93 protein-coding genes, 1 other RNA gene and 5 pseudogenes (1 of these 99 running past the window's edge) are annotated in these 115,343 nt (G+C 71.8%); 40 read left to right on the top strand and 59 right to left on the bottom strand.

All coding sequences use genetic code 11. The features are described 5' to 3' along the window. Positions 1-345: the final stretch of a hypothetical protein gene (locus ABD901_RS38495; protein ID WP_345134949.1), read on the top strand. 417 nt of this gene lie to the left of the window's left edge; 345 of the gene's 762 nt are visible here — the last part of the coding sequence; its start codon lies beyond the left edge, outside the window; its stop codon occupies positions 343-345. 48 nt (positions 346-393) lie between these two features. Here the strand turns inward: ABD901_RS38495 and ABD901_RS38490 are convergent, their stop codons facing one another. After that, positions 394-1,476 carry an aldo/keto reductase gene (locus ABD901_RS38490; RefSeq protein ID WP_345134947.1) on the bottom strand — a complete coding sequence of 361 codons (1,083 nt, stop codon included), beginning with the start codon at positions 1,474-1,476 and terminating at the stop codon, positions 394-396. A gap of 127 nt (positions 1,477-1,603) precedes the next feature. On the opposite strand from ABD901_RS38490, the gene ABD901_RS38485 reads away from it, so the two are divergent. After that, the gene (locus tag ABD901_RS38485; protein WP_345134945.1) at positions 1,604-2,497 is read left to right on the top strand and encodes an AraC family transcriptional regulator; all 894 of its coding nucleotides are present in this window, start codon (positions 1,604-1,606) and stop codon (positions 2,495-2,497) included. Between the two features lie 75 nt (positions 2,498-2,572). On the opposite strand, the gene ABD901_RS38480 is transcribed toward ABD901_RS38485, so the two are convergent. The 4 genes from ABD901_RS38480 to ABD901_RS38465 form a co-directional block, all read right to left on the bottom strand. After that, entirely contained in the window at positions 2,573-4,915 is a 2,343-nt protein-coding gene (locus tag ABD901_RS38480) for a chitobiase/beta-hexosaminidase C-terminal domain-containing protein (protein ID WP_345134943.1), read from the bottom strand. 413 nt (positions 4,916-5,328) lie between these two features. Then, positions 5,329-5,685 carry a nuclear transport factor 2 family protein gene (locus ABD901_RS38475; RefSeq protein ID WP_345134941.1) on the bottom strand — a complete coding sequence of 119 codons (357 nt, stop codon included), beginning with the start codon at positions 5,683-5,685 and terminating at the stop codon, positions 5,329-5,331. Between the two features lie 143 nt (positions 5,686-5,828). Next, entirely contained in the window at positions 5,829-6,194 is a 366-nt protein-coding gene (locus ABD901_RS38470) for a hypothetical protein (RefSeq protein ID WP_345134939.1), read from the bottom strand. Positions 6,195-6,342: 148 nt separating this feature from the next. Beyond that, complete coding sequence (locus tag ABD901_RS38465) at positions 6,343-7,182, bottom strand: alpha/beta fold hydrolase (protein WP_345134937.1); 840 nt, start codon at positions 7,180-7,182, stop codon at positions 6,343-6,345. A 56-nt stretch (positions 7,183-7,238) separates the two neighbouring features. Between ABD901_RS38465 and ABD901_RS38460 the strand changes: the two genes are divergently transcribed. Beyond that, the gene (locus tag ABD901_RS38460; RefSeq protein WP_345134935.1) at positions 7,239-7,763 is read left to right on the top strand and encodes a PadR family transcriptional regulator; all 525 of its coding nucleotides are present in this window, start codon (positions 7,239-7,241) and stop codon (positions 7,761-7,763) included. A 142-nt stretch (positions 7,764-7,905) separates the two neighbouring features. Here ABD901_RS38460 and ssrA read toward each other — a convergent pair. The 9 genes from ssrA to ABD901_RS38415 all read right to left on the bottom strand — a co-directional run bounded on the left by ssrA (position 7,906) and on the right by ABD901_RS38415 (position 16,946). Beyond that, positions 7,906-8,279: a transfer-messenger RNA gene (gene ssrA / locus ABD901_RS38455) on the bottom strand. A gap of 69 nt (positions 8,280-8,348) precedes the next feature. Then, a complete protein-coding gene (locus ABD901_RS38450; protein ID WP_345134933.1) occupies positions 8,349-9,536 on the bottom strand; it encodes an SRPBCC domain-containing protein in 1,188 nt (395 codons plus the stop codon). A 62-nt stretch (positions 9,537-9,598) separates the two neighbouring features. Then, entirely contained in the window at positions 9,599-10,078 is a 480-nt protein-coding gene (gene smpB / locus ABD901_RS38445) for an SsrA-binding protein SmpB (RefSeq protein WP_345134931.1), read from the bottom strand. A 270-nt stretch (positions 10,079-10,348) separates the two neighbouring features. Continuing rightward, a complete protein-coding gene (gene ftsX, locus ABD901_RS38440) occupies positions 10,349-11,224 on the bottom strand; it encodes a permease-like cell division protein FtsX (protein ID WP_345134929.1) in 876 nt (291 codons plus the stop codon). 67 nt (positions 11,225-11,291) lie between these two features. Beyond that, on the bottom strand, positions 11,292-11,972 hold the full coding sequence (gene ftsE / locus ABD901_RS38435; RefSeq protein ID WP_345134926.1) for a cell division ATP-binding protein FtsE: 681 nt from the start codon (positions 11,970-11,972) through the stop codon (positions 11,292-11,294). Positions 11,973-12,172: 200 nt separating this feature from the next. Then, a complete protein-coding gene (gene prfB / locus ABD901_RS38430) occupies positions 12,173-13,291 on the bottom strand; it encodes a peptide chain release factor 2 (protein ID WP_345134924.1) in 1,119 nt (372 codons plus the stop codon). Between the two features lie 29 nt (positions 13,292-13,320). After that, positions 13,321-13,836 (bottom strand): PadR family transcriptional regulator, encoded by a 516-nt coding sequence (locus tag ABD901_RS38425; protein ID WP_345134923.1) that lies wholly within the window; start codon positions 13,834-13,836, stop codon positions 13,321-13,323. A gap of 104 nt (positions 13,837-13,940) precedes the next feature. After that, a complete protein-coding gene (locus ABD901_RS38420) occupies positions 13,941-16,034 on the bottom strand; it encodes a serine/threonine-protein kinase (protein WP_345134919.1) in 2,094 nt (697 codons plus the stop codon). Positions 16,035-16,124: 90 nt separating this feature from the next. Beyond that, positions 16,125-16,946 (bottom strand): tryptophan 2,3-dioxygenase, encoded by an 822-nt coding sequence (locus ABD901_RS38415; protein ID WP_345134917.1) that lies wholly within the window; start codon positions 16,944-16,946, stop codon positions 16,125-16,127. A 26-nt stretch (positions 16,947-16,972) separates the two neighbouring features. Between ABD901_RS38415 and ABD901_RS38410 the strand changes: the two genes are divergently transcribed. Next, positions 16,973-18,466 carry a hypothetical protein gene (locus tag ABD901_RS38410; protein WP_345134915.1) on the top strand — a complete coding sequence of 498 codons (1,494 nt, stop codon included), beginning with the start codon at positions 16,973-16,975 and terminating at the stop codon, positions 18,464-18,466. Between the two features lie 105 nt (positions 18,467-18,571). Here the strand turns inward: ABD901_RS38410 and pruA are convergent, their stop codons facing one another. Further along, positions 18,572-20,191: an L-glutamate gamma-semialdehyde dehydrogenase gene (gene pruA, locus ABD901_RS38405; protein WP_345134913.1), complete on the bottom strand. Its 1,620-nt coding sequence runs from the start codon at positions 20,189-20,191 to the stop codon at positions 18,572-18,574. Between the two features lie 99 nt (positions 20,192-20,290). Between pruA and ABD901_RS38400 the strand changes: the two genes are divergently transcribed. Next, positions 20,291-21,157 carry a hypothetical protein gene (locus ABD901_RS38400; protein WP_345134911.1) on the top strand — a complete coding sequence of 289 codons (867 nt, stop codon included), beginning with the start codon at positions 20,291-20,293 and terminating at the stop codon, positions 21,155-21,157. On the opposite strand, the gene ABD901_RS38395 is transcribed toward ABD901_RS38400, so the two are convergent. Further along, the gene (locus ABD901_RS38395; protein WP_345134909.1) at positions 21,154-21,660 is read right to left on the bottom strand and encodes a DUF6912 family protein; all 507 of its coding nucleotides are present in this window, start codon (positions 21,658-21,660) and stop codon (positions 21,154-21,156) included. The genes ABD901_RS38400 and ABD901_RS38395 overlap by 4 nt on opposite strands. A gap of 117 nt (positions 21,661-21,777) precedes the next feature. Between ABD901_RS38395 and ABD901_RS38390 the strand changes: the two genes are divergently transcribed. Together ABD901_RS38390 and ABD901_RS38385 are read left to right on the top strand one after the other, a co-directional pair. Further along, positions 21,778-22,014 (top strand): helix-turn-helix domain-containing protein, encoded by a 237-nt coding sequence (locus ABD901_RS38390; protein ID WP_345134907.1) that lies wholly within the window; start codon positions 21,778-21,780, stop codon positions 22,012-22,014. A gap of 221 nt (positions 22,015-22,235) precedes the next feature. Beyond that, on the top strand, positions 22,236-22,835 hold the full coding sequence (locus tag ABD901_RS38385) for an Rv3235 family protein (RefSeq protein WP_345134905.1): 600 nt from the start codon (positions 22,236-22,238) through the stop codon (positions 22,833-22,835). A gap of 850 nt (positions 22,836-23,685) precedes the next feature. On the opposite strand, the gene secA is transcribed toward ABD901_RS38385, so the two are convergent. Then, positions 23,686-26,595, bottom strand: a complete 2,910-nt coding sequence (gene secA, locus ABD901_RS38380) for a preprotein translocase subunit SecA (RefSeq protein ID WP_345134903.1) — start codon at positions 26,593-26,595, stop codon at positions 23,686-23,688. 172 nt (positions 26,596-26,767) lie between these two features. On the opposite strand from secA, the gene ABD901_RS38375 reads away from it, so the two are divergent. The 3 genes from ABD901_RS38375 (at position 26,768) to ABD901_RS38365 (ending at position 30,187) form a co-directional block, all read left to right on the top strand. Beyond that, positions 26,768-27,910, top strand: coding sequence for a GNAT family N-acetyltransferase (locus tag ABD901_RS38375; protein WP_345134901.1), 1,143 nt, complete (start codon positions 26,768-26,770; stop codon positions 27,908-27,910). Next, positions 27,910-28,956 carry a GNAT family N-acetyltransferase gene (locus ABD901_RS38370; protein WP_345134899.1) on the top strand — a complete coding sequence of 349 codons (1,047 nt, stop codon included), beginning with the start codon at positions 27,910-27,912 and terminating at the stop codon, positions 28,954-28,956. Before ABD901_RS38375 ends, ABD901_RS38370 begins: the two co-directional genes overlap by 1 nt. 94 nt (positions 28,957-29,050) lie before the next feature. Continuing rightward, a complete protein-coding gene (locus ABD901_RS38365) occupies positions 29,051-30,187 on the top strand; it encodes a glycerophosphodiester phosphodiesterase (RefSeq protein WP_345134897.1) in 1,137 nt (378 codons plus the stop codon). Between the two features lie 64 nt (positions 30,188-30,251). Here ABD901_RS38365 and ABD901_RS59205 read toward each other — a convergent pair. From ABD901_RS59205 to mtrA, 6 genes and pseudogenes are all read right to left on the bottom strand, one after another. Beyond that, a pseudogene (locus tag ABD901_RS59205) lies at positions 30,252-30,449 on the bottom strand (sigma 54 modulation/S30EA ribosomal C-terminal domain-containing protein); the annotation flags it as partial. Between the two features lie 98 nt (positions 30,450-30,547). Next, positions 30,548-30,899, bottom strand: a pseudogene (gene hpf, locus ABD901_RS59200) (ribosome hibernation-promoting factor, HPF/YfiA family); the annotation flags it as partial. A gap of 481 nt (positions 30,900-31,380) precedes the next feature. After that, the gene (locus tag ABD901_RS38355; protein WP_345134895.1) at positions 31,381-32,184 is read right to left on the bottom strand and encodes a ComF family protein; all 804 of its coding nucleotides are present in this window, start codon (positions 32,182-32,184) and stop codon (positions 31,381-31,383) included. A 517-nt stretch (positions 32,185-32,701) separates the two neighbouring features. Then, positions 32,702-34,714, bottom strand: coding sequence for an LpqB family beta-propeller domain-containing protein (locus ABD901_RS38350; RefSeq protein WP_345134893.1), 2,013 nt, complete (start codon positions 34,712-34,714; stop codon positions 32,702-32,704). Then, positions 34,711-36,378, bottom strand: coding sequence for an MtrAB system histidine kinase MtrB (gene mtrB, locus ABD901_RS38345; RefSeq protein ID WP_380137989.1), 1,668 nt, complete (start codon positions 36,376-36,378; stop codon positions 34,711-34,713). Before mtrB ends, ABD901_RS38350 begins: the two co-directional genes overlap by 4 nt. 10 nt (positions 36,379-36,388) lie before the next feature. Continuing rightward, positions 36,389-37,078 (bottom strand): MtrAB system response regulator MtrA, encoded by a 690-nt coding sequence (gene mtrA, locus ABD901_RS38340; RefSeq protein WP_190251405.1) that lies wholly within the window; start codon positions 37,076-37,078, stop codon positions 36,389-36,391. Between the two features lie 140 nt (positions 37,079-37,218). Here mtrA and ABD901_RS38335 point away from each other — a divergent pair, with 140 nt between their 5' ends. The 5 genes from ABD901_RS38335 (at position 37,219) to ABD901_RS38315 (ending at position 42,988) form a co-directional block, all read left to right on the top strand. Beyond that, positions 37,219-38,073 (top strand): hypothetical protein, encoded by an 855-nt coding sequence (locus ABD901_RS38335; protein ID WP_345134889.1) that lies wholly within the window; start codon positions 37,219-37,221, stop codon positions 38,071-38,073. After that, a complete protein-coding gene (locus tag ABD901_RS38330) occupies positions 38,070-38,633 on the top strand; it encodes a DUF4129 domain-containing protein (RefSeq protein WP_345134887.1) in 564 nt (187 codons plus the stop codon). Before ABD901_RS38335 ends, ABD901_RS38330 begins: the two co-directional genes overlap by 4 nt. Continuing rightward, positions 38,630-40,444, top strand: a complete 1,815-nt coding sequence (locus ABD901_RS38325) for a DUF4350 domain-containing protein (RefSeq protein ID WP_345134884.1) — start codon at positions 38,630-38,632, stop codon at positions 40,442-40,444. The genes ABD901_RS38330 and ABD901_RS38325 overlap by 4 nt, the downstream gene beginning before the upstream one ends. Then, positions 40,441-41,439, top strand: coding sequence for an AAA family ATPase (locus tag ABD901_RS38320; RefSeq protein WP_425556776.1), 999 nt, complete (start codon positions 40,441-40,443; stop codon positions 41,437-41,439). Before ABD901_RS38325 ends, ABD901_RS38320 begins: the two co-directional genes overlap by 4 nt. A 202-nt stretch (positions 41,440-41,641) precedes the next feature. Further along, the gene (locus tag ABD901_RS38315; protein ID WP_380137987.1) at positions 41,642-42,988 is read left to right on the top strand and encodes a DUF58 domain-containing protein; all 1,347 of its coding nucleotides are present in this window, start codon (positions 41,642-41,644) and stop codon (positions 42,986-42,988) included. 189 nt (positions 42,989-43,177) lie between these two features. Here ABD901_RS38315 and ABD901_RS38310 read toward each other — a convergent pair whose 3' ends face one another. After that, on the bottom strand, positions 43,178-44,173 hold the full coding sequence (locus ABD901_RS38310) for a stage II sporulation protein M (RefSeq protein ID WP_345134882.1): 996 nt from the start codon (positions 44,171-44,173) through the stop codon (positions 43,178-43,180). Positions 44,174-44,233: 60 nt separating this feature from the next. Here ABD901_RS38310 and ABD901_RS38305 point away from each other — a divergent pair, with 60 nt between their 5' ends. Continuing rightward, a complete protein-coding gene (locus tag ABD901_RS38305) occupies positions 44,234-45,157 on the top strand; it encodes an RDD family protein (protein ID WP_345134880.1) in 924 nt (307 codons plus the stop codon). A 72-nt stretch (positions 45,158-45,229) separates the two neighbouring features. On the opposite strand, the gene ABD901_RS38300 is transcribed toward ABD901_RS38305, so the two are convergent. The 10 genes and pseudogenes from ABD901_RS38300 to ABD901_RS38255 form a co-directional block, all read right to left on the bottom strand. Continuing rightward, a complete protein-coding gene (locus ABD901_RS38300) occupies positions 45,230-46,963 on the bottom strand; it encodes an ABC transporter family substrate-binding protein (RefSeq protein ID WP_345134878.1) in 1,734 nt (577 codons plus the stop codon). Between the two features lie 46 nt (positions 46,964-47,009). After that, positions 47,010-48,266 (bottom strand): iron uptake transporter deferrochelatase/peroxidase subunit, encoded by a 1,257-nt coding sequence (gene efeB, locus ABD901_RS38295; protein WP_345134876.1) that lies wholly within the window; start codon positions 48,264-48,266, stop codon positions 47,010-47,012. Positions 48,267-48,323: 57 nt separating this feature from the next. Next, positions 48,324-49,469 (bottom strand): iron uptake system protein EfeO, encoded by a 1,146-nt coding sequence (gene efeO / locus ABD901_RS38290; RefSeq protein ID WP_345134874.1) that lies wholly within the window; start codon positions 49,467-49,469, stop codon positions 48,324-48,326. A gap of 33 nt (positions 49,470-49,502) precedes the next feature. Next, on the bottom strand, positions 49,503-50,348 hold the full coding sequence (efeU, locus tag ABD901_RS38285) for an iron uptake transporter permease EfeU (protein ID WP_345134872.1): 846 nt from the start codon (positions 50,346-50,348) through the stop codon (positions 49,503-49,505). Positions 50,349-50,505: 157 nt separating this feature from the next. Further along, positions 50,506-51,972: an adenosylhomocysteinase gene (gene ahcY, locus ABD901_RS38280; RefSeq protein WP_345134870.1), complete on the bottom strand. Its 1,467-nt coding sequence runs from the start codon at positions 51,970-51,972 to the stop codon at positions 50,506-50,508. 191 nt (positions 51,973-52,163) lie between these two features. Beyond that, positions 52,164-53,306 carry a mannose-6-phosphate isomerase, class I gene (gene manA, locus ABD901_RS38275; RefSeq protein WP_345134868.1) on the bottom strand — a complete coding sequence of 381 codons (1,143 nt, stop codon included), beginning with the start codon at positions 53,304-53,306 and terminating at the stop codon, positions 52,164-52,166. A gap of 2 nt (positions 53,307-53,308) precedes the next feature. After that, entirely contained in the window at positions 53,309-54,277 is a 969-nt protein-coding gene (locus tag ABD901_RS38270) for a cation diffusion facilitator family transporter (RefSeq protein WP_345134866.1), read from the bottom strand. Beyond that, on the bottom strand, positions 54,274-55,470 hold the full coding sequence (locus ABD901_RS38265) for an SIS domain-containing protein (protein ID WP_345135041.1): 1,197 nt from the start codon (positions 55,468-55,470) through the stop codon (positions 54,274-54,276). The genes ABD901_RS38270 and ABD901_RS38265 overlap by 4 nt, the downstream gene beginning before the upstream one ends. 104 nt (positions 55,471-55,574) lie before the next feature. Next, positions 55,575-55,736, bottom strand: a pseudogene (locus ABD901_RS38260) (Trm112 family protein); the annotation flags it as partial. 28 nt (positions 55,737-55,764) lie between these two features. Continuing rightward, positions 55,765-57,138, bottom strand: a complete 1,374-nt coding sequence (locus ABD901_RS38255) for a phosphomannomutase/phosphoglucomutase (protein WP_345134864.1) — start codon at positions 57,136-57,138, stop codon at positions 55,765-55,767. 126 nt (positions 57,139-57,264) lie between these two features. Between ABD901_RS38255 and ABD901_RS38250 the strand changes: the two genes are divergently transcribed. Further along, positions 57,265-58,245 carry a cation diffusion facilitator family transporter gene (locus tag ABD901_RS38250; protein WP_345134862.1) on the top strand — a complete coding sequence of 327 codons (981 nt, stop codon included), beginning with the start codon at positions 57,265-57,267 and terminating at the stop codon, positions 58,243-58,245. 1 nt (position 58,246) lies between these two features. On the opposite strand, the gene ABD901_RS38245 is transcribed toward ABD901_RS38250, so the two are convergent. Beyond that, positions 58,247-59,671, bottom strand: coding sequence for an aldehyde dehydrogenase family protein (locus ABD901_RS38245; protein ID WP_345134860.1), 1,425 nt, complete (start codon positions 59,669-59,671; stop codon positions 58,247-58,249). A gap of 116 nt (positions 59,672-59,787) precedes the next feature. Between ABD901_RS38245 and ABD901_RS38240 the strand changes: the two genes are divergently transcribed. From ABD901_RS38240 to ABD901_RS38220, 5 genes and pseudogenes are all read left to right on the top strand, one after another. Next, positions 59,788-61,218 carry a gamma-aminobutyraldehyde dehydrogenase gene (locus tag ABD901_RS38240; RefSeq protein ID WP_380137981.1) on the top strand — a complete coding sequence of 477 codons (1,431 nt, stop codon included), beginning with the start codon at positions 59,788-59,790 and terminating at the stop codon, positions 61,216-61,218. Positions 61,219-61,235: 17 nt separating this feature from the next. Then, positions 61,236-62,558 carry a 4-aminobutyrate--2-oxoglutarate transaminase gene (gabT, locus tag ABD901_RS38235; protein WP_345135037.1) on the top strand — a complete coding sequence of 441 codons (1,323 nt, stop codon included), beginning with the start codon at positions 61,236-61,238 and terminating at the stop codon, positions 62,556-62,558. Between the two features lie 50 nt (positions 62,559-62,608). Beyond that, positions 62,609-63,873: pseudogene (locus ABD901_RS38230) on the top strand (response regulator transcription factor). 10 nt (positions 63,874-63,883) lie between these two features. Next, positions 63,884-65,406, top strand: a pseudogene (gene adh, locus ABD901_RS38225) (aldehyde dehydrogenase). Positions 65,407-65,408: 2 nt separating this feature from the next. Beyond that, the gene (locus ABD901_RS38220; RefSeq protein ID WP_345134858.1) at positions 65,409-65,789 is read left to right on the top strand and encodes a DUF779 domain-containing protein; all 381 of its coding nucleotides are present in this window, start codon (positions 65,409-65,411) and stop codon (positions 65,787-65,789) included. Between the two features lie 48 nt (positions 65,790-65,837). On the opposite strand, the gene ABD901_RS38215 is transcribed toward ABD901_RS38220, so the two are convergent. The 8 genes from ABD901_RS38215 to ABD901_RS38180 all read right to left on the bottom strand — a co-directional run bounded on the left by ABD901_RS38215 (position 65,838) and on the right by ABD901_RS38180 (position 73,883). After that, the gene (locus ABD901_RS38215; protein WP_345134856.1) at positions 65,838-66,995 is read right to left on the bottom strand and encodes a hypothetical protein; all 1,158 of its coding nucleotides are present in this window, start codon (positions 66,993-66,995) and stop codon (positions 65,838-65,840) included. Positions 66,996-67,005: 10 nt separating this feature from the next. Next, positions 67,006-67,503 (bottom strand): SigE family RNA polymerase sigma factor, encoded by a 498-nt coding sequence (locus ABD901_RS38210; protein ID WP_345134854.1) that lies wholly within the window; start codon positions 67,501-67,503, stop codon positions 67,006-67,008. A 63-nt stretch (positions 67,504-67,566) separates the two neighbouring features. Beyond that, positions 67,567-68,559, bottom strand: a complete 993-nt coding sequence (gene speB / locus ABD901_RS38205; RefSeq protein ID WP_345134852.1) for an agmatinase — start codon at positions 68,557-68,559, stop codon at positions 67,567-67,569. A 28-nt stretch (positions 68,560-68,587) separates the two neighbouring features. After that, the gene (locus ABD901_RS38200; protein ID WP_345134850.1) at positions 68,588-69,793 is read right to left on the bottom strand and encodes a saccharopine dehydrogenase family protein; all 1,206 of its coding nucleotides are present in this window, start codon (positions 69,791-69,793) and stop codon (positions 68,588-68,590) included. A 6-nt stretch (positions 69,794-69,799) separates the two neighbouring features. After that, positions 69,800-70,603 (bottom strand): ABC transporter permease, encoded by an 804-nt coding sequence (locus ABD901_RS38195; protein WP_345134848.1) that lies wholly within the window; start codon positions 70,601-70,603, stop codon positions 69,800-69,802. Further along, positions 70,603-71,499, bottom strand: coding sequence for an ABC transporter permease (locus tag ABD901_RS38190; RefSeq protein ID WP_345134846.1), 897 nt, complete (start codon positions 71,497-71,499; stop codon positions 70,603-70,605). Before ABD901_RS38190 ends, ABD901_RS38195 begins: the two co-directional genes overlap by 1 nt. After that, on the bottom strand, positions 71,496-72,641 hold the full coding sequence (locus ABD901_RS38185; RefSeq protein WP_345134844.1) for an ABC transporter ATP-binding protein: 1,146 nt from the start codon (positions 72,639-72,641) through the stop codon (positions 71,496-71,498). Before ABD901_RS38185 ends, ABD901_RS38190 begins: the two co-directional genes overlap by 4 nt. A 3-nt stretch (positions 72,642-72,644) precedes the next feature. Next, positions 72,645-73,883, bottom strand: a complete 1,239-nt coding sequence (locus ABD901_RS38180) for a polyamine ABC transporter substrate-binding protein (protein WP_345134842.1) — start codon at positions 73,881-73,883, stop codon at positions 72,645-72,647. 316 nt (positions 73,884-74,199) lie between these two features. Here ABD901_RS38180 and ABD901_RS38175 point away from each other — a divergent pair, with 316 nt between their 5' ends. Genes ABD901_RS38175 through ABD901_RS38160 form a run of 4 tightly spaced genes read left to right on the top strand, consistent with a single transcriptional unit; the run spans position 74,200 to position 77,927 of the window. Further along, the gene (locus ABD901_RS38175) at positions 74,200-74,655 is read left to right on the top strand and encodes an Lrp/AsnC family transcriptional regulator (protein ID WP_345134839.1); all 456 of its coding nucleotides are present in this window, start codon (positions 74,200-74,202) and stop codon (positions 74,653-74,655) included. Next, the gene (locus ABD901_RS38170; RefSeq protein ID WP_345135036.1) at positions 74,652-76,034 is read left to right on the top strand and encodes an aspartate aminotransferase family protein; all 1,383 of its coding nucleotides are present in this window, start codon (positions 74,652-74,654) and stop codon (positions 76,032-76,034) included. The genes ABD901_RS38175 and ABD901_RS38170 overlap by 4 nt, the downstream gene beginning before the upstream one ends. Next, positions 76,019-76,639, top strand: coding sequence for a pyridoxamine 5'-phosphate oxidase family protein (locus tag ABD901_RS38165; protein WP_345134837.1), 621 nt, complete (start codon positions 76,019-76,021; stop codon positions 76,637-76,639). Before ABD901_RS38170 ends, ABD901_RS38165 begins: the two co-directional genes overlap by 16 nt. Next, on the top strand, positions 76,581-77,927 hold the full coding sequence (locus ABD901_RS38160) for an NAD(P)/FAD-dependent oxidoreductase (protein ID WP_345134836.1): 1,347 nt from the start codon (positions 76,581-76,583) through the stop codon (positions 77,925-77,927). Before ABD901_RS38165 ends, ABD901_RS38160 begins: the two co-directional genes overlap by 59 nt. A 100-nt stretch (positions 77,928-78,027) precedes the next feature. Here the strand turns inward: ABD901_RS38160 and ABD901_RS38155 are convergent, their stop codons facing one another. After that, a complete protein-coding gene (locus ABD901_RS38155) occupies positions 78,028-78,477 on the bottom strand; it encodes a metallopeptidase family protein (RefSeq protein ID WP_345134834.1) in 450 nt (149 codons plus the stop codon). Between the two features lie 119 nt (positions 78,478-78,596). On the opposite strand from ABD901_RS38155, the gene ABD901_RS38150 reads away from it, so the two are divergent. Further along, complete coding sequence (locus ABD901_RS38150; RefSeq protein ID WP_345134832.1) at positions 78,597-78,950, top strand: DUF3499 domain-containing protein; 354 nt, start codon at positions 78,597-78,599, stop codon at positions 78,948-78,950. A gap of 85 nt (positions 78,951-79,035) precedes the next feature. On the opposite strand, the gene ABD901_RS38145 is transcribed toward ABD901_RS38150, so the two are convergent. The 3 genes from ABD901_RS38145 to ABD901_RS38135 form a co-directional block, all read right to left on the bottom strand. Further along, entirely contained in the window at positions 79,036-79,293 is a 258-nt protein-coding gene (locus tag ABD901_RS38145) for a WhiB family transcriptional regulator (RefSeq protein WP_033364663.1), read from the bottom strand. 689 nt (positions 79,294-79,982) lie between these two features. Then, on the bottom strand, positions 79,983-82,463 hold the full coding sequence (locus ABD901_RS38140) for a bifunctional FO biosynthesis protein CofGH (protein ID WP_380139925.1): 2,481 nt from the start codon (positions 82,461-82,463) through the stop codon (positions 79,983-79,985). Positions 82,464-82,606: 143 nt separating this feature from the next. Continuing rightward, positions 82,607-84,259: a hypothetical protein gene (locus ABD901_RS38135; protein ID WP_345134828.1), complete on the bottom strand. Its 1,653-nt coding sequence runs from the start codon at positions 84,257-84,259 to the stop codon at positions 82,607-82,609. A 147-nt stretch (positions 84,260-84,406) separates the two neighbouring features. Here ABD901_RS38135 and cofD point away from each other — a divergent pair, with 147 nt between their 5' ends. From cofD to ABD901_RS38120, 3 genes are read left to right on the top strand one after another with little or no spacing between them, the layout of a single operon-like run. Beyond that, positions 84,407-85,363, top strand: coding sequence for a 2-phospho-L-lactate transferase (gene cofD, locus ABD901_RS38130; protein WP_345134826.1), 957 nt, complete (start codon positions 84,407-84,409; stop codon positions 85,361-85,363). Further along, entirely contained in the window at positions 85,360-86,439 is a 1,080-nt protein-coding gene (locus tag ABD901_RS38125) for a coenzyme F420-0:L-glutamate ligase (protein ID WP_345134824.1), read from the top strand. The genes cofD and ABD901_RS38125 overlap by 4 nt, the downstream gene beginning before the upstream one ends. Continuing rightward, entirely contained in the window at positions 86,436-86,981 is a 546-nt protein-coding gene (locus ABD901_RS38120) for an NUDIX hydrolase (RefSeq protein ID WP_345134822.1), read from the top strand. Before ABD901_RS38125 ends, ABD901_RS38120 begins: the two co-directional genes overlap by 4 nt. A 78-nt stretch (positions 86,982-87,059) precedes the next feature. On the opposite strand, the gene ABD901_RS38115 is transcribed toward ABD901_RS38120, so the two are convergent. Together ABD901_RS38115 and ABD901_RS38110 are read right to left on the bottom strand one after the other, a co-directional pair. Beyond that, positions 87,060-88,181, bottom strand: coding sequence for a mannose-1-phosphate guanylyltransferase (locus tag ABD901_RS38115; RefSeq protein ID WP_345134820.1), 1,122 nt, complete (start codon positions 88,179-88,181; stop codon positions 87,060-87,062). Between the two features lie 110 nt (positions 88,182-88,291). Beyond that, the gene (locus ABD901_RS38110) at positions 88,292-89,440 is read right to left on the bottom strand and encodes a glycosyltransferase family 4 protein (protein WP_345134818.1); all 1,149 of its coding nucleotides are present in this window, start codon (positions 89,438-89,440) and stop codon (positions 88,292-88,294) included. Positions 89,441-89,733: 293 nt separating this feature from the next. Here ABD901_RS38110 and ABD901_RS38105 point away from each other — a divergent pair, with 293 nt between their 5' ends. From ABD901_RS38105 to ABD901_RS38095, 3 genes are all read left to right on the top strand, one after another. Beyond that, the gene (locus ABD901_RS38105) at positions 89,734-90,408 is read left to right on the top strand and encodes a TIGR03089 family protein (RefSeq protein WP_345134817.1); all 675 of its coding nucleotides are present in this window, start codon (positions 89,734-89,736) and stop codon (positions 90,406-90,408) included. Positions 90,409-90,555: 147 nt separating this feature from the next. Next, positions 90,556-91,083: a SigE family RNA polymerase sigma factor gene (locus tag ABD901_RS38100; RefSeq protein WP_345134816.1), complete on the top strand. Its 528-nt coding sequence runs from the start codon at positions 90,556-90,558 to the stop codon at positions 91,081-91,083. Beyond that, complete coding sequence (locus tag ABD901_RS38095) at positions 91,076-91,891, top strand: hypothetical protein (RefSeq protein WP_345134815.1); 816 nt, start codon at positions 91,076-91,078, stop codon at positions 91,889-91,891. Before ABD901_RS38100 ends, ABD901_RS38095 begins: the two co-directional genes overlap by 8 nt. 3 nt (positions 91,892-91,894) lie before the next feature. Here the strand turns inward: ABD901_RS38095 and ABD901_RS38090 are convergent, their stop codons facing one another. The 4 genes from ABD901_RS38090 to ABD901_RS38075 form a co-directional block, all read right to left on the bottom strand. After that, complete coding sequence (locus ABD901_RS38090; RefSeq protein ID WP_345134814.1) at positions 91,895-93,844, bottom strand: acetoacetate--CoA ligase; 1,950 nt, start codon at positions 93,842-93,844, stop codon at positions 91,895-91,897. Positions 93,845-94,008: 164 nt separating this feature from the next. Next, positions 94,009-95,097, bottom strand: a complete 1,089-nt coding sequence (locus ABD901_RS38085; protein ID WP_345134813.1) for a hypothetical protein — start codon at positions 95,095-95,097, stop codon at positions 94,009-94,011. Continuing rightward, the gene (locus ABD901_RS38080; protein WP_345134811.1) at positions 95,097-95,636 is read right to left on the bottom strand and encodes an RNA polymerase sigma factor; all 540 of its coding nucleotides are present in this window, start codon (positions 95,634-95,636) and stop codon (positions 95,097-95,099) included. The genes ABD901_RS38085 and ABD901_RS38080 overlap by 1 nt, the downstream gene beginning before the upstream one ends. A gap of 49 nt (positions 95,637-95,685) precedes the next feature. Next, entirely contained in the window at positions 95,686-96,207 is a 522-nt protein-coding gene (locus ABD901_RS38075; protein WP_345135034.1) for an acyl-CoA thioesterase, read from the bottom strand. A gap of 1,509 nt (positions 96,208-97,716) precedes the next feature. Between ABD901_RS38075 and ABD901_RS38070 the strand changes: the two genes are divergently transcribed. The 3 genes from ABD901_RS38070 to ABD901_RS38060 all read left to right on the top strand — a co-directional run bounded on the left by ABD901_RS38070 (position 97,717) and on the right by ABD901_RS38060 (position 101,283). After that, positions 97,717-98,616 carry a hypothetical protein gene (locus ABD901_RS38070; protein WP_345134809.1) on the top strand — a complete coding sequence of 300 codons (900 nt, stop codon included), beginning with the start codon at positions 97,717-97,719 and terminating at the stop codon, positions 98,614-98,616. Between the two features lie 367 nt (positions 98,617-98,983). Then, positions 98,984-99,847 carry a sigma-70 family RNA polymerase sigma factor gene (locus ABD901_RS38065; RefSeq protein WP_345134807.1) on the top strand — a complete coding sequence of 288 codons (864 nt, stop codon included), beginning with the start codon at positions 98,984-98,986 and terminating at the stop codon, positions 99,845-99,847. Between the two features lie 77 nt (positions 99,848-99,924). After that, the gene (locus ABD901_RS38060; protein ID WP_380137967.1) at positions 99,925-101,283 is read left to right on the top strand and encodes a carbohydrate-binding protein; all 1,359 of its coding nucleotides are present in this window, start codon (positions 99,925-99,927) and stop codon (positions 101,281-101,283) included. 148 nt (positions 101,284-101,431) lie between these two features. Here ABD901_RS38060 and ABD901_RS38055 read toward each other — a convergent pair whose 3' ends face one another. Beyond that, the gene (locus tag ABD901_RS38055; RefSeq protein WP_345134806.1) at positions 101,432-102,142 is read right to left on the bottom strand and encodes a TetR/AcrR family transcriptional regulator C-terminal domain-containing protein; all 711 of its coding nucleotides are present in this window, start codon (positions 102,140-102,142) and stop codon (positions 101,432-101,434) included. 89 nt (positions 102,143-102,231) lie between these two features. Between ABD901_RS38055 and ABD901_RS38050 the strand changes: the two genes are divergently transcribed. Then, positions 102,232-103,659 carry a DHA2 family efflux MFS transporter permease subunit gene (locus tag ABD901_RS38050; RefSeq protein WP_345134805.1) on the top strand — a complete coding sequence of 476 codons (1,428 nt, stop codon included), beginning with the start codon at positions 102,232-102,234 and terminating at the stop codon, positions 103,657-103,659. A 13-nt stretch (positions 103,660-103,672) separates the two neighbouring features. Here the strand turns inward: ABD901_RS38050 and ABD901_RS38045 are convergent, their stop codons facing one another. Together ABD901_RS38045 and ABD901_RS38040 are read right to left on the bottom strand one after the other, a co-directional pair. Continuing rightward, positions 103,673-104,317 (bottom strand): VC0807 family protein, encoded by a 645-nt coding sequence (locus tag ABD901_RS38045; protein WP_345134803.1) that lies wholly within the window; start codon positions 104,315-104,317, stop codon positions 103,673-103,675. Further along, positions 104,314-104,508: a carotenoid oxygenase family protein gene (locus ABD901_RS38040; protein ID WP_345134801.1), complete on the bottom strand. Its 195-nt coding sequence runs from the start codon at positions 104,506-104,508 to the stop codon at positions 104,314-104,316. The genes ABD901_RS38045 and ABD901_RS38040 overlap by 4 nt, the downstream gene beginning before the upstream one ends. Positions 104,509-104,594: 86 nt before the next feature. Here ABD901_RS38040 and ABD901_RS38035 point away from each other — a divergent pair, with 86 nt between their 5' ends. Both ABD901_RS38035 and ABD901_RS38030 read left to right on the top strand, forming a co-directional pair. Continuing rightward, positions 104,595-105,134: a PadR family transcriptional regulator gene (locus ABD901_RS38035; RefSeq protein ID WP_345134799.1), complete on the top strand. Its 540-nt coding sequence runs from the start codon at positions 104,595-104,597 to the stop codon at positions 105,132-105,134. 38 nt (positions 105,135-105,172) lie between these two features. Further along, entirely contained in the window at positions 105,173-106,024 is an 852-nt protein-coding gene (locus ABD901_RS38030) for a hypothetical protein (RefSeq protein WP_345134796.1), read from the top strand. Here ABD901_RS38030 and ABD901_RS38025 read toward each other — a convergent pair. The 3 genes from ABD901_RS38025 to ABD901_RS38015 form a co-directional block, all read right to left on the bottom strand. Beyond that, positions 106,011-107,201, bottom strand: a complete 1,191-nt coding sequence (locus ABD901_RS38025; RefSeq protein WP_345134794.1) for an NAD(P)/FAD-dependent oxidoreductase — start codon at positions 107,199-107,201, stop codon at positions 106,011-106,013. The two genes, ABD901_RS38030 and ABD901_RS38025, sit on opposite strands and share 14 nt — an antisense overlap. A gap of 118 nt (positions 107,202-107,319) precedes the next feature. Further along, positions 107,320-112,335, bottom strand: coding sequence for an SCO7613 C-terminal domain-containing membrane protein (locus ABD901_RS38020; protein WP_345134792.1), 5,016 nt, complete (start codon positions 112,333-112,335; stop codon positions 107,320-107,322). 126 nt (positions 112,336-112,461) lie between these two features. After that, complete coding sequence (locus tag ABD901_RS38015; protein ID WP_345134790.1) at positions 112,462-113,883, bottom strand: UDP-glucose dehydrogenase family protein; 1,422 nt, start codon at positions 113,881-113,883, stop codon at positions 112,462-112,464. A 188-nt stretch (positions 113,884-114,071) separates the two neighbouring features. On the opposite strand from ABD901_RS38015, the gene ABD901_RS38010 reads away from it, so the two are divergent. Then, positions 114,072-115,220: an acyl-CoA dehydrogenase family protein gene (locus ABD901_RS38010; protein WP_345134788.1), complete on the top strand. Its 1,149-nt coding sequence runs from the start codon at positions 114,072-114,074 to the stop codon at positions 115,218-115,220. Positions 115,221-115,343 lie beyond the last annotated feature (123 nt).

The following is a 115,343-nucleotide window of genomic DNA, read 5'->3' as shown; positions in this document are numbered from 1 at the left end:
GTCGCCGCCGCCGTGATCGCCGCCGGCCTCGGCGCGATGACCGGCATCGCGGTCTGGCTGGGAACCGGCGCCACGAGCCGCCAGACGATCGCGACCGCCGTCGCGCTTCTGGCGATCTGCCTGACGATCGCCCAGTACCTGATCGCCAAGGCGATGACGACCGACCCGTCCGTCACGGTCGACAGCGAGACCGGGTTCAGCCCGATCCAACTGGGCGTCCTCACCGCGGTGGCCTTCGGGGTGAGGGCCATCGCACTGACGGTCATGAGCATGATCGACGAGAACCACCCCGAGCCCTTGACGGACCACGACGTCGTCGTCGCGGACGGCCGTCGCCAGGGCTGACGGCGCTCAGACCCGCGAAGCAGGGCCGCTACTGCCAGTTGATTGCCGTCAGTACCGGGCGGAGCTGGCTGTCAGCATGGGCAGCACAGAGCTGTGGACACCGTCGACGGTTGCGCCGGCAAAGGCGAGCGACGGCGCCAGCAGCCGGTTGTTCTCCGCCGGGAAGTTGAGCGGTGGATCCGACACCTCGTCCAACGCGGCCATCTGCGCGTCGGTGAGGTGCACGTCGAGCGAGGCGAGGTTGGCCCGGAACTGATCCACCCGGCGCGCACCGACCAGCGTCGAGGTCACGCCCGGCCGTTGGCGCACCCAGGCGAGCGCCGCCGCCGCGGGAGTGGTGCCGGCCTCCTGCGCGACGCGCTCCAGCACGTCGATGACGTCGTAGTCCTTCTCGCTCGGCCCGCCGACCAACCCGCCCCGCAGCGTGTCGACCGAGCCGGGGCGGCGGCGCGAATACTTCCCCGACAGCAGGCCGCTCTTCAATGGGCTCCACGGCATGACGCCGAGACCGAGCTCCTGCGCCATCGGAATCAGCTCACCCTCACTGGTGCGCTCCAGCAGGGAGTACTCGACCTGCAGGCCGATCGCCGGCGCCCACCCGCGCAGCCGCGCCGTCACCTGCGCCTCGGCGGCCTTCCAGGCGGGCAGGTCGGAGAGGCCGACGTACCGAATCTTCCCGGCCGTGACCAGGTCATCGAGGGTCCTCAGGGTCTCCTCGATCGGCGCCGTGCGATCCCAGTTGTGCAGCCAGTAGATGTCGATGTAGTCGGTCCGCAGCCGGCGCAACGAGTTCTCCAGGGCGGCCACGATCGACTTTCGCCCGGCGCCGCCGCCGTTCGGGTCGCCCTCGAAAAGGTTGGCGAAGAATTTGGTACCGATGACCACCCGGTCGCGCAGACCGGCGCGCGCGGCGAACCAGTCGCCGACGATCTTCTCCGAGTGCCCGTTGGTGTAGATGTTCGCGGTGTCGATGAAGTTGCCGCCGCGCTCCAGGTATTCGGCGAGGATCGCTTCGGACTCCTCGACCGATGCACCCCAGCCGTGGTCCTCGCCGAAGGTCATGGTGCCCAGAGTCAATGGGCTGACCCGCAGTCCCGACCGGCCGAGGCTGACGTACGAATCCAGAGACATGCTCCACTGGCCTTTCTGATCTGCTCTTCCGTGTCTCCCCCAGTACATCCACGCCGTCGGCGTGCCGGTAGGCGAATGCTTCCACGCTCTTGCCTGATCCTGCCAAACGTGGAACCATCGAAGTGTCATGGACCATCTCGACGAGCTGCGGACCCTCATCTCCCGGCATGCCGACGGCCGCTACCGGCCGACCCGGCTGCCCGGTGTGATGGTCATGGAGTCGAACGCCCCGACCGAGCCCCTGAGCGCAGTGGCGCAACCGTCCTTCGCCATCGTTGCCGAGGGCGTGAAGCGCACGATCCTCGCCGGCCAGACCTTCGACTACGGTCCGGGCCAGTATGTGGTGATCTCCCTCGATCTCCCGGTCACCGGTCACGTCCTGCGGGCAGGTCCGGACCGGCCGTTCCTCGGCATGGGCCTGACCTTGGACCCGGCCACGATCGCCGCCCTCCTGCTGGACGCCCCGACCGCCCCCCGCACCGACGCCTCCGGCATCGCGGTCAGCGACGCCACGGACGACCTGCTGGGCCCGATCGTGCGGCTGCTTCGCCTGCTCGACCGCCCGGAGGACATCCCAGTGCTTGCCGCGCCCATCGAGCGGGAGATTCTCTGGCGGCTGGTCAACGGTCCGCAGGGCGCCACCATCCGCCAGATCGGCCTCGCCGACAGTCACCTCTCCCAGGTCGCCCGGGCCATCCGGCGCATCCGCACCGGCTACGCCGAGCCGCTGCGCATCGAAGACCTGGCAAAGATCGCGGGGATGAGCGTCACCTCGTTCCATCGCCACTTCCGCGCGATCACCGCGATGAGCCCGCTGCAGTTCCTGAAGCAGATCCGCCTCCAGGAGGCGCGCACCCGCCTGATCGTGGACTCCCGAGACGTCGCGGCGGTGGGATACGCGGTCGGCTACGACAGCCCCAGCCAGTTCAGCCGGGAATACCGTCGCCTGTTCGGCGCACCGCCCGGCCGCGACGCGGCGCGCCTGCAGTCCCTGGCACCCATGGACCCCACCATGGTCTGAACTGTCGCAAAGCGACAAGCCGAAGGCGCCCCCCGCCGGAAGCAGGGGGCGCCAGTGGTGGAGCGGCCTCAGGGCCTACGGGTAGTTCGTCACCTTGACCGGGGTGGTGCCCGATGGCGTGACCGCGCCCGTGTCGTTGATGACATGGGTGATGGTGCCCTTGAAGTTGAGCGATACCGTCAGCACACTGTGGAACCGGACGCCGGCGGTGTTCGGCACCTCGAACGAGTGGTAGAGGTTCACCGCGGGGTTGGTGTTGAAGAAGCAGTAGCTGCCCAATCCCCATGCCTCGTGCGTGGTGACGTTGGGTCCCACCTTGTATGCGGCGTATCCGTTGAGCCCGTTCGGGCCTATCCAGGCCGCCTGGTTCGGCACGTCGTACGGCTTCTCGTTCTGGAAGAAGATCGTCTTGCCGTTCTGACCGTTCCAGACGACCTCGTACTTCTGGTAGTGCTCGACGAACAGGCCGGTCGCCAGGACGTTGTTGCCGTTGACCAGAACACCGGTGTCCGCGGTGTTGATCGTCCAGCCGACGGTGCCCGCGTTGCCGTGGTCGGCGCGCCAGGCCCAGGTGTGGTCGACGATCACGTTGTTGCTGTTGACGACGAGGCTGTTCGTCGCCTTGCCCACCGTCGCGCCGCCGATGCGGAAGAACACGTCCTGCAGCGTCGTCGGGTTGGCCGTGTGGTCGGCGGTCGAGCCGGACGGGCCGGCCGTCAACAGGGCCGCCGAGTTGGTCGTGCCCGCGTCGAACAGCAGGCCCTTGATCCGGACGCCGTCGACGTCGGCGACCTGCATGGCGTTGACCCCGTTGTCCGGGATGAGCGTCGGGTACCCGATGCCGAGCACGACGGTGTTGGCCCTCGTCACGTTGAGGGTCTGGTTGAGGTGGTACACGCCGGGCGTGAAGAACAGGTTGCAGCCCGACGCCAGCGCGGCGTTGATCGTCGAGGCGGTGTCGGCCGCCTTCACGACGTAGAACTGGCTCATCGGCAGCGACGTGCCCGGGGTGCTGCCGCTGGCCCAGCTCACGCCGGATGCGTTGGTGCGCAGCGACGGCAGGAACACGCGGTACTTGCCGGTGCCGTCGATGTAGAGGTACGGCACGTCGCGGGAGACCGGAGTGGTGCCCAGCGTGGTCATCGGCGGGGTCGGGAAGGAGTTCGCCGGGGCACCAGCGGTGCCGGAGAACACCATGTTCCACACGCTGCCGTTCCAGCTGCCGAGGGTGCTGTCCTTGGTGTACCACTGCTGCTGCGAGGCCGACGAGACCTGCCCCGACACCCTCGTGTCGGAGATGTAGCCGCCGCTGGCGAAGCCGAAGCTCGCCGGGTACAGCAGCAGGTTGCCGCGGACGTCGATCCGGCGGAACGGAGCGGCCTGCGACACGGCCCAGCGGTCGGAACCGCTGCTCGGGACGATGGTCAGGTTCTCCGCCGAACGCCAGAAGTTCTGCGTCGCGTTGCCGGCATCGGAGGCGTTGAAGGCGTCGACCGTGACGTCACCGTTGATCGTGACGCCGCCCGGGTTCTGACCGAGCCCGGCGACCGAGGTGTAGAAGCCGACATCGTCGCGAACGTTGTACGTGCCGGGCTTGAACAGGTGGGCCACCCGCCGGTTCGCCATCTGGGCGGTCTGGGTGTCCTTCTGCGCGTTGAAGTCGGCGTCGAGCTGCGCCTGGATGGTCGCGGTGGACATGCTCGGGTCGAAGATGCGCGTGTTCGGGCCGAAGTCCGGGATGTCGGGCTGGGTCGTGCACGACGTCGCGGTGCTGATCGTGTAGGTCGCGCTGGCGACCGCGGAGTTCGTCAGGCCGGACAGCAGGCCGATCGCCCGCACCGTGGTCGTGGCCGAAATCGAAAGCGGTCCCGTGTACAGCGTCGACGTGGCCGTCGGCGTCGAGCCATCCAACGTGAACCGGATGCTCGCACCCGCCGTCGCCGTCGCCAAGGTCACCGACTGCGTAGTCGTGTACGTCCCGCCCGGCGGGCTGAACGTCGGCGTGGCGACCGTGCCGGTGCCGCCGCCGTGGGTGTAGAAGAAGTGCGGAGTATCGAACTGGGGACCGTTCTTCTCGTAGGTGAACCAGTACTCCAACACGAAGCCGCTGGTCAGCGAGCTGACGGTCTGCTGCCAGGTCCCAGCGTTGTTGGTCATGCGGAAGTTCTGCTGACCAGCGTTGGGGGAAAGGTAGTGGACGTCGACGTACCTGGCGGGGGTCGTCGGCGTGAACGAGATCTGGGCCTGCGTCGCGTTCAGCTGCGTGACGCTCTGGGTGTAGTCCTCCGGTCCGGCGGCGGCTGGGCGACCGCCGCCGACAACGACGAGTACGACGGCGGACGCGGCAACGGCGGCCTTGACCAGGCCCTTGCGCCAGCGTGATTGGTGGTGAGCGGGGTCTCGACGGCTCCAATTCATGGGATGGACGCCTCCAAGCATGACTGCGGCGGGGTTGGGGCGGCGCAGTGAGAGCGCTCTCTCACGTAGCGTGACAGTAGACTGGCAACTCTGGCAACGGAAGAGTTACACCCCAGAAACATTTCCGCGGACAAACACCAACGTGAATGTACGACGCAGCCCGTTTACTTTTGTCCGCAACGCCCCACCGCAACCGGGAAATATCACAAGATCCGACACCGAAATACGCGGCAGCGGCCCCTGCCGAGAAGCAGAGGCCGCCAGTGGTGGAGGCAACGAGCGCCTACTTGAACCCGACTACCTGAGACTTGATCGCGCTGGGCGCGACAAAGGCATCGATGTTCGGCCCGAATGCGAACGGCTCCGGACTGCGTTGTTGCGCAGCCGGCAACCTTCTCGCGGCCGCGAGGTCTCTAGAGCGGAGTCTCCTGATAGGTCGCCTCGCGCCAGTTACCGTCCTGGCGCAGCCAGACCTCGCCGACGAGCACATCGCGGGGAACCGGCTTGTTCGCGTAGGTGCCGTCGAGCGTGCTGTGGAAGCTGACGAGCGCTTCCTCGGGCCCAAGCAGCGTCGTGGTCAGGTCGTCCGTCAGGTAACTCCGGAAGGCGTAGTCGTCCAAGTGGTCGAGCAGCTGTGCGCGCCCGTCGAAGCGGGCATAGGACATGATCGAAACGTGGTTGTCCGTGACGAGAGCTGCGACCTTGTCCCGATCGTGCTCGATGAACGCGGTCCGCAGCTCGGCCACGGCGGCGCCCAACTCGCGATGCAAACGGTCCTCCTGCACGTTCGTACCCCCTCTTGCTGTGGTCTCCCGGCATCCCGACTAGCGACCATCGGGACATAACGGGCGTCGTCCTACCCACCAGGGCGCCGGGTAACAGGGGCGAACGTGTTGACCAACGGGTACGCGCTTCATGTCGAGCCTCGCAGGTAACTGGCTACCGCCGACGAGAACACCCCAGCGGGCAGCGCCTGCGGTGGGCTCGCCGACGGCAGGTCGGGCAATGCGGCCTGCCCGGCGGCGAACGTCCCACGGTGCGCCGCCGAAGACTGTCCCGCCGCGGTGCGCCAGTAACGGTCGGCCGCGACGTCGAACTCGACCAGCCCAGCCGCAGCCAGCCGACTGACCGCCGCGACGAACTCGTCCTCCCGAGGAATCGCATGGTTCAGGTAGTCCGCCGCAGCGATCACCTGACGCAACGACGACCCACGATCCGAACTCACCCCGCCGATCGCCCGCAGAATCCACACGTCAGAGAGTGTCCAGCCTTCGTCCAAAGCGGTCTCCATTCGTCGTACGGGCAGATCAACCAGTACAGCAAAGGCGGCATACCGCGCAGCCGGGCAGCCTCGCCGAACGCAAAGCGAAGGCGCCCTCGCCAGCGGTGGAGCTGACGATGGCCTACTTGAACCCCGCTTTGACCGGTCACGCGGGTTGCCACAAGTCTGGACGAGCATCGCCGACCCTCTCCGCCGAGGTGCGCTGCGGCGAGTCGTGCAGCGCGGCCCGCACTGCCGTGGCGAAGCCGTCCACGTTGTCGAGCATGATGTTGTGGCCGCTGTCGGGGATCGCCACAACGGTGACGCCGGCAGCCGTGAGCCGGTCGCCGTCGGGGCGCGGTCCGTCCGCCGCCGGGTACAGGAAGGTACGGGGATGGGGTAGCGCCTCCAGGTGTTGCCGGACCGTCGGAGTGGTGCCGCGCAGGAGGCTCATCGCGCTGCGGTACAGCGCCTGGGGTCCCGCCTGCCGCATGGTGGCCGCCCAATGCGGCCCGACGAACTGCAGCGTCTCGTCCCAGCCGTGGTCGAGAAACTCCGCTTCGGTTCGGTAGACGCCGATGCCGGAGCTGCCGGGACGCTTGACGGTGGGCAGGTGCGGCACAGGATCGAGCGGCGCATCGATGAGGACCAGCCGGCGGACCAGTTCCGGGTGGTGCGCCGCGAGGACGGTCGCGACGGCACCACCCATGCTGTGCGCGACCACGTCGGCCTGATGCACCCCGATCGACCCGAGGGCGCGTGCCAGGACCTCGGCGTGCATGTCGAGGCTGTACGACGCGTCCAACGGCCGGTCACTGATGCCGAAGCCCAGCAGGTCGAGCAGGAGCGAGCGGTGACCGGCCAAGGCCGGATGTGCGATCGCCTCCGCGTAGTAGGGCGCCGAGCTCGCGCCAAGGCCGTGCAGGTAGACGCGGGTGGGCCCGCTGCCGGGAACCTCCACCCACCGGAGCCGGGATCCGTCGGGAAACACCTCAACGCTGTGCATAGGCGCCAAGGTACCTCGAAGCCGAGGTACCTTGGCAAGAGGGTACGATGTCGATCATGTTGGAGCTTGCCGTCCTCGGCTTCCTCTACGACGAACAGCTGCACGGTTACGAGCTGCGCAAGCGCATCGCCGCGCTCGCCGGCCACGTTCGGCCTATCGCCGACGGCACGCTGTACCCCTTGTTGAAGCGCATGGAGCGGGCCGGGCTCCTGGTGCGCGAGCTCCAGCCCGGCCAGGCCGCAGCGCCGCGGCACATGCTGGCGCTGACCGCCGATGGCAGGGCGGCGCTCCTGGACCGCCTCCGTGCGCCCGACGAGCTGGACATCACCGACGAGAACCGATGGTTCGCCCTGCTGGCGTTCCTGCGCCACCTGCAAGACCCAACGGCGCAGGCCGCGGTCCTGCGACGCCGGCTGGACTTCCTGACCCAGCCCGCCAGCTTCTTCTGGGAAGGCGACCGGCCGCTACGTGCCGCCGATTTCGACGATCCGTTCCGGCAGGGACTCTTCAGAATCGCGACGGCCACGACACGCACCGAGCTCACCTGGCTACGCGAGACGCTGACGTCGCTGAAAGGGTGACTTGAACCCGCCGAGCGCGCCCCGCGGCTCTGAGGGGGCGTGGGTGGAGCGAAGCTCCCCCACCGGGGAGCGAGCGAAGCGAGCGCGAAACACCCGGAACCACAAAGGCGAGCGGCCCCTGCCGAGAAGCAGGGGCCGCCAGTGGTGGAGGTGCCGGGAATCGAACCCGGGTCCTTCGTCGCTTTGTTAGGACTTCTCCGAGCGCAGCTCGCTGTGCCTCTACTCGGCCCTACCAATCACGCGAGCGAGTTGGTATGACGGGCCCAGCCACAATTAATCTCACCGCGCGAGCCCCGTGACCGGACTCGGTTGGCCAGCCTTCTAGCTGATGCCGGTTACTGGGCCGAAGGCATTCCCAGACCGACAGAACTTCACCCTAGCTTAGGCAGCGAGAGCGAGTTCGGAGCGCTTGTAGTTGGCGCTTATAACTTTCCGACGACTGATTCACGAGACAACGTCGGCTTCCTCGGCTCGCTTCCCCTATCGCCACAAACAAAGTCGAAACCAGTCACCCCCGCGTGGGTGGTGGTGGCTGCCGCACGCCACCGTGCGACCGATCAAGCGTAACGCGTCCCCGCCATAGTTTCATCCCGGTATCCCGGTGCACGCCCGGCCGTCGTTCGTGCAGGTGAAGGGGCCGTTGCGTACGCCGAGGCCATCGACGTCGAAGTGGACGGTCACCGAGGTGCCGGGCGTGACCGTTCGGGTGTTGTCCGCCGGGGTGAAGGAGGCGCTCTGGCGCGGGTGGCGGAGACGTTGCTGACCTCCAAGTACAGCAGCTGGGACGTTGCGAGCAAGCGCGTGGTGGCCGGGCGGAGCGGTCGCCGACAAGCGGTCGGTGGCCGCCGGGACCGTGGCCTGTGCGGGGCCGGGGCGCTCGCCGCCCGTGCGCGGCGGGCGGGCCGGATGTAACGCGGTTGCCTTGCCGATCAAAATCGCGGCCACCGCGAGCAGCAGCAGGATGGCGGCGCCGGCGGCCACGGCCTGGCCGCGCCGGTCCGCCGACCAGTAGCGGGCGCCCGCCAGCCGGCGCCATCCGTCGCGTACCGCGGCCCTGCCCCGCGCCGCGATCTTCCCCAGCCGCGCCGTGCGGGCCGCGGCGGGGCCGGAGGAAGCCGGCTGGGCGGGCACCGGTGCCTGCGTGACCTTGGCTACGCCGGTCGCACGGGCGCCGAGCACGGCGGCGGCGAACCCGGGCACCGGCGTCGTCGGGCGCCGGCCGGCAGTGGAGCGCGTGTGCGAGCTCAGGCCGGGCGCGGAGCGGCTCGGGGCGCCGGGCCGGCCGGGCAGGCGGTTGAACGGTCCGCCGCCGTTACGGCGTGGGTTGGGCGGAGCGGGCGGCGTCTCCGGCTCGGCGTCCTGCGCGGCGATCTTGGCCAGAGTGGCACTCAGCGGGCCTTCGAAGAGGGAGGTGTACGTCATGAGCAACACCCGTCGCCGCATCGCCCCCTGCGGGCCGAGAAAACCGCTCTGCGTGAACGTGAAGCGACTGCCCTCGGCGCGCTCGGTCAGGGTCATCGCGACGACGGTGTGCAGGTTGGTGGCCGCCCAGCGCATCACCAGCCGGCGCGGTGCCTCGACGGTGACCAGCTGCCCCTCGATCGGGTCTTCCAGGCCCTCCAGGTCGTGCGCCTGAAACGTGAACGTCCCGTTTTCGCGAACCATGAACCGCGTCGTCGGCAGCCAGTCGGTGACCAGGTGTGCCTCGGTGAGTGCGCGCCACACCACGGAGGGTGGGTGCTCGAGGTTGACATCGACCCGAATCTCGGTCACGCACGGACTATATGGCCTCTACGCATTGCTCGCAGAGGGGCTACTTACGCGCGAGGGCGCATCTACTCAGCGCGGCCCTTGCCCCGGCTGCCCATAACGCGAGCGATCTCGCGGTCCGCGTCGCGTTTCGCCAGCGTCTGGCGCTTGTCGTAGGCCTTCTTACCGCGCGCGAGCGCGAGTTCGACCTTCGCCCAACCGTCGGCAAAGTACACCGACAGCGGCACCAGAGTCAGGCCGCTCTCCCGCACCTTGATGCCGATTCGTTCGATTTCCTGCCGCTTCAGCAGCAGTTTCCGGATCCGGCGGGGCGGGTGGTTGGTCCAGGTGCCCATCGTGTACTCGGGAATGTGCATCGCATGCAGGAAGACCTCTCCGTCGGAGATCTGCCCGAACGCGTCCACGAGCGAGCACCGCCCGGCGCGCAGCGACTTGACCTCGGTCCCGGTGAGCGCGATGCCGGCCTCGAAGGTCTCGAGGATCTCGTAGTCGTGGCGCGCCTTCCGATTGGACGCGACCAGCTTGCGTCCCTTTTCGCGCGGCATCGACCCCTCCAGAGTTTCTCGACCGGTCTGAAGAGTATCGCGCCCGGCAAGACCATTTCGGGCCGGAGAGGCCGAGCGCCCGCCGTAGGAGAACGCCCCGTGGAGAGCCGAAGCCGAGGCGGACCCGGCGAAGGCACAGGAGCGGGCGTCCGGGCGCGGAACGGGCGCGGAAGGAGCGCCGGAGAGCACCTCGGGCGCCCGTCTCGTGGGGACGCGAAGGGCGGGCCCCGGAGAACCGGAGCCCGCCCTCGTGCAAAGGCCGCGGAAGCGTCAGACGCGGACGTAGAACCGCAGGGTGACCCAGGCCGTGACGGCGCTGACCAGGCCGCCGGCGCCGCACAGGACCGGGAGCATGAGCCAGATGTTGCCCCAGTCGACCGGTAGTAGGACCGTGGCCAAGGCCTTCAGCGATCCGTCGATGAAGAAGATCTTCGCGCAGACCAGGGCGCCGAAGGCGAGGATCGCGCCGATCAGGCCGGCGAAGACCGCCTCCAGGACGAACGGCATCTGGATGAACCAGTTCGAGGCGCCGACGAGCTTCATGACGGCTACCTCGCGGCGTTTGCTGTACGCCGCGACCTGGATCGTGTTGGCGACCAGGAGCAGCGCCGCGGCGCCCTGGATGATCGCGACCGTCAACGCCAGGGTTTGCAGCGCGCCGAGCAGGTCGAAGACCCGTTTCAGTAGTTGCTTCTGGTCGATGATGTCGCTGACGCCCTCCTGCGTGCGGAACTGGTCGGCGAAGTCCTGGACCTTGTTCGGGTCCTTGAGCTTGATCCGGTACGACTCCGGCAACGAGTCCGGCTTCACCGAGCTGACCAGGTCGGGCGCGTCCTTGAACTGCTCCTGGAATCGGCTCCAGGCCTGGTCCTTGGTCTCGTGCTGGTAGGACTGCACGAGGGCGTTGGACTTGATCGACTCTTCGAGGTTGCTGCGTTGGTCGTCTTTGATGTCGGGCTTGAGGAAGACCGACACCTCCACCCGCTGGTAGAAGAAGTCTTCCATCTTGCCGACCTGGAAGAACAGCAACAGGCTCGCGCCGAGCATGGTCAGCGACACCGTCATCGTGATGATCATCGCGATGGTCATCGTGACGTTGCGCCAGAGCCCGGTCAGGACTTCGGACAGGACGTATCTCACGCGCATCGGGTGGGGGTTCCTTCCCAGCGGACCCAGCAGGAGGACGGAGGGCGGTGCGGACTACGGCTGGAGGTCAGCCGTAGACACCGCGAGGCTGGTCCCGCACGATTCGGCCGCTCTCGATCTCGACGACCCGGCGCCGCATCTGGTTCACGATGTTGGAGTCGTGCGTCACCATGACCACGGTCGTGCCGGTCCGGTTGATCCGGTCCAGCAGCCGCATGATCTCGATGGACGTGTCCGGGTCCAGGTTTCCGGTCGGCTCGTCCGCCAGCAGGATCAGCGGCCGGTTGACGAATGCCCGGGCGACCGCGACGCGCTGCTGCTCACCGCCGGAGAGCTCGTGCGGGTAGCGGTGCTCCTTGCCGCCGAGGCCGACGAGCTCGAGCACCTCGGGGACGACGCGGCGTGCGACGCCCTTTGACTTGCCGATGACCTCGAGGGCGAACGCGACGTTCTCGTAGGCGGTGCGGTTCGGCAGGAGCCGGAAGTCCTGGAACACGCAGCCGATCTGCCGGCGGAATTGGGGGATCCGCCAAGAGCGCATCGACGTCACGTCGCGCTCGTTCACGACGACCTTCCCCCGGTTGGGGGTGACCTCGTGCAGGAGCAGCTTGATGATCGTGGACTTGCCTGAGCCGGAGGGACCGATGAAGAAGACGAACTCGCCCTTCTCGATGTTGACGGAAACATCGTCAAGGGAGGGGCGAGACGCCTTCGGATACGTCTTCGTCACGTGGTCAAGCCGAATCACGGGACGTGAGTCTACGCGGTGTGACAAGTGAGCCAAGTCCACGGCGTGCGGCATGCGCGATTTGCCGGAAATGCGGACCCGACTAGGGGACGCGAACCGCAGGGCAGCGCTTGATTCCACACTGGAGTGTGACGTACGCCTCACTTTTTTCTGGCGTGGCGGCGATCACGTTAGGTAATTGACGCACTCCAAAGCGATCATCACGCGGCCGTGCCGAGCTCCCGCTGCTTGCGCCAGCGGATGCCGGCGTCGATGAACGCGTCGAGGTCGCCGTCGAACACCGCGGTCGGGTTGCCGGTCTCGTGCTCCGTGCGCAGGTCCTTGACCATCTGATAGGGGTGCAGGACGTAGGAGCGCATCTGGTCGCCCCAGGAGCCGGCCACGTCGCCGCGCAGCGCGTCCATCTTCGCGGCCTCCTCGGCCCGCTTGACGGCCAGCAGCTTGGCCTTCAGCACGCCCATCGCGGTCGCCTTGTTCTGGATCTGGGAGCGCTCGTTCTGGCAGGAGACCACGATGCCCGTCGGGATGTGGGTCAGCCGCACCGCCGAGTCGGTCGTGTTGACGCCCTGGCCGCCGGGGCCGCTCGAGCGATACACGTCCACGCGCAGTTCGTCGTCCGGGATCTCGACGTCGTCGGTCTGCTCGACCACCGGCACGACCTCCAGCGCGGCGAACGACGTCTGGCGGCGGCCCTGGTTGTCGAACGGGCTGATGCGCACGAGCCGGTGCGTGCCCGACTCGACCGACAGCGTGCCGTAGGCATAGGGCGCCTTGACCGCGAACGTGGCCGACTTGATCCCCGCCTCCTCGGCATAGGAGGTGTCGTAGACGTCCGTCGAGTAGCCGTGGCGCTCGGCCCAGCGCAGATACATCCGCAGGAGCATGTCGGCGAAGTCGGCCGCGTCGACGCCGCCGGCGCCGGCGCGGATCGTCACCAGGGCCTCCCGGGCGTCGTACTCCCCGGACAGCAGCGTGCGCACCTCGAGCTCCTCGATCGACTTGCGCAGCCCGGTGATCTCGTCGCCGACCTCGCCCAGCGACGACGTGTCGCCCTCGGCCTCGGAGAGCTCCAGGAGGACCTGGGCGTCGTCGAGGCGCCCGCGCAGCCGCTCGAGCTTGGCGATCTCGCCCTGGACGTAGGACAGGCGCGAGGTCACCTTCTGAGCGGCGACCTGGTCGTCCCACAGGTTGGGAGCCGACGCCTGCTCCTCGAGATCGGCCTTCTCCTTGCGCAGGCGGTCGAGGTCGAGCACGGCCTCGATATTGCGAAGGGTGCCGTCAAGGTCCTTCAGAGCTTCGGCGTGGTCCAGAGCAGTCACGCATCCAGACTACGCCGGGTCGCGAAGGGCTATTTGCCCGGCGCGCTCTTGAGCCACGTCAGCGCGGCCTTGTGATATCCGACGGCGAACTCCAGCGACGCGGAGAAGAAGTCGTCGCCCGACTTCTTGGCCTCCTTCGCCATTTCGCGCGCCTCGGTCAGCGCCGCATTGTGGAATTCGGCCGCCTGCGCGTAAACCTCCTGCAACTGGGCGGCCGACTGCTGCGCGCCGAACGCGACGCGCAACGCCACCGGATTGCGCAGCGACTCGCGCCCGGCCGGCTCCGACAGCCACCTGGCGAACGCGCGCTTGCCCGCCGGCGTGATCGCATACGGCTGGCTGGAGCGCGCGCCCGGCTTGCCGAGCTTGACGTATCCGGAGTCGGCCAGCGCGGGAAGCTCGCGGTAGACCTGGCTGCGCGTCATCGACCAATACGGCCCGAGGCGCCGCTGGGCGGCCGCCATCAGCTGCCCGCCCGTCATCGGCCCCTCGTGCAGCAGCCCCAGCAGGGCCGCCGCGGTCGCGTTGACTCCAGAATCCGCCATAACCCTACGCTGTCATCTTTCGACGGCGCAGTCCAGGATTTCGGGAAATCCACTGTCGACTGTCGCGCTGCGACTGTCGAGTTAGGACGGCCGTTCCACCGGCGTCACCCGAATGTTGGGAACGAGGGAAACGCCGGCATCGACGGGAATGACGGCATGGGGTCGCCGATCCCGGGAAGCCCGGTCTTGGTCGGCGTCGGGGTGGGCGTCGGCTTCTTCGTCGGCTTCTTCTCGCCCGGCTCGGTCGCGGTCTCCCCCGGCTCGCCCGGCGCGCTCGTCTCCGGCGTGGCGCTCGCGCCCGGCGCGGCCCCCGCGGAGCCCGACCCGGCCGGCGCCGGCGTGGTGACGTTGACCTTCTTGTCGCCGCCGCCACCGGCCTTCTGGTCGCCGCCAGTGAGCAGCAGGACCCCGCCGACCGCGAGCACCACGATCAGCAGCAAAGCGCCGCCGACCCCGGCCAGCAGCCGCCGCTGCCGCCGCGCCGCGTCGCCTGAGTGCGGCTGCGTGGGCGGCTCCTCCTCGGCGAACTGGCTGAGCGGCTCGAAGTCCCCCTCGACGGCCGGCCGGACCGGCTCGAAGCCTCCGGCCGCAGCGGGCCGAGCCGGCTCGTAGCTGCCTACCACCGCGGTCGGCTCCGCATCGTACATTTCCGAAATTTCGGAAATGTACGATGCAATCGGCACGCTCGCCACGGCGGGGGCGTCCGCGGCGGACGCGGAAACGATCTGGGTCGCCGGCTCGTCGTCCGAAGCCGGCGGCGCGGCCTCGAAGCGGAGAACGGTCGGCGGCTCGTCCGGCGAGCCCTCCCGCTGCGGCGGAATGATCATGTCCGCGGCGAGCGCGGCGTCGGCCCAGAGCGGCGCAACGACCTCGGCAGCCACCTCCACGGACTCATCGGCGGCGGTCGCTCCGCTCGAAGGCGCCGCGTCCGCGGACCCATCGGCCGGAGACGTTCCGCTCGAAAACGCCGCGTCTGCGGACCCATCGGCCGGAGACGTTCCGGTTGACGGTGCCGCGTCCGCGGACGCATCGGCGGGGGTGGTTGCGTCCGAAAGAACGGCCTTATCCGGTACAACCGGAACCTCGGACAAATCCGAAATGGCCTGCGTGGGCAGCTCGGCCACATCGGGAGCCGCGGTCGAGAGGTCTGCGGCGCCGTACTGCTCGGTGGGCAGGTCGGCGACGCCGTGCGGCTCGGTGGGCAGCTCGCCGATCGGCACCGCCATCATCAGCGCCGCCGAGGCGGCCGCCGGCGACGTCGGCGCGGTGGGCAGCGGCACCCAGTCGACGCGGCGGACCGGCGCCTGCACGGGCGCGGTCTGTTCCGCGGAGCGCTGCCAGAACGTGACCGCCTCCGCGGGCAGGCGCGGCAGCGGCTCGAAGCCGTCGAGCGCGCCCTCGGCGGCGCGCAGCCGGCCGACGATCGAGGCGGCGGTCGGGCGCATGCGCGGGTCGATCTCCATGCACGCCTCGATGACCGGCCAGAGCGCGGCCGGCATGCCGGGCGGCGGCACGGCCACGCAGTCGGCGTGGCGGCGCAGGACCTCGTTGGGCGAGCCGCCGCGGTACGGGCTGCGGCCGCAGATCAGCTCGAAGAGCACGACGCCGAGGGCGTAGACGTCCGCGGCCGGGCTGGGCGTGCCGCCCGCGACGACCTCCGGCGAGACGTACTCGGGCGTGGCGTGGGTCGGGCCGGCCGGCCGGTCGAGGCGGCGGGCGACGCCGAAGTCGGCCAGCCGGACCGGGCCGCCGTCGGTCGGCACGAGCAGGTTGCCGGGCTTGACGTCGCCGTGGACGATCCCGCTGGCGTGGACATACGCCAGCGCGTCCGCCACCTGCGCGACGACCTCGGCGGCGACGGCCGGCGGTAGCGGGCCCTCGGCGCGCAGCCGGCGGCGCAGGTCCGGGCCGGCGACCAGCTCCATGGCGATCGCCAGCACGCCCCTGTCGGTGACGAGGTTCTTGACCCGGATCACGGACGGGTGCTCGAGGCCGGCCAGCAGCTCGGCCTCGCCCAGGAAGCCGTCCTTGAGCTCGGGCACCTCGGCGGCCTCGGGTCGCAGGATCTTGACCGCGACCCACTCGTTCGCCTGGGTGTCGTACGCCCGCCAGACCGCGCCGATGGCGCCCCGGGCGACCTCCGACTCCAGCCGGTATCGGTTGCCCAGTAGCGTCTTCGCGCCCGTGACCGTCTTCATGACCCGTCCCTCCCCCTCACCCCAGACGGTAGGCGAGGGCCGCTACGCAATTCCGGCGCGGTGGGCCCGTTGGCACAAAGACGGGAGTCATCACATTCGGCTGCGCAGCTCCCACAGTTCGGGGTAGAAGCGCAGCTCAACGCGGGAGCGCAGGTACGCGCCGCCGGCGCTGCCGCCGGTGCCGGCCTTCGTGCCGATCTGGCGCTCGGCCATGAGCACGTGCCGCGCCCGCCACAGCGACCACGCCTGGTCGTGGGCGACCATCGCCTCGGCGAGGTCCCACAGCGGGCCGTACCGCTCCCGGTCCGCGGAGATCGTCAGCAGCGAGTCGAAGCGCTCCTCGGCGCTGGACACCGCGAAGCCGTGCTTGCCGAGCATGGCCAGGAACGCCTCCCACAGGCTCGGCTCGGCCAGCCGCTGCTCCAGCCGCGCCCGCTCGGCGTCGGACAGGCCGCGGAAGCGCTGCAGGTACGTGGGGTCCTTGAGCCCGGACAGGAACTCGATCTCGCGGAACTGCGCGGACTGGAAGCCCGAGGCCGGCGACAGCTTGCTGCGGAAGCGCAGGAAGTCCTGGGGGGTCATGGTGTCGATGACGTCGACCTGGCTCACCAGGACCCGCTGGATGGACAGGCACCGCTCGAGCCGCACCCGGGGCAGGTACGTCTCGCCGTCCAGCAGCCGGTCACGGGCGTTGGTGAGCTCGTGCAGCACGAGCTTGAACCACAGCTCGTACACCTGGTGGATCGTGATGAAGAGCAACTCGTCGTGCGCGGGCGGGCTGGACTCGGGCACCTGCGCGTCGAGGAGCCCGGCGAGGCGCAGGTAGTCACCGTAGGTGAGCCGGCCACCCTGTTCCCCGAAGTGCGCGTCGGCCCAGTTGCCGGCCACGCTGCCGGCGGATTCGTTGGTCACCGGCCCACGCTATAAGGTCACGTGTCGTGACGAGAGGCGCACTGGTCCGCTGGTTGCAGGGTCTGGAGCCGGGCGAGCTCGCCGAGGTGCTGCGCCGCCGCCCCGACGCCCTCGCCGCGCCCTCGCCCGCCGATCTCACCCAGCTCGCCGCGCGCCTGTCCGCCCGCGCCGGCGTCGCCGACGTCATGTCCACGCTGCCGCTGCCGGCCCTGCAGGTCGTCGAGGCGCTGGCCCGGCTCGGCCAGCCGCCGTTCGAGCGCGCCGCGCTCGCCGACGAGCTGGGCGTCGACCCGTCGACGGAGGCCGGGCTCGACGCCACGCTGCGGGTGCTGAGCCAGCGCGCGCTGGTCTGGCCCGACGGCGAGGAGCTGTGGACCGTGCCCGGCCTGCTGCTCGAGGCCGCCCGGGCCGCGACGCCCGAACCGTTCGAGCCGGTGCCGCCCGCGCCCGCGCTGGTGCCCGCCGACCGGGCCGCGATCCGCGCCGCCGCGGCCGAGTCCGCCGCGGCACTGCTCGAGAGCGCGGCCGAGGCCTCATCGCCGCCTTTCCTGGATCTGGTACTGCGAGCAGGCCTCCTCATCCGCGAAGGCGCCCGGCTGCGGCCGGCCCCCGCCCTGGCCGACTGGCTGGACGCGCCGCCCGGCGAGCGGCTGGCCCGCCTGCTCGCCGCCTGGTGGAACGGGCCGGCCCTGCGGCGAGTGGTCGTCCGGGTCCTGCACGACCTGCCGCCCGACACCGCCGTGGCCGGCGCGGACTCGCTGGCGCCGCTGGTGCGCTGGACGGCGCCGCGGCCGGTGCGGGAGGCGGGCGATGCCGAGGCGGCCGTCGGCGCGGTGCTGGCCGAGGCGGCGCTGTTCGGGGTGTGCGCGGCGACCGGGCCGGACACGTTCGCGATCTCGTCGCTGGGCCGGGCGCTGGCCGACGGTCGGCCGGTCGCGGAGGTCGCTTCGAGGATGCTGCCCGAGCCGCCGCCGTCGGACCCGCTGCGGGTGCGCACGACCGGCAGCGTGGTGCTGTGCGACGACCCCGGCCTGCTCGACGACGTGATGGCCGCGCTCGGGCTCGAGCGGCTGGCCCCGACGGTCGCCGGCTCCCGCGAGCCGGCGGCGGAGACCCTCGCCGCGCTGCGGGCCGCCGGCTACCGGCCCGAGCACACCGGGCCGAAGGTGACGGTGCGCCCCGCCGTCGCGCCCGCGCAGCGCGCCCGGCCGGGTGTGGATGCCGACGAGTTGGCGCGGCGTTTGGCGGTACCGCAGCAGAGGGGTCCGTCACCGCTGGAGCAGATCCGGCGACGGGCCCCGCAGCTGCGTCCCGAGCAGGCGCAGCTGCTTGCCGAGGCGGTCGAGCACGGCGGCCCGGTCTGGATCCGCTACGTCGACGCGCAGGGGCGCGCCTCCGAGCGGGTGATCGAGAACGCCGAGCTCGCCGGCTCGGTGATCGAGGCGTGGTGCCGGCTGCGCCGCGACGATCGTGCCTTCACGCTCGACAAGATCGTCGCGGTCGCGCGGCCGCGGGACTAGTTGGGTGACTACGCGCGGACGCCGCAGGCCCGGGAGTCACGGACCGTGCCCACGGCGGACGTCGCGGTAGCTCGGCGCCGGTTTTTGGGTTTTGGTTCCTTGGTTTTAGCCCATGTGCGGGTAGCGGTGGTCCGTCGGCGGCACGAACGTCTCCTTGATCGTCCGCGGTGACGTCCAGCGCAGCAGGTTGTGCCAGGAACCGGCCTTGTCGTTGGTCCCGGACGCGCGCCCGCCGCCGAAGGGCTGCTGGCCGACGACGGCCCCGGTGGGCTTGTCGTTGATGTAGAAGTTCCCGGCGGCGAAGCGCAGCGCGTGCGTGGCCCGCTCGATGACCGCCCGGTCGGTGGCGAACACCGATCCGGTCAGCGCATAGGGCGCGACGGACTCGGCCTGCGCGACGACGGCGTCGAAGTCGGCGTCGGGGAAGACGTGCACGGCGAGGATCGGCCCGAAGTACTCGGTGGTGAACACCTCGTGGCCCGGGTCGGTGCACTCGACGATCGTGGGCCGCACGAAGTAGCCCTCGGTGTCGTCGGCGGTGCCGCCGGCCACGACCGTGCACGACGACGAGTTCTTGATCCGGTCGAGCGCGGCGGCGTGCCGGTCGAAGGCGCGCCGGTCGATGACCGCGCCGCCGAAGTTGGTGAAGTCGGTGACGTCGCCGTAGGTGAGCGAGTCGGCGATGCCGGCCAGCTCGTCCTTGATCTTCGCCCACAGGCTCGCCGGCACATAGGCGCGCGACGCCGCCGAGCATTTCTGTCCCTGGTACTCGAACGCGCCCCGGATCAGGGCGGTGACCAGCGCCGCCGGGTCCGCCGAGGAGTGCGCGACCACGAAGTCCTTGCCGCCGGTCTCGCCGACCACGCGCGGGTAGGAGCGGTAGACGTTCTCGGCGACGGTCCGGTTGAGCGTGCGGAACACCGCCGTCGAGCCGGTGAAGTGGATGCCGGCCAGGTCCGGGTCGGCCAGCGCCACCTCGGACACGGCCAGCCCGTCGCCGGTGACCAGGTTGATCACGCCCGGGGGCAGGCCGGCCGCCTCGAACAGCCGCATCGTGTAGTGCGCGGCCAGCTGCTGCGTCGGCGACGGCTTCCACACGACGGTGTTGCCCATGAGGGCGGGCGCGGAGGGCAGGTTGCCGGCGATCGCGGTGAAGTTGAACGGCGTGATCGCGTAGACGAAGCCCTCCAGGGGCCGGTGGTCGAAGCGGTTCCACACGCCGGCCGACGAACGCGGCTGGTCGGCCAGGATCTGCCGGCCGAAGTGGACGTTGAAGCGCAGGAAGTCGATGAGCTCGCAGGCCGCGTCGATCTCGGCCTGCGTCGCGGTCTTGGACTGCCCGAGCATCGTGGCGGCGTTGAGCGTGTCGCGCCACGGGCCGGAGAGCAGGTCGGCGGCGCGCAGGAAGACGGCGGCACGCTCGGCGTAGGGCAGGTCCCGCCACTCGGCCGCGGCGCGCTTCGCCGCCCTGACGGCGTCAGCCGCGTCGGCGGTGGTCGCGTTGTGCGTGACGCCGAGCACCTGGCTGTGGCGGTGCGGCTGGACGACCTCGATCGGCTCGCCCGCGGCCATCCGCCGGGTGCCGTCGATGGTCATGGTCAGGTCGTGCCGCTCGGCGGCCAGCTCCGCGAGGCGGCGCTGCAATGTGGCCCGTTCCGGGGTTCCGGGGGCGTATCCGTGCACGGGCTCGTTGTTGGGCTCGGGCACGGTGAGCAAGGCATCCATGAGGGTCTCCCACGTCGTCTCGGCAGCGTTGGCGAGAGGTTTAGTCCATCCTCGCACGGGCGGCGGGGCCGTCCGGCGGCTCGCGTACGCTGCTTCCTCGTGGGTGCGAAGCGTGCTGAGGTGGCGGAGCCGACCGTGGATGCCTGGCGGCCTGCGCGGGCCGTCTTCGTGGCCGGGTTCGCGCTGGTGCTGCTGTTCCTGACGCTCTTCTCGGCGTACGGGCACGTGCCCGGCGCCGCCGTCGCCGCGCTCGTGCTCCCCGGCGTGCTGACCCCGACGCTGATCGCCGCCGCGGCGCTCGGCGTGCTGGCGGTGGGCCGGTTCGCCGCCGGCGCCGGCGTGCGCTCCCGGCTGCTGTACGGCGGGCTCGGCGGCCTGCCCGTGGGCCTGCTCGCGATGGGCGGCATGATCGCGGCGTACCACAAGGGCCCGTCCGTCGCCTACGTCGCGGCAACGGTCGCGGTCGCCGGCGTGCTGGGTGGCCTTGCCGCCGCGGTGCGGCCGATCAGCGCCGTCGCGGCGGGCGCCGCGGCCGGGGTGCTGGCATCCGGCGTCGGGCTGCTGGTGGCGTACTTCCAGAACGACCTCGTCGACCTCTTCGGCAACCAGGAGACGGTCGGCAGCATGGCCGACGCCTCCTACCGGCTGCAGCTGACGACGTCGATCGTGAGCGGCCTCGCCGCCGGCGTCATGGCGTTCCTCTACCTGCGCCGCACGGGTCTCGCGCTGCCGTGGCCGGCGTACCCGCTCGCCGGGGCCGTGCCCGGGCTGCTCACGCTCGGCGCCGCGCTGCTCGGCTGGATCGGCGGGCTGCCGCTGTCCCACGCGGTGGCCAAGGAGAGCGAGTTCGACGCCGCGATCATCGCGAGCCGGCTGCCGGAGCAGGTCAACCACGGCCTGATCCTGGTGTTCGCGGGCGCGTTCGTCGCGATGATCCTGGTCGGTCGCACCCTCAAGCGCGCTTAGACCACGAGTTGGTCGAGCTCTGACGGGTCGTACCACTCCAGCTCGTGATCCTCGGCACCGTCGACCGTGAACTGGGCGTCGGGGTCGCCGGCCTCGGCCTCCTCGACGACATCGGCGGCCGCCGCGACGTCGGCCTCGGCCGCCTGCCCGTCGACGTGGATCGCCGCGACCGTGCGCAGCGCGATCCGGCCCGAGATCTCGACCACGCTCGAGCCCAGGTCCAGGCCCGTCATCTTCAGCACCGTGCCCGGCAGGTCGGCGGAGACGACCACCCGCCGGCGGGGCGCCTTCGCGTCGTGGCGCAGCAGGCGCAGGGCGCTCTGGGCGGCCCGGGTGAAGGCGACGTACTCGAGCTCCTCGTCGTCGCCCTCCGCGTACCACTCGCGCAGCGCCGGCGTGACGGCGTGCGCCTCGGTCGGCTGCGGCAGTTCCCCGCTCTCGCGCAGGACGGCGAGCTGAGCGAGGGTCGCGGGCAGGTACACGCGCGTGAGGTCCGTCGTCACGCTCCTTGTACTACACCCTGGCCCGGGTTTCGACACGCATGTTGGGCGTGTCGGGGAGATTGGTGTGGCGCGCCGCCGTCGTAACCAGTGGGAAGCGAACGGTGGCAAACTGAGCCGATGGAGCCGCGATTCCTGCTCATGGCCGACGTCGCCGAGCAGTTGAACGTGTCGACCTCGCAGGTGTACCACATGGTGCGCAGCGGGGAACTGCCCGCGATCAAGGTGGGCGGGCGCGGCCAGTGGCGCATCGAGCGGAGCAAGCTCGAGGAGTACATCGAGCGCAAGTACGCCGAGACCGCGGAGTGGGTGCGCAGCAACCCGCTGGTCGACCGCGACGAGCCCGACCTCGACTGATCCGCTCTCCCCGTTCTCTGCTTGCTCCTTCCCGTTCTCTTTTGGGTCCTGATGATCTGTCGGGGCGCTCGGTCGTGCGCGAACGGACCAATGCCGCGGAAGCGGTCGAAGGCCAACGTAAGCAAACGCAGGTTTCTTGACGGCATCGCGCGCCCTCGATACAAACGATGGAGGAGGCAAACGAAAGCAAACGCAAGGATCGGGGGGCAAGCTCCATGACGGTGATCAGCGAGAGACGTTCACGCCGCGGCGGCACCCGGGCTCGCCGGGCGGCGTCCGGCCCGGCGGTCGTGCTGCGCATGCCGCCACCCCTGGACCCGCCGGCGGAGCCGCCACCGGAGCCGGCGCTGGCCATGGACCAGCTCCCACTGGAGTGGCCCACCCCGCCGCCGGGCGCCACAACCGCGCCACCGCCGCACCCGCGCTCGCGCCCTGGCCCAGGGGGCGCCCCGCCCGGCCGCTCGAGCGCCTACACCGCGGCCCAGAAGTTCGTGAGCCTGTGCGTGGAGATCCTCAACGGGTACCGCCCGGCCAACCAGCTCCGGCCGATGACCCACCCGCAGCGCTACTGCGAAATCAGCGACCAGATCGTGCGTCGGACCGTTCGCGTCCGCATGGCCCCGGGCGAGGCCGCCCGCAACGGCCACCTCGTCCGCGCGAGGCGCCTGCTGCTGTCCGAGCCCGTCGAGGGCGTGGCCGAGGCCGCCGTGGTGCTCGAGCACGGCGACGCCACGTGGGCGATGGCGATCCGTATGGAACGCACCAACCGGCGCGGCGTGGGCGTACTCGGCTGGATGTGCACCGTGGTCCAGGTCCTGTAGCCGCCCGCACCACCCGCCGCCGACGGCCGTCCCGATCACGGGGCGGGACGGCCCTCGGCTCACTTAGTTCGCCGCCTGCGTCCGTCCCGATCAGGGGCTGGACGGGGCCCTCGACTCACCTATTTCGCCGCTGGCGTCCGTCCCGATCACGGGGCGGGACGGCCGCCGGCTCGTACATCCGCCGCAGCGCGCTCGGGGAGGGACGGCGCGCGGTGGCGGCTCCGGAGGGATCGGGTCCCGGATTCGGTGGGCCGGGACCCACGCCCCTCCATGGCGGTCATCGCGCCCTACACCGTGCCGGGGCGCGGTGGCCGCCGCCCCACCGGCCAAGGCCCCGGTGTGCTCGGTCGCGATCTCACGCAGCGGGTGCACCGGGCTCCAACCCACCACCACGAGCGCGGCCGTCGCGGACCTACCGGGGCCGAGGTCCGCGACGGCCGCCTCACGCCGCTGTGTCGCGCTCGCGCCGCCTGCCACCCGGCAGTGCCGCCGCCCACCCGGCAGTGCCGCCTGCCACCCGGCAGTGCCCTCGCCTGCCCCACGCCGGCTTCGGTCTTGCTGTCGATTGGCTCGGCCCATCGCCGCTCGCAATGGCCGCCGCGGGCCGAATGCCCGACTCGCCGCGAATGCGATTCGGCCGGCCCCACCTTGGTTCGCCGTTGCTCGCGGCCGCGCCATCCAGGGCATCGCGACCAGCGGCGAGGGGCGTTTTCGCTCCGCGATCATGCAAAAACGACGGGGGCAAACCGGGCTATTGCATGATCGCGGAGAGAAAACGTCGGCAGCGGACAGAAAGGGCGGGCGCCCGGTCGAAAACGGGGCCCGCCCTCTGCGTGCTTGCGGTGGCTCGTTAGGCCGGGCCGCCGGGGGCGCCGTGGCAGCGCTTGTACTTCTTGCCCGAGCCGCAGGGGCACGGGGCGTTGCGGGACGGGCCGTTGCTCGAGACTGCCTGGCCCGGCGACTTGCGGGCGCCCGAGTTCGGCAGGGCCGGGCCCGAGCGGCCGTTGCCGCGCTGGCCGGCCGTGGAGCCGTTGGCGCCGAGGCCGAGCGCGGGGGCCTGCTCGTGCTCGATGACCACGCCCGACTCGCCGGCGGCGCCGTCAATCGTGGGGGCCGAGTACTGCAGGGCGCGCGGTGCCCGGCTGCCGCCGAGGCCCTTCGCGCGGATCTCGACGTGCGGCTCGGGCAGGGGGACCGCTAGGGCGTCGCTGTCGACCTCGTCGTCGGCCTCGCCCACGAGCACCGGGGCCGGTGCCTCCTCGACCTGGACCTCAAGGTTGAACAGGAAGCCGACCGCCTCCTCCTTGATGCCCTCCTGCATCTGCTGGAACATGTCGAAGCCCTCGCGCTGGTACTCGACCACCGGGTCGCGCTGCGCGTAGGCCCGCAGGGTGATGCCCTCCTGCAGGTAGTCCATCTCGTACAGGTGCTCGCGCCACTTGCGGTCGATGACGCTCAGCAGGACCTGGCGCTCCAGCTCGCGGACGGCCTCGGAGCCGAGCTCCTCCTCGCGGCGGTCGTACGCGGCGTGGGCGTCCTCGATGAGCTGGACGCGCAGGAACTCGGGGTCGAGCTGGCCGCCGGCCTCCTCCTCGAGGTCCTCGATCGTGATGCCGACCGGGTAGAGCTGCTTGAGGCTGGTCCACAGCTGCTCGAGGTCCCAGTCCTCCGAGGTCTCGCCGAGGGAGGTGGCGCCGACGACGTAGGCGCCGACGACGCCGTCGATCATGTTGCGGACCTGGTCACTGAGGTCCTCGCCGTCCAGGACGCGCTTGCGCTCGGCGTAGATGACCTTGCGCTGCTTGTTGAGGACCTCGTCGTACTTCAGGACGTTCTTGCGGATCTCCGCGTTCTGCGCCTCGATCTGGGTCTGCGCGCTCTTGATCTGGCGCGTGACCATCTTCGACTCGATCGGCACGTCCTCGGGGATGTTGAAGCGGTCCATCACGGCCTCGACCGCGCTGGCCCGGAAGCGGCGCATGAGCTCGTCCTGCAGCGACAGGTAGAAGCGGGACTCGCCCGGGTCGCCCTGCCGGCCGGAGCGGCCGCGCAGCTGGTTGTCGATACGCCGCGACTCGTGCCGCTCGGTGCCGAGCACGTAGAGGCCGCCGGCGTCGGTGACCTCGTCGGACTCCGCCTCGACCAGCGCCTCGAACTCGGGCAGGATCTCCGCGAAGGCCTTCTCGTAGCCCTCCGGGTCCTCCTCCTCGAGGACTCCGCGCTGGCGCAGCTCGGCGTTGGCGAGATACTCGGCGTTGCCGCCGAGCAGGATGTCGGTGCCGCGGCCGGCCATGTTGGTGGCGACCGTGACCGCGCCCTTGCGGCCGGCCTGCGCGACGATCTCCGCCTCCTTGGCGTGGAACTTCGCGTTGAGCACGGCGTGCGCGACGCCGCGGCGGCGCAGCAGCTGGGAGAGCAGCTCGGACTTCTCGACGGAGACGGTGCCGACAAGGATCGGCTGGCCGAGGGCGTGCCGCTCGACGATGTCGTCGACGACGGCGTTGTACTTCGCCTTCTCGGTCTTGTAGATGACGTCCGGGTGGTCGAGGCGGATCATCGAGCGGTGGGTCGGGATGGACACCACGCCCACGTTGTAGACCTTGTTGAACTCGGCGGCCTCGGTCTGCGCCGTGCCGGTCATGCCGGACAGCTTGGAGTACAGCCGGAAGAAGTTCTGCAGGGTGATCGACGCGAGCGTCTGGTTCTCCTGCTTGATCTCGACGCCCTCTTTGGCCTCGATGGCCTGGTGCATGCCTTCGTTGTACCGCCGGCCGTGCAGGATGCGGCCGGTGAACTCGTCGACGATGAGGACCTCGCCGTCGTTGACGACGTAGTCCTTGTCGCGCTTGTACAGCTCCTTGGCCTTGATCGCGTTGTTGAGGTAGCCGACCAGCGGCGTGTTCACCGACTCGTACAGGTTGTCGATGCCCAGCTGGTCCTCGACCTTGGACACGCCGCGCTCGGTGACCGAGATGGTGCGCTTGGACTCGTCGACGTCGTAGTCGGCCTCGCCCTCCTTGCCGCGCTTCAACCGGTTCACGACCCGGGCGAACTCCTGATACCACCGGGCGGACTGCTCGGCCGGGCCGGCGATGATCAGCGGCGTGCGGGCCTCGTCGATGAGGATCGAGTCGACCTCGTCGACGATCGCGAAGTTGTGGCCCCGCTGCACAAGCTCGTCGCGCGACCAGGCCATGTTGTCGCGCAGGTAGTCGAAGCCGAACTCGTTGTTGGTGCCGTAGGTGATGTCGCACTCATAGGCGGCGCGGTGCACGGAGGAGGGCTCGTTGGGGCCGACCACACCGACGGTGAGCCCGAGGAAGCGGTGGATCCGGCCCATCCACTCGGCGTCGCGGCGCGCGAGGTAGTCGTTGGTGGTGACGACGTGCACACCCTTGCCGGACAGCGCGTTGAGGTACGCCGGGAGCACGCAGGTGAGGGTCTTGCCCTCACCGGTCTTCATCTCGGCGATGTTGCCGTAGTGCAGGGCCGCGCCGCCCATGATCTGCACGTCGTAGTGTCGCTGCCCGAGCACCCGGGAGGCGGCCTCGCGGGCGACCGCGAACGCCTCCGGCAGGATGTCGTCCAGCGTCTGACCGTCGGCGAGCCGTTCCTTGAACTGTTCCGTCATGCCGGCGAGCTCTTCGTCGGTCAGGTCGGCATACTCCTCCTCCAGCGAGTTGACGGCGTCGGCGACGGCCTTCAACTTGCGTAGCATCCGGCCCTCGCCGGCGCGGAGGATCTTCTCGAAAATCGACACGGGTCAGCGCTCCCTCAAACGTCTGCGACCCATCGTAGGCGGCTTTTCCGGCGACCTGCCGCCCCCGCCCGCCCACTCTACGGACATCGTGGACAAAATATGGACAAATCACCCGGCGTACCGCGAAAATATCCGTCTCCCGACGCGGACCCATACGGCAGGATCGGCGTTCATGGAGCCGATCGAACTCGCCACCGACGGACTCGTCCTGCGCGCCTGGCAGCCCGACGACGCCGAGGACGTGTTCCGCGCCTGCCAGGACCCCCTGATCCAGCGCTGGACCATGGTCCCGGTGCCCTACCTGCGCGAACACGCTGAGGATTACACGGGCGCGATCACCCGCGCGGCGTGGGCGGCGCAGACCTCGGCACCGCTGGGGGTTTTCGACGCCCGCTCGGGTGAACTGCTCGCCTCCGCCGGCCTGGTCACGCTCGACCTGCCCAATCGCCACGCGGAGCTGGGCACCTGGGTGGCGCCGTGGGCCCGCGGCCGGCGGGTCGCCGAGCGCTCCGGCCGGGCGGTGGCGCACTGGGCCTTCGAGGTGCTCGGGCTGCGCCGGCTGATCTGGCGCGCCGAGGTCGGCAACCACGCGTCGAAGCTCAGCGCGGAGCGGATCGGGTTCACGTTCGACGGCGTGATCCGCGCCGGGCTGCCCGCGAAGGCCGGCGGTTTCACCGACTGCTGGCACGGCGTGCTGCTACCCGGCGAGGTCTGCGACACCCCGCCGGCGTGGGTGGCGCCCGGCGGCCCCGGCGCACGCCGCGCCCGCGCGTTCAGCAATCCGCCCGAGCGCCTCCCGGCGGGCGCGTGCACGCTGCGGGCCCTGCGCCTGGGCGACCTGGACGACGTCGTGGCCACGTTTCGCGACCCCGGCACCGTGCAGTGGACGTCGATCCCGCTCGACTACCGCCCGGAGCAGGGCCTGGACTTCATCCGTGTCACCTATCCCACCATGTGGCTGCGCGGCACCGGCGCCGGCTTCGCGTTCGCCGACGCCGACGACCGGTTTGCCGGCACGGTCGACCTGCGCATCAGCCCGACCGACCCGGCCAGCGCCGAGGTCGGCTTCTCGGCGGCGCCGTGGACCCGCGGCAAGGGCTACACCAGCGATGCGGTCCGCGCCGCGTGCGCATATGGTTTCGAGCGACTCGCACTGGACCGCATCGTCTGGCGCGCCCATGTCGGCAACGATGCGTCCCGCCGAGTGGCCGAAAAGGTCGGCTTCGTCGTGGAGGGCGTGCAGCGCGACAGCTGCGTGCAGCGCGGCCAACGCCTCGACGGCTGGATCGCGACCCTGCTGCCGGGAGACCTGTGATGAACATAGCCTTGCGACCGTGGCGGGACGGGGACGCCGACGCCATCGTCACGGCCTGCAATGATCCATTGACGCAGCGGTACCTCCCGCTGCTGCCGGCCCCGTACACGCACTCGGACGCGTTGACGTACATCGGGCGTGGCGGCAACGAGCGCGCCGTCGTCGACGAGAACACCGGTGAGGTCCTCGGCGCCACCGGCTGGACGCCCGGCCGCGACGCCACCGCCGAGGTCGGCTACTGGGTCATGCCGGCCGCTCGCGGGCGGCGGGTGGCCACCACGGCGCTGGAGGTGCTCAGCGCCGAGCTTTTCAAGAGCAACTTCCAGCGTTTGTACCTCCAGACGGCACTGAGCAATGTCGCGAGCCAGCGGGTGGCGATCGCGGCGGGGTTCACCCGCGAGGGCATCGCGCGCGGCGGGTCGCGCTGGCGGGACGGCAGCCGATACGACACGGTCGTCTGGGCGCGGCTCGCCGACGACCCGCTCGGGCCGAGCCCGCGGGCGCTGCCCGACCTGCCGGGCGGCCGGCTCACCGACGGCGTCGTGGTCCTTCGGCCATTGGGCGAGGAGGACAGCCTCGTGACGTACAACATGCGGATCCTGCCCGAAGTGAGCGGGCGCTCGGTGGTGGGCACGCCCATCGACCCCGCCGTCATCGCGCGCAACTGCGCCGAGTCGGCCTCAAAGTGGCTGGCCGGGGTGCGGGCCGAGATGACGATCCGGCGGGCGGAGGACGACGCATACCTCGGCGAGATCGCGGTCTACTACGCCGAGCCGGTGCTGCGCGAGGCCATGATCGGCTACAGCCTGACGCCGGAGGCGCGCGGGCACGGGTACGCCGCGCGGGCCGCCCGCCTGGTGACCGACTGGGGGTTCGAGATCGGCATGGCGCGCATGATCGCCGGTACCGCCGTGGACAACATCGCCTCCCAGCGCGTGCTCGAGGCCGCCGGGTACACGCGCGAGGCCGTCCAGGAGTCTCGGCTGCCGGGTCCGGACGGCACCCGCGTCGACAACGTCTCGTTCGCGAAGGTCCGTCCTGCGTAGGCGGAGGGATCGACGACGTTGCGCCCGCCAAACTGCGCTCGGCGGCCACCTGAGCGTCATGTGACGTTGCGATGGGCCAACTTACGTATGGCCCATGCGTCGTCGTGCAGTGATTTCCGGCATGGGCGTGGCCGCTGGCGCGGCCGTCCTGCCCGCAGCCCTTGTGAGCCCCGCCGCCGCCTACGCCCACGACTCCGACAAGGACCGGCACCGCCCGGCTCGCCCGCTCGTCATCGGGCACCGCGGCGCGAGCGGCCACCGGCCCGAGCACACGCTCGCCTCGTACACGCTCGCCATCGAGCTCGGCGCCGACTTCATCGAGCCCGACCTGGTGCCGACCAAGGACGGCCAGCTCGTCGCGCGGCACGAGAACGAGATCGGCGGCACCACCGACGTCTCGACGAAGCCGCAGTTCGCCTCGCGCAAGACCACCAAGGTCGTCGACGGCGTCTCCGTCACCGGCTGGTTCACCGAGGACTTCACGCTCGCGGAGCTCAAGACGCTGCGCGCGGTCGAGCGCCTCCCCGCCGTCCGCCCGCACAACGCCATCTACAACGGCCTGTTCGAGATCCCGACCTTCCAGGAGGTCATCGACCTCGCCCGCGAGCAGGGCCGCCGGGTCGGGCGCACCATCGGGGTGTACCCCGAGACGAAGCACCCCACCTACTTCCGCGGCATCGGCCTGGAGCTCGAGCCGCTGGTCGCCAAGGTGCTCAAGCGCAACGGCCTGGCCGGGCGCAACGCGGCGGCGTTCCTGCAGTCGTTCGAGCCGACCAGCATCAAGAAGCTGCGCGGCCTCGTCGACACCCCGTCGGTCGTGCTGCTCGACGCGGCCGGCCAGCCGTTCGACTTCAAGACGAGCGGCGACCCGCGCACGTGGGCGGACCTCGCGACCCCGGCCGGCCTGGACTACCTCAAGGCGTTCACCGACGGCGTCGGCGCCACCAAGAACCTGGTTATCGCCCGGGACGCGGCCGGCAACCTGCTGCAGCCGACGGCGCTCATCCACGACGCGCACGTACGCGGCCTCAAGGTGCACTCGTGGACGTTCCGCAACGAGAACCAGTTCCTGCCCTTGAACCTGCGCACGGGCGACGACCCGAACGCCTGGGGCAAGATCCTCGACGAGGTCGGGATCTTCCTCGCGGCCGGCCTCGACGGCCTCTTCGCCGATTACGCGGACACGGCGGTGCTCGCCAGGGACCTGTTCCTGCAGTCGCCCAGCCGCTGACATGCTCGCTCGGGGGGCGGGCCCACGGCACCGGGCCCGCCTCCGAGCGAACCTGAATCTGTGTTTACATCCCCAGGCTCATGACGCCGTAGTCATACGCACGGCGGCGGTAGACCACGCTCGGTCGCCCGGACTCTTTGTCGTTGAACAGGTAAAAGTCGTGGCCGAGCATCTCCATGTGGAAGAGCGCATCGTCCACGGTCATCGGCTCGCCCGGGTGCTCCTTCTCGCGCACGATGTGCCAGGGCTGGTCGTCGGCCTCGTCGACGAGGTCGAACGCCTCGCCGGTGCGCCCGGTCGGCGCGGTCTCGGTCTTCGTTGCGAGTGCTGTGGCGTTGTACCGCTCGGGTGGCGTGAATGCGAGTGACGCGGTCGCCGCGGCGACGGAGACCGGCGCGTGCCGGCCCCGATGAACCCGTCTGCGATCGGCGGCACGGCTGAGCCGGCTGTCGAGCTTGCCGATCGCGACGTCCAAAGCGCTGTAAAAGTCGGCGGCGCAGGCCTCCGCCCGGATCACCGGACCACGCGAGTAGCACGTGATCTCGACACGCTGACAGTGATCGGATTGGCGCGGATTGCGCTCGTGAAACAGCTCGACGTCGACGCGGATGAGCTTGTGGTCGTATCGCTCGACCTTCTGCAGCTTGTCAGCGACGTGCTGCCGGTAATGGTCGGGCACCTCGACGTTGCGGCCCTTGACGACGATGTCCACTCCTGACCTCCCCCACGGGTTCTTCCAGAGAAACGGGTTCGGGTTTCGGTATTGACTCGGCCGGAACGCGCCTCCCCAGAGGCTCAGCCCACGCGGCACGCGACCGAAACAGCGGGTGTCAGGTCCTCCCTTCGCGGCCTCCTCGCCACGGTTCACTCGAGAGCGGCGCCGGGCGAGCGTTGGTCGTCTCTCGACGTTAAACCGATGACAGCCGCTAGTCACCCCTGGTTCAGAAGAACGATCAGTTCCCACGCCGAAACCCTCCCGAGGGATTACCCCACGCAGTGCGTGAAGTTACTTTCGGTACAAATCGGGTAAATCGCGTGTTCCCGCGCTGACGTTACGTAGCTCCCTCACCCTGGAAGCTCCTACGGTTCCCACCCTCGACTCGCTCAAACCACAGCGCAGATTCCCGCCTCATGGGACGTCAGCGCGCCCGCCGCGTTCGATACCCGGCGGGCTCGGCATCCCGCTCGCCCCTCTAGGGCACCCGGCGCCGCTGCGTGGCCGCCTCGGGCACCCGGCGCCGCTGCATGGCCGCCTCGGGCACCCGGCGCCGCTGCGTGGCTGCCTCGGGCACCCGGCGCCGCTGCGTGGCGGCGAGCACCGCGGTCCGATGCACGACGATCCCCGCAGCCGCCAGCCGATCGGCCGCGGCGGCCAGGGTGACCCCGGTGGTGACGATGTCGTCGAGGAGCACCACGGCGGCCCCGCCGCGCTCCAGACGGGCCCTCAGCGCCGCCGCCGGCCCGGGTCGCACCGCGAACGCGTGCCGGGCCGCACGGGCCCGCTGGACGGCCGACAGCTCGGCGGAGTCGTCCGCCTTCGGCAGTGCCCGCAGCGGCCGGGCGATCGCCGCACCGGGCAGCGCGCGGGCCGCAGCGCGCGCGAGCCGAAGCATGTGATCCCCATGACGCCGCCGCACCGCCGCCGCGGTCGCCGGCACCGGCACCAGCACCACCGCCCCTCCCGGCACCGCGCGGCGCACGACCCGGGCGAGCAGCCCGCCGAGCGCCCCGGTCAGCTCGTGCCGGTTCTCTTCCTTGTACTGCACGATCGCCCGCCGCAGGGCCCCCGCATAGGCGGCCAGCGCGTACGTCGGCGGCAGCCCTACCGGCTCCGGATCGGGCCGCGTACGCTGCGGTAGCGCCTCCGCGAGCGCAACCCGGCACGCCTCACACAGCGCCCGCGCGGACGGCTCGTCGCACCCGGCACAGGTCGCCGGCAGCACCAGGTCGACGAGCCCTTCGAACACCCCGCCGATCCAGCCGCCCAGTCCCTTCACCGGCGCCCGACCATCCAGTGCACCGTCACCCCGGCGCCCGGGCTCGGGACGCGGACCGCGCCGCTCGCCGCCCCCGACCGCGAGACCGGCGTCGCGCGCTGCGCCGCCCCAACTCGCACGGCGGCCGGCGCCGGACACTGCATCACCACCGACCGCGGGATCAAACGCCTCGGTCCGCGCCACGCCCGACCGCGGGACCAGCGCTCCGGACCGCGCCACGCCCGACCACGGGGTCAGCGCCCCGGACCGCGCCACGCCCGACCACGGGACCGACGCCCCGGACCGCGCCACGCCCGACCACGGGACCAGCGCTCCCGACCGCGCCACGCCCGACCACGGGACCAGCGCCCCGACCGCGCAACGCCCGACCACGGGACCAGCGCCCCCGACCGCGCCACGCCCGACCGCGGGATCGGCCGCTCGCGGGTCGCTGCCGCGCCGGCCTGGGCCGCGGCCGGGCGGTGCGCCGCGCGACGACGAGCCGGGCGGTCGGTGCCGGGGCGCGGGCGGCACTGGGTCAGTCGCGGTAGAACGGGGCCGTCGGGTTGACCGGCGCGGCGGACGGCGACGCGAGCGGCACCTTCAGCTGGCCGATCGTGTCGCGGAAGATCTCGTGCGCCTGGCCGTTTACGTCGACCACGACCGAGACCGGCATGTCGGACCACGACTGCGTGCGCGAGTCGAGCGGGCTGCCGTAGTCGGCCACCACGCCGGTCACATCCACCTGCGAGGGTTCGCGCAGGACGCCGACCGGGAGCGGGTTCTTGTCGGCGCCGTCGAGGGTGATGGCGACGGCCGAGTACGCCTTCTCCGGGTAGGGCGGCTGCTCCGTCGGCTTGCCGCCGACCACCAGCACCGTCTCGGTCAACCAGGCGACGCCCTCGTTGCTGCCGAGCAGCGTGGCGATCGGCTGCGGCGTGGGGGCGACGTTGAGCGTTCGGCCATTGTCCGACAGCTGCAGCCCGGCCACCATGAGCTGGCCGTTGGCGATGAAGGCGATGCGGTGGCCCTCGGGCGCGACCGCGAAGGCGGTGATCTTCATGGCCTGGAGGCCCTGCCCGACGTTGACCGGCTCGAACGTCAAGGCCTTGTCGTCGGTGCTGACCATGAGCTGGTTGTCCGCGAGCACCAGCAGCCGCCGCGCCGGGTATGTCATCCACGCCGGACGGCTCAGTTCCTTGCCGTGCACGCCAGTGTCGTTGTACGCCGGTGGATTGGCCGGCGGCAGGTCGGGCGAGCTGACCCAGAGCTTCTGCTGGGGCTTGGTCTTGTTGTTGTCCGGGCGCACGAGCGCGGCCCGGGTGAGGTGGCGGTCGATCGCAGCCGACAGGACCTGCGTGTTGGCGTTGCCGGGGGCGAAAAGCGGAGTGTCGCCGACGACCGCGTGGACCGTGCCGCCAGCGACGTAGAACTTGTCCGGCGTAGTGCGCGCGGCCACCTGCAGGGCCGCCGCGTTGTCCCCCTCGAACCCGGTCACGGAGTCCGGCGGGTTTGCCTGGTTCTGGTTCTCGACCGTCAGATACACATAGGGATGCCCGCGCAGCGACCATCGGATCTGCCGGGCCAGCCGGGACAGGTTCTTGTTGCCCGCCGCCTTGCCGCCCAGGTTGATGTGGACGTTACCGGAGTCGTCGTCGACCAGGGGGTTGTCCTGGGGCGTGACGTCGGACTGCCACGGCTCCACGACGTTGGTCAGCCACGGGCTCGCCCCGCGCTGGAGCCAGCCCAGCACCTCCTGCACGCGCCTGGGCGGCGACAGCGTCTTCGGCATGTAGCGCATGTCGGGCACGAGCTTCCCGCCGGAGCCGTTCCCGCCGGAGCCGGTCTCCCAGAAGTAGATCGGGTTCCAGTCGTACCAGGTCTTGAACCCGGTCTCGCTGAGCAGCAGCATGCCGGCGGTCGTGGTGTCCATGCCCTCGATGCGGAGGCTTCCGTTGGACGTGACGCCGACCGTGAACTCGGCCGTATACGGCTGCGGGTCGAGCCGCGCGGTGAAGCTGCCGTTCTTGCCCAGCGTGCCGATCGGGTTGACGTCGACGGTGACCTTGTACTTCCCGTTCTCGGCCGTCTCCTGCTTGATCTCCGCGTTGCGGATGACGAAGAGGTCGCCGCTCGGATGCCACGGCGGCGGCGCCGTGCTGGACATGAACTTCCGCAGCCGGTCGAGGTTCTCGGTGCTCTGTGCGTCGGGGTCGTCGAGGTTGGCACCGACCGAGGCCTGGAGGAACTTGCTGATCAGATCGGACGCCGTCGCCGCGTCGTCGGGGCCGCTTGGCTTCGTCACCACCGGCACCGGGGCGGCGCTCTGGGCCGGCCCCACGTACTTCGGCCCCGTCTGCGTCGGCAGCCCGCACCCCTCGAGCACGAGCAGCGCGCCGACCACGACCAGGAGCGCGGCCCGGCTGGCCGACCACCACGAGCGGGCGGCGTCCCGGGGGCGCGGCGGTAACGGCGGCGTCCAGGGCCGGCGCGAAGGGGCTGCGGACCGCGGGCGCAGCACTGCCCACGCACCGGCGTTGCGTCGGATCATGGCATCTCGCCGATCAGTGCGGCCTCGTCGGCGCGGGCGTCGTCGGGGACCAGGCGCAGTGGCGAGGAGACGAGCCGGTCGCCGCCGCGCGCGGGCAGGGTCAGGCGGAACTGGGCGCCCTTGCCGGGTGCTCCCCAGGCCTCGAGCCAGCCGCCGTGCAGGCGGGCGTCCTCCAGGCTGATCGACAGGCCGAGGCCGGTGCCACCGGTCTGCCGGGCGCGCGACGGGTCGGCGCGCCAGAACCGGTTGAACACCAGCTTCTCCTCCCCCGGCTTGAGCCCGACACCGTGGTCGCGAACGGTCACCGCGACCGCCGCACTGTCCACGGCGAGCGTGACGATCACGGGCTTGCCCTCGCCGTGCTCGACGGCATTGCCCACGAGGTTACGCAGCACCCGCTCCACCCGGCGGGGGTCGACCTCGGCGATGACCTCGCCGTCCGGCACCACGACCTGGAGCGCCACCTTGCACCGCTCGGCGAGCGAGCCGAGCTGGTCGGTGACGCGGCGGACCACCGGCACGAGGTCGGTCGGCTCGGCGTCGAGCGCGGCGAACCCGGCGTCGAACCGGCTGATCTCCAGCAGGTCGGTCAACAGGCTCTCGAACCGGTCGAGCTCGGCCTGCAGCAGCTCGGCGCTGCGCGCGGCGGCCGGGTCGAAGTCTTCGCGGGAGGCGAACAGCAGGTCGGCGGCCATCCGCACGGTCGTCAGCGGGGTGCGCAGCTCGTGCGAGACGTCGGAGGTGAACCGCCGCTGCAGGCGGGACATCTCCTCGAGCCGCACGATCTGGCGCTGCAGGTTGGCGGCCATCTGGTTGAACGCGGCGGCGAGCCGCGCCAGGTCGTCCTCGCCCCGCACCACCATGCGCTGGTCGAGCAGGCCGGCCGAGAGCCGCTGCGCGGTGCGCGCCGCCACCCGGACCGGCGTCACCACCAGGCGGGTCATCATCGCCGCGATCAGGGCCAGCAGCGCGACGAGCGCGATGCCGGTGCCGGTGACCACCGCGCCGGTGAACTGCACGAGCTCGTCCTCGGCGTGCAGCGGAATGATGTAGTACAGCTCGATCGGATAGCCGCCGACCGCGACCGGCGTGCCCATCACGAGGTACTTCTGCGGCCCGTTATTGATGTCCAGCGTCGCGATCTGCTGATAGGTGCCGGACTTGGCGCCCACCACCAGGTTGCGCAGGTCGTGCAGCTGGGGGTCGTCCATGACGTTGGGGTTGCGCGGCGTGGGCGGCCAGAAGGCTTTCAGGCTCCCGCCGCGGCGCAGCATGACGACCTGGGAGTCCTGGTTGCCGATCGAGCCGTACAGCTGTGTCTCGACGGTGCTCAGCGCCGACGGGAGGCCGGGGTCGTCGCGCTGCGTGAAGCCGGTGAGCTCCCGAGTGGCATAGGCGGCGCCGTTGTCCACCAGGATCTTGGTCTGGTCGATCTTGTTCTGCAGCACGCCGTTGCTGATCAGCGACGCGACCGTGTAGCTGAAGGCCAGCACGAGCGCCGCGGACAGCGACAGGGTGATGCCGACGACCCGGAACTGCAGCGACCGGCGCCACAGCCGGCGCAGCACAGCCCAGAGCCGGCGGCCCCGCCGGCTCACGGCCTGCGGCAGAATCCGCCGGGGCCGCAGGCGACGGGCCCGGAGGATGATCGGGTCGATACGCACCACAGCAGGCCTATCCGGTCCCGGCCTTGTAGCCGACGCCGCGCACGGTCAGGATGATCTCCGGCTTCTCCGGATCGGGCTCGATCTTGGCGCGCAGCCGCTGCACGTGGACGTTCACCAGGCGGGTGTCGGCGGCGTGGCGGTAGCCCCAGACCTGCTCGAGCAGCACCTCGCGGGTGAACACCTGGCGCGGCTTGCGGGCCAGGGCGACCAGCAGGTCGAACTCCAGCGGGGTCAGCTTCACCTCGTCGCCGTCGCGCATGACGGTGTGCGCCGGCACGTCGATGGTGATCTGGTTGCCCGGAGGCCCTATGGTCAGCAGCTCCGGCGCGACGTCCTCGCCGCGGCGCAGGCGGGCCCGCATCCGGGCCACCAGCTCCTTGGGCTTGAACGGCTTCATCACGTAGTCGTCGGCACCCGACTCCAGGCCCAGGACCACGTCGACCGTGTCGCTCTTGGCGGTCAGCATCACGATCGGCACGCCCGACTCAGCCCGGATGGACCGGCACACGTCGATCCCGCTCATGCCAGGCAGCATGAGGTCGAGGAGGACGATGTCGGGGCGGGTGTCCCGGAAAGCGGCGAGAGCACGCTCACCGTCGGCCACGAAGGAGGGCAGGAAACCCTCGCTGCGCAGGACGATGCCGAGCATCTCGGCGAGGGCGGGGTCGTCGTCGACCACCAGGACACGGGCTCTCATGCGGTCCAATATTTCACCTCAGTGCCCGTTGGTGGGAACCCGGCCGAGGATCTTGGAAATTTCGTACCAGCCCGTGTCGGCACGGCAACTCTGTGTGACGCGGGCATCCGAAGTCGCCCACACCAACTACGGTGTCCCGCGTGGAGGAGACCCGAGCCGTCATACCGATGCGCCCGCTCACCTTCGGGGAGCTGTTGGACGCCGCGGTCTCGCTCCTGCGCGCCCAGGCGCCGCTGCTGCTCGGCTCCGCACTGGTGCTGGCCGTGTGCGAGCAGGCCCTGCTCTTCCCCCTGCGCGGCTGGGCCGGCATGAAGCTGCCCTACTTCTCGCCGACCGCCTACCACCTCGGCGAGTCCTGGCTGGTGTTCTGCGTCGGGATGACCACCGAGGGCGTCATCCTCACGCTGCTTGGCGCCCTCGCCGGCGCGGCCGCCGGGCCCGGGCTGCTCGGGCGGAGGGTCCCTGCGCGCGAACTGCTCCGCCAGGTGGGCCGTCGGACGCTGCCGCTGCTCGTCGTCGCGCTGGCGACCGCGGCGCTGCTGTTCAGCACCTCACTGGTGCTGTTCCTTCCCTTTCTGTTCGTCTTCGGCCTGGTGGGGCTCGCGGCGCCCGCGCTGATCGTCGACCGGGTCGGCCCCTTCCGGGCGATCGGTCGCTCGTTCAAGCTCGCCGGGCGGGGCCTGCGCGGCGCGGCGATCCGGCTGGGCGGATACACGAGCTGGGTCCTGATCCGCCTCGCGCTCGGCCTGGGAAGCTCGGCGCTGCTGGAGATCTGGTTGCGCCCGGGCGGGACGGCATACAAGGTGGCCATGGTCGCGGCCTGGGCGCTGATCGACGCGGTGGCGTATGCGTCGCTCGCCTGCATCGACGCGGTGCTCTACCTGGAGGTCCGGATGCGGGTCGAGGGGCTCGACGTGGCGATCGGCCGCCTGCGCCGCCTCGGCCGCCCGATCGACCTGGCCAGCTCCGTCATCCTCGGGGCGGCGGTGCGATGACCAGGCTCTGGGACCTGTTCCTGCAGGCGATCGACGAGTTCGTCGGCGTGTCGATCGCCTGCATCCTGCTGTTCCTCGCGGCGGCCGTCTTCGGCCTGCTGCACTACTTCTATCCGCGCTGGATTCCGAAGAGCTTCCCGAAGCTGCGCGTCGGCCGCCAGCGCGGCGAGAAGCAGGACGAGCAGCTCGACATCGACCTCGGGCCAGATGAGGAGGAGCCGGAGCCCGAGCCGGAGCCCGACGAGGAGGTGCCCGAGCTGCCCGCGCACGTGTTCGCCTCGCTGGCCGACCGCCTGGCCGCCGAGGGTCGCTTCGCCGAGGCCGTCCGCGAGCGGCTCCGGTCGATGGTCCGCAGCCTGGTCGAGCGGCAGGTCCTCGAGCACCGCCCCGGGATGACCGTCACCGAGCTGGCGCGCGCCGCCGGTGCGGCCAGGCCGTCCGTCGAGACGCCGATGCGCACCGCGTCGGGGATTTTCTCCGATATCTGGTACGCCGAAAAGCCCGCCACCGCCGAGCACGACGACCGCATGCGCCGGCTCGCCGCGGAGGTGAACCAGTGAGGACCGCGACGCCGTCGACCGCCGCGGGCACCCCCGGCGGCACGGGTGCCACGAGCGGCGCCAAAAGCACGACCGGCCCGAAGCTCATCGTCCCCAAGCGCAGCCGGCGCTGGCTGCGGCTCGTCATACCGCCGCTGGCCGTCATCGCCCTGGTGCTGCTCGGCGCCGGGTTCTACCGGTTCGGCGAGCCCGACAAGACCGACAAGGACTTTCTCTCCCCGGACAGTCACGCCGACATCGGCGCCGCTGACCTCGCCGGCCGGGTGCGTGCGGCCGGCGTCACGATCCTGCCGGAGCAGAAGACGTCGGATGCGCTCGTCGCGGCATACAACGGCAATGCCACGCTGCTGATCACCACCCCGCAGCTGGTGAACGGCTTCTACCTGCGGATGATCAAGGTCCTGCCGTCCACGACGCGGGTCGTGATCGTCGAGCCCGACGCCGGAGCCATCGTCGACGGCCTGCTGCCGTTCCGCGCGATGCACCGCAACTACGCCACCAAGGTCACCGGCCCGGGCTGCAGCTACTCGCCGGCGGCGAAAGCCGGTCCGGCCGAGACGGTCCGCAGCCAGTACGGCTACTTCGACTACAGCCTCGGCCGCCCGGTCCAGAGTTGCTACGACGACTCGCTGGTCGTGTACGAGCGGGGTTCCGTTACCGTCACAGTCGTCGGCTCGGCGGATCCGTTCCGCAACGACCGCCTGGACGAGCACGGCAACAGCGCCCTCGCCACCGGGCTGCTCACCGGAGCGCCCAAGCTGATCTGGCTCGACCTGCACCACCGCGAGCCCCCGCCGGCCGTCGTCGACAACTCGGCACTGGCGGGCGGGCCGGGCGCGCCGCCGTCGCTGCGGCCGGTGCAGCCGGGCGAGACCGACCAGGACTTCCCGGTCCAGAACCCCGACCTGCGCGCGCCCCGGCCGCCGAACGTGAACGCCCCGGACCCCAGCGAGGCGCCGGCGCGGGACGATCCGCCCAACCCGCTGTGGTACGCGTTCCCGAAATGGGTGTATCCCACGACGGCGCTCCTCATCGTCGGCGTCATCGCGCTGGCCGTGGCGATGGCCATCCGGCTCGGCGGGCCCGTGGTCGAGCCGCTGCCCGTCGCGGTGCGCTCGAGCGAGACCGCGCTCGGGCGGGGACGGTTGTACCAGCGGGCGCGCGCCCGGTCGGAGGCCCTGCAGATCCTGCGCGACGCCGCGCTGGCCCGGCTCGCGCGGCTGCTGCGGCTCGACCCCGGCGTGGACCGCCGCGTCCTGGTCGAGGCGGTCGCCGCGCGCAGCGGATGGCCTGCGGAGGCGGTCGCGCACGTGCTGTTCGGGCGCGGGCCGGACAACGACGCCGAGCTGGTCGCCGCGGCCGCAAACGTCGAGCAGCTCGTCGAGGCGGCCACGGCGGAGCACCCCGACGCGGCGGCAGAGCAGGACGCGGCGACAGGGCACCCGGCGAACAGCGCGGGCGGCCCGCCGGGCACGACCGGCGCGCCGCGCCCGCCCAACGGCACGACCGGCGCCACGCACGGGCCACCGGCCCCGGCAGGCGCCGCGAGCGCGGTGCACGGCATGCACGCCGTCGCGAGCGCGCAGCACGGCGCGCCAAGCGCTGCGGGCGCGGCGCAGGGCGCGGGCGGGTTGCAGGGTGCGGGTGGCGACGTGGGTGCGGTGCACGGGGGCGAAGGGGCCGCGGGCGGCGGGCAAGGCGTGGGCGAGGCCGTGGCCTCGCCGTGGAACGACAGGTCAGCATCATCTGCATCACCTGGTACGACCGGGCAATCCGCGCCGGGCGAGACAGACGAAGGAGAGCCACGGTGACCGACATCGCCATCCCGCTGATCGAAGGCTCGCCGGAGGCCGGCGCGCAGCAGGCCAGGGCCGCGCTCGGGCGCCTGCGCGCCGAGGTTGCCAAGGTCGTCGTCGGGCAGGATGCCGTCGTGACCGGCATGGTCATCGCGCTGCTGGCGCGCGGGCACGTGCTGCTCGAAGGTGTGCCGGGCGTTGCCAAGACGCTGCTCGTCCGTACCATTGCGGCGGCTCTTGATCTTGATTCCAAGCGGGTGCAGTTCACGCCCGACCTCATGCCCGGCGACGTCACGGGGTCGCTGATCTTCGATGCGCGCAGCGCCGAGTTCCAGTTCCGGGAGGGGCCGGTCTTCACCAACCTGCTGCTCGCGGACGAGGTGAACCGCACGCCGCCGAAGACGCAGGCCTCGCTGCTGGAGGTCATGGAGGAGCGGCAGGTGTCGGTCGAGGGGCGGCCGCGGGCGCTGCCCGAGCCGTTCCTGGTCGCCGCGACGCAGAACCCGATCGAGTACGAGGGCACGTATCCGCTGCCGGAGGCCCAGCTCGACCGGTTCCTGCTCAAGCTCACGGTGCCGCTGCCGACGCGGGACGAGGAGCTCGGCGTGCTGCGCGCGCACCACCAAGGCTTCGACCCGCGCCGGCTGCGGGAGGCGGGGGTGCAGGCGGTGGCGACCGCGGCCGACCTCGCCGCCGGGCGCGCGGCGGTGCTGCGGGTGTCGGTGGCCGACGGGGTGCTCGCGTACATCGTCGACCTGTGCCGCGCGACCCGGGTCTCGCCGTCGCTGGAGCTCGGCGCCTCGCCCCGCGGCGCGACCGCGCTGCTGGCGGCCTCGAAGGCCTGGGCGTGGCTCACCGGGCGGGAGTACGTCACGCCGGACGATGTCAAGGCGCTGGCCCGGCCGACGCTGCGCCACCGCGTGCGGCTGCGGGCCGAGGCGGAGCTGGAGGGCGTGACCACGGACGCCGTGCTCGACTCGGTGCTGGCCACCGTCCCCACCCCGCGATGAGCAACCGCACCTCAGGTCCGACGAGCGCCGTAACAGCGGGCGCGGTGCGGGCGCAAGCCGCGGAGAAGCGCAGCGCCGGCCCGATGAGCGCCGTCAATACGGGCGTGGAGCGGACTAGAGCCGCGGAAATCGGCGGCGGCCGACAGGGCGAGGCCGCGCGAGGCGCGAAGAGCGACGCAACGGCGGGCGGGAGAGGCGTCGCATGATCACGTGGCGGGCGGCGGGGCTGATCGGTGCCGGTGCGGTGCTGGTGGCGGTCGTCGGCCTCATCGCGGGGTCGGCGGTCTCCGCGCCGTGGCTGTGGATCGGGGCCGGGTTCATCGTGCTCGCGGTCGCCGCCGCGTGCGTCGTGGACTTCATCGCCGCCGCGTCGCCGAAGATGCTGCGCATGAGCCGGGCCGGCGACCAGTCGCTGTGGCTCGGAGACAGCGGCGAGGTCACCCTGCTGCTGCAGAACCGGTCCAACCGGGTGCTCAACGGGCAGGTCCGCGACGCGTGGGTGCCCTCGGCGGGTGCCTCACCGACGTTGCAGGAAGTGCGGATCGAGCCGGGGCGCGCGGTCGCCATCACGACGCAGCTCACGCCGACGCGGCGCGGGGACCGGCCCGCGGTGCGGGTCATGGTGCGGTCGTTCGGGCCGTTTCGGCTCGCGTACCGGCAGACGGGACGGCGCACCGCGGACCGGTTGACGCCGGACTGGCGGGTGCGGGTGTATCCGGCGTTCAGGTCGCGGCGGCTGCTGCCCGAGAAGCTGTCGCGGCTGCGGATCATGGACGGGTCGGTGGTGACGCGCGGGCGCGGGCAGGGGACCGAGTTCGACACGCTGCGGGAGTACGTGCTCGGCGACGACGTGCGGTCCATCGACTGGCGTGGCAGCGCACGGCGCTCCGACGTCGTGGTGCGCACCTGGCGGCCCGAGCGGGACCGGCGGCTGGTGTGCGTGCTGGACACGGGGCGTACCTCGGCGGCACGCATCGGCGACGAGCCGCGCCTCGATGCCGCTATGGACGCCGCGCTGCTGCTCGCCTCGGTGGCCGCCCGCGCCGACGACCGGGTGGACCTGCTCGCGGTCGACACGGCCATCCGGGCGTCGGTCACCAACGTCGAGAAGCGCACGCTGCTGTTCCGGCTGGTCACGGCGATGGCGCCGCTGGAGCCGGCCCTGGTGGAGACCGACTTCGGGCTGGTCGCCGGGGAGGTGCTGCGGCGCGAGCGCAAGCGGGCGCTGGTCGTGCTGTTCACGGCGCTGGAGCCGGGGGCGCTCGGCGAAGGGCTGCTGCCGGTGCTGCCGCAGCTGGCGGCGCGGCACAAGGTGATCGTGGCCGCGGTGCACGACCCGGAGCTGGCCCGGATGGCGCGGGTGGGGCCGGACGCGAGCGCCGCCGACGTGTACACGGCGGCGGCCGCCCAGCGCGCCCTCGCCGAGCGCGACCGCGTGGCCGCCGCGCTACGTCACCACGGTGTCGAGGTGGTCGACGCGCCGGCGGACGAGTTCGCCTCCCGCTTGACCGACCACTACCTGGCGCTGAAGCACGCCGGCCGCCTGTAGGCACGAGCGCTCCGGTCGGCCGGTGGCGCTGGGGCACGCCGGCCGACCGAACAAGCGAAAACCTGCAGCACGCCGGCCGCCACAAGCGAAAACCTGCAGCACGCCGGCCACCACAAGCGAAAACCTGCAGCACGCCGGCCACCACAAGCGAAAACCTGCAGCACGCCGGCCGCCTATAGCCAGAGGGGCTCAGGCGGCCGGAAGGGCGGCCTCGCGGATCTCGCCGGGGGTTTCGGTGGTGACGCCCTCCAGGTGGGCCTTGCGGCCGAACAGGAACACGTAGGCGAGGAACAGCGCCCACACCACGAACCCGACGAAATCCTTGAGGATGTTCGGGACCGGCGCGGGCGTCACGAAGGCCTCCAGCAGGCCGCTGACGAACAGCACGGCGATCAGTCCGAGGGCGACGAGGATGCCCTCGAGCGCGGTGTCGGCGAGCGCCCGGCCCCGGGTGCGCAGCGGGCCCGGCGCCACCCAGGCCCAGCCGATGCGCAGGCCGACGCCGGCGCCGATGTACACGGCGGTGAGCTCGAGCAGGCCGTGCGGGACGATCAGGCCGAAGAACACGTCGGCGTGGCCGTAGGCGATCATCACGCCGCCGATGAGGCCGACGTTGAGGGCGTTGAAGAACAGCAGGTAGACGACCGGGGCGAAAGCCACGCCCGAGGCCAGGCACATGCCGGTGAGCAGCGCGTTGTGGGTCCAGACACGCAGGAACTGGTTCTGCGGGAGGTACTCGCTGTAGTAACCGGCGAAGTCCTGGTTGACGAGCTGGTTGATCTCGTCGTCGGTGAAGAAGTACCCCGCGGCGGAGGGTTCGGCCACGATGTACGCCATCAGCCCGAACGAAAGCAGCGAGAACACGGTCGCCACCCCGCACCACCACGGCCACGCCCGGTAGACGGACAGCGGGAACGTCTTGGTGAAGAACCGGCCGATGCCGGCGAAGGAGAACGACGGGCTGCCGGTGAGCGCGTTGCGCGCGGCCAGGACGAGCCGGGACAGCCGCGCGACCAGGATCGGGTCGGGCGACCGGCTGCGGATGAGCGACAGATGGGTCGCCGCGCGCTGGTACAGCGCCACGAGCTCGTCCGCCTCGGCGGCGTTCAGGCGCCGTCGGCGGGAGAGGTCCTCCAGGCGCCGCCACTCGGCGCCGTGCTCGGCGACGTACGCATCCAGGTCCACCCCGGCAGCGTAGACGGAGGGGGCATCCCGGAGGTGTCCCGTTGTAGGACACTGTCAGCCATGAACGATGTCACGGCCCCGGTCACGACCGTGGATCGGCTCGTCAGCGGCGAGGCCGTGGAGCTCGAGGTGCGCGTGGCCCGGGCCGGGTCGCGGGTCCTCGCGCTGATGATCGACATCTTCCTGCAGAGCTTCGTGCTGACCGCCCTGATCTTCGCGTCGCTGATCGGCATGGCGATCGCCGTCGAGGCCGGCGCCGCCGACGGCGGGCTCCTCGAGGCCGTGATCGTGATCGACACCGTGATCGTGCTGGTCGTCTACCCGGTGTTCTGGGAGACGCTGCTGCGCGGGCGCACCCCGGGCAAGCTCGCGATGGGCCTGCGGGTGGTGCGCGACGACGGCGGGCCGGTCCGGCTGCGCCAGGCGCTGGCCCGCGCGCTCGTCGGCCTCGCGATCGAGTGGCCCGGCCTGCTGTTCCCCGTGGTGTCGTGGCTGTTCGGGCTCATCGTGCTGATGCTCAACCCGAACGGCAAGCGCATCGGCGACCTGGTGGCCGGCACGATCGTCATCCACGAGCGCACCCCGGCCTCCTGGGGCTGGGTGCCGGCGATGCCGCCCACGCTGGCCGGATGGGCGCGACTGCTGGACCTGACCGGGCTGGACGACAGCCTGGCGCTGTCCGTGCGGCACTTCCTGGCCCGCAACCGGCAGATCGGCGAGCCGGCCCGCACCGCGCTGGGGCAGGCGCTGGCCACCGAGGTCGCCGCCTGCACGACCCCGCCGCCCCCGCCGGGCACGCCGGGCTGGGCCTACCTCGCCGCCGTGCTGGCCGAGCGCCACCGCCGGGCGAGCCACCGGCTGGCCCGGGCGCGCCTGGCGTCGGCGAGCGTATGGCCGAGCCTGGCCGCCGCCCTGGCGCCGCGACAGCCGCTCCCGATGCCCCAGCCGGGCCGCCCGATGGCCGGAATCCAACCGCCGCGCTGACCCCCAGGGGCCCGCACCCAAATCGGAACTAAACCGACAAAACGCAACGGAAGGCTCGAGAACCCAAAAGCCTCACGAGCCCTCGCGCTGACCCCACTCCTGGATGTTGTACGTCGGTCCCCACACCGAGGGGTTGTCGCGAATGTTCGCGTACTCCTGATAGGTGAAGGTCAGCGTCGGCCGCTGCATCAGCGGCAACACATAGGCGTCCTTGGTCAGCAGCTCGTCTGCCTGGTTGAGCACGTCGGCGGCGTGGCGCGGGTCGACGTCCGAGGCCGCGGCGTGCACGAGCCGGTCGAGCTCCGGGTTGGTGTACCCGCCGTAGTTGCCCGGCGCCCCGGTCCCCCAGCGCTGCTCGGGCGCGCTCTGGTACAGCGGCCCGCTCACCCAGTCGGCAAGGACGAGGTCGAAGTCGCCGGAGGTGAGGGTCTGCGCGAGCCCGTCGGTGGTCTCCGGCCGTGCGTCCAGCCCAATGGCCTTCAGCCCGGCGGCGATCTGCTCGGCCGCCGCGGCACGCATCGCGTTGCCCTTGTCGTAGCGCAGCCGCAGCGCGGGCACGACCTCGGCGGTGCGGGTCAGCAGGCGGCCGTTCTCAACCTTGTAGCCGGCGTCGGTGAGCAGCTTCTTGGCCTTGTCCGCGTCGCCGGAGCCCTGGCCGGTGCCGGTGACGACGTCCTTGTACCCCGCGTCGCCGGGCACGAAGTTGTGGCTGCCCAGCGGCTTGAGGTTCTTGTCGACCGTGCCGTAGGTCTTGTCGATGACGGTCTTGACGTTCACGGCGGTGAACAGCGCGCGGCGCAGGACCGGATCGGCCAGGTACTTGTTCTTCACGTTGAGCGTCAGCTGCTCCCACGCGTAGCTCTCGCCGACCTCGTAGATCACCCCGGGCGTGCCGGAGGCGCCGGTGAGCAGCGCCTGGCTGGGCGAGGGCGCCATGCCGGTGAGCTCCTTGGCGCGCAGGGCCGGGATGATGGCCGCGGGGTCCAGGACGAACTTGAACGTGATCCGGTCGAGCGAGGGCTTCGTCTTGCCGTACCACTTGTCGTTCTTCTTCAGCACCAGCGTCTGGTCCTTGGTGAAGGACTCGATCTGGTACGGCCCGCCGGACCACGTCGGGACGGTCTTGGCGAACCAGTCCGCGGCGCCGGCCACGCCCTCGGGCTTGGCCACGTCGAAGCCCTGCTTGGTGGCCAGATGCGAGGGGTACAGCCCGTCGCTGGAGAAGTCGCCCTTCCAGTCGCCGAAGGTCTTGCCGTCGATGAGGGTCATCGTGACCGTCTTGCCGCCGTCGGAGCCGACGATGCTCTTGATCACGTCGTAGCCCGTCGTGGCGGCCGGGGTGCACGCGGAGCAGTGCGCCGGGTTCCCCGAGTTCTGCTTCCACGTCAGGATGAAGTCGTCGGCGGTGATCGGGATGCCGTCGCTCCAGACCGCGTCCGGACGGATCTTGTAGACGATCGTCTCGGGGGTCTGGTTGGTGATGTCGGCGGAGATCACCAGGTCGGAGTTGGGCTGCAGGCGGCCCTGCGGGTCGACCTGGAACACGCGCGGCAGCAGCCCGGACAACGCCTGCTTGGTCGCCGGCGTGGCGCCCGCGCGGGTGTTGACGTTCCAGTTGGTGACCGGCTGGTCCAGGCCGTAGGTGTAGGCCCCGCCCAGCTTGATCTCGCCGCCGTTGCAGGTGGTCGGGTTCTTCTCGCAGTCGTTGAACCCGATCGTGGCCGTCGGCGACGGCTTGGCCCCTCCGCCGGTGCATGCGCCGAGCATCAGCCCGGCCGCCGCAAGAACGACAATCGAAGCCCGCATCTGCCTTCCAGTTACAAACGCCACCCGGCAACCATAGGGTGCGGGCCTAGGTGAACAGGCCACGCCCCCAGTAGTCGTCCGCAGCGCTGATGCCCGGTGGGCACGCGAACAAACCGCTCGACTCGTGGCGGATGTACTCGTTCAGCGCGTCCTGGCGCGAAAGCCGCGTCTGGATGGGCACGAACTGCTTGCGCGGGTCGCGCTGGTAGGCGATGAAGAACAGCCCGGCGGCGAGGCGGCCGAGGCCGTCGGAGCCGTCGACGAAGTTGTACCCGCGGCGCAGCAGCCGGGCGCCGTCGTTGACCTCGTGATGCGCGAGGCGCACGTGCGCGTCCGCGGCGATGGCCGGCTGACCGTCGGTACCGACGGCGGAGAAAACCGGCTCGTCGAACTCTTTGGCGCCGCTCAGCGGGGCGCCCTCGCCCTTGTTGCGCCCGACGATCGCCTCCTGCTCGGACAGCGAGGTGCGGTCCCACGTCTCGATCAGCATCCGGATCTTGCGGGTGACCATGTAGGAGCCGCCGGCCATCCACTCCTCGCCGTCGCCGGGCTGCACCCACAGCTGGTCCTCGAGCAGCTTGGTGTCCTCGGCCTTGAGGTTGGCGGTGCCGTCCTTGAAGCCGAACAGGTTGCGCGCGGTCTGCTGGTTGCGCGAGGTCGAGGACGTGCGCCCGAAGCCCAGCTGCGACCAGCGCACGCTGACCACGCCGAAGCCGATGCGGGCGAGGTTGCGCACCGCGTGCACGGCGATCTGCGGGTCGTGTGCGCACGCCTGCACACAGATGTCGCCGCCGGAGATCTCGGGCTTGAGCGCGTCCTTGGCGAACTTGGGCAGGTCGGCGAGCGCGGCCGGGCGCTTCGCGGCGATGCCGAAGCGGTCCTTGCCCTGAGCGTCACGGAACAGAGTCGGCCCGAAACCGATCGTGAGGGTGAGGCCGGAGGGCGGCAGGCCGAGTGCCTCGCCGGTGTCGTCGGGCGCCGCCTCCGGCGCGCCGTTGACCGCGCCGATGGCGCCTGCGTCCTTGCCGGCCGTCATGCGCGCCGCCGCCGCGGTCCACTTCTGCAGCAGCTCGACCAGCGCGTCACGGTTGTCCGTGATGACGTCGAAGGCGACGAAATGCAGCCGATCCTGCGCCGGCGTCACGATGCCCGCCTGGTGCGCTCCGTAGAAGGGCACCGCCGCGCCCGGATCCGACGCCTGGGCCGGGTCCGGGCGGTCGAAGACCTGCGAGCCGACTACGCCCGCGGCGGCGGCGCCGATGGCACCGGCCCCCGCGAGGCCGATCATCTTTCGACGGTCCATGTCCCTCTCCCCACAGCGCGCCCGGCCGGGGCCCGGCCGAGCGCGCTCACGTGTGAGCTACTTGGTGGCGACCAGCGGGGCGACCTTGCTGATCGGCTCGGCGAGCGCGTTGATCGCGTCGCCGAGGCTCTTCAGCTGGCCCTCCGACAGCTCGTTGTGCAGCTTCCAGCCGTCGCCGTTGCGGTACTTGTCGAGCTCGGCCTGCGCCGCGGCGAACTTCTCGTCGAGGGTCTTGGCCAGGGCGGCGTCCTTCTCCTCGATCACCGGGCGCAGCGCGGCGATCGCGGCCCGCGAGCCCTCCAGGTTGGCCTGGAAGTCCCACAGGTCGGTGTGCGAGAAGGTGTCCTCCTCACCGGTGATCTTGCCGGTGGCCACCTCGTCGAGCAGCTCCTTGGCGCCGTTGGCGAGCTCCAGCGGCGACAGCTGGACCGACTGGGCCTTCTCGACGATGGTCTTGACGTCGGCGAGCAGCTTGTCGGCGGTCGGGCCGGACTTGCTGATGTCCTTGGTGACCCAGAGGTCCTTCTCGATCTTGTGGAAGCCGGTCCACTCCTGGCCGGGCTCCAGGTCCGCCTCGCGGGCGTCGATCGCCGGGTCGAGGTCGCCGAAGCTCTCGGCGACCGGCTCGATGCGCTCCCAGTAGGTGCGGGCGATCGGGAAGAGCGCCTTGGCCTTCTCGACGTCGCCGGCCTTGACCGCGTTGACGAACTCGGTCGTCTTGTCGATCAGGGCGCCGGTGTTGTTCTTGACGTACGTCTGGTAGTCCTTCGTCGCCTGCGCGAGCTTGGCGTCGTCGGTGAGCGGCTTGGTCTCGCCGGTGGCCTTGAACGAGCCGCGGATGCCGTTGCCGACCATGCCGGGCTTGCAGGCGGTCTCGTAGGTGCCGGCCGGCAGCTCCACGATCAGCTCGCGGGTCAGGCCGGGCGCCACGTTCTCGACCTCGCCGACGATGCGGTCGCCGGTGGCGTACACGTAGAACTCGGTGACCTTGCCGCCCTTGTTGCTGACGGTGAATGTCACCGGCCCGGACACCGCCTCGGTCCGCTCGACCTTGCACTCGGTGTCGGTGGCCGTGACGGCGATCTTGCCGTTGCCGCCTGCGGCGGAGCCGGCCTTGTCGCCGGACGAGTCGTCGCCGCAGGCAGCCAGGCCGAGCGCGAGCACCGGGACGGCGCCGAGGGCGAGCAGGCGTGTATTAGGCATGGTTCTCCTACGAGAGGGGGTTTTGGCGCGGCTTCAGGCGTTGGTGCTCGCCGGCTGCGGTGCCGGCGCGGGCGCGGCCGGCTTGCGCAACAGCGGCAGCAGGAACAGGACGAGGACCGGAACTCCGTAGGCGACCCAGGCGATGGTCTCCAGCACGGACGGCTGGGGCGTGAAGTTGAACATGCCGCGCAGCAGCTCCGCGTACCACGAGGTGGGCGGCAGCGCGCCGGCGAGATCGAACGCGTGGTTGTTCAGGCCCGGCAGGACGTTGGCCTCCTGCAGGTCGTGCACCCCGTACTTGAAGATGCCGGCGGCGACGAGCACGAGCAGGGCGCCGGTCCAGGTGAAGAACTTCGTCAGGTTGATGCGGATGGCGCTGGCGTAGAGCAGCCAGCCGAGCACGACCGAGGTGGCGAGGCCGAGCGTGATGCCGACCAGCGGCTGCCAGGTGTCGGAGCCCTGCGCCGCGGCGAAGAAGAGGATCGAGGTCTCCAGGCCCTCGCGGGCGACGGCCAGGAAGGCCATGCCGGCGACGGCGAAGGGGCCGACCTGGATCGCGTCCTCGAGCCGGCCGCGCAGCTCCTTGGCCATCTGGCGGGCCATCCGGCGCATCCAGAAGATCATGAACGTCACGAAGACGACGGCGATGAGCGAGGCGATCGCGTCGACCAGCTCCTGGCGCGGGCCGGAGAGGTAGGCGGTGCCGGCCTGCAGGATCGCGGCGATGCCGATGGACAGCGCCGCGGCCGCGGCGACGCCGGCCCAGACGAACTTCAGCAAGTGCTTGCGGTCGCTCTTGACCAGAAATGCGACGAGGATCGAAACCACGAGCGTGATCTCGAGCCCCTCGCGCAGGCCGATCAGGTAGATGGCGGTCATACGGGCTCCGCAGGTTAGCCTTGACTTACTTAGGTCAGCATTACCTTAGACCCCACCCGCCTCAGCCTTCAAGACATGGATGACGGAGTGAATTCGGTCATGCCGTCGAAAGCAAAAGCCCCGCCGGCTACGCCGGCGGGGCCTTTCGCAACGAACCTCAGTAGCGGTAGTGGTCCGACTTGTACGGGCCCTCGACCGGGATGCCGAGGTACTCGGCCTGCTTCTTGGTCAGCTCGGTGAGCCTGACGCCGAGGGCGTCCAGGTGCAGCCGCGCGACCTTCTCGTCGAGGTGCTTGGGCAGCGTGTACACGCCGATCGGGTACTCGTCGGTCTTGGTGAACAGCTCGATCTGGGCGATCGACTGGTTCGCGAAGCTGTTGGACATGACGAACGACGGGTGACCGGTGGCGTTGCCCAGGTTCAGCAGGCGGCCCTCGGACAGCACGATGATCGAGTGCCCGTCGTCGAACTTCCACTCGTCGACCTGCGGCTTGATGTTGATCCGCGTCACATCGGAGCGGCGGGCCAGGCCGGCCATGTCGATCTCGTTGTCGAAGTGGCCGATGTTGCCCACGATCGCCTGGTGCTTCATCCGCGACATGTGGTCGGCGGTGATGACGTCGAGGCAGCCCGTCGCGGTGATGAAGATGTCGGCGGTCTCGACGACGTCCTCGACCGTGGCGACCTGGTAGCCGTCCATGGCGGCCTGCAGCGCGCAGATCGGGTCGACCTCGGTCACGATGACCCGGGCGCCCTGGCCGCGCAGCGACTCGGCGCAGCCCTTGCCGACGTCGCCGTAGCCGAAGACCACGGCGACCTTGCCGCCGATGAGCACGTCGGTGGCGCGGTTGATGCCGTCGATCAGCGAGTGGCGGCAGCCGTACTTGTTGTCGAACTTCGACTTGGTCACCGAGTCGTTGACGTTGATCGCCGGGAAGAGCAGCGTGCCGTTCTGCTGCATCTCGTAGAGGCGGTGCACGCCGGTGGTGGTCTCCTCGGTGACGCCCTTGATGCCGGCCGCGATGCGGGTCCAGCGGCGGTTGTCCTCCTGCAGCGAGCGCTGCAGGACGCCGAGGATCACCGCGTACTCCTCGGAGTCGGCGGTGTCCGGCGACGGGACCGCGCCCGCGCCCTCGAACTCGGCGCCCTTGTGCACGAGCAGCGTGGCGTCGCCGCCGTCGTCGAGGATCATGTTCGGGCCCTGGCCGTCGGGCCAGATCAGCACCTGCTCGGTGCACCACCAGTACTCTTCGAGGGTCTCGCCCTTCCAGGCGAAGACCGGGACGCCGGACGGCTTCTCCGGCGTGCCCTCCGGCCCGACCGCGATCGCCGCGGCGGCGTGGTCCTGGGTCGAGAAGATGTTGCAGCTGGCCCAGCGGACCTGCGCGCCGAGCGCGACGAGCGTCTCGATCAGCACCGCGGTCTGGATCGTCATGTGCAGCGAGCCCGTGACCCGCGCGCCCTTGAGCGGCTGCGCGGCGGCGAACTCGCGCCGGATGGCCATCAGGCCCGGCATCTCGTGCTCGGCGAGCTGGATCTCCTTGCGCCCGAAGGCGGCGAGGGACAGATCGGCCACCTTGAAGTCACCATCGGCGACGGTCTTCGGCGGCGGCGTGCTGGTCAATGCGATCTCCTGGTCTGCATAGGCGAACGGCGACCCTTCACGTTACGCGGCGACGAGAGGCCGCTCAAACCGCCCCAGGACAGCGCACGGGGCGGTGAGATCACTCCCACCGCCCCGCGCTTCCCCCCGGTTGAGTCTCATACCTTGCGTAGTCAAAACACTACCCCTTGCGACTGGGATGTCCAGATGAACTAGGGGGTGGCCGCCTGGAACGCCTCTCCGGAGCCGCTCACCGACAGCTCCGGCCGGGTCGCCGGCGCGAAGGCCGCCTGGCCCTGCGTCAGGGTCACCGGCACGACGCCGTCGTCGACGCGGACCGAGCCGCGCGTGCAGAGCACGATGCGCGGGCCGCCGCCGGGCAGGCGTACCGCCGGGGTGGATGCGTCGACAACGGCCCGGTGCAGGGCGAAGTCGGGGACGGGCACCGGGTAGGCCCACAGCGCCGGGCTCAGCGACTCCGGCCGCGTGACCGGGTCATCGAGGACCTCGAAGCGCAGCACGCGCAGCAGCTCCTCGACGTCCACGTGCTTCGGGGTCAGCCCGCCGCGCAGGACGTTGTCGGAGGCCGCCATGATCTCCACGCCGACGCCCCGCAAGTAGGCGTGCAGGTTGCCCGCCGGCATCCACACCGCCTCCGCCGGGCTCAGGCGAAGGCGGTTGAGCAGGGTGGCGACGATGACGCCGGTGTCGCCCGCGTACTGCTCGGCCAGCGAGACGACCAGGGCGTATGCGGGCTGCTCGGCGGCCCGCGGCCGGCAGGCCGCCACGACGTCGGCGACCAGCTCGGCGTCGGGGGTGGAGAGCAGGCCGCGGACGGCGTCGTGCAGGGCCTTGGCGACGTCGGGCTGGGACAGCGCGTCGATCGTGGGCTTGAGCCGGGCCACGCCCAGTGCGGCCAGGTCGCGCGCGGCCGCGGCCGGGTCGCGGAAGCCGCACAGGGCGTCGAATTCGGTCAGCGCGACCAGCATCTCCGGCTTGTGCCAGGCGTCGACGTAGGAGGGGTGGCCGGCCGCGTGCGCGGCGCGGGCCTGCTCCAGGGTCGGGTGGGCCTGCAGGGACAGTGGCTGCGCGGCGGCGAGCACCTTGAGCAGGAACGGCAGCCGGGCGCCGAAGCGCTCGACGTTGGCCTCGCCGAGCGTCTTCGCCGGGTCGGCCGCGATGGCGTCCACCAGCGACGTGCCGCTCACCGCGAGCCGGGACGGGCTGGCCGGGTGTGCGCCCATCCACAGCTCCGCCTCCGGCTCCGTGGTCGGCGAGGGCCGGCCCTGCAGCGTCGCGATCGCCGTGTGCGAGCCCCACGCGTACTTGCGGATCGGGCTGTCGAGCAGCTCCACGGTCAGTGCGCCTCCGCGCTCGTCGAAACGGCCGCGGTGCCGGACTCGGCGGCCCTGCTCGCCTGGTAGATGTCCGGCTCCAGGTAGATCACCCGAGCGATGGGGACCGCGGCGCGGATGCGCGCCTCGGCCGCGTCGATGCCGCGGGCGATCTCGTCGGCGGTCTCGTTGTGCCGTACCGCGATCTTGGCCGCCACCAGCAGCTCGTCCGGGCCGAGGTGCACAGTGCGCATGTGGATCACGCGCTCGACCTCGGGACCGTCGATGATCGCCCGCTCGATCGCGTCGATCTGCTCGGGGGTGGCCGACTCGCCGACGAGGAGGCTCTTCATCTCCACCGCCAGGACGGCGGCCACGGCGATGAGCAGCACGCCGATGGCGGCGGTGCCGACGCCGTCCCAGATGCCGTTGCCGGTGATCAGGGTCAGGCCGACGCCGAAGAGCGCGAGCACGAGGCCGACCAGGGCGGCGAGGTCCTCGAGCAGGATGACCGGCAGCTCCGGCTCCTTGGCCCGGCGGATGAACTGGACCCAGGTCGCCTTGCCCTTGATCTTGCGGGTCTCGCCGATCGCGGTGCGGAAGGAGAGGCCCTCCATGATGATCGCCGCGACCAGCACCACGACCGGTACCCACTGCCAGGAGTGGATCGGCTCGGGCTCGGCGATCTTGTGCCAGGCCTCGTAGATGGCGAAGACGCCGCCGACGAAGAACAGCACGACGGCGACGATGAACGCGTAGATATAGCGCTCCCGCCCGTAGCCGAACGGGTGCCGCGCGGTCGCCCGCTTCTGGGCCTGCTTGCCGCCGAGCAGCAGCAGGCCCTGGTTGCCGGAGTCGGCGACCGAGTGGATCGCCTCGGCGAGCATCGACGACGAGCCGGTCAGCGCGAACGCGACGAACTTGGTGACGGCGATGCCGAGGTTGGCGGCCAGGGCCGCCAAGATCGCTTTCGTCCCACCCTCAGTGCTCACGGACTAACCAGCTCCTTCATCTCGGACACAGCGGGAACGGCCATCGGGTCGAAGCCGTGTGCGAGACCAAGGTAGATCGAGGCGAAGTCCGGCACGGCGACGAGCGAAGCCAATCGTTCCAGAGGCGAACCACCCTCCGCGGTGATCAGGCTCACCCGCACGCCCCGCCGTTCGGCCAGCTCCTGCACGGCCTCGGCGCGGCGCTCCTCGACGGCGACCGGCTCGTCGCCCTCCTCGTCGTCGGCGGTCAGGCCGCCGTCGCGCAGCAGCACCAGGCGCAGCCGGGTCGACGAGCTCTCGGTGTCCTCGGGGTCGGCGAAGATGTCGCGGTCGGCCTCGGCGAGCCCGCCGTAGACGCCGTCGAGCAGGCCGACCCGGCCGCGGCCGGCCTCGCCGAGCGCGCCGACCACTGCGGGGTAGCGCGCGTTGGCCGACAGCGTGTCGCCGAAACGCCGTGCGGCGACGGTGGCCAGGGGCGAGGAGCCCCAGACGATCGGCACCGAGTGCGCGAGGTCGAGCGCGAGGCTCTTGCCCGGGTTGACGAACGACTCCAGCGCCGTGCGGCAGCGCTCGGCGTCGGCGTCCAGGCGCGAGGCGGTCTCGGCGAAGTCGGCCTCGTTGACCTTGACCAGGCCGAGCTGGCGGCCGGCCAGCAGCACCGGGACGGCCAGGCCCCAGAGGCTGGCGCGCGCCGGCGCGCGCCGCGGCACCGGGATGAACGGCGCACGGAAGCGGTCGGCGAGGGCGTGCAGCTGGGTGTCCGGCGCACCGATGGCCACGAGCCGGGCGCCACGGCGGCCGGCGGCCTCCGCGGCGGCGAGCGCCTCCGGGGACCGGCCGGACGCCGAGACGGCGATGACCACGTCGGCGGCGCCGACCCAGCCGGGGATGCCGGCACTGCGGTGCGCCAGGACCGGCACCGGGCAGCGCGGCCCGGCGACGGTCTCCAGGATGTCGCCGGTGCGTGCGGCCGTGCCGACGCCGGCGACGACGACCGCGCGGGGCCGGCCCTCGTCGGCCAGCGCGCTCAGGTCGGTCTCGGCGGCCAGGGCGGCCGCCTCCCGCACCTGGGCGCCGGCCGACGCGGTCGCGCGCAGCATGCCGCCCGGGTCGTTCTTCTCGAGCGCCTCGGCATTGTCGAGCAGCGCCAGGTCGACCTCGCGATGTCCGCGGACGCCCGCGGTCCCCTCCAACGGGTTCACTGCGCACCCTCCTCATCGCTCGCGTTGGCGTTGTCCTCGGCCGTTCCCTCGCGCGGACCCTCGGAAACCGCCGGGTCGGACTCGGCGGACGGCTGGCGCGCCTCGTCGAGCAGCAGCACCGGGATGCCGTCGCGGATCTCGAAGATCCGCCCGCATTCGGTGCAGGTCAGCGTCTGCCCTTCGGCGTCGAGGGTGAGCTCGGCGTGGTGGTCGTCGGGGCAGCGCAGGATCGCAAGCAGGGCGGGGTCCACGGACACGCGTTCCAACTCCTTTATGGGCCTGCCGTCAGCGTCGGATGACGGCCAGCATCTCATCGCGCAGGGCGGCCAACCGCTGCGCGGTCGGCGCCTCAACGTTAAGCCGCAGGAGCGGCTCGGTGTTGGACGGACGGACGTTGGCCCAGCTGCCGTCGGGGAAACTGAGGGTAATCCCGTCGAGGCGGTCGACCGGCACGTCGAAGACCTGCTCGATCTCGGCCATCTTCGCCGCCTGGTCGGCCACCGTCGAGTTGATCTCCCCCGAGGCCATGTACCGCTCGTAGTCCTTGGCCAGGGCCGACAGCGGTGCGGCCTGGCCGCCGAGCAGCGCGAGGGTGTGCAGCGCGGCCAGCATGCCGGTGTCGGCGCCCCAGAAGTCGCGGAAGTAGTAGTGCGCGGAGTGCTCGCCGCCGAAGACGGCGCCCGTGCGCGCCATCTCGGCCTTGATGAACGAGTGCCCGACCCGGGTGCGCACCGGCACACCGCCGTGTTCCTGGATGATCTCGGGAACCACGTGCGAGGTGATGAGATTGTGGATGATCGTGGCGCCCGGCTCCTTGGCCAGCTCGCGCACGGCGACCATCGCGGTGATGACCGAGGGCGACACGGCCTCGCCGCGCTCGTCGATGACGAAGCAGCGGTCGGCATCGCCGTCGAACGCGAGCCCGAGGTCGGCGCCGGTCTCGCGGACCCTGGCCTGCAGGTCGACGAGGTTGGCCGGCTCCAGCGGGTTGGCCTCGTGGTTGGGGAACGTCCCGTCGAGCTCGAAGTACATCGGGATGATCGTCAGCGGCAGCCCCGAGCCGAGCACCGCCGGGACCGTGTAGCCGCCCATGCCGTTGCCGGCGTCGACGACCACGGTCAGCGGCCGGATGTCGGAGAGGTCGACGAGCTTGAGCAGGTGGGTCGCGTAGCGCTCCAGCAGGCTGTACTGCTCCACGTCGCCCTTGAGCTCGGCCTCGCTCACCCGCGGCGCGCCGCTGTCGAGGATCGCCTGCGCGCGCTCGCGGATCTCGGTGAGGCCGGTGTCCTGCCCGACGGGCTTGGCGCCCTGCTTGCAGAGCTTGATCCCGTTGTACTGCGCGGGATTGTGACTGGCGGTGAACATCGCGCCGGGAAGGTCGAGCGCGCCGGAGGCGTAGTAGAGCAGGTCGGTGGAGCCCAGCCCGGCCTCCAGGATGTCGGCGCCCTCGGCGCGCGCACCGGCGGCGAAGGCGGCCGCGAGCGCCGGGCCGGAGGCCCGCATGTCATGCGCTGTGACGATCTTCTCGGCGTACTCTCCGCGCGAGCGCAGCGTCTGGACGAAGGCGCGTCCGAGCGCCTCCGCCACCGGCTCGTTGAGCTGGTCTGGCACCGTGCCCCGCACGTCGTAGGCCTTGACGATCCGGCTCAGGTCGATCACAGTCTCGCACCCCTAGTCGTGGTCGCTGTTCCTACGACGGAGCCTAGTGCGGTTGCGTTCCGTACACGTGTCAGTCGCGAGTTGCCGATGTCAGATCCGGGCAAGCATTGTGATACAGGATGAGGCATGGCCGAGGAAGGTAACTCCCTGCGGGCGATCGTCGCGGCACTGGCTGCCAATCTCGGCATCGCGCTCAGCAAGTTCGTCGCGTTCGTGTTCACTGGATCGTCCGCCCTGCTCGCGGAGGCCGTGCACTCCGTAGCCGACACCGCCAACCAGGTGCTGCTGCTCGTCGGCGGGCGCCGGGCGCGGCAACGGGCGAGCCAGCTGCACCCGTTCGGCTATGCACGCTTCCGGTACTTCTACGGCTTCCTCGTCACCCTCGTGATCTTTCTCGTCGGCGGTGTGTTCGCCCTCTACGAAGGGTACGAGAAGCTGCACAACCCGAAGCCGGTCGAGGACCCGATCTGGGCGTTCGTCGTGCTCGGCGTATCGGTCGTGCTGGAGTCGTTCTCGCTGCGTACCGCCGTGCACGAGGCCGAGCCGTCCCGCCGCGGCGCGCCCTGGCTGCGCTTCATCCGCACCACCCGCTCCCCCGAGCTGCCGGTCGTACTGGCCGAGGACTTCGGCGCCCTGACCGGCCTCACCTTCGCCTTCGCCGGGATCGGGCTGGCCGTCATCACCGGCGACGGGCGCTGGGACGCGGCCGGCACCATCGCCATCGGCGCGCTGCTGGTGGTCATCTCGATCACCCTCTCGCAGCGGATGCGCAGCCTGCTGATCGGCGAGTCGGCCGACAACGGCACGCTGCTGACGATCGAGGCCGCCATCGAGCGGGAGCCGCTGATCGAGCGGATGATCCACCTGCGCACCATGCACCTCGGCCCCGACCAGCTGCTGATCGCGGCCAAGGTGGCGGTCCGGGCCAACGAGACGATGGCGCACGTGGCGGCCGCGATCAACCGGGCCGAGAAGCAGGTGCGCGACGCGCTGACCTACGAGTGCTTCATCTTCCTGGAGCCCGACGTCTTCGACGCGAAGCTGTACGAGTCGGCCGAGCGGCCGCCGGGCTCCTCCTCGATCGAACCGCGCGAGGCCTGGGAGTGACCTACAGCTGCAGCCCGGTCAGGACCATCACCCGCTCCTCGGTGTAGTCCGCCATCGCGCTGGCCAGGCCCTCGCGGCCGACGCCGCTGGCCTTGGCGCCGCCGTAGGGCATCTGGTCGGCCCGGTAGCTCGGCACGTCGCCGACGATCACCCCGCCGACGTCGAGCACGCGGTGCGCCTCGAAGGCCCGGTCCAGGCGGCGGGTGAAGACGCCGGCCTGCAGCCCGTACTGCGAGGCGTTCACGGCCGCGAGGCCCTCGGCGTCGGAGCCGACCCGGGCCAGCACGAGCACGGGGCCGAAGACCTCCTCGGCGACGACCTTGGCGTCGGCGGGCACGCCGGCGAGGACCGTCGGTGCGTAGGCGGCGCCGTCGCGGGCGCCGCCGGCGAGCAGCTTGGCGCCGGCTGCGACCGCCTCGCCGACCCACGCCTCGACCCGCTTGGCGGCGGCCTCGCTGATCAGGGGGCCGACGTCGGTCCGCTCGTCGTTGGGGTCGCCGGTGCGCTGCGCCTCGACCGCGGCGACGAGCCGGTCGGCGAGGGCGTCGTAGTGGCGTTCGTGGACGTACACCCGCTGAACCGCGATGCAGCTCTGCCCGGCCTGGTAGTTGGAGAACGTGGCGATGCGCGACGCGGCCCAGTCCAGGTCGTCGTAGTCCTCGCACACCACCACGGCGGCGTTGCCTCCGAGTTCCAGGGTGACGTGCTTGCGCGGCACGGCGTCGCGGATCTGCCAGCCGACCGGCCCGGACCCGGTGAACGACACGACCGGCAGGCGCGGGTCGGCGACCAGGGCGGGCGCGCGGTCGTTCGGGATGGGGACGACCGACCACATGCCGGCGGGCAGGTCGGTCTCGGCGAGGATCTCGCCGAGCAGCAGCGCACTGAGCGGGGTCGCCGGCGCCGGCTTGAGCACGATCGGCGCGCCGACCGCGATCGCCGGCGCGACCTTGTGCGCGACCAGGTTGAGCGGGAAGTTGAACGGCGAGATACCCAGCACCGGGCCCCGCGGCACCCGCTTGACCAGCGCGATGCGGCCGGTGGCGGCCGGGTCGGTGTCGAGGCGCTGCACCGCGCCGGAGAAGCGGCGCGCCTCCTCGGCCGCCCAGCGGAACGTCGACACCGCGCGGGCCACCTCGCCGCGGGCCCACTTCAGCGGCTTGCCGTTCTCGGCGGTGATCAGCCGGGCGACCTCGTCGGCGCGCTCCTTGAGCCGGGCGCTGACGTGGTCGAGGGCTCCGGCCCGGGCGCTCGCGGGCAGTGCGGCGGCCTCGGCGGCGACGGCGGCGGCCGCCGCGACGGCCTCCTCCACCTGCTCGGGCGTAGCGTTGGCAGTAGTGCCGACCGGGCGCCCGTCGAAGGGGTGGCGGATCTCGACGGCGTCGTCGCTGGTCGCCGGGCGGCCGGCGATGTAGAACGGGGTCACGATTCCCACCCTAAACCCTGCCCCGGCCCGTTCACAGCGCGGAAACAGTTGCGCAAGGGGTTGTGTGCCGCGGATTCGATGGAAGGATGTGGCTGCCGGCACTCAAAGGAGTGGACATGACCAAGCAACTGCAGAATTTCATCGACGGCGCGCACGTCGAGCCCGTCGACGGCCAGTATTCGGACCTCATCGACCCCACCACCGGTGAGGTGTTCGCCTCCGCACCGGTGTCCGGCGCGCAGGACGTGGACCGCGCCATGCGGGCCGCGTCGAAGGCGTTCGAGACGTGGCGGGACGCGACGCCCTCGGAGCGGCAGAAGGCGCTGCTCAAGCTCGCCGACGCGATGGAGGAGCGGGCCGGCGAGCTCATCGACGCCGAGGTCCGCAACACCGGCAAGCCGCGCGGGATGACGGCGAGCGAGGAACTGCCCCCGTCGGTGGACCAGATCCGCTTCTTCGCCGGCGCCGCGCGGCTGCTCGAGGGCCGTTCCGCCGGGGAGTACATGAAGGGCCACACCAGCTACGTGCGCCGCGAGCCGATTGGCGTCTGCGCGCAGGTCACGCCCTGGAACTACCCGATGATGATGGCGGTGTGGAAGATCGCGCCGGCGCTCGCCGCGGGCAACACGGTCGTGCTCAAGCCCTCCGACACCACGCCGGTCTCCACGCTGCTGCTGGCCGAGCTGGCCGCCGAGTTCCTGCCCCCGGGCGTGCTCAACGTCGTCACGGGCGACCGGGAGACGGGCCGGGCGCTGGTGGCACACCCGACGCCGCAGTTCGTGTCGATCACCGGCTCGGTGCGCGCCGGGCGCGAGGTCGCCTCCGGCGCGGCGCCCTCGCTCAAGCGGACCCATTTGGAGCTCGGCGGGAAGGCCCCGGTCGTGGTCTTCGACGACGCCGACCTGGCCGCGGCCGCCGAGGCGATCGCCGTCGCCGGCTACTTCAACGCGGGCCAGGACTGCACCGCGGCCACCCGGGTGCTGGCCGGCCCCGGCATCTACGACGACTTCGTGGCGGCGCTGGCCGAGCAGGCCGCCGGGACGAAGACCGGCGCGCCGGACGACGAGGACGTGCTCTACGGCCCGCTCAACAACGCCAACCAGCTGGCCCGGGTCGGCGGCTTCATCGACCGGCTGCCCGACCACGCCAAGCTCGACGCGGGCGGCTCCCGGGTCGGCGAGCGCGGCTACTTCTACTCCCCGACCGTGGTCTCCGGCCTGCGCCAGGACGACGAGATCATCCAGGACGAGGTCTTCGGGCCGGTGATCACCGTGCAGCGCTTCACCGACGAGGACGAGGCGGTGCGCTGGGCCAACGGCGTGGAGTACGGGCTGTCGTCGTCGGTGTGGACCCGCGACCACGGCCGCGCGATGCGCATGACCCGCCGCCTGGACTTCGGCTGCGTCTGGGTCAACGCGCACATCCCGATCGTCGCCGAGATGCCGCACGGCGGGTTCAAGCAGTCCGGCTACGGCAAGGACCTCTCAGTCTACGGCCTGGAGGACTACACCCGGATCAAGCACGTCATGCACAACATCGAGCTGTGATGTCGATCTCCTCCGAAATGCACAGGTCCGCGGATATCCACAAGCGCCGCAGCGCCGCCGTCGCGCGCGGCGTCAGCAGCATGATCCAGTCGTACGTCGACCACGCCTCCGGCGGCACGCTGTCCGACGTGGACGGCCGCGAGTGGATCGACATGGCCGCCGGCATCGCCGTCACCAACGTGGGCAACGCGAGCCCGCGCGTGGTGGCGGCGGTGCAGGCCCAGGTCGAGCGCTTCACGCACACCTGCTTCATGATCGCGCCCTACGAGAGCTACGTCGCCGTGTGCGAGCAGCTCAACGCGCTCACGCCGGGCTCGTTCGAGAAGCGCTCGGCCCTGTTCAACTCCGGCGCCGAGGCCGTCGAGAACGCGGTGAAGATCGCCCGGCACGCCACGGGCCGCCGGGCGGTCGTCGTGTTCGACCACGCCTACCACGGCCGCACCAACCTCACGATGGCGCTGACGGCGAAGGACATGCCGTACAAGCACGGCTTCGGCCCGTTCGCCGGCGAGATCTACCGCGTGCCGATGTCCTACCCGTTCCGCGACGGCCTGGCCGGGCCCGACGCCGCAGCCCTGGCCATCAACACGATCGAGAAGCAGGTGGGCGCCGACCAGGTCGCCGCAGTGCTCATCGAGCCGATCCAGGGCGAGGGCGGCTTCGTCGTACCGGCGCCGGGGTTCCTGCCCGCCCTGGCCGCCTGGGCGAAGGCGAACGGCGCGATGTTCGTGGCCGACGAGATCCAGACCGGCTTCTGCCGCACCGGCGACTGGTTCGCCTCGACACACGAGGGCGTCGAGCCGGACATCGTCACCACCGCGAAGGGCATCGCCGGCGGCCTGCCGCTCGCGGCGGTGACCGGCCGCGCCGAGGTGATGGACGCCGTGCACGTCGGCGGCCTCGGCGGCACCTACGGCGGCAACCCGATCGCCTGCGCCGCGGCGCTGGCCTCGATCGAGACCATGCGCGAGCTCGAACTCGCCGCCGCTGCCCGCCGGATCGAGTCGGTGATGCTCCCGCGCCTGCGCGAGCTGCAGCAGCGGCACGCGTTCATCGGCGACGTCCGCGGCCGTGGCGCGATGCTCGCGATCGAGATCGTGGTACCCGACTCGGCCGCACCCGGCACCATCACCGCCGAGCGCGGCTACGCCCGGGGCGCGCCGCTCGGCGCCACCCCGGACCCGGCGAAGACGGCGGAGATCCAGCGCCTGGCGCACCAGGCGGGCCTGCTGCTGCTCACCTGCGGCACGTACGGCAACGTGATCCGCTTCCTCCCGCCGCTGGTCATGGACGACGCCACCCTGGATCGCGCGCTGGGTCTGCTGGAGTCGTCGTTGTAAATCATGGGTGACGCGGGTCACTATGGGGCCATGCAAACCCGTGGTTAGCGCTGCCCGCGGGGGCCGATCCGCGCGAGCGGATCGGCCAGAACGGCCGCGCCTGGGACGCGTTCCTCGGCGGCGGCCGCGTCGGCGGGCAGGTGCGCGAGGTGGTCGCCGACTCGTGGCGGCGCAGCGCCGCCGGCGGCCTCGACCCCGACGCCGCGGTCCCGATCGGCCTGGACGACGATGAGCTGGAGGACTACCGCGGCGCGCACCCGCTGCGCCACGTGCTGCCGCTGTTCCGCGACCTGCTCGGCGGCTTCGCCGAGGACGGCGACCACCTGATGGCGGTCTGCGACGCGCAGGGCCGGCTGCTGTGGGTCGAGGGGCACCCGACCGTCGTGCGCCGGGCCGAGGGCATGAACTTCGTCGCCGGCGCGCACTGGGACGAGGCCCACGCCGGCACCAACGCGCCCGGTACCGCGGTCGCCGTCGACCACGAGGTGCAGATCTTCGCCACCGAGCACTTCAGCCGGCGCGTGCAGCGGTGGACCTGCTCGGCCGCGCCATCCATGACCCGCGCACCGGCCGGCTGCTCGGCGCGATCGACATCACGGGCGGAGACCACCTCGCGAATCCGCATTCCTTGGCATTGGTACTCGCCACAGCCCGCGCCGCCGAGGCGTTCCTGGCCACGCTGCCGGGCCCGCGCGCGGCCGGCGCCTCCCTCAGCGCGCTCGGGCGCGACGCGGCGGTCCTGTCGGCCGGCGGCCGTTCCCTGCCGCTGAGCCGGCGGCACAGCGAGATCGTCGCGCTGCTGTGCGCGCACCCCGAGGGGCTGACCGGCGACCAGCTGGCGATCGAGCTCTACGGCGACGACCTGGTCAACCCGGTGACGCTGCGGGCCGAGCTCTCCCGGCTGCGCCACGCGCTCGGCCCGCTGCTGCTCTCGCGCCCCTACCGGCTGCGCGACGCCGTGCACTCGGACTTCGCCGAGATCGCCGAGCACCTCGGCCGCGGCGACGTCACGGCCGCGCTGCGGACCTATCGCGGGCCACTGCTGCCGCGCTCGGACGCCCCCGGCGTCGTGCGGCTGCGCCGGCTCATCGAGGGGCAGCTGCGCGCCGGCGTGCGGGCCAGCGCCGACCCGGCGCTGCTCGCGGCGTGGACCGAGGCGAGCTGGGGCGCCGAGGACCTGTGGATGTGGGAGGCGCTCGCCGCGGTGCTGCCCGCCGGCTCACCGCGGCAGGCCCTCGCGCTGGAGCGGGTGGCGCGGCTGTCGGAGGAGTACGCGCCGCCCGACGCAACGTGGTTGCAACGTCGCCGTCACTAGCTTCCGGGGCATGACCCGCTATGCAGCCCCCGGCCAGGACGGCGCCCTGGTCGGATACGAGCCCCGCTACGACCACTGGATCGGCGGCCAGTACGTCAAGCCGGTCCGCGGCCAGTACTTCGAGAACCCGACGCCGGTCACCGGGCAGCCGTTCTGCGAGATCGCCCGGGGCACGGCCGAGGACGTCGAGCTCGCCCTCGACGCCGCGCACGGCGCCGCCGACGCGTGGGGCCGCACCCCCGTCGCCGAGCGCGCGAACATCCTCAACAAGATCGCCGACCGGATCGAGGCCAACCTGGAGGCCCTCGCCGTCGCCGAGACCTGGGAGAACGGCAAGCCGATCCGGGAGACCATGGCCGCCGACCTGCCGCTGGCGGTGGATCACTTCCGGTACTTCGCCGGCGCCATCCGCGCGCAGGAGGGCAGCCTCGGCGAGCTCGACGACGACACCGTCGCCTACCACTTCCACGAGCCGCTCGGCGTCGTCGCCCAGATCATCCCGTGGAACTTCCCGCTCCTCATGGCCACGTGGAAGCTCGCGCCCGCCCTCGCCGCCGGCAACGCCGTCGTGCTCAAGCCCGCCGAGCAGACCCCCGCCTCGATCCACGTGCTCATGGCCCTGATCGCCGACCTGCTGCCGCCGGGCGTGGTGAACATCGTCAACGGCTTCGGCGTCGAGGCCGGCAAGCCGCTGGCCAGCAGCGCGCGCGTGGCGAAGGTCGCCTTCACGGGCGAGACCACGACCGGGCGGCTGATCATGCAGTACGCCAGCGAGAACATCAACCGGTGACGCTGGAGCTCGGCGGCAAGAGCCCGAACATCTTCTTCGACGACGTCTCCTCCGCCCGGGACGCCTTCTACGACAAGGCGCTCGAGGGCTTCGCGATGTTCGCGCTCAACCAGGGCGAGGTCTGCACCTGCCCGTCGCGCGCGCTCATCCAGCAGGGGCACTACGGCGAGTTCATGGACGCCGCGACCGACCGCGTCCGCGCGATCCGCCAGGGCCACCCGCTCGACACCGACACCATGATCGGCGCGCAGGCCTCCAACGACCAGCTGGAGAAGATCCTGTCGTACCTCGACATCGGCCGCCAGGAGGGCGCCAAGGTGCGCATCGGGGGCGAGCGGGCCGACCTCGGCGGCGAGCTGTCGGGTGGCTACTACGTCCAGCCGACGGTCTTCGAGGGCGACAACTCGATGCGGATCTTCCAGGAGGAGATCTTCGGGCCGGTGGTCTCGGTGACCTCGTTCACCGACTTCGCCGACGCCGTCAAGATCGCCAACGACACGCTCTACGGCCTCGGCGCCGGCGTGTGGACCCGCGACACGAACACGGCCTACCGCGCGGGCCGGGCCATCCAGGCCGGCCGGGTGTGGACGAACTGCTACCACGCGTACCCCGCGCACGCGGCCTTCGGCGGCTACAAGCAGTCCGGCATCGGCCGGGAGAACCACAAGATGATGCTGGAGCACTACCAGCAGACCAAGAACCTGCTGGTCAGCTACTCCCCCAACAAGCTCGGGTTCTTCTAGTCATGGACCGGGTGGCGCTGAGCCCCGCGGCGGCCGAGCTGATCCGGTCGCTGCGGGGCGCGCACGGGCCGCTGATGTTCCACCAGTCCGGCGGGTGCTGCGACGGCAGCTCCCCGATGTGCTACCTCGAGGGCGAGTTTCGCACCGGCTCGGCCGACGTGCTGCTGACATCGCTGGCCGTCGACGGCGTCGACGAGCCGGTGCGGTTCTGGATGTCGCGCGCGCAGTTCGAGCGGTGGCGGCACACGCACCTGACGGTCGACGTCGTGCCGGGCCGCGGCAGCGGCTTCTCGCTCGAGGCCCCCGAGGGCGTGCGCTTCCTGATCCGCTCCCGCCTGCTCACCCCGCAGGAGCTCGAGGAGCTCGACGGGCAGCCGGCGTGATCCACGGGTCCCGGGCGTGCGGTGCACGCCCGGGACCCGGCACGGTGATCAGCCGCAGTGCCAGACGACCGGATGGTTGACGTCGCCTACCACGAAGGTGCCGGCGATCGTCGACCCGTCCGAGCTCACCGCGGCGGCCGAGGCGAACTCGTTGTTGGGCCCGTTCAGGTGGATCGAGTTGCCGTCCTCGGCCTGCAGGACGGTCCGGCCGAGGCCGTCGCCGGTGATGAGGGCGAGGCCGCTCGCCGTGCCGGCCCGGACGTTGGTCACGCCTTCCAGGCGCATCACCGCGACCGCGTCGGTCCGCAGGTCCCAGCGGACCGCGGCGTAGCTGGACACGCCGTAGGCGTAGTGGCCGGCGATCCCCATCGCCTGGCCGTCGTACCCGTGAGGGGCCGCCGGCAGGACGTGCGGCGTGCCGTCCGGCCTCCACATCATCGCGACGCCGCGCGCCTCGCCGACCACGGTGCCGTCGTCGGCGACGTCCCGCGCGGTGGAGGCCTTCGACGCGTCGCCGACGCCGGACGGGACCGTGAGCAGGTGCACGGTGCCGTCGACCGACCAGGCCGCGGGCACGGAGGACGCGGCGGCGGCGGTGCTCGCCGCGCCGACGATCATGCCGTTGGCGTTGATCGCCAACGGGGTGGCGAACTGGTAGCCCGGCGGGACGGCGAGGTTGGTCGCCTTGCCGCCGCGCACGACCCAGCCGACGGCGTTGTGCTGGTCGCTCACGGCGTAGCCGACCGCGGTACCGTCGCTCGCCACGTCTGTGACCACGCCGGTGACGCCCGGCACCAGCTCGGGCCGGCCGTCGCGCCAGACGATCGGCTTGGGCTGCTGCTCGTCGACGTAGCCGCCGACGATCCGGCCGGCCGGGTCGATCGTCGTCGTCGAGGCGTCGGCGCTGCCGGGCGGCAGGTCGAGCGCCGTCGGTGAACAGATCGCGGCGGCGAGCGGCGCCGCGGGCGTGGCCGAGGCGGCCGGTGCGTTGGGCGGCCCGGCACGCATCGGGCCGAAGGCCACGAAGGTGCCGACCGCTGCGAGCACCACCACGGCGGTGGCCGCGCTCATCACGGCGGTGCGCCGGCGGGCGCGGCGGCCGGTCGTGATGGCGCGTTGCACGTCGGCGCCGCTGTCGGGCACCTCGACCGCGAGCATCAGCGCCCGCAGGTCGCCGCCGGCGTCGTCCTCGTCGAAGGGGGTCATGGTGATCTCCTCAGTGGTTGTTGGCCAACAGGCCCCGCAGCGCCTCGAGGCCCCGCGAGGACTGGCTCTTGACGGTGCCGATCGAGCAGTTCAGCGCCTCGGCCACCTCTTCGATCGGGCGGTCGAGCAGGAACCGCATCACGAGCACGGCCCGCTGTCGTGGCGGCAGCCGGCGCAGGGCGTCGACGAGGCGGCTGCGCTCGTCGACGCCGGCGTGGGGGTCGGCCGAGCGCACGTCCTCGGCGGAGGCGACCAGCGTCACGCGCGACCACGACGCCCGCTTCTCGTCGATGACGGCGTGCACGAGCATGCGGTGCACGTAGGCGTCGATGTTGTCGGTACGCGCGACGCGCTTCCAGTGCTGGTACAGCTTGGTGATGGTGGTCTGCACGATGTCGTCGGCGCGGTGCGCGTCGCCCGCGCACAGCAGGTAGGCGGCACGGTGCAGCGCCGGCAGCCGCGCGGCGACATAGTCGACGTAGGCGGCCTCGGTGCTGTTTTCGCCCATCCGCTTCCTCTCGCTAGCTGCCGTCACCCAACCGACGGGTCCGCAGGTGCGAAAGGTTGAGTGCTACCGGCCCTGCAACAGGGGGCGGCGCGGATCCCACGGGTCGCCGCGGCGGCGCCGGGCGATCGCCGACAGCGCCTCGAGCACGACGCGGTTGGCCAGATACGCGGTGATCTCCGCGTGGTCGTACGGCGGGCTCACCTCGACCACGTCGACGCCGACGATCGGCAGCTCGTAGCAGCAGCGGCGCACGGCGTCCAGCAGCTGCCGCGCGGTCAGCCCGCCCGGCTCGGGCGTGCCGGTGCCGGGCGCCATGCCCGGGTCGACGACGTCGACGTCCACGGACAGGAACACGCCCTCGCACTCGTCGGTCGCGGTGGCGAAGGCCTCGGTCAGGCACTCGTCGAGACCGCGGGCGACGATCTCGGTCATCTCGTAGGAGCGCATGCCCTGCGCGGCCATCCAGTCGAGGGTCTCCGGGCCCGGCCAGTAGCCGCGCAGGCCGATCTGCAGGAACCGGTCCCCGCGCAGGGCGCCGGACTCGATCAGGCGGCGCATCGGCTGGCCGTGGCCGATCAGGGAGCCGAACTCGACGTCGCCGGTGTCGGCGTGCGCGTCGAAGTGGACCATCGACACACGGCCGTAGCCGAGCTTGCGGGCCACGCCGGTGGCGTCGGGCCAGGCGATGGTGTGGTCGCCGCCGAGCACGATCGGGATCGCGCCCGAGTCGGCGACGGCGAACACGGCGTCCTCGAGCCGGCGGATGGCCGCGGCGGCGTCACCGGCGTACATCTCCACGTCCCCGGCGTCGAAGACCCTCAGGTCGCGCAGCGCGTCGACGCCGAGGGCCAGCGACGGGCGGGACCCGTCCTGGGGCAGGTAGCAGGCTTGCCGGATGGCCTGCGGCCCGAACCGGGTGCCGGGCCGGTGCGACGTCCCGCCGTCGAACGGCGCCCCGACGATCACGATGTCGGCCTCGGGCAGGGCGGCAAGATCGCACGCCGGCACGCCGAGGAAGGTGATGTCGGGTCCGAACATCGGGCCGTATCTCGTCATTGTTATCTCGTCATTTGTTCGGCCAGGGTCATAGTTCCTGGATACCCCAGGGGGAGCCGTACTCGGTGAGCAGATCGAGGAACGGCCGCGGCGGCAGCGCCTCGGGGCCGAGCACGCCCGCGCCCGTCCACGTGCCGGCCGCGATGAGCTCCAGCGCCACGACCGGGTTGATGGCGGTCTGCCAGACGACGGCCTGAGAGCCGTACTCGGCCATCGTCCACGCGTTGTCCACGACGTGGTACAGGTACGTCGCGCGCGGCCGGCCGTCCTTGCCCAGGCCGGTGACGTAGGTGCCGGCGCAGGTGCGCCCGTGCATGCGCTCGCCGAGCGTCGCCGGGTCGGGCAGGCAGGCGGCCACCACGTCGCGCGGCGAGACCTCGACGCCGCCGACGCGCACCTTCTTCGTCGAGTCCAGCCCGAGCTTGTGCAGGGTCTTGAGGACCTCGATGAACTCGTTGCCCAGGCCGTACTTGAAGGTGACCCGCCGCGCGTCGATCCAGCGCGGGATGAGCAGCACCTCCTCGTGCTCCACGTTGACGCACTCGACGGGGCCGATGCCGGCCGGGAAGTTGAAGGTCTCCGGCTCGGAGAAGGGGCGGGTGACGTACCAGCCGCGGTTCTTCTCGTAGACGACCGGCGGGTTGAGGCACTCCTCGATCGTGGTCCAGATCGAGAAGGAGGGCGCGAACTCGTAGCCGTCCACGACGAGGTCGGAGCCGTCGCGGATGCCGACGTCGTGCACCTCGGCGAAGAGGTCGTCGGCGGCGTACCGCGCGAAGACGTCGGACAGGCCCGGCTCCACGCCCATCCCGACCAGCGCCAGCCGGTTCGCGTCCGCCCATCGGTCCTGCTCGGCGAACTGCTCGTCGCCGAGCATGACGCCGATCTTGTCGTACGGCCGCTCGGGGTGCGGATGCGACAGGGACATGGCCATGTCGAGGTAGTGCGCGCCGGCCGCGAACGCGCCGGTGAAGACCGGCATGACGAAGCGCGGATCGACGGCGTTGAGCACGTGGCTGATGCGCAGGCTGCGGCACAACTGCTCCACGGCGCCGGCGTCGGAGGCGTCCAGCGCGGCCGAGGCGAACCGCGGATCGTCCACCGAGGACACCGCGGCCTCGGCGCGCGCCACGTCGTAGTCGGCCACGACGCAATGGTCGAAGAAGGATCGCCGGGCGGCGATGCGCACGGCGGCGGAGCCGACGCCACCGGCGCCGACAATGAGCAGTCGCATGGGTTATCAGGCCTTCCGGCGCAGGCGCGGTAGCTGTCCGATCAGGACGATCAGGAACGAGATGAGGAACATGGCGGTGCCGATCACGTTGATCTGCGCGGGGATGCCGCGCTGGGAGGCGCCCCAGACGAACATCGGGAACGTGACGACGGTGCCGGAGTTGAAGTTGGTGACGATGAAGTCGTCGAACGAGAGCGAGAACGACAGCAGGGCGGCCGCGACGATGCCCGGCATCACCAGCGGCAGCGTCACCCGCATGAACGTCTGCCGCTCGTCGGCGTAGAGGTCCATGGCGGCCTCCTGCAGCCGCGGGTCGAGCCCGGCGAGGCGGGCCTTGACCGTGACGACCACGAACGACAGGCAGAACATGACGTGCGCGATGACGACGGTCCAGAAGCCCAGCGGCACGCCGGAGGCGACGAACAGCGCCAGCAGCGACGAGCCCATCACGATCTCGGGCGTGGCCATCGGCAGGAAGATGAGCGTGTTGGTCGCGCCGCGGCCGCGGAAGGTGTGCCGGGCCAGCGCGAAGGACATGAGCGTGCCGAGGATCGTCGCGCCGACCGTGGCGACCAGCGCGATGCCGATGCTCAGCAGGAACGCGTCCTGGATGCCGGCCACGCCGAAGGGGTGCGCCCAGTTGTCCCAGGTGAACTTGAAGTTGTCGAGCGTGTAGGGCGCGTTGTGGCCGGCGTCGCGGAACGACATCGCGGCCACGACGGCGATGGGCACGAAGAGGTACAGCAGGACGATGAGCCCGATGGCGAGGACCCAGTGATCGGCGACGAACCGGCGGAGGCGGTGGACCATCAGAGCACCTCGTCCGTTCCGGCGCGCTTGACGTAGACGAAGACCAGCACGAGGATCGCCGCCATCAGCGTGAACGACAGCGCCGCGGCGGCGGGGTAGTCGCCGACCTTCAGGAACTTCGACTGGATGACGTTGCCGATCATGTACTGCCGGCTCGTGCCCAGCAGCTCGGCGTTGATGTAGTCGCCGGCCGCCGGGATGAACGTGAGCAGCGTGCCGGCCACCACGCCGGGCATGGACAGCGGCAGCACCACGCGGGTGAACCGCGCGACCGGCCGGGCGTAGAGGTCCCCGGCGGCCTCGATCAGCCGCGGGTCGAGCTTCTCCAGGCTGGCGTAGAGCGGCAGGACCATGAAGGGCAGGAAGTTGTACACCAGGCCGGCGATCACCGCCGGCGTCGTGGCCAGCAGCCGGCCGTCGGGCAGCGGGACGTGCAGCGCGTTGAGCACCGACACGACCGTGCCGTTGTCGGACAGGATGACCTTCCAGGCCAGCGTGCGGATCAGGAAGCTGGTGAAGAACGGCGCGATGACGCAGATGAGCAGCACGTTCTTCCAGCGACCGGCCTTCTGCGCGATGGCGTAGGCCAGCGGGTAGCCCAGCAGGAGGCAGAACGCGGTGGTCAGCGCGGCGTAGCCGATCGAGCGGCCGAACTGGGGCAGGTAGGCGTCGACGGCGTCGGAGTAGTTGCTGAACTGCCAGGTCATCGCGTAGCCGTCCTCCAGCGACCCGGACGGGTCGTAGAGGCTCGTGGCCAGCAGCTGCACGCACGGCACCGCGAAGAACAGGATCAGCCAGAGCCCGCCGGGCAGCAGCAGGAGGTACGGCAGCCAGCGCCGACGGGGTTTTTCCAGCTTGACCGGCGCCCCGGCCCCTAGTTGCCCCAGGGCGCTCATGCGGCCACTTCCTCCGAATCCGCCACTGGAGCGTGGGTCTCCCCGGCCGGGCGCGGCAGCAGGAAAGCGTGCTCGGGGCGCCAGTGCACGGTGACCTCGCTGGCCACCGCGAGCGGCGCGGCGACGCCGGAGTTGGGCACGAAGACGGTCAGCTCCTCGCCCCATGGCGCCCGGACCAGGTACTGCGTGCTCACGCCCATGTAGGAGGAGTCGGTGACCAGGCCGGAGACGCTCTGGTGGCCGCTGGGCACCTCGCCGGTGCTCAGGTGCATCTTCTCCGGGCGCACGCCGAGCCAGACGGTGCCGTCCTCGGCGCGGGCGCGCGCGGACGGGACGGTGTAGCGGGTGCCGTACGCCTCGACGAGCACGTCGCCGCCGTTGCGCCCGCGCACCTCGGCGGCGAACAGGTTGGACTGGCCGAGGAAGTTGGCCACGAACGCCGTACCGGGGAAGTCGTACATGTCCACCGGCGCGCCGAGCTGCTCGATGCGCCCGGCGTTCATCACCGCGACCGTGTCGGCCATCGTCATGGCCTCCTCCTGGTCGTGCGTGACGTGCACGAAGGTGATGCCGACCTCGGTCTGGATGCGCTTGAGCTCGACCTGCATCTGCCGGCGCAGCTTGAGGTCGAGCGCGCCGAGCGGCTCGTCGAGCAGCAGCACCTGCGGCCGGTTGATCAGGGCCCGGGCGAGCGCCACGCGCTGCTGCTGGCCGCCGGAGAGCTGCGAGGGCTTGCGCCGGCCGAAGCCCTCCATCTCGACCAGGCGGAGCATCTGCTCCACCTGGTCGGCGTGCTGCTTCACGCCGCGCCGGCGCAGGCCGAACGCGACGTTGTCGGAGATGGACAGGTGGGGGAAGAGCGCGTAGCTCTGGAACACCGTGTTGACCGGGCGCTTGTACGGCCGCAACGGCGTCACGTCCCGGTCGCCGAGCAGCACCTGGCCGGCCGTCGGTTCCTCGAGGCCCGCGATCATCCGCAGAGTGGTCGTCTTGCCGCACCCGGAGGCGCCCAGCAGGGCGAAGAACGACCCCCGGGGCACCGTGAGGGTCAGGTCGTCGACCGCGGTGAAGGCCCCGAACCGCTTCGTCACGCCGACCAGCCTGAGGTCGGCGCCGCTGGCCATGTCGTGCTGCTCGGTCATGTATCAGGCCCCTCGAACCGACTCGAACTTCGCGGCGTACTTCTTGTCCTCGTCCTCGGTGAGCGCCTTGAACGAGTGCGCCTTCGCGAGCGTCGCGGCGTCCGGGAAGATCAGCGGGTTGGTCGCCAGGTCCGGGTCGATCTTCGTCATCGCGTCCTGCGCGCCCTGGACCGGGCAGATGTAGTTCACCGACGCGGCGACCTGCGCGGCCACCGCGGGGTCGTAGAAGTAGTCGATGAGCTGCTCGACGTTGGCCTTGTGGGTGGCCGGAGCCGGGATCATCATGTTGTCGGACCAGAGCATGAGGCCCTCTTCCGGCGTGACGAACTTGACCTGCGAGCCCTCCTCGGCGGCGAGCTGGATGACGTCGCCGGACCAGGCGATGCAGGCCGCCAGGTCGCCCTTGGCGAGGTCTTCCTTGTAGTCGTTGCCGGTGAACTTGCGGATCTGGCCGGAGTCGACGGCCTTCTTGAGCTTCTCCAGCGCCGCGTCGTACTCGGCGTCGGTCACCTTGGCGGGGTCCTTGCCCATCGACAGCAGCACCAGGCCGACCGTGTCGCGCATCTCGGTGAGCACCGCGATCTTGCCCTTGAGATCCGAGCGGGTCAGCAGCTCGTCGATCGTGCGGACCTCCTTGGTGACCTTGCCGTTGAAGGCGATGCCGGTCAGGCCGGACTGCCACGGTGCGGCGTGGTTCATGTCCTTGTCCCACGGCCGGTTGCGCAGCGTGGCCAGGACGTTCTTGGTGAAGTTCGGGGTCTTGGCCGGGTCGAAGGGCTGCACCCAGCCCAGGCCGACCACGCGCGAGGCCATCCAGTCCGTCAGGACCATGACGTCCCGGTCGATGGACTGGCACTGCTGGAGCTGGTTGCGGACCTTGCCGAAGAACTCGTTGTTGTCGTTGATGTCCTCGGTGTAGGTCACCGCGATGCTGGTCTTCGCGGTGAACGCGTCCAGCGAGGGGCGCTTCTTGTCGTCGTTCGCATCGACGTCGATGTACAGCGGCCAGTTCGAGAAGTTGATCTTCTTCTCGGTCGCCGAGGCATCGGTTCCGACGCAGGCCGCCTTCTCAGCGTCCGACTTCTTCGCGGGCTTCGTGCCGCAGGCCGCCAGGACGCCGCCACCGGCGACGAAGGCACCTCCGGCGAGCAGGCCACGCATGAGGGTCCGGCGCGACAGGCCGGTGGCATTGATGACCGCCTGTGCTTCTGGCGAGAGCGGCGGGCGAGAGGGGTTTCGCACGGGGGCTCCTACGGATCTCGGTTGCCGGTCGGCACTTCGGGGGGATGTACTTGGGGGGCGGTGACCGACGACTGATCCTGACACGAGGTGCCATCTCTCACAAGGGATTCCGTTGTCACGATCGGGCCGCACAACGAAAAGCGCTATGGAATCAAACCAGGGTTACGGTCGTAACCTCGCTTCACCTCCCGGAAACGAGGAGGGACAGTGTGCCACGGTTCCGTGTTCGATGGCATCCCTAACGAATCCGCAGATCTACCGTTTACCGGCCGTGGAATTAGTTGCCAACGGCCGGGTCCTAGGTAAGAATCCACACGTGACCGAGCCCGTCCTCGACGACGTCAACAAGCGGATCATCGAGCAGCTGCAGCGAGATGGTCGCATGTCCTACGCCGCCCTTGCCAAGGTCGTCGGCCTCTCCGAGGCCGCCGTCCGCCAGCGGGTGCAGCGCCTGCTGGACACCGGCGTCATGCAGATCGTGGCCGTCACCGATCCCCTGACACTGGGCTTCGCCCGGCAGGTGATGATCGGGGTCAAGGTCGAGGGAGACCTTCGGCCGGTCGCGAAGGCGCTCGCCGCTGTGCCGGAGATCGATTACGTGGTCATCTGCGCCGGCGGCTACGACCTGCTCGTCGAGCTGGTGTGCACGGACGACGAGCACCTGCTCGACCTCATCAACGACACCGTGCGGAGCGTCCCGGGCGTGACGGCCACGGAGACCTTCGTCTATCTCAAGCTCGCCAAGCAGACCTATGCGTGGGGGACCCGATGAACACCGACCAGCAACCCGACGCCGCCAACCTCGACGCCGCCGCCCGCGAGCACCTCTGGATGCACTTCACGCGGCTGTCGGCCTACGCCGAGTCACCGGTTCCCGTGATCGTGCGCGGTGACGGCCCGTACATCTACGACAGCAACGGCCGCCGCTACCTCGACGGCCTGTCCGGGCTCTTCGTCGTGCAGACCGGCCACGGCCGGCAGGAGCTCGCCGACGCCGCCGCCAAGCAGGCCGCCGAGCTCGCGTACTTCCCACTGTGGTCGTACGCCCACCCCAAGGCGATCGAGCTGGCCGATCGCCTGGCGGACATCACGCCCGGCGACCTGAACCGGGTCTTCTTCACCACCGGCGGCTCCGAGGCCGTCGAGAGCGCGTGGAAGCTCGCCCGGTCCTACTTCAAGCGCACCGGCAAGCCGCTCAAGACCAAGGTGCTGTCCCGCTCGATCGCCTACCACGGCACGTCGATGGGCGCCCTGTCGATCACCGGCATCCCGGTGCTCAAGCAGGACTTCGAGCCGCTGGTGCCCGGCGCGTTCCGGGTGCCCAACACCAACTACTACCGCCGTCCGGACGAGTCGATGACGCCGGAGCAGTTCGGTGTGTGGGCCGCGGACCGCATCGCCGAGGCGATCGAGTTCGAGGGGCCGGACACGGTGGCGGCGGTGTACCTCGAGCCGGTGCAGAACGCCGGCGGCTGCTTCCCGCCGCCGCCCGGGTACTTCCAGCGCGTCCGGGAGATCTGCGACCGCTACGACGTGCTGCTCGTCTCCGACGAGGTGATCTGCGCGTTCGGCCGGCTCGGTGAGTACTTCGGCTCCACGCGCTATGGCTACCAGCCCGACATCATCACCTGCGCGAAGGGCCTGACCAGCGGGTATGTGCCGCTGGGCGCGATGCTCGCCTCCGACCGGCTCGCCGAGCCGTTCCTGGAGGGCAAGAACTGGTTCGCGCACGGCATCACCTACGGCGGGCACCCGGTCGGCTCCGCCGTGGCGCTGGCCAACCTCGACATCTTCGAGCGCGAGGGCCTCAACGAGCACGTGCGCGACAACTCGCCGCTGTTCCGCTCCTACCTGGAGCGCCTCTACGACCTGCCGATCGTCGGCGACGTGCGCGGCGACGGGTACTTCTTCGGCATCGAGCTGGTCAAGGACAAGGCCACGAAGGCGACGTTCGACGACGCCGAGAGCGAGGCGCTGCTGCGCGGCTTCCTGTCCAAGGCGCTCTTCGACGCGGGCCTGTACTGCCGCGCCGACGACCGCGGCGACCCGGTGATCCAGCTGGCGCCGCCGCTGATCTGCGACGAGAGCCACTTCGCCGAGATGGAGCAGATCCTGCGCGCGGTGCTGACCGAGGCATGGGCGCGCCTGTAGAGCGCACGCGGATCCGCCGCCTGCCCGACAAGGCGGTCCGCGAGCGCTCGACGCTGCACGCCGTGCTCGACGCCGGCACGGTCGCGCACGTGGCGTTCGTCCACGATGGACAGCCGTACGCGGTACCCGTTGCGTACGGCCGCGAAGGCGACACCGTGCTCATCCACGGCTCCACGGGCAGCCGGCTGTTCCGGCTCCTCGCGGCGGGCGCGCCGTGCTGCCTGACCGTGACGCTGCTCGACGGGATCGTGCTGGCCCGCAGCGCCTTCGAGACGTCGATGCGGTACCGCTCGGCGATGGTCCTCGGCGCCTGCACGGTGGTCGAGGACCAGGTGCCGGCGCTGCGCACGATCAGCGAGCGCATCCTGCCGGGGCGGTGGGCGGTCGTCCGCCCGCCGTCGAAGAAGGAGCTCGCCCAGACCCTCGTGCTGGCGCTTCCGCTGGCCGAGTGGTCGGTGAAGGTGAGCGACGGCTGGCCCGAGGACACGCCCGAGGACGAGGGGTGGGACCCGCCCACCGGCGTCATTCCGATCCGCGAGGTGCGCGATGAGCTTCTGGATGTCGGTACTGCCACAGACGCCGCCCCGCCCGCCGCTCCCCGGTGACGCGGAGGCCGACGTGTGCATCGTCGGCGCCGGATACACGGGCCTGTGGACCGCCTACTACCTCGCCGTCGCCGACCCCTCCCTGCGCATCGTCGTGCTGGAGGCCCGCACCGCGGGCTTCGGCGCGAGCGGGCGCAACGGCGGCTGGTGCTCGGCGCTGTTCCCCAAGTCGGTGCCGGCCCTCGACCGCGCATACGGCCGCGAGCGCGCCCTCGCGCTCAACGCCGCGATGGAGGCCACCGTCGACGAGGTCGGCCGGGTCGCCGCCGCGGAGGGCATCGACTGCGACTTCGCCAAGGGCGGCACCGTGGTGCTGGCCCGCACCCCGCTGCAGCTCGAGCGGGCCCGGCACGAGGCCGACGAGGCCGCCGGCTACGGCCTCGACCTGCGCCTGCTCTCGGCCGGCGAGGCCCGCGAGCGGGTCGGCGCGACGGGCGTGCTCGGCGGCACCTACACGCCGCACTGCGCCGCGATCCAGCCGGCGAAGCTCGTGCGCGGCCTCGCCGAGGCGTGCGAGCGCCGGGGCGTGCGCATCCACGAGCAAACCCCGGTCACCCGCATTGCGCCGGGCCGTGCCGAGACGCCGCACGGCACCGTGCGGGCCCCGATCGTCGTGCGCGCCACCGAGGGCTTCACGCCGCGCCTGCCGGGCCTGCGCCGGGCGATCGCGCCGGTGTACTCCCTGATGATCGCCACCGACCCGTTGCCGGCGTCGTTCTGGTCCGAGGCCGGCCTGTCCGATCGCGAGACCTTCACCGATCACCGCCACCTCATCATCTACGGCCAGCGCACCGCCGATGACCGCCTGGCGTTCGGCGGCCGCGGCGCGCCGTACCACTACGGCTCGGCCGTCGAGGAGTCCTTCGACCTCGAGCCGCGGGTCTTCGCCGAGCTGCGCCGGGTGCTCGGCGAGCTCTTCCCGGCACTGGGCGACGTGCCGGTGGCGCACGCCTGGGGCGGCCCGCTCGGCATCGCCCGCGACTGGATGGCCTCGGTGGGCCTCGACCCGGCGACGGGACTGGCCTGGGCCGGCGGCTACGTCGGCGACGGCGTCGGCACCACCAACCTGGCCGGCCGGACGCTGGCGGACCTGATCCGCCGCGTCGACAGCGACCTGGTCACGCTGCCGTGGGTCGGCCACCGCTCGCCGAACTGGGAGCCGGAGCCGCTGCGCTGGCTGGGCGTCAACGCCAGCCTGCGGCTGATGACGGCCGCGGACACGGCGGAGGCCCGCACCGGCCGCCCCTCCCGCCGCGCCGCCCTGCTGGGCCGTCTGATCGGCGCGTAGGACCGGCCAGTCGCCCGGGCCGGCGCGGAGCGCGGCGATCGCTCACGCCGGCCGGCGACACCAGCGACTTCCTCGGCGGCGCTCTGACGGCCGGCCGGGCTCAGCCCTCGAGGTCGTCGGGCGAGACGCCCAGCAGGTTGGCGACCTGCTCGATGATCACGTCGTGCACGAGGTCGGCCAGGTCGTCGTGGTCGGCGGCGCGGAACTCCAGCGGCCGGCGGTAGAGCACGATGCGCGGCGGCACGCCGTGGCGGCCGGGGCGGCCGGGCAGCAGGCGCGCCAGCGGGACCTCGCCGTCCTCGAGGACGTCGGAGTCGTAGACGTTGAGGTCGGGCGGCACGTCCTCGACCGCGAACTCGACGCCGGCGAGCTCCTGGGAGAAGCGCTGCTCGAGCTGTTCGACGGAGTCGAGCACCAGATCGTCGAACATCTCGGCGCGCGTGCGGGACATCGGCAGGGATGCGGGGACCAGGCGGCCGCGCAAACCCCGGCCATGCCGATCGCGACCGCGCCGTCCCGGTCCACTGCGTCGTCGGTCTGGGCTCGCCACGATGTCAGAGTAGCGCCAGCCGACCCTATCGCCCGAGCGAGCGTGTCGCCGTAGTCACCCCCGGCGTGTCGCGGGGCTACCGGTACAGCGCGATGGCCCGGGGGAGATACGGTTCGGCCGTGAGGACCCCACGTCGATGCTCGCGCAACGGTTGCCCCCGACCCCCCGTTGCGACGTTGACGTATGTTTATGCCGAATCGACCGCAGTTGTCGGTCCGTTGGCCGCATTCGCCGAGCCGCACTCCTACGACCTGTGCGAATCACACGCCCGCGGGCTGACGGCGCCGCGGGGTTGGGACCTGGTACGGCACGAGGGCGAGTACGGGCCGCCCCCACCGACGAACGACGATCTCGTCGCGCTCGCCGAGGCCGTGCGCGAAGCCGCCCGTCCCGCACCGCGTCGCGAGGAACCGGATCAGCAGCATCCGCTCGGCCGGCGTGGGCACCTGCGCGTCATTCCTCCGGACGCATAAATATTAATTACCGGCGCATTTACCCACGAAAAGGGCGCCGACCCCAAATTCGGATGTCGGCGCCCAATTTCGAAATCCCGATCTGCTAAGCAGCCCGTCGCTTGAGCTTGCGGCGCTCGCGTTCCGAGAGCCCACCCCAAATCCCGAAGCGCTCGTCGTGCCCCAGCGCATACTCCAGGCAGTCCGCCCGCACCTCGCAGCGCGAGCAGATGCGCTTGGCCTCGCGCGTCGACCCGCCCTTCTCCGGGAAGAAAGCCTCCGGGTCGGTCTGCGAACACAGAGCGCGCTCTTGCCACTCCGGAGCGTTACCCAGCAGGTCGGCCACGACTGGTCGGCCGTCCATCAGCGTGCCTCCTTCTTGCGCACCGGCGTCAATGCCGGCGCAACCCCCCACGCGGAAGGCGCATGTCCTACAAGGTTGCTGTACCTCGGCGCGGTGTTCCCATATGCCCGCTTGGTGGCGACTTGCTACCAACCCAACGAACATCCCCCGTGAAATTACACGCGTGTAATGCGTGCGTCGTCAAGCCGAACCTGCTAAATAGGCCCGGCCGGGCGATGGCTTGCACCCCCCTGTCCTACCCATACCGACGCAGCCCCGCCGGAGGTAACGGGCAACACGCCGGACGCGCCGGAAGAGCCTCGGCAACCTTGCTCGAGCCGCCGCGGCAAGCGGCCGAACTGCGCCGATGTGCGGCAAAACGCCGAGATCCGACGCCACGGCCCGCCCATGATCCGCCGTCCGCTCCTGGGCACCGCCGCATCCGTGATCGCGAACTGGGCTCCTCGCGGGCCTGGGGACTGTGATCGCGATGGTCCCGACGACCTGCGCGGCGCTGCCGACGCCGACGTTTTCACCCTTGGCCGTACTACGGCGGGTCGCGGGCCGTCACCCCTGAAGTTCACCTTGGGCGCCGCCGAATTCACCCCGGGAAAAAGCCGCGCACCGCCTTGTACGGCGCATAACCGAAATGTCGGATATGTCCGTCACGGAGTGGCGGACATATCCGGATTCGCACCGTTGATGGCGGATCAGGCGTCGGCGCCCACCCGGCCGTAGACCGTCGTTCGCTGGCGGACCGGGCGGCCGGCCGCGGCGGCGATCGCCTCCAGCTCCTCGCGGGTGCGGGCCGAGCCGTGCTCCGAGCCGGCCATCCGGGAGATGGTCTCCTCCATGAGCGTGCCGCCGAGGTCGTTGGCGCCGCCGCGCAGCATCGCCACCGTGCCCTCGTCGCCCAGCTTCACCCACGAGCACTGGATGTTGTCGATCCGGCCGTGCAGCAGGACGCGGGCCATGGCGTGCACGGCGCGGTTGTCGCGCAAGGTCGGGCCCGGGCGCGCGATGCCGGCGAGGTAGATGGGCGCGCTGTGGTGCACGAACGGCAGCGCCACGAACTCGGTGAAGCCGCCCGTGCGGTCCTGGATGCCGGCGAGGACGCGGAAGTGGCCGAGCCAGTGGCCGGGGTGGTCGACGTGGCCGTACATCATCGTGGAGCTCGACCGGATGCCCAGCTCGTGCGCGGTGCTCACCACCTCGACCCACGCGGACGTCGGCAGCTTGCCCTTGGTGAGCACCCAGCGGACCTCGTCGTCGAGGATCTCGGCGGCGGTGCCGGGGATCGTGTCGAGGCCGGCCTCCTTGAGCTGGGTCAGCCAGTCGCGGATCGGCACGCCGGCCTTCGCCGCGGCGGTGACGACCTCCATCGGGCTGAAGGCGTGCACGTGCATGCCGGGCACGCGGTTCTTGACGGCGCGGACCAGCTCCGCGTAGGCGCCGACCGGCAGCTTCGGGTCGATGCCGCCCTGCATGCAGACCTCGGAGGCGCCGGCCCGCCACGCCTCCTCGGCACGGTCGGCGACCTGCTCGTAGGAGAGGCGGTAGGCGTCGGCGTCGCGCTCGCGCTGTGCGAAGGCGCAGAAGCGGCAGCCGACGTAGCAGACGTTGGAGAAGTTGATGTTCCGGTTGATCACGTAGGTGATGTCGTCGCCGACCGCCTGGCGGCGCAGGTCGTCGGCGATGCGCACGAGCTCCTCCAGGCCCGGGCCGTCCACATTGAACAGTGCCAGGGCGGCCGACTCGTGCTCGGGCAGCAGCAGGCTGCCCGGGTCACTCTCGGCGCGCGCGAGTCCACTGTGGACGTCGGTGTCGAGGCGCTCGGGCGCGGACCGGGGCACGCGCGTGGCGACCTCGTTCCAGTCGCCGTAGACGGTGTCGAAGTCTCCCCGCCGGTCCGCGCTTCGCCCCTCGGCGTCGATCGCGGCGAAGAGGTCGGTGCGGCCGCTGTCCTCGTGCCCGCCGTCCGGCTCCTGCCAGGGCAGCCCGGCCGGGAGCGCGCCCTCATCCGCGAGGCCGGTGTCGCGCTCCATGAGGGCCTCGACGTGCGCGGTCAGCCGGGCGTCGAGCCAGGGCACGCCGCGGCGGGCGTACTCCGGGTAGATCGTCAGGCGCTCCCGCAGTACGAAACCGGCCGCCTTTGTCCTTTCCGCGAGCTCGTCGAGGGCCGGCCAGGGCCGTTCCGGGTTCACGTGGTCCGGCGTCACCGGGGACACGCCGCCCCAGTCGTCGATGCCGGCGCGGATCAGCAGCGCGTACTCCTCGTCGATGAGGTTGGGCGGCGCCTGGATGCGCGCCTTCGGGCCGAGCACCAGCCGGGCCACGGCGATGGTGGCCGCGAGGTCGTGCAGCTCGGCGTCGGGCATCCCGCGCATCGCCGTGTCCGGCTTGGCGCGGAAGTTCTGGACGATGACCTCCTGGATGTGCCCGTACTCCCGCATCGCCCGGCGCATCGCGAACAGCGAGTCGGCGCGCTCGTCGAGCGTCTCGCCGATGCCGATGAGGATGCCGGTGGTGAACGGCACGCCGACCCGGCCGGCGTCCTCGAGCACCCGCAGGCGCACGGCCGGCTCCTTGTCCGGCGAGCCGTAGTGCGGGCCGCCCGGCTCCGACCACAGGCGGGTCGCGGTCGTCTCGAGCATCATGCCCATGCTCGGCGCGACCGGCTTGAGCCGCTGCAGCTCCGCCCACGACAGCACGCCCGGGTTGAGGTGCGGCAGCAGGCCGGTCTCCTCGAGCACGGCGATGGCGCAGGCCCGCAGGTAGGACAGGGTCGAGTCGTAGCCGCGCTCGTCCAGCCAGCGCTTCGCCTGCGGCCAGCGCTCCTCGGGCCGGTCGCCGAGGGTGAACAGCGCCTCCTTGCAGCCCTGCCGTGCGCCCTCGCGGGCGATCTCGAGGACCTCGTCGATCTCGAGGTACTCGGCGGGCAGCCGGTGCGGCACGGTCGCGAACGTGCAGTAGTGGCAGCGGTCCCGGCACAGCCGGGTGAGCGGGATGAACACCTTCTTCGAGAAGGTGATGACGCCCGGGCGTCCGGCGTCGGCGAGGCCCGCGTCGCGCACCGCGCCCGCGATCGCGAGCAGGTCGTCGAGGGATGCGTCCCGGGCGGTCAGGAGCACGGCCGCCTCGGTGGGGTCCAGCGCGCGGCCGTCCGCCGCCCGCCGTAGCGCCCGCCGCATCGCGTTGCTTTCGGTACCTCTGCCTTCAGACGTCACGCTTTGCAGCGTATGCCGCCGGATCGCCGATCCACGCGCGCCCGGCGTGTGACTTGTTCCCCGTGGCCGCTCTCGGTGCCGCGACCACGGGGAACGCGCCGGATTCGCTAGCTGGTCGGCGGGATCGCCTGGGTGCGCTGCGTCTCCTCGCCGTCGTCGCCCTTCTTCCCGGTGCCGGGCTGCAGCACCGTCGTGGCGTCGGGGTCGGCCTGCGGCGCCGGCGAGAGGACCGCCGTGCCCTCCTCATCGGGCTGCGGCGCGGCGTCGGGCTGGGCCGGGGACAGCCCCGCCGTGCCGGTCGGCTCGTCGCTGCTGGACGCCGGGGAAAGCACCGCGGTGCCCTCCTCGTCCGACTGAGCCGGAGACAAGCCCGCGGTGCCGGTCGGCTCGTCGCTCGGCGCCGGGGACAGGCCCGCGGTGCCGGTGGCGTCCTGGGTGGTCTCGGCCGGCGGGTAGGTGGAGGTGCCGCCGGGCCAGCCGGCTGAGGCGAACCCGCCGGGCGGGGTGGACGGGCCGCTGTCCGCGGGCGACGCCGAGACCGGCTCGTCGGCGACCGGGGTCGGCGCGGGCGCGGTGTACGCCGCGAACGGCGAGCTGAGCGGCGGCGCGGACGACGGCGACGCGGAGACGGGCTGCGCCTCGGCGGCCGGCGGGGCCGGGGTCGCCGGCGCGCCGAAGCTGGGCGCGGCGGCGGGCGGGGCGGTGTAGCCGGGCGCCGCGTACCCGGGCTGGGCGTAGCCGCCCGACGTCGGCGCGGCGGCCGGTGCGCCGCTGGCGGGCGCGGCGCCGGGCTGCACGCCGGCCGTGGCCGCCGGGGTGGCGTAGCCGGGCGGGGTGAACGCGGCCGTGGCCTGCGCCTGCGCCGGGTAGCCGGGCGCAGCGCCGGCGACGACGCCGGGCGCGGCCGGGTTGACCGGCGTGGCGCCGGTCGGCTGTGCCCAGCCGGCGGTGGCCGGCTGCTGCTGGTGCTGTTGCTGCGCGTACGCCGCCGCGTAGGCCTGCTGCTGCGCCGCCGCTGCCGCGGGCTGCGCGCCGGTGACGTAGCCGGTCTGCTGGGCGTACTGCTGCTGCGGGTAGGCGTAGCCGGCCGGCGGGTACTGGTAACCGGGCTGGCCGTAGACGGGCGCGACCGGCTTCGGCGCGGTGAACGCGCCGAGGTAGATGCGCGCGGTCAGGAACAGCCCGAGCGCGACGAGCCCGAGCGTGGCCAGGTGCTCCAGGAAATAGGAGACGCCGTAGCCCTTGGCAACGTACTCGCTCTGCAGGTCGCCGATCACGCCGGCGAACAGCAACACGACGCCGAAGAGGGAGCCGATCGCGTACTCCACGAGCGCGCCGATGACGACGGTCTTCGCCCGGCGGCTGACCGGCTCCACGTGCGTGACCAGCAGGACCGCGATGATCGGCAGCAGGATCACCTGGAAGCCCAGGATGTTGGTGAAATGAACGCTCGCCGTGTCGAGGAACGAGTTGAACATGGCGGTGAGCAGCTCGATGAAGCCGCCCAGCAGGAAGAGCCCGGCGGCGCCGAGCAGACCGAAGGCGGCCAGCTCGCGGTAGGGCTCGAGCAGCCCGCGGGCCTTCTTGGCGTCCAGCGACGGCACGGGAGCGGCCGGCATCGCCTGCACGTGCTGCGGCACGGCGCCCACGACGGGCACGGCCTGGGTCGCCGGGCCGGCGGCGGGGGTCTGGTACGCGGCCGCGGCCGGCGGCGGCGTGAACGCCCCCGTGGGGGTCTGATCGGGTGGCTGGGTGCTCACTGGCTCTCCCGAAGTGAACGGTCCGAGTTGCTGTCGAGTCGAAGGTCCGTGTAAGAGGTCGCCAGCAGCCTAGCCCCCGGCGGCGATTCCTGCGTGCGCAAGAGACCCCGCACAGCGCGGTAACGGCGGTGGGGCAGGATTGAAGGCATGCGGATCGTGGTTCTGGCCGGTGGGATCGGTGGCGCGCGCTTCCTGCTCGGCGTGCGCGCATATGCGCGGGAGACGGGCGCCGAGGTGACGGCGGTGGTCAACGTCGGCGACGACGTGACGCTGCACGGGCTGCGGATCTGCCCGGACCTCGACAGCGTGATGTACACGCTCGGCGGCGGCGCCGACCCGGAGCGGGGCTGGGGCAGGGTCGGGGAGAGCTGGACCGTCAAGGAGGAGCTCGCCGCGTACGGCGCGGAGCCCACCTGGTTCGGCCTCGGCGACAAGGACATCGCCACCCACCTCGTGCGCACGCGGATGCTTGACGCCGGGTATCCGCTCTCCGCGGTCACCGAGGCGCTCTGCGACCGCTGGCAGCCCGGGATCCGCATGCTGCCGGCCAGCGACGACCGCGTGGAGACGCACGCCGTCGTCGAGATCGACGGGGCGACCAAGGCGATCCACTTCCAGGAGTGGTGGATCCGCCACCGCGCCGACGTGCCGACGCAGCGCTTCGTGTTCGTGGGCGCCGAGACGGCCAAGCCGCCCGCGGGCGTGCTGGACGCCATTGCTCAGGCCGATGTGGTACTCCTGGCGCCGAGCAACCCCATCGTCTCCATCGCCCCGATCCTGGCCGTCCCGGCCGTGCGCGACGCCGTGGCGACCGGCCGCGCCCCGGTCGTCGGCGTCTCCCCCATCATCGGCACCGCACCGGTGCGCGGCATGGCCGACAAGTGCCTCGCCGTGATGGGCGTCGAGTGCTCACCGGCCGGCGTCGGCGGCCTGCTCGGCGCCCGCGCCGACGGCGGCGTGCTCGACGCCTGGCTGGTGGACGAGACCGACGCCGGCGTCGAGGTGCCCGGGCTCACCGTGCGCGCCGTGCCGCTGTGGATGACCGACGAGGCCACGACCGCCGCGATGGTCCGCAACGCGCTGTCCACGGTCGGCGTCGCATGACCCCGTCGCTGGAGATCCGCCCGGTCACCGGCATCGGCGACGTCCGGCCGGGCGACGACCTGGCCGCGCTCATCACCACCGCCGCGCCGTGGCTCGCCGACGGCGACGTGCTCGTCGTGACCAGCAAGATCGTGAGCAAGGCCGAGGGGCAGCTGGTCGAGATCCCGCTCGACGAGCCGGCCCGGGAGGCCGCCCGCGAGGCCGCGCTGCGCGCCGAGACGGCCCGCGTGGTGGCTCGGCGCGGCGCGACCCGGATCGTGCAGACGCACCACGGGTTCGTGCTCGCCGCGGGCGGCATCGACGCGTCCAACGTCGACCCGACCCATTTGGTGCTGCTGCCGAAGGACCCGGACGCGTCGGCGCGCTGGCTGCGCGAGGAGCTGCGCGAGCGCTTCTCGCTCGACGTCGCCGTCGTCATCACCGACACGATGGGCCGCCCGTGGCGGCTGGGCCTCACCGACGTGGCCATCGGCGCGGCCGGCGTCGACGCGCTCGTGGACTACCGGGGCCTCCGGGACACGTACGGCAACGAGCTCCAGCTCACCCAGATGGCCCAGATCGACCAGCTGGCCTCCGCCGCCGAGCTGGTGAAGGGCAAGACGGCGCAGGTGCCGGTGGCCGTGGTGCGCGGCTTCGCGGTCCGCTTCCCGCGTGAGCACGGCAGCGGCGCCGCCGAGCTCATCCGCGGCGCCGACGCCGACCTCTTCTCGCTCGGCACCGCCGAGGCGGTCGCCCGGGGCCTGCGCGCCGCCGCCGACCTCCCGGACGCGCCCGCGTTCGCACCCGCCGGCGAGCCCGTCCGGCTCCCCGACCTCCCGTTCCCGACAACACGGAGCGTGACCGTTCCGCCCAACACTGTGGCGGCCGTCGTCGTCTGGTCCCCCGCCGGGGACTTGCGCGCCGCGGCCGAGGCGGGCCGACGCGCCGAGCGCCTGCGCGCCGTTCTCGCAGCTGACGGCCTCGCGACGGCATGGCTCGAGATCGAGGACCCGGCCGTGCTGGTCGGCGATCTGCCACACGGCGGCGTGCCCCTCGGCGTGCTCGCGATCGGGCGCGGTAGCCTGCCGTCACTATGATGCTGCACGAGGACGCTCTCGCCGTACTGTCGGACTGGTCGGCTCCGACCCCGGAGGCCGAGGCCACCCGCCAGCGTTTCCTGGAGTTCGTACGACCGGACCCGGCCACCGTCTGGCGCGAGCACAACGGCGGCCACGTCACGGCGAGCACGCTGGTCGTCGACGCCGCCGCCGAGCGGGTGCTGCTGTGCCTGCACGGCCGGATCAAGCGCTGGGTCCAGCTGGGCGGGCACTGTGAGCCCGGCGACGCCACCATCGCGGGCGCGGCCCTGCGCGAGGCGACGGAGGAGTCGGGCATCGTCGGGCTGCGCATCAGCGAGGCCCCGATCGGCCTGGACGTGCACCACGTGTACTGCTCGGGCGGGCCGTCGCTGCACTACGACGTCCGATACGCGGCGATCGCCCCGCCCGGCGCCGTCGAGTTCGTCAGCGCGGAGTCGGCGGCCCTGGGCTGGTTCGCACCGGACGCGTTGCCCGACCCGTTGGCGGACGCGACGGAATCCCTGGTGGCACCGGCCCTGGCCTGGGCAAAGCGCTCCTGACCTCGCCGGGAAAATGAGCACGGGCCGGCGCGGTCAGCGACGGCCCGTGCGACGGTAGGGGTCGGGACGAAGGTCCGGTCAGAGCAGCTCGATCGAGCCGCGCTCCTTCAGCGAGTCGACCAGCTTCTTGACGTCCTGGGCACGGGCGCGCGGGCAGATCAGCAGGGCGTCCGGGGTGTCGACGATGATGAGGTCGCTGACGCCCACCGCGGCCACCAGCCGGCCCGAGCGCGGCACCACGACCACGCGCTCCGAGTCCTGCATGAGGACCGTGGGCTTGGCCGGGTTGCCGGGGTCGACCGTCACGTCGGGGCCGAGCTCGACGACCACGTTGCCGGCGGTGTCGGTCTCCAGCAGCTCGCCCAGGGTGTGGAAGTCGCCGACGTCGTTCCAGCCGAAGTTGCCGGGGACCGTGCCGACCAGGCCGGCGCGGCCGGCGCCCTCCATGACCCCGAAGTCGACCGAGATCTTCGTGAGGCCGGGCCACAGCTCGGCCAGGACCTCCTCGCGGTCGCGGGTGTCCCAGGCCTCGGCGATGCGGCGCAGGCCGTCGTGCAGCGCGGGCTGCTGGCGGGCCAGCTCGTCGAGGAAGACGTCCACGCGCCAGACGAACATGCCGGCGTTCCACAGGTACTCGCCGGACTCGACGTAACGCTGTGCGAGGTCCAGCTTCGGCTTCTCGGCGAACTCGGCGACCTTGCACACGTCGGCGGTGCCGGTGGGCTCGCCGACGTGGAGGTAGCCGTAGCCGGTCTCCGGGTGGGTGGGCGTGATGCCGATGGTCATCAGCAGCCCGTCCTCGGCGCCCTGGATCGCTCGCGTGAGCGTGTCCGTGAACGCCGGCACGTCGCGGACCAGCTGGTCCGCGGCGAACGCGCCCATGAGGGCGCGCGGGTCACGGCGGGCGATCACCGCCGCGGCGAGGCCGATCGCGGCGCAGGAATCGCGCGGGGTCGGCTCGACGAGGATGTTGCCCTCCGGCAGGCTCGGCAGCTGCCGAGCGACGGCGGCCGCGTGTGCCACGCCGGTCACCACGAACGTGGACTCGTGCGTCGCCAGGCCTTCCAGCCGCCCGTAGGTCGCCTGGAGCAGCGACAGCGGGGTGCCGGTGAGGGCATGGAGAAACTTCGGATGGCCGGCTCGCGACAGCGGCCAGAGCCGCGTGCCGCTGCCACCTGCAGGAATCACCGCGTAGAACACGGGCACATCATGCCCAGTCGAGGGCACCCTTCCACAACTCGTGGGTGTCGCGTTCATTACTAGAATCGCCTAACCCGGTTTCGGAAGGTGACGTTCGAGGTCACCCTGGGCTAGTACCCTCGCGGGCCCGCGGCTCTGGCCCAGGCGGCGAGGTGAACCTCGGCGCTGGACTCCCAGGTGAACTCCTTGGCGCGAGCGGCGCCGGCCTTGGCCAAAGCGTTACGTCGCTCGGTGTCGTCGAGCAGCGCCGCCAGGTCACGGGCGATCTCGTCGGGGCTCGGGCCGGTGTAGGCGACGGCGTCGCCGCCGACCTCGGGCAGTGAGAGGCGGGGCGTGGTGAGGACCGGCGCTCCGCAGGCCATGGCCTCCAGGATCGGCAGGCCGAAACCCTCACCGAAGGACGGGTAGGCGGCCACGATCGCGCCGCCGAGAAAGCCGGGCAGGTCGGCGTAGCGCAGATACCCGGGGCGCAGCAGGCGCAGGTGGCTGGGCACCTCGGCGATGGCGGCGTCGATCTCGTCGTCGTGGCCCTGGCCGCCGGCCACCACGAGGGCGGGCGGGTCGGCCCGGTCGCGCACGGCGGAGATCCAGCCGCGCACCAGGCTCGGCACGTTCTTGCGGGGCTCCTTGGCGCCCAGGAAGGCGATGTACTCCGTGGTGCCGAGGCCCAGCCGGGCGCGCACGCGGGCCTTCTCGTCCTCGCTGGGCGCGTGGAAGGCCATCGGGTCCACGCCGTGATACGCCACGTCGATGCGCGTCGGATCGGCGTCGAGCAGCCGGATCAGCTCGTCGCGGGTCGCCTTGCTGGGCACGATGACCCGGCTGGCGCGCCGCAGCGACGTCTTGATCGCGGAACGGAAGAAGGTGCGGCGGGACTTGTCGTAGTGCTCCGGCTCGGTGAAGAACGTAGCGTCGTGGACGGTCACGGTCACCGGGCAGCCGGCCCGCAGCGGGCACGTGTAGAAGGGCGAGTGCAGCACCTGCGCGCCGACCTGCTGGGCGAGCATCGGCAGGCCGGTCTGCTCCCAGGCCAGGCGCGCCGGGCGGTGCGCCGCAGCGGCGGGCGCGGACATGATCCGTGCGTTCGGCAGGAGCCTGCTGTAGCGCTCGGCGTCGGTGCGCTGGCAGACGACGGCCAAGTCGGCCTCGAGGGCGCCGAGTGCGCCTAACAGGCCGTCTACGTAGCGCCCGACACCGCCTCGGTCGGCTGGGACACTCGTGGCGTCAACAAGCACGCGTGGCGGACGGCCGGGGGTCACTTGGCGACTCCTTCTGGACTCGATGCGACTTCTCGGCCAAAGCCTACGCCCGATCCCCCGATGATCGATGTCCACGACGCGACTAGCGACGTGAGTTCCACCCAGGATTCAGCCTGAATCAACTCACGTGTTCAGTTCATCGACAGCGCGTGAGCGGCGGTGTCAGTGCGTGCTGGATCATGACGCTGGGTAAGCAAACGTTAGGGTCAGAACAAGAGCAGTCGACGCCATCTCGCTTGCCCCATCTCGCTGGTGATGCGGGTGAGTCGCTATGGAAGGGATTTTCTGGACATATGGGGAATACAATTCCTTCACTCTTCGCGGGGGTTGTCGGCCGGGACCCGTCGCTTCCGTTCCTGACGTACTACGACGACGCCACGGGCGAGCGAACCGAGCTGTCCGGCGCGACGCTGGCGAACTGGGTGTCCAAGACCGCCAACCTGCTCGTCGACGGGTGCGGGCTCGGGCCGGGCGATGTGGCCGCGGTGCGCCTGCCGCCGCACTGGCAGACCGCGGCGATCCTGCTGGGCGCCTGGACGGCCGGGCTGAACGTTACATACGGCGAGCCGACTGCGGCCGGGTCCGACGTGGAGTTCGCGTCGCTGGCCGCGGCCGAGACCGGCGCGCCGGGGCCCGCCGACCGCTACGTGCTCGGCCTCGCCCCGATGGGCCTGCCGATGCGCGGCGGGGTGCCGGCCGGCTGGGCCGACTACGTCGCCGAGGTGCGCCAGTACGGCGACCACTACCCCGGCCCGCCCGGCGGCGCGGGCACCGAGGACCTCGTCGCGCGCGCCCGCGCGCTGGGGCTGCCGGGCGGACGGCTGCTCGTCGACGCGGTCGCGCACCCCGACCCGGTCGAATGGCTCGTCGGCCCGCTCGCGGCCGGGGCGAGCATCGTGCTGAGCGTCAACAGCGACCCGGAGAAACTGCCTGGTCGCGCCGCCGCCGAGGGTGCGACGGCGATCTGAGAAATTCTTTGCAACCTTTCGTGCGCGCCGGCGTGTCGATGGATGACACCGCCAACCGGCGGACGTCTCCACCTCCTCGGGCAAGGGACGGCTTCGATGGTCGCGGCGGCACGGGGCTCCGCGGCCAACGAAGTCGATCTAGGCTGCATGGGTCTCGTTCCCGACCGGAGTTCCGCACCGTTGGCCGTTGCGCCCGAGTTCGCCGACTTCTACTCGGCGACATTCCCGCAACTCCTGACACAGCTCCACGCGTTCGTCGGTGACCGGGCCGAGGCGCAGGACTTGGTCCAGGAGGCGTACACGCGCGCCTTCGCCCGCTGGGAGGCGATCTCGCGCTTCGAGGACCCCACCGGCTGGGTCCGTCGCGTCGCCTGGAACCTCGCGATCAGCCGCTGGCGGCGGGCCAAGCGGTTGCTGCACTTCCGCCGCGATCTCGCGCCCGCCGACGTCGACGGCCCGGACGGGCTGGCGCTGGACCTCACCCGCGCCCTGGCCAAGCTGCCGCCGACCTACCGGCAGGCCGTGATCCTGCACTATGTTGCGGATCTGCCGGTGCGCGACATCGCGACATTCACCGGCGCCGCGGAGGGCACCGTGAAGGCCCGCCTGCACCGCGCGCGAACGATGCTGAACGAGCTGCTCAGCCTGGACGACGGGCGGTCACACAATGACTGACCTCGATCCGCTGCGGGAGCGCTTCGAGGCGTTCCGGGACCGGTCCGTCCGCACCGCGCGCCCGCCCGGCCCGGAGTCGATCCCGGGCGTGCTGCGCCGCCGCCGGCGCCGCAAGGCGTGGACCGCCGCGGCCGCCGCCGCCATCGCCGTGCTCGCCCTGGCCGTGGTGCCGACGCTCGGCCCCGCGCCGCACCCGCCCGACCCGGCCATCTCCGACTCGCCGACCGCGAGCCCGACCGGCCACGAGCCGGCTCCGACCTCGGCGCCGCCCGGCAGCGGCTCGCCGGGGGTCCAGGCCGGCGCGCCCGCCGGCAGCGCGACCGCGAAGCCGTCGAGCTGCTCGACGCCCGCGGACGGCAACGCCGTCGGCGATCCCTACGTGTGGGGCAACGACGTGTACAACGGCGGGCCCTACGCGGTCCGACCGACCGACTTCTTCGACAAGTGCCCGGCGTACCGGCTGCGCTTCGTCCAGGCGCGCTACGCGTGGAACCGCGACCGTCAGATGATCGTGCTCACCTCCAGCACCGAGGCCTTCCTGACGAAGGCGTCGCCGACGTATCCGGCGCCCGTCTTCAAGGCGCCCGACCCGTGCGGGGAGGGCCTCGTGGCGCTGCAGACCACGAAGCCGATCCCGACCAGCATCTCCAACTCGGTCCAGGACTCCCCGGGTGCATACCTGAACGTGCTGCAGAAGCACGCCTACGCGGCCTTCAGCCACTGGACCTTCAAGAGCACCGCCGAGGTGCGCGCCACCAGCGGCTGCGGGCCGCCCGCGGCGTCGCCGACGCCGTCCGCGACGCCCTGAGGCTCAGCCCCGGGCGGCGCGGATGTCGGCGAAGTAGCGCAGCGACTCGGGGTTGGCCAGGGCGCCCTTGGCCGCCGCCCGGTCGATCGGCGTGCCCGTGAGGATCCGCTTCACGGGCACCTCGAGCTTCTTGCCCGACAGCGTCCGCGGCACCGCGTCGACCTGGAACACCTGGTCGGGCACGTGCCGCGGGGAGAGCGCGGTGCGCAGCTCCCGGGCGATGCGGGCGCGCATGGCGTCGTCCAGCGCCACGCCCTCGCGCAGGACCACGAACAGCAGCAGCTCGCCCGCGCCGCCTTCGGGGTCCTCCAGGTGTACCACCACGGAATCCACGACCTCGTCCAACCCCTCGACCACGGAGTAGAACTCGCTCGTGCCCAGCCGCACGCCGCCCCGGTTGAGGGTGGCGTCGGACCGGCCGGTGATCACGCAGGCGCCGGACTCGTCGATCGTGATCCAGTCGCCGTGCCGCCAGACGCCCGGGTAGACGCCGAAGTAGGCCTCGGCGTAGCGGGAGCCGTCCTCGTCGCCCCAGAAGCCGACCGGCATGCTCGGCATCGGCGCGGTGATCACCAGCTCGCCGAGCTCGCCGACGACCGGGGTCGCGTCGGCCGCGAAGGCCTCGATGCGCGCGCCCAAGGCCCGGCACGCGATCTCGCCGGCCCGCACCGGCAGCAACGGCACGCCGCCGACAAAGGCGGTGCACACGTCGGTACCCCCGGACGCCGACGCCAGCAGCACGTTCTCGGACACGGCCTCGTACACCCACTCGAAGCCCTCCGGCGGCAAGGGTGCGCCGGTGGAGCCGACCCCGCGCAGCCGGCTCAGGTCCGCCAGCTCGCGCGGCACCAGGCCGGCCTTGCGGCAGGACAGCAGGAACGGCGCGGACGTGCCGAAGTACGTGGTGCCGGTCTCCTGCGCCACACGCCACAGCCAGCCGAGGTCGGGGTGCGCGGGGTTGCCGTCGACGAGCACGATCGCCGAGCCCACCGCGGGGCCGGAGACCAGGTAGTTCCACATCATCCAGCCGGTCGTGGTGAACCAGAAGAACCGGTCGCCGGGCCCGAGGTCGTGGTGCAGGGCGAGCATCTTGAGGTGCTCGAGCAGGATGCCGCCGTGTCCGTGGACGATGGGCTTGGGCAGGCCGGTCGTGCCGGAGGAGTACAGGACGTAGAGCGGGTGCTCGAACGGCACCGCCTCGAACGCGAGCGGCTCGTCGGTGTCGGCGGTGAGCTCGGCCCATTCCCCGTTGGCGGCGGGGTCGAGGTACCCGATGCGCACGACGTGCTCGAGCGAGGGCAGCGCCTGCCGGATCGCCTCGACCTCGCCGGCGCGGTCGATGGCCTTGTCGCCGTAGCGGTACCCGTCGACGGCCACCAGGACCTTGGGCTCGATCTGCTGCCAGCGGTCGACCACCGAGCGGGTGCCGAACTCGGGCGCGCAGCTGGAGAAGATCGCGCCCAGGCTGGCCGCGGCGAGCAGCAGCACGAACGTCTCGGGGATGTTCGGGGCGTATGCGGCGACCAGGTCGCCGGGCCCGACTCCCAGCCGGCGCAGCCCCGCCCGCGCCCGGCGCACCTGATCGCGCAGCTCCACGGCGGTCAGGTCGACCGGGCCGCGGGTCTGCGACCGGGCGATCACGATCGGCTCGTCGTCGGCGACCCCGGGCATGCGCAGCACGTGCTCGGCGTAGTTGATCCGGGCGCCGGGGAACCAGCGGGCGCCGGGCATCCGCGCGTCGGCGAGGGTGGCGGTGGGCTCGGCGTGCGTGACGACCTCGAAGTAGTCCCAGATCGCGCCCCAGAACTCGGCCGGCTCGTCGACCGACCACTGCCACAGCGCCTGGTAGTCGCCGAACGCCTTGCCCCGCTCGGCACCCAGCCAGCGCATGAACGCCCCGATCCGGGTGTGGTCGAGCACGTCCGCCGGGGGTCGCCAGAGCACCTTTGCCATTGGACCATCTTGCGGTACGCCCGAACGATCGCTCAGTGTGGCCCGCCCCTACGCGATCCCTCGTTTCGGTGTGGCCGACACACGCTGATGATCCGGATAAGTCATGACAGCTCCGCGGTCACGACTTATCCGGATTTATCATCTTTTACTTCCTTGTCTTCTTTTTACTTTTTGGCCTTCCCCGACGGCGCTAGGGAGGGCTTGACCCCCGGGATCGGCCGCGGCTGGGTGCCGTAGTCGACCAGCGTGACGTTCTCGCCCGGCGCCAGGCCCTCGCCCAGCGTGACGTTGCCGGCGAACCGGCCGGTGACCGAGTCGAAGAGCACGCAGTCGGGGTTGCCCGACGGCCCGGCGTCCGCGCGGAACATGCACACAAGGTCATACGCCTTGCCATCGATCTGCATGCCCGCGCCCTTGACGTCGGGCATCTTCGCGAGCGCCTTGTAGATCGCTGCCCGCTGCGCCGGGGTCCAGAACGGCTCCGAGTAGTGCAGCAGCTCGTAGGCGTCCTTCCAGATCATGCCGTCGGCGCCCCGGCCCGGGTACACGGCCTGCGCCCACTGCCGCCACGCCCCCAGCAGCTGCGCCGGGTCCGCCGGCAGGCTCGCCACGTACTGCGTCGTCGGCCGGTGCATGTTCGCCGGCTGGGTCGCCGCCGCGTCGATCTCCTCCTGCGCCGAGACCACGTCGGTGTTCGTCGCGCCCCCGTCGGTGCTCCGAATGCGCAGCGGCACCATCGCTTTCGGGTCCATCCAGACCTCGTGGATGTTCGCGTTCGGGCCAAACGCGAGGTTGTACGACTTGATGTACAACACCTTGCCCTCGCCGATCTCCAGCGGCGACGCGCCCGCGGCGGCGGAGGCCAGGCGGTCCATCGCGGCGACCGCCTTCGCGTGCGTCGCGCCGGCCTCGTTGACGATCGCCGCGCCCGCGGGCGCCCGGGTGCCCGGCGTCACCGGCAGGTCCTTGTCGGCCTTGTCGGTCACCGGCGCCACGGCCGGTTTCGTCGCCGCCTGCTCCCCGCCGCCGTCGCCGCCACCGGCACCGCCGCCCGCGACGGCCACCGCGCCGACGACCACGGCCACCGCCGCGGCCGCGCCGGCGCCGGTCAGCAACCACTGCCGCCGGCGCCGCGGCGGACGGTACTCGCTGCTCGCGAGGCGGTAGCGGCCCTTGACGAGCACGCCCTCCGGCGGCTCGTCGAGCGCGCTGCGGAACTCCCGCAGCGCCGTCAAATCACGTTCTTCATCCATCATTCCGCCTCATTCAGCGCTGTTCGCAACTTGGTGCGGGCCCGGTGCAGCGCCGACTGGACCGTGCCCAACGGCAGGTCCAGAGCCTCGGCGATCTCGGCGTAGGACAGATCGGCCACCGCGAACAGCAGCAGAACGTCGCGCTGGCGGGCCGGCAGCTTGGCGAGCACCCGCGCGATGAGGCGCGCCCGCTGGCCGGCGTCCACCCGTTCGTCCGACCGCGCCGCGTGGCTCTCCGTCGACAGCGGCGCCAGCAGCGGGTCCGCGCCGGTCCGGGCGAGCGCCCGGTAGCCGCGCACCTCGTCGCGGCGATGGCGGAACAGCACATTGGTGGCGATGCCGAACAGCCACGGCAGCGGGTCGGCGCCGTCGGCGATGGTGTGGCGCTTCTCGTACGCGACGAGGAACGTCTGCGCCACCGCGTCCTCGGCGAGATCTGGCCCCACGCGGCGCGCGCAGTAGCGGTACAGCGCCCTTGCGTGCCGGTCGTAGAGGGCGGTGAAGCCATCCGCGATCAAGAGGTTGCCTTCCGGGTCCACGCCTTGTTCTTGTCCGCTGCGCGCCGGCGTGTTCCCCGCGGTTTACGATCTATTTGGTACTGCGATGACGCTGGATGGCTTCCCGACGTGCGAGACGGTGCTCGCGTCGGATTTCCGCCTCTCGCCAGCGCCCCTCGTTGGCGGGCGAGTCGGGCACCACCGCGGGCACGGTGCGCGGCTTGCCGTCGGCGTCGACCGCCACGAACACGAGGTAAGCGGTGGCGACGACCAGCGGCGCGGACTCGCTCACCTCGTCCCACCGCTCGGCGTCGAGGCGCACGCCGACCTCCATCGACGTGGTGCCGGTCCAGTTGACCTGGGCATATGCGTGCACCAGATCGCCGACCCGCAGCGGCTCGACGAACACGATCTCGTCGATCGAGGCGGTCACCGCGATCCCGCCGCTGTGCCGCGCCGCCGCCGCACCGGCAACATCGTCGATGAACTTCATGATCACACCGCCGTGCACCGTTCCGTACAGGTTCACGTCGACGGCGGTCATGATCCGGCTCAGCGTGACCCGCGAGTAACCACTGGGACGGCTGGTCGGTCGGCCGGTGTGCTCGGTCATGCCAAAGACGGTACGGTGCGACCCATGCGACACGTCGGAAGCCTGATCGCGGGGATGTTGATCGCCCCCCTCGCGTGGCTGCTGATCGCCATCGGCCAGCAGAAGTCTTCGGCAACCGTCGTCGACTGGGTCGGAAGCGGCGCTTTCGACTCCGTCGACCTGTTGCTGCCCGCGGCTTACCTGCTGGGCGCCGGCCTGATCATCGGCCTGATCGCCACACTGCGCATCTCCCCCGTCGGCCCGATCGTCGCCGGCCTGGCCCTGCTGGGCACCTACGTCAGCCTCTTCATCGACCCGATCTCGGTGTTCAACAGCCTGGACCCGATCGACATGGGCTTCGCCACGGCCGACCTGCGCGTCCCGGTCACCAACGGCACGACGGCCGTGCTGGGCCTCGCGCTGCTCGTGGCCGCCGCGAGCGTGAAGCGCTGGCGGCCCTGGCCCACGGCGGTGGCGCTGCCGGCCGCCGGGGGTCCCGAGACGTCGGACGTCCACGAGTACCCGCTGGGCCACGGCCCGACGCCCCCGCGTCCGGTGGCCGCGCGGCCCCCTTACGGCGCGATGCCGCCCAGCCCGACCACGGTGTTCCCGGCCGCGGCCACTTCGGTGCTGCCGCAGCCCGGGGGTTACCCGCAGCCCTCCGACGAGACGCAGCCGGTGCCGCCGCCGCCCGGTTCGCCCGTTGGCGGCGGGTATCCGTCGTTCGCGCCGCCGGTCGTTCCCGGGCGGCCGGTCGTCTCCGGGCCGCCCGCTCCCGTGATTCCTGGACCGCCCGTCTCCGCGCCTCCTATGTCCGGATCTCCTATGTCCGGACCTCCTATGTCGGGACCACCCATGTCTGCGTCGCCCATGTCTGCGTCGCCCATGTCTGCGTCGCCCATGTCGGGCCCGCCCGTTTCCGGGCCGCCGGTGTCCGGGCCGCCGCCGGGGCCGTTCCCGCCTGCGCCGGCCGGGTCGGCGGGGCCCGTCAGTGCGCCGAACTGGTTGACGCCGGAGCCTGCCGCGCCCGCCGCGCCCGTCGCGATGCCTTGGGGTGGGGCACCGGGTGGGGGTGCGCCCGCGGTCGGTGGCTCCGGGGATCTGCCCGTTCGGCCGCAGACCGCGCCGGTTACGCCGCCTCCGCCGTACGGGGGTGGGCAGCCGCCGATCAGCGCCGCTCCTGGGGCGCCGGTCGAGGGGGCCACCGCTTACAGCCGTGGTGCGCAGTCCGCTTCGCCACCTCCGGTCACGACGCCTCCCGTTTCCACTCCGCCGGTGTCGCCGCCTCCGGTTTCGGCTCCCCCGGTTTCGACGCCGCCCGTTTCGGTGCCTCCCGTTCCGACGCCGCCCGTTTCGGTGCCTCCCGTTTCGGTGCCTCCCGTTTCGGTGCCGCCGGTCAGCACGCCGCCGGTCGCTGCGCCTCCGGTGTCCGCGCCTTTTGGGGCGACGCCGCCGGTTTCCACGCCGTTCGCGTCCTCTGCGCCGCCCGCGCCGGGTGCGGCCGAGCTCGGGCCATCCGGGTCCTGGCCGGTGATTCCGGCGCCCGGCAGTAGCCGCGGGGCCGACGAAGAAGTCACCCGGCCGCTGCATGCGGCCGCCGGTCCGGCCGCCGAGCCCCCGGCGGAGATGCCGAGCGGGCTGCCCTCGCGGGCGGCCCGGGGCCCCGTCCCCGGGGAGCAGTCGCTCCTGGACGGACCGTCGTTCGACGGCTTCGCGGTGCCGTCGCGCACCGGGCGGGAGGAGATCCGGCCGGGGCAGGACGAGGAGACGGAGGCGTTCCACCCGGGGCGGCAGTCTCCTGTGCCTTCACACCCGCGCCACGCCGCGGATTCCGGCCAGCACCCGGTCGTCGCGCCCGACGCCTCGCCGAGCGGACCGGAGGGCGAGCGGCCGGCGAGCCGCTTCCAGCCGATGGCGCCGCAGCCGCCCGTCGAGGCGACCACGGTACTGCCGACCCAGCCCGGCCCTCAGGACTCGAACGCCGCATTCAAGCCGGCACCGGCCTTCGGCGTCGACGTGACGGGCCCGGTCGGCGGGGACGAGGCGACCACCCGTTTCCAGGCGCCGGCCCCCGATCCGGAGGAGACGGCGAATTTCGGCTTCGGCGGCGCCGCGCCCAGCCCGGCCGAGGCCGCCGAGCGCCGTGCCGCCTTCGCCCGCGGCGAGGCCGAACGCCGCGCCGCCGCGACCCCGTCGGAGCTGGACCGCCTGGCCGCCGAGCGAGCCGCAACGGCCCCCGCGGCCCCGGTTCCTTCAAGCTCAGCCCCCGCGGCCCCGGCCGACTCGAGCGCCGGCGGTTCGGCCGAGGGCGGCGCTCCGAACGACGAGCCGGCTCCCGACCCCGACGCCACTCGGCCGCTGGACGCCCGACCGCGAACCGACGGTCCGTCGAACTCGCCGTGGTCCCAGCCTCCGCGCGATCGGAGCTGAGCCGAGCAGCATCTTCGGCCCCCGTTGCCCAACTGGGCGACGGGGGCCGCCTGCACTCCGGCGCACGAAACCGCTGTGTGGCCCCGGTTCGGCTCCGCGGCGCGGGCTGTCGGCGTGCGACGGCTGACCGCTCATTCCGCCTATCCGCTCATCCCGCCTACCTGGTCATTCCGTCTATTAGTTCGTTTCGCCCATTTGGTTCATTTCGCCTAACTGTGTAGGCGAAGTGGGGGCGGGCGGTCACCAGGCGGCCGGTGCCGCCGGTGACCAGCACGAGGTTCGTCATGGCAGAGGGGCTCCCTGTTACATCGGGGGTGGCTGCTTCGTCAGAACGGGTGACGTACCAAGGCAGGGAAAGGTAACGCGGGTGTGCGAGCACGACGACGAGCTGGCGCGGCGGTTCGAAGGGCATCGGGCGCATCTGCGCGCGGTGGCGTACCGGCTGCTGGGGTCCCCGGACGAAGCGGACGACGCGGTGCAGGAAACGTGGCTGCGGCTCGCCCGTAGCGACGCGTCCGAAGTGCGCAACCTCGGCGGGTGGCTGACCACCGTCGTCGGGCGGATCTGCCTGGACATGCTGCGCGCGCGGCGGACGCGGCGGGAGGACGAGCTCGGCGAGCTCGAGCCGCGCGGGGGCGACGACGGCGATCCGGAGCTGGACGTGCTGCTCGCCGAGTCGGTCGGCGCGGCGCTGGACATCGTGCTCGACGCGCTCTCGCCGGCCGAGCGGCTCGCGTTCGTGCTGCACGACGTGTTCGGGGTGCCGTTCGACGAGATCGCGACGATCGTCGGGCGCTCGCCGGCGGCGACGAAGATGCTGGCCAGCCGGGCGCGGCGGCGGGTGCGGGCCTCGGACGTGCCCGACAACCAGGCGCCGCAGCACAACGAAGTGGTCGCCGCCTTCCTTGCGGCGGCGCGGGCCGGGGACTTCGACGGGCTGCTCGAGCTGCTGGCGCCCGGCGTGGCGCTGCGGCCCGACGCCGTAACGCTCGGCACGGGCGTGTTCGCGGCGGAAGCGGGGGCGCCGCGGGTGGCGCGGGCGTTCACGGGGCGGGCCCGCGGTGTCACGCCGGCGCGCATCGACGGGCTGGCCGGTTGGGCCTGGGCGCCCGGCGGCGACGTCAAGGGTGCATTCCTGTTCACCGTCGTCGATGGGCGGATCGCGGCGATCGACATCGTCGGCGACCCGGGCGCCCTCGCGCGGCTGCGGATCGAGCTGGCGCCTCTTTAAGGATTCCGACCCTTACATTTAATAGTGTTAACTGATAGCGTCCGTGCTCATCGATCCATCGATGGGCTGGAGGTCCCGTGAGATCTCGTCGTCGCAAGTTCGCCCTGGTTATCGGCGCGGCCGCGGCCGTCGTGACGGCGCTGGCCCTCGCGCCCACGATCCAGGCACAGGCCGTGAGCAGCGCGGCCGCGGCCGCCTGTTCGGCGCCGAACTGGGCCGAGGGCAACACGTACACGGCCGGGCAACAGGTGACCTACAACGGGCACACGTACCAGGCGCTGGTGACCCACACCGCCTATGTGGGCGCCGGCTGGAACCCGGCGGCAACGCCGTCGCTGTGGAAGGACCTCGGCGCGTGCACCGGCGGCGGCACCTCGCCGACCGCGTCGCCCTCGCCCTCGCGCACGTCCTCGCCGTCGCCGTCGCCGTCGGCTAGCCGCTCGCCGTCTTCCTCGCCGTCGACCTCGCCTACGACGTCGCCGACCGGCGGCACGTGCGGCGTGAAGTCCCGCCCGGCAGGCAAGGTTCTGCAGGGCTATTGGGAGAACTGGGACGGCGCCTCCAACGGCGTGCACCCGGGCCTCGGCTGGATCCCCATCACCGACTCGCGCATGGCGCAGCACGGGTACAACGTCATCAACCTGGCGTTCCCGGTCATCCGTTCCGACGGCACGGTGCTGTGGGAGAACGGCATGGACGCGGGCGTGAAGGTGCCGACCCCGGCGGAGATGTGCCAGGCCAAGGCGAGCGGCCAGACACTGCTGATGTCGATCGGCGGCGCCGCCGCCGGCATCGACCTGAGCTCGTCGGCGGTCGCCGACCGCTTCGTCGCCACGATCGTGCCGATCCTGAAGGCCAACAACTTCGACGGCATCGACATCGACATCGAGACCGGGCTGACCGGCAGCGGCAGCATCGGGACGCTCTCGACGTCGCAGGCGAACCTCATCCGCATCATCGACGGCGTGCTCGCGCAGATGCCGTCGAACTTCGGCCTCACCATGGCACCGGAGACGGCGTACGTGACCGGCGGCAGCGTGACCTACGGGTCGATCTGGGGCGCCTACCTGCCGATCATCAAGAAGTACGTCGACAACGGCCGCCTCTGGTGGCTCAACATGCAGTACTACAACGGCAGCATGTACGGCTGCTCCGGCGACTCGTACTCGGCCGGCACGGTCCAGGGCTTCACGGTCCAGACCAACTGCCTCAACTCCGGCCTGACGATCCAGGGCACCACGATCCGCGTCCCCTATGACAAGCAGGTCCCGGGCCTGCCCGCACAGTCCGGCGCCGGCGGCGGCTACATGACCCCGTCGCTGGTCTCGCAGGCCTGGAACAGCCAGCTCAAGGGCCTGATGGACTGGTCGATCAACTGGGACGGCTCGAAGGGCTGGACCTTCGGCGACAACGTGAAGTCGCTGCAGGGCCGCTAGACAAACAGCACCACCGCGAGAGGGGCCGGGCGCATCGCCCGGCCCCTTCTTTTTCGCAACTACGCCGCGGCGGTCGAATCGAAGGCCGGCCGTTCGTCGTACAAGTGGGGACGGGGGCGGCCGTGGGCGGGGGCCCACGGCCGGACGTTCACCCGGGCAGCGTCCGCTCGAAGCCGTCGAGCAGCCAGTCCAGGCCCTCGTCGAAGTCGGCGATCCAGGCATCCACCTCGCCGCGCAGCAGGCCCTGGCGCCCGGCCGCGGCCAGGCGGGGCAGGTCGCCGCCGGCGGTGAGCTCGGCGAAGTAGGCCTCGGTCGAGGCGCTCCACTCCTCCTCGCTGATGCCGTCGCGCTGCCGGGCGGCGAGCTCCTGGCCGGCGAGGGTGGCGAAGCCCCACAGGTAGGTGTCGACGACCCGCAGCAGGCGGACGGCGCGCTCCGGCGGCAGGCCCAGCCCGGCGATGGCGGCGTGCGACTGCTCGGCGTGGCGCGCGGCATTCGGGCCGATCGGCGCCCGCGCGCCGAACACGCTCATCACCCAGAGGTGCGCCCCGCCCACCTCGAGCTGGCGGTGCAGGACGGCCCGCAGGGCGGTGCGCCAGTCCGCGGGGATCTCGTCCACCAGCATCTCGCCGAGGACGTGGTCGACCATCAGGTCGATCAGGTCGTCCTTGCGCTTGAAGAACGAGTAGAGGCTCATCGGCCGGGCCTGCAGCTCGGCGGCGATGCGCCGGACCGTGACCGCGTCGAGCCCCTCCCGGTCGGCGATGCCCACCGCGGTCGCGACGACCACCTCGCGCGTCAGGCGCTCCGGCTTGGCCGCGGCCGGACGAGTCCAGAGCGGTCCACGGGCTTCCGTCACGCCGGCCATTGTACGACGTACGGAATGCCGATACATTGTATCGAGCTGCGATACGTTGTATCGGAAATAGTCGTACGGAGGGATCGGGCATGGCGGAGAAGCTGCCCAGGGATCTGCTCGCGCTCGTCGGCGCGATCCTGCTGGGCGTGTTCCTGGTCCAGATGGACTCGACGATGGTCAACATCGCGCTGGAGAGCTTCCGGCGCGACTTCGGCGCGGGCCTCGGCACCGTGCAGTGGGTCAGCGCCGCGTACCTGCTGGCGATGTCGGCGGTGATCCCGGTCGCCGGCTGGGCGATCGACCGCTTCGGCGCCCGGGCCGCGTGGCTCGCCTCGCTCGCGCTGTTCACGGCGGGTTCGCTGCTGTGTGGGATCGCCTGGTCGGCCGGCAGCCTCATCGCGATGCGGGTGGTGCAGGGCCTCGGCGGCGGCATGCTGATGCCGCTGTTCCAGACGATCCTCGCCCGCCGGGCCGCCGGGCGGCAGCTCGGCACGGTGATGGCGATGGTCGGCGCCCCGCTGCTGCTCGGCCCGGTCCTCGGCCCGGTGATCGGCGGCGTGCTCGTCGACGGGCCCGGCTGGCGCTGGATCTTCCTCATCAACCTGCCGATCTGCATCGCCGCGGCGTGGGCGGCGGCGCGGATCATGCCGGCCGAGCGCATCGAGCGGCCGGCCCGGCTGGACGCACTCGGCCTGGCGCTGCTCTCCCCCGCGATCGTCGGCATCGTCTGGGGCCTGTCGCGCGCGGGCGCGCACGGCGGCTTCGGCTCGGCCGCGACCCTGCTGTCGCTGTGCGCCGGCGTCGCGCTGCTGGGCTGGTTCGTCGCGCACGCGCTGCGCACCGGCGAGCCGGTGGTCGACCTGCGCCTGTTCCGCAGCCGCAACTTCACCGCCGCGACCGTGATGATGTTCCTCGCGATGGTCGCGCTGCTCGGCACGCTGCTGCTGATCCCGCTGTACTACCAGCAGGTCCACGGCTACAGCCCGTTGCACGCCGGGCTGCTGCTGGCGCCGCACGGCATCGGCTCGGCGATCTCGCTGACGCTCGCCGGCCGCCTCACCGGCCGGGTCGGCGTGCGCCCGGTGGCGGTCGGTGGCGCCGCGCTGCTGGTGGGCGTGACCCTCGCGCTCACGCAGCTGTCGGCGGGCACGAGCCAGTGGGTGCTGGTCCCGCTGATCGCCGGCGCGGGCCTCGGCTTCGGCGCGGTACTGGTGCCGGCCCAGTCCGCCGTCTACGGGGGCCTGCCCGCCGCCGCCGTGCCGCACGCGACCACCGCGGTGCGGGTGTTCCAGCAGGTCGGCGGCTCGTTCGGGGTCGCAATCCTCGCGGTGTCGCTGCAGCACGACGCCTCGGCCGCGCGCTCGGTCGCGGAACTGGGCCGCGCATTCGGTACGACATTCTGGTGGGCCGCCGGCGCCGCCGCCCTCGCGCTGATCCCGGCCCTGCTGCTGCGCACGGTCCCGCGGCCGGAGACGGAACCGGCTCGGGAGCCGCAGCTGGCTTCCGAGCCGGTGTAAAACTCGAGGCCGCTCAGGCCGTCTGGGCCTCGAGCTGCGCGGCACGGGCCTGGATCGCCTTGACGAAGCGGACGTTCCACAGCGCGAGCAGCACCATCGTGGCGACGAACAGCACCGTCGAGGCGGTGACCGCGGCCGAGGTGGACAGCGACAGCACCAGCGGCACCCGCACGATCGCGTCGAAGAGCAGGCCGGCGCCCCACGCCGCGGACATGATGCGGAAGTTGCGGCGGAACTGCGGCACCTCGGTCCACTTCCGCTCGAAGTCGGCGACGCGGTCCGGGTCGCCCTCCTGCATGCGCAGGGCGGCGTGGTAGATCAGCGGGCGGCCGACGAAGCAGGAGACGACGAAGGCCAGGCCGGCGATGCCGGTGCCGAAGGACTCCTTGACGAGCAGGAACTTGGGGCTGCCGGTCAGGAACGACAGGCCCAGGCCGACCAGGAACACGCCGAGCATCACGGCGGCGAACATGTCGAACTTGCGGGCCCGGGCGGCCACCCACAGCACGCGGGCGAGCGCGACGACCGAGCCGGCCAGCAGCGCGACGTAGTCGCTCGCGCCGAGCCAGTGCGCGACGAAGTAGGCGGCGAGGGAGAGGCCGACGTCCCACAACAGGGAGGAGAGGATGGCCACGAAGCCGGGGGTCTTCTCGTTCATCGCGCGTCTCCGATCCAGCGGCCGTGGAACCCGGTGAACCAGTGCGGGGCAAGGTCGCCCGGGCGCGGGTTGGGCCCGTTGCGGAAGTACCGCCCGGTGAGCTCGAACGGCAGCGCGCCGTCGACCTCCAGGTCCCGGGCGTCGATCTCGTCCGGCACCGGGGCGGTGTAGCCGGGCTTGTCGTCATCCATATGCAAAGCCTGACATGTCATTCTCGACATGTCAACGCCGTCATGACGATCTCGACATGTCAGTTACGACAGGTTAGACTTCTGGCATGTCCCTTCGTCACGCCCTGCTGGGTCTGCTCGCCGACTCCCCGCAGAACGGCTACGACCTGACAAGGCGCGTCGAGGAGACGCTGTCCGGCTACGCCTGGAGCGCCGGCCACAGCCAGATCTATCCGGAGCTCAAGCGCATGGCGGCGGACGGCCTCGCGGAGGTCGTCGACGAGGGGTCGCGCGGCAGCAAGGTGTACGGCGTGACCGACGCCGGCCGCGCGGAGCTGCGCCGCTGGATGTTCAGCCCGCTCAGCGAGGCGCCCGCGCGCAACGAGTTCGTGCTCCGCCTGTTCATGCTCTCCTCGCTCGACCTCCCCGACGTTCGCGTGCTGGCCGAGCAGATGGCCGACGCCAGCGACCGGGAGGCGGTCGAGCTCGCGGACACCATCAAGATGATCGAGGACTCGGTGCCGCCGGACCAGCCGCACGGCTACGCCCGCTTCGCCGCGGAGTTCGGCCGGCGCTGGTTCGAGCTGCAGCGCGACTGGGCCCGCTGGGTCCTCGAGCAGCTCGAGCAGGCGCCCCGGGCGGACTGAGCGCGGGCGGGGTGGCGCGCGTGCGCCACCATGTGCCCGTGGCCGACGCCGCAGTCCTCCGCCGGGTGGCCGCCCCTTGCGGCGCTCTCGCCGTCGCGCTGCTGGCCGGGGCGTGCGCGGCCGGCGCCTCCGGGCCCCGGGTCGCCGCCGCGGCGCTCGCCGGCGCCGGCGCGCTGACCCAGGTCGGCACGCGGGAGGCCCGCCGCGAGCGGGCGCTGCTGCCGCTGGTGTGCGGGGTGGCCCTCGCCGCCGTCGCGGCGCTTTGGGTGGCGTTCGTGGCTCCAGTGGTACCGCTGGGTGCTCCCGCCTGCCTCGGCGACGGCACGGCCGGCCAGCTCGAGCTGCCGGGCGCCCTGCTCGCCGAGCTCGCCGCCGCCGTCAGCGTGCTGGCCGGCGCCAACGGGGCCCGCGGCGGCACGTCGTGGTGGCGGTTCGTGCGCCACGCGCCGCAGTTGCGGACCCCGCTCGCCGTCGTGCTGCACCTCACCGCCCTCGGCTCGACCGCGGCCGCCCTGACCGCGGTCGCCGCCTGCCACGCCGCCGGGGCCCGGCTGATCGACGCCGTCGCCGCGGGCGCGGTCGCGGCCGGGGTCGGCGCGGTGGCGGTCGTCCTCGCGGTACGCCTGGTGGGGCTGCTGACCCTGAGCCCGGCGTCGGCCGAGGACGCGACCGGCGTCCAGCTCGCGCTGGTCGCCGCCGACGTGCGCTCGGTCGCGCAGCTGCGCGTGCTGCGGGTCGCGCACGACGAGCTGCTGGTCACCGCCCTGGTCGGCCTGCCCGACGGCGCCGACGTCGCGGGCGCGCTGATGAGCGCCCGCCGGCACATCCAGGACTTCGTGCCGGCGGCGCAACACATCTATCTGCAGCCGTTCAGCGTCACGCAGGGCTAGGCGCGCCCCGGTTGGACCGGCCGGCCGCGACCACGAAGGCCGAGGCGGGCAGGGCGACGCGGCGCGACATCCGGTACACCGGCGGCGGGCTGCTGGTCACCATCTCCTTGTAGAACACGGCCGCCCGGCCCGTCAGGAAGAACTTGCGCGGCGAGTCGTCGGGGTGGGTGAACTGGATGACCGCGTCGCGGCGGCCCAGCGACACCGGCTGGTGGATGTAGCCGAAGCGGAACGGCTTCACCGGCCGCCCGCGCAGGCGCCGGGCGATGGCCTGGCCCGCGTAGGCGCCGGTCGGCATGCCGCTCTGGCAGGTGCCGTGGATGACGCCCCAGGCCTGGCGGACCGCGGCGGAGTCGCCGACCGCGTAGATCTCCGGGTGCGACACCGAGCGCAGCGTCGCGTCGACCAGCACCCGGCCGCGCTCGTCGACGGCCAGGCCGGCCTCGCGGGCCAGCGGGCGGGCCGAGAAGCCGGTGGTCCACAGCACGGCCGCCGCCGGCACGACCTCGCCGCCGGCCAGCTCCACGGCGCCGGGCCGGACCTCCGCGACCTCGACGCCCGCGCGGACGCGCACGCCCAGGCGGTGCAGGGACTTGCCGAGGTACTCCCGCGCCGGCGCCGACATCATCGAGCCGGGCTCGTCGCGGCCGAGCAGCAGGACCTCGCCGCCGGGGTGGCGCTCGGCGATCTCGGCCGCCGCCTCGATGCCGGTCAGGCCGCCGCCGACGACGGCGACGGTGCCGTCGGGCTCGGCCGCCAGGCGCTCGGCGAGGCGGGCCGCGGTGTCCGGGCTGTCCAGCGTGAACGCGTGCGCGTCGACGCCGGGCACGGTGACGGTGTCGGCGACGCTGCCGAGGGCGATGACGGCGATGTCGTAGCGGATCTCGCGCTCGGCGCCGTCGACGTCCACGAGCACGGTGCGCCGCTCGGGATCGAGCCCCCTGGCCCAGCCCTGCACGAACTCGATGCCGGAGCCGGCGATGAGGTCGGGGATGCGGTGCTCGGCGAGGTCCTGGCCGCTGGCGATCTGGTGCATGCGCAGCCGCTCGGTGAACCGGCCGGACGGGTTGACCAGGGTGACCCTGCCACCGAGCCGGCGGGTGCGCCGGGCGGTGCCGAGGGCCGCCATCAGGCCGGTGTAGCCGGCGCCCAGGACGACGATTTCGGTGGTCTTCATGACCGCTCCTTCAGCAATGGTCTCTGCCTTCGCCCACCAGGACGAGGCCGAGACACGGGGCGTGAGCCGGCGCCGCAGTGGCGGCGGTCACACCCCGGCCGGAGGGTCGGCGCCGGGGTCAGCGCATGCCGCGGTACACCCCGCGCAGCCGGTCGAGGCGCTGGCGCTGTTCGTAGGTGGCGCCGAGGCTCACCAGCAGCACGCCCGTCCCGGTGAAGAGCAGCAGCATCATCCACAGCGGCAGCCCGATGCGGAACAGCTCGTTGACGGTGGCGATCACCGTCACGGCGGCGCCGACGGCGACCGGGGCCTTCTGCTGGCGTACCGCACCCACCGCCACGGTGATGACGCCGGCCAGGATCAGCAGGACCCGCCGCAGCTCCGGGGAGTCCGGCTGGGCGACGGCGATGGCCAGGCTGGGCGCGAACCCGGCGACCAGCGCCGGGCCGTAGGCGACCCAGCTGCCCAGCTCCGGGCGGTTGCGGATCTCGATCAGGCCGGTGATGAGGGCGAGCGCGGCGAAGGGCAGCGTGTAGGCCTCCGGCAGCGCCACCCGCACGGTGATCAGCAGCAGCCAGATCGCGATCAGCTCGGCGACCGACGCGGCGATGATGAGCATCGTGCGGTGCCGGGCGCTGCGGCCCTTGCGCGCCGCGGACAGGCCGAGCACGGCGCCGACGGCGGTCAGCGCGGCCGCGGTGTGCGCGGGCGAGCCGAGGGTGAGCAGGACCGCGATGCCCGCGCCCGCGTACCCGGCGGCCTCGATCGTCAGCGCCTCCCGGTTGATGGTCTCGCTGGGGCGCAGCCGAGGCATCGCGGCGCCCAGCACCAGCAGCCCGGTGGCCACGATGAGCAGCGGGAACGCGCACTGGCGAAGACCCAGCCCGGCGGCCAGCCCGGCCGCGACCGCGAAGCCCTCGGCGGTCGAGGCGGCCACGTGCCAGCCGAGCATCCGCCCGTTGACGGTCTTGCCCCAGATGCCGCCGATCGCGCCGACCACGACCGACCCGGCGAGCCAGGTGAGGGTCTGCGACCGGGTGGCGAGGCTGCCCGCGCCGCCGGCGCCCGCGGCCAGCACGGCGATCACGAACACCAGCCGCCGGGCCTGGATCATCAGCCGGCCGTCGGGGCCGTCCGCGGTCGGCGGGAAGGTGAGCGCGAGGCCGAGCCCGGCGATGGTGGCCACGATCAGCGCCAGGGTCGGCTGCACGGGCCAGGGCGCGCCCAGCGCGGCCGGCGCGATGAGCAGGGTGAGCGCGGCGCCGGGCACCACGATCGCCACGGCCCGGTTGGCCACCGCCTGGCCGCTGCCGCCGAGGCCGACGGCCATCAGCGCGCCGGCGACGGTGAGCAGGAACGCGCCGAGGACGTGGGTGCTGTTGCCGGCGTAGTGCCCGAGCGGGCCGAGGTCGGCGGCCGTCGCCGGGGTGCCGGTCCAGGGTTGCTGGATCCAGCGGTACGGCCCGGCGAGCGCGGCCAGCAGCGCGGGCGCGAGGAACACCACGACGATCCCGGCCGGCACACCGGCGGCCGCGGCCACACCGAGGGCGAAGTTGCGCGGGATGCGCGACTGCTGCCAGCGGGTCACCGGGCGGTTGGTGCGGTCGGGGCGGAAGCCGCGGGCCGGCTCGGGCGCCGACGGGCGGTACCAGTTGGCGCGCAGCAGCTCCGCGAGCACGCCGAGTAGGGCGGCCGCGGCGGCGTACACGACCGCGCCGTCGCGCTGCACGAGGAGCGCGGCGACCGCGGTCGTGGTGGTGGACACGGCGACGCCGCCGCTCACGTACGGCAGGTAGCCGGGCGCCTGTTGCGCACCGGCGGCCGCGACGGCGAGCCCGAGCGCGGCGGTGGCGAGCGCGGCGATGAGGATGGTGCTGGCCCGCTCCGGGTACAGCCCGCCGACCATGGCCGCGGCCGCGCCGGTGAAGGCGAACAGCGAGCCGGCAACGCCCACGCCGCCGACGACGGTGAGCGTGCCGCCGGCGAACTCGCCGGAGTCGTCCGGGCCGTCGCCCTCGCCGCGGCGCAGCGCCACGGTGCGGGCGAGGCCGGCCACGAGCGCGCCGCTGACCCCGAGCGCCGCCAGCGTGCCCGCGGTCGCGCCCGGCCGCACCAGGCTCGCCCCGGCCGCGAACGCCCCGGCGACGAGCGCCGCGCCGAGCCTCGTGTAGGCGCCGCGCCAGCTGCGCGCGAAGGCCGCCCAGATGCCGACGCCGGTGGCCGCGGCCCAGCCGATGATCATCGGGGCCTGCCAGCCGAGGCCGAGGCCGACCGGCGCCCCGAGCGTCGCGAGCACGACGGCGGTGGCCGCGGTGTCGTCGCCGTAGGGCTGCGGCAGCGCGATCGCGGCGGCGCCGGCGAGCAGCAGCAGGGCGATCGGGACCTGCCAGCCGAACTGGACCAGGCCGTGCGTGGTCGCGGTCCAGTGCGAGTCCAGCGGCGCGCGCCAGGGCGGGCTCGCGGCCCGGATGACGCCCACGGCGCCGATGACCGACAGCGCGCCGGCGTAGAGGCCGGTGCCGAAGCCGACCATGGCGGCGCCGGCGACCGGGCCGCGGCGCCACTCCTCGGGCAACGTCCGGGCGCCGACCGCGGCGATGAAGACCAGCAGCGCGAGCGTGACCACCTCGATGCCGGAAGCGGCCAGCGACACGGCGCGGGCGATGGCGCCGATGGCGGCGATCGTCACGGCCGCCGCGGCGGCGTCGGCGCCGGAGAAGTCCATGCCGAAGGTCTGCCGGTCGTCCATCCGCGGCGCGACCCACAACATGATCGCGGCGATCAGCATGAGCAGGCCGATGACCAGGTCGATCGTGGTGGCGCCGCGCGCGACGACGGTGGCGACGCCGACCGCGACCGCGCCGGCGGTGGCCCCGGCCAGCAGCGGCGGGCTCTGCTCGCCCCGGGCGACCTGGGTGAGCGCGGCGACGCCGAGGCCCACGGCGAGGGCGAGGAAGCTCAGCACCAGCACGACGGTGGCCCCGCCGGGCAGGTCGCCGAAGACGATCGCAGCGCCGGCCGCGGCCGCGCCGGGCAGGGCGAAGATCGCGCCGCCGGCCGCGGCGTCGGTGACCCGGCGGGAGGCCGCCAGCCGGTTGCCGTCGGTCTGGTGCGGGCTGGGCAGCAGCGCGATGGCGGCGCCGGCGACGGTGATCGCGGTCAGGGTGATCGAGGTGGCCGCGGGGCGGGTCAGGCTGGCCGCGGCCGCGTACAGGCCCAGGCCGAGCCCGGCGCCGAGGCAGGCCCACGCGGTGTGCGCGGCGCGGACCCGCAGGGCGAGCGCGCCGGCGGCGACCGCGGCGCTCACCGTCAGCGCCGGCACGGCGAGCCAGCTGAGGCCCAGCGCGGCCGGCGTGACGAGCAGGGTGAGTGCGGCACCGACGATGGCGACGTCGGCGCGCAGCTCGTCGGGCGGCGCCGACGGGCTCCAGCCGACGTTCAGCGGCATCGAGACGGGCTCGCTGCGGCCGCTGAGCATCAGCACGCCGGCGCCGGTCAGCAGGAGCACGGCGATGACGTACTGCCATCCGTTCGGGCCGACCGCCTCGTGCACGCGGGCCGAATACCGCCCCAGGTCCGCGTTCCACACCGGCCAGGCCGCCCGCAGCGGGGCGATGATGCCCGGGAGCGCCTTGACCAGCACCAGCAGCATGGCGCCGGCGGCGGACACGGACACCGCGTATCGGGGCCCGCGGCGGGCGTCGGCGGGCAGGAACGGCACACCGGCGGCCGCGACGGTGACGGCGAGGGCCAGGAACAGCGGCGTTGAGCCGGGCAGCCAGACGGCGCCGACGCGGGCGATCGCCACGATGACCGCGGCGGTGGCCACGCCGGCGGCGACGTCGGGCAGGGCGCCGCGGCGCCACGCGAGCGAGCCGCCGACGCTGAGGAACGCGGCGATGAGCATCGCGACGGCTGCCTGCAGCGTCGCCAGGCGCTCGCCGGTGGTGGCCAGCCCGACCGCGGCGCAGAGCAGGGCGAGGCCGCAGGCCAGGGCGAACAGGCCCCAGGCGAGGTCGCGCATGAGCCCGTCGGCGATGCGGTTGGTGCGGCCGGTGTGCGCCGGTTGGTCCTCGGCCTCGGCGTTCTCGTGGTGCGCGTCGATGCGCCGCTGCACGGACTGCTTGAGCGCGATGGCGAAGCCGAGGTCGATGAGCGCCACACCGGACAGGGCGATCGCCCAGCCGGTCGGGCCGTGGATCGCGTCCAGGGCGAGCAGCGGCAGGACCGGCTGCAGGGCGAGCAGGGTCGCATATCGGGAGGCGATGAGGTGGCTCTGCAGGCTGTACAGGGCCGCGACGCCCGCGGTGAGCAGGCAGACTATGCCCAGGTAGGTGCTGAACTGGGGCCGGTCGGAGCCGAGCAGCTTCTCCGAGCGCACGACGTAGCCGTCGAGCAGCACCAGCAGCAGCGCGACCGAGGCGACGGTCTCGGCGGTGGCGCTCAGCCCGCGCCGGACGAGCACCAGCGGCAGGGCGAGCGCAATGGCGGTGATGGCGGCCAGGGAGACGATCCGGCCGAAGGTGCCGACGGTGCCGAACGCGTCGAGGGTGAGCACGATCGCCGCGCCGGCCAGCAGCAGGCCGCCGAGCGCCAGGACCGACGCCTGCATGCTGCTCTGGGTGGCCTCGGGCTTGTCGGCGCCGCCACCGCCGCCGGCCCCCGGCGGGCGGCGCATCTGCGGCAGGCGGGCCCCCGGCGGGCGCTCCGGCGCGATGACCGGATGGGACGTCCCGCCCTCCGGCTCACCCGGTGCGTGACCGCTCTCGATGGCGTGCGGAGCCCTCGGGGAGTACCGCTGCTGGGGGTTGCTCGTCGGCGCGACGACCGCGGGCGGCGGCGTCTCCCGCGAGCGGCCCAGCAGCGGCCGCTTGGCCTGCGCCGCCCGCTCGGCCTCCAGCGAGGCCCGGACCTTGCGCCGCAGGCTGTCGCGCTGTGCGCTGGTGTGCGCCAACTGCTTGCGCAGGGCCTGTGTGTCGTCGGTGAGGTCGCGCTTCTTCTGCTCGAGCGCCGCGACCGTGCGCTGGAACAGGGCGAGCGCCGCCGCATCCGGATCGTGCGGCCGGCCGCAGTTACGGCAGCCGGTCGCCTCTGTGGCCGGCCCATGGCACGCCGGGCACGGATACGTGTCCACGCCACTCCTCCCCCGGTGCTGTCGGCCGGGGTCCCGCGGTGCGGTTCCCCGGCCGTTCACGCCCTACTGGGAAGAATGCCTTGTTTCGCCGTGCTACGAAAGCGAAGCGCTCGTTCGGGAGTTTCTCTATGAAACGACCGGGCGCCCCATGCCGCGGTACTCCCACCCGGCGGCCGCCCAGACGGCCTGGTCGAGGCAGTTACGGCCGTCGATGACCTTCTTGGCGGCGACGAGCGGTGCGAGCGCGTTCGGGTCCGCGTAGCGGAACTCCTCCCACTCCGTCAGCACGCAGACCAGGTCGGCGCCGGTGACGGCGTCGGTGAGGGTCTTGGCGTAGGACACGTCCGGCACGTCGGCGCGGGCGCTGTCCATGCCCTCCGGGTCGTAGACGGTGACCTCGGCGCCCGAGCGGGACAGCTTGCGCACCACCGACAGGGCGGGCGAGTCGCGCACGTCGTCGGAGTTGGGCTTGAACGTGGCGCCCAGCACCGTGATGCGGGTGCCGGCCAGGTCCGGACCGGCCGGGCCGTAGCCGCGGCCGAGCAGCTCGGCGGAGAGCTGGACGATCTTCTGGCGGCGGCGCTGGTTGATCAGGTCGACCTCGTGCAGGAAGCGCAGCGCCTCGCCGACGCCGAGCTCCTGCGCGCGGGCCTGGAACGCGCGGATGTCCTTGGGCAGGCAGCCGCCGCCGAAGCCGACGCCGGCGCGCAGGAACTTGTTGCCGATGCGGGCGTCGTAGCCGATCGAGCGGGCCAGCTGCGTGACGTCGGCGCCGGCGGCCTCGCAGACCTCGGCCATCGCGTTGATGAAGGAGATCTTGGTGGCCAGGAACGCGTTGGCGGCGACCTTCACCAGCTCGGCGGTGGCGAAGTCGGTGACGACGACCGGGACCTCGCGGTCCTCGGTGAGCGCCAGGTCGAACACGCCCTTGTGCGCGGAGTAGAGCATGCCGATCGACCACTCGGACTTGACCCCGAAGATCACCCGGTTGGGCCGCAGCACGTCCTCGACGGCGACGCCCTCCTGCAGGAACTCGGGGCTCCAGGCCACCTCGACGCCCAGGTCGGCCGGGGTGTGGCGCTCGACGATCTGCTCGATCCACTCGGCGGTGCCGACCGGGACGGTGGACTTGCCGACGATGAGGGCCTTGCGGGTCAGGCGCGGCGCCAGGTTGGTCACGGCGCTCTCGACGTGCGACAGGTCGGCGGCCATGCCGTCGGGCCGCTGCGGGGTGCCGACGCAGATGAAGTGAATGTCGCCGAACTCGGCGACCTCCTCGTAGGAGGTGCTGAAGCGCAGCCGACCGGCCGACAGGTTCTTGCGGAGCAGCTCGTCGAGGCCGGGCTCGTGGAACGGCACGTCGCCGCCCGCGAGCTTGGCGATCTTCGCCTCGTCGATGTCGAAGCCGATAACCTCATAACCGAGCTCGGCGAAGCAGATCGCATAGGTCGCGCCAAGGTATCCGGTGCCCAGGAAGGTCAGCCGGGGCCGCGCCGACCCGGACGGCGGGGCTACGACGGGTGGGGTGCTCGGGTACGCGATGGTCACGCCTTGTCTCCGCTCGTTCGAGGTCCGCGCCGTGGCCTCCCCCTGGTGGGGTCGGGCTGACGTCGCCACGGCGAGGATAGTCCCTTGGTCGCCCGTGCGCCTCCGGCCGCTTCATTACTCGTCGGTATGCTCACACTCGGCGGGCCGCTGAACGGCGGTTCAGGAGTGCTGCGACGAGGGGGTTTGCCGTGTTCGAGGTCTACCAGCTGCCCGAGGAGCACGAAGCGGTACGTGAGGCAGTGCGTGCGGTATGTGACGGCAAGGTGGCACCGAACGCCGCCGCGGCCGACGAGACCGGCGAGTTTCCCCAGGCCTCCTACGACGCGCTGCGTGCATCGGACTTCCACGCTCCGCACATTCCGGCCGCCTACGGCGGCGCCGGCGCCGACGCCCTCGCGACCGCCATCGTCATCGAGGAGGTCGCCCGCGCCTGCGCGTCGTCCTCGCTCATCCCGGCGGTGAACAAGCTCGGCACCATGCCGCTGCTGCTGGCCGCCTCGGAGGAGCTCAAGCAGCGCTACCTGCCCCCCGTCGCCCGCGGCGAGGCGATGTTCTCCTACTGCCTGTCCGAGCCCGACGCCGGCAGCGACGCGGCCGGCATGAAGACCCGCGCCGAGCGCGACGGCGACTCGTGGGTGCTCAACGGCGTCAAGCGATGGATCACCAATGCGGGTGTGAGCGAGTACTACACCGTGTTCGCCGTCACCGACCCGGCCGCGCGCTCCCGCGGCATCTCGGCGTTCGTGGTCGAGAAGTCGGACCCGGGCGTGAGCTTCGGCGCGCCCGAGAAGAAGCTCGGCATCAAGGGCAGCCCGACCCGCGAGGTGTACCTCGACAACGTCCGCATCCCCGCCGACCGCATCATCGGCGAGCCCGGCACCGGCTTCGGCACCGCGATGCGCACGCTGGACCACACGCGGGTCACGATCGCGGCCCAGGCCCTGGGCATCGCGCAGGGCGCGCTGGACTTCGCCCTGGGCTACGTGCAGGAGCGCAAGCAGTTCGGCAAGCCGATCGCCGACTTCCAGGGCATCCAGTTCATGCTGGCCGAGATGGGCATGAAGCTCGAGGCGGCCCGCCAGCTGACCTACGCCGCGGCGGCGAAGTCCGAGCGGGGCGACGACGACCTGACGTACTTCGGCGCCGCCGCGAAGTGCTTCGCCTCTGACGCCGCGATGTCGATCACCACCGACGCCGTCCAACTGCTCGGCGGCTACGGCTACACGCGGGACTTCCCACTGGAGCGCATGATGCGCGACGCCAAGATCACGCAGATCTACGAGGGCACCAACCAGGTCCAGCGCATCGTCATGGCCCGGCAGCTCCTCAAGGGCTAGTGCTCTGACCACGAACGTTCACGGTGTTGGTTGACACGCCGCTCGGCCTCCACGCTGGACGGCGTTGTCGCGGCCAGGCTGTCGGGGTGGCAGAACCTGTGCGTGTTCGGCGGTTGTCTGACC

This window comes from Dactylosporangium darangshiense, from assembly GCF_039537565.1.
GTDB classification, from domain to species: domain Bacteria; phylum Actinomycetota; class Actinomycetes; order Mycobacteriales; family Micromonosporaceae; genus Dactylosporangium; species Dactylosporangium darangshiense.
The sequence above is the reverse complement of the archived record's forward strand: the minus strand, read 5'-3'. Positions and strand labels throughout refer to the sequence as shown.

What these genes read in the sequence shown, in the direction of transcription:
- ABD901_RS38090 (WP_345134814.1), bottom strand. Translation starts at nt 93,844, where the DNA reads ATGGCAAAGGTGCTCTGGCGACCCCCGGCGGACGTGCTCGACCACACC.
- ABD901_RS38330 (WP_345134887.1), top strand. Translation starts at nt 38,070, where the DNA reads ATGACCAGGCTCTGGGACCTGTTCCTGCAGGCGATCGACGAGTTCGTC.
- ABD901_RS38095 (WP_345134815.1), top strand. Translation starts at nt 91,076, where the DNA reads ATGACTGACCTCGATCCGCTGCGGGAGCGCTTCGAGGCGTTCCGGGAC.
- ABD901_RS38145 (WP_033364663.1), bottom strand. Translation starts at nt 79,293, where the DNA reads ATGGACGGCCGACCAGTCGTGGCCGACCTGCTGGGTAACGCTCCGGAG.
- smpB (WP_345134931.1), bottom strand. Translation starts at nt 10,078, where the DNA reads ATGCCGCGCGAAAAGGGACGCAAGCTGGTCGCGTCCAATCGGAAGGCG.
- ABD901_RS38315 (WP_380137987.1), top strand. Translation starts at nt 41,642, where the DNA reads ATGATCACGTGGCGGGCGGCGGGGCTGATCGGTGCCGGTGCGGTGCTG.
- ABD901_RS38350 (WP_345134893.1), bottom strand. Translation starts at nt 34,714, where the DNA reads ATGATCCGACGCAACGCCGGTGCGTGGGCAGTGCTGCGCCCGCGGTCC.
- pruA (WP_345134913.1), bottom strand. Translation starts at nt 20,191, where the DNA reads ATGGATGCCTTGCTCACCGTGCCCGAGCCCAACAACGAGCCCGTGCAC.
- ABD901_RS38250 (WP_345134862.1), top strand. Translation starts at nt 57,265, where the DNA reads ATGGCCGAGGAAGGTAACTCCCTGCGGGCGATCGTCGCGGCACTGGCT.
- ABD901_RS38075 (WP_345135034.1), bottom strand. Translation starts at nt 96,207, where the DNA reads ATGACCGAGCACACCGGCCGACCGACCAGCCGTCCCAGTGGTTACTCG.
- ABD901_RS38035 (WP_345134799.1), top strand. Translation starts at nt 104,595, where the DNA reads ATGTCCCTTCGTCACGCCCTGCTGGGTCTGCTCGCCGACTCCCCGCAG.
- efeU (WP_345134872.1), bottom strand. Translation starts at nt 50,348, where the DNA reads ATGACCGCCATCTACCTGATCGGCCTGCGCGAGGGGCTCGAGATCACG.
- ABD901_RS38040 (WP_345134801.1), bottom strand. Translation starts at nt 104,508, where the DNA reads ATGGATGACGACAAGCCCGGCTACACCGCCCCGGTGCCGGACGAGATC.
- ABD901_RS38420 (WP_345134919.1), bottom strand. Translation starts at nt 16,034, where the DNA reads ATGAAGACGGTCACGGGCGCGAAGACGCTACTGGGCAACCGATACCGG.
- ABD901_RS38215 (WP_345134856.1), bottom strand. Translation starts at nt 66,995, where the DNA reads ATGACCCCCTTCGACGAGGACGACGCCGGCGGCGACCTGCGGGCGCTG.
- ABD901_RS38200 (WP_345134850.1), bottom strand. Translation starts at nt 69,793, where the DNA reads ATGCGACTGCTCATTGTCGGCGCCGGTGGCGTCGGCTCCGCCGCCGTG.
- ABD901_RS38120 (WP_345134822.1), top strand. Translation starts at nt 86,436, where the DNA reads ATGATGCTGCACGAGGACGCTCTCGCCGTACTGTCGGACTGGTCGGCT.
- ABD901_RS38485 (WP_345134945.1), top strand. Translation starts at nt 1,604, where the DNA reads ATGGACCATCTCGACGAGCTGCGGACCCTCATCTCCCGGCATGCCGAC.
- ABD901_RS38305 (WP_345134880.1), top strand. Translation starts at nt 44,234, where the DNA reads ATGAACGATGTCACGGCCCCGGTCACGACCGTGGATCGGCTCGTCAGC.
- ABD901_RS38125 (WP_345134824.1), top strand. Translation starts at nt 85,360, where the DNA reads ATGACCCCGTCGCTGGAGATCCGCCCGGTCACCGGCATCGGCGACGTC.
- ABD901_RS38160 (WP_345134836.1), top strand. Translation starts at nt 76,581, where the DNA reads ATGAGCTTCTGGATGTCGGTACTGCCACAGACGCCGCCCCGCCCGCCG.
- efeB (WP_345134876.1), bottom strand. Translation starts at nt 48,266, where the DNA reads ATGGACCGTCGAAAGATGATCGGCCTCGCGGGGGCCGGTGCCATCGGC.
- ABD901_RS38050 (WP_345134805.1), top strand. Translation starts at nt 102,232, where the DNA reads ATGGCGGAGAAGCTGCCCAGGGATCTGCTCGCGCTCGTCGGCGCGATC.
- ABD901_RS38375 (WP_345134901.1), top strand. Translation starts at nt 26,768, where the DNA reads ATGGAGCCGATCGAACTCGCCACCGACGGACTCGTCCTGCGCGCCTGG.
- ABD901_RS38465 (WP_345134937.1), bottom strand. Translation starts at nt 7,182, where the DNA reads ATGCACAGCGTTGAGGTGTTTCCCGACGGATCCCGGCTCCGGTGGGTG.
- ABD901_RS38185 (WP_345134844.1), bottom strand. Translation starts at nt 72,641, where the DNA reads ATGACCGAGCAGCACGACATGGCCAGCGGCGCCGACCTCAGGCTGGTC.
- ABD901_RS38480 (WP_345134943.1), bottom strand. Translation starts at nt 4,915, where the DNA reads ATGAATTGGAGCCGTCGAGACCCCGCTCACCACCAATCACGCTGGCGC.
- ABD901_RS38300 (WP_345134878.1), bottom strand. Translation starts at nt 46,963, where the DNA reads ATGCGGGCTTCGATTGTCGTTCTTGCGGCGGCCGGGCTGATGCTCGGC.
- ABD901_RS38190 (WP_345134846.1), bottom strand. Translation starts at nt 71,499, where the DNA reads ATGAGCGCCCTGGGGCAACTAGGGGCCGGGGCGCCGGTCAAGCTGGAA.
- speB (WP_345134852.1), bottom strand. Translation starts at nt 68,559, where the DNA reads ATGACGAGATACGGCCCGATGTTCGGACCCGACATCACCTTCCTCGGC.
- ABD901_RS38025 (WP_345134794.1), bottom strand. Translation starts at nt 107,201, where the DNA reads ATGAAGACCACCGAAATCGTCGTCCTGGGCGCCGGCTACACCGGCCTG.
- ABD901_RS38220 (WP_345134858.1), top strand. Translation starts at nt 65,409, where the DNA reads ATGGACCGGGTGGCGCTGAGCCCCGCGGCGGCCGAGCTGATCCGGTCG.
- ABD901_RS38490 (WP_345134947.1), bottom strand. Translation starts at nt 1,476, where the DNA reads ATGTCTCTGGATTCGTACGTCAGCCTCGGCCGGTCGGGACTGCGGGTC.
- mtrA (WP_190251405.1), bottom strand. Translation starts at nt 37,078, where the DNA reads ATGAGAGCCCGTGTCCTGGTGGTCGACGACGACCCCGCCCTCGCCGAG.
- cofD (WP_345134826.1), top strand. Translation starts at nt 84,407, where the DNA reads ATGCGGATCGTGGTTCTGGCCGGTGGGATCGGTGGCGCGCGCTTCCTG.
- ABD901_RS38045 (WP_345134803.1), bottom strand. Translation starts at nt 104,317, where the DNA reads ATGAACGAGAAGACCCCCGGCTTCGTGGCCATCCTCTCCTCCCTGTTG.
- ABD901_RS38140 (WP_380139925.1), bottom strand. Translation starts at nt 82,463, where the DNA reads ATGCGGCGGGCGCTACGGCGGGCGGCGGACGGCCGCGCGCTGGACCCC.
- efeO (WP_345134874.1), bottom strand. Translation starts at nt 49,469, where the DNA reads ATGCCTAATACACGCCTGCTCGCCCTCGGCGCCGTCCCGGTGCTCGCG.
- ftsX (WP_345134929.1), bottom strand. Translation starts at nt 11,224, where the DNA reads ATGCGCGTGAGATACGTCCTGTCCGAAGTCCTGACCGGGCTCTGGCGC.
- ABD901_RS38365 (WP_345134897.1), top strand. Translation starts at nt 29,051, where the DNA reads ATGCGTCGTCGTGCAGTGATTTCCGGCATGGGCGTGGCCGCTGGCGCG.
- ABD901_RS38105 (WP_345134817.1), top strand. Translation starts at nt 89,734, where the DNA reads ATGGGGAATACAATTCCTTCACTCTTCGCGGGGGTTGTCGGCCGGGAC.
- ABD901_RS38460 (WP_345134935.1), top strand. Translation starts at nt 7,239, where the DNA reads ATGTTGGAGCTTGCCGTCCTCGGCTTCCTCTACGACGAACAGCTGCAC.
- ABD901_RS38370 (WP_345134899.1), top strand. Translation starts at nt 27,910, where the DNA reads ATGAACATAGCCTTGCGACCGTGGCGGGACGGGGACGCCGACGCCATC.
- ABD901_RS38085 (WP_345134813.1), bottom strand. Translation starts at nt 95,097, where the DNA reads ATGGATGAAGAACGTGATTTGACGGCGCTGCGGGAGTTCCGCAGCGCG.
- ABD901_RS38390 (WP_345134907.1), top strand. Translation starts at nt 21,778, where the DNA reads ATGGAGCCGCGATTCCTGCTCATGGCCGACGTCGCCGAGCAGTTGAAC.
- ABD901_RS38425 (WP_345134923.1), bottom strand. Translation starts at nt 13,836, where the DNA reads ATGGCGGATTCTGGAGTCAACGCGACCGCGGCGGCCCTGCTGGGGCTG.
- ABD901_RS38100 (WP_345134816.1), top strand. Translation starts at nt 90,556, where the DNA reads ATGGGTCTCGTTCCCGACCGGAGTTCCGCACCGTTGGCCGTTGCGCCC.
- gabT (WP_345135037.1), top strand. Translation starts at nt 61,236, where the DNA reads ATGCACAGGTCCGCGGATATCCACAAGCGCCGCAGCGCCGCCGTCGCG.
- ABD901_RS38240 (WP_380137981.1), top strand. Translation starts at nt 59,788, where the DNA reads ATGACCAAGCAACTGCAGAATTTCATCGACGGCGCGCACGTCGAGCCC.
- ABD901_RS38170 (WP_345135036.1), top strand. Translation starts at nt 74,652, where the DNA reads ATGAACACCGACCAGCAACCCGACGCCGCCAACCTCGACGCCGCCGCC.
- ABD901_RS38165 (WP_345134837.1), top strand. Translation starts at nt 76,019, where the DNA reads ATGGGCGCGCCTGTAGAGCGCACGCGGATCCGCCGCCTGCCCGACAAG.
- ABD901_RS38195 (WP_345134848.1), bottom strand. Translation starts at nt 70,603, where the DNA reads ATGGTCCACCGCCTCCGCCGGTTCGTCGCCGATCACTGGGTCCTCGCC.
- ABD901_RS38210 (WP_345134854.1), bottom strand. Translation starts at nt 67,503, where the DNA reads ATGGGCGAAAACAGCACCGAGGCCGCCTACGTCGACTATGTCGCCGCG.